Annotated in this window: 70 protein-coding genes and 3 pseudogenes (2 of these 73 cut by a window edge); 40 read left to right on the forward strand and 33 right to left on the reverse strand. The window is 71.8% G+C overall.

The window, feature by feature from the left end:
• The 13 genes from ABIA38_RS13780 to ABIA38_RS13840 all read left to right on the forward strand — a co-directional run.
• Window positions 1-213: the 3' end of an ABC transporter permease gene (locus ABIA38_RS13780; protein ID WP_424638872.1), read on the forward strand. It extends 783 nt beyond the left edge of the window; the window shows 213 of its 996 coding nt (coding positions 784-996); its start codon lies beyond the left edge, outside the window; the stop codon is at window positions 211-213.
• On the forward strand, window positions 210-1,076 hold the full coding sequence (locus ABIA38_RS13785; RefSeq protein WP_424638873.1) for an ABC transporter permease: 867 nt from the start codon (window positions 210-212) through the stop codon (window positions 1,074-1,076). Before ABIA38_RS13780 ends, ABIA38_RS13785 begins: the two co-directional genes overlap by 4 nt.
• Complete coding sequence (locus ABIA38_RS13790; RefSeq protein ID WP_424638874.1) at window positions 1,073-3,001, forward strand: dipeptide ABC transporter ATP-binding protein; 1,929 nt, start codon at window positions 1,073-1,075, stop codon at window positions 2,999-3,001. Before ABIA38_RS13785 ends, ABIA38_RS13790 begins: the two co-directional genes overlap by 4 nt.
• Entirely contained in the window at window positions 2,998-4,053 is a 1,056-nt protein-coding gene (aroF, locus tag ABIA38_RS13795; RefSeq protein WP_424638875.1) for a 3-deoxy-7-phosphoheptulonate synthase, read from the forward strand. Before ABIA38_RS13790 ends, aroF begins: the two co-directional genes overlap by 4 nt.
• Before the next feature lies 1 nt (window position 4,054).
• Window positions 4,055-4,825: a hypothetical protein gene (locus ABIA38_RS13800; RefSeq protein ID WP_424638876.1), complete on the forward strand. Its 771-nt coding sequence runs from the start codon at window positions 4,055-4,057 to the stop codon at window positions 4,823-4,825.
• A 34-nt stretch (window positions 4,826-4,859) separates the two neighbouring features.
• Complete coding sequence (locus tag ABIA38_RS13805; RefSeq protein ID WP_424638877.1) at window positions 4,860-5,840, forward strand: alpha/beta fold hydrolase; 981 nt, start codon at window positions 4,860-4,862, stop codon at window positions 5,838-5,840.
• On the forward strand, window positions 5,840-7,195 hold the full coding sequence (locus ABIA38_RS13810; RefSeq protein WP_424638878.1) for an amidase: 1,356 nt from the start codon (window positions 5,840-5,842) through the stop codon (window positions 7,193-7,195). The genes ABIA38_RS13805 and ABIA38_RS13810 overlap by 1 nt, the downstream gene beginning before the upstream one ends.
• Before the next feature lie 67 nt (window positions 7,196-7,262).
• On the forward strand, window positions 7,263-8,012 hold the full coding sequence (locus ABIA38_RS13815; RefSeq protein WP_424638879.1) for an SDR family NAD(P)-dependent oxidoreductase: 750 nt from the start codon (window positions 7,263-7,265) through the stop codon (window positions 8,010-8,012).
• Window positions 8,012-10,648, forward strand: a complete 2,637-nt coding sequence (locus ABIA38_RS13820; RefSeq protein WP_424638880.1) for an FAD-dependent oxidoreductase — start codon at window positions 8,012-8,014, stop codon at window positions 10,646-10,648. Before ABIA38_RS13815 ends, ABIA38_RS13820 begins: the two co-directional genes overlap by 1 nt.
• Window positions 10,606-12,438 (forward strand): asparagine synthase (glutamine-hydrolyzing), encoded by a 1,833-nt coding sequence (asnB, locus tag ABIA38_RS13825; protein ID WP_424638881.1) that lies wholly within the window; start codon window positions 10,606-10,608, stop codon window positions 12,436-12,438. Before ABIA38_RS13820 ends, asnB (ABIA38_RS13825) begins: the two co-directional genes overlap by 43 nt.
• Window positions 12,439-12,483: 45 nt before the next feature.
• Complete coding sequence (gene asnB, locus ABIA38_RS13830; RefSeq protein WP_424638882.1) at window positions 12,484-14,340, forward strand: asparagine synthase (glutamine-hydrolyzing); 1,857 nt, start codon at window positions 12,484-12,486, stop codon at window positions 14,338-14,340.
• A gap of 32 nt (window positions 14,341-14,372) precedes the next feature.
• Window positions 14,373-15,617, forward strand: coding sequence for an MFS transporter (locus ABIA38_RS13835; RefSeq protein ID WP_424638883.1), 1,245 nt, complete (start codon window positions 14,373-14,375; stop codon window positions 15,615-15,617).
• Window positions 15,618-15,720: 103 nt separating this feature from the next.
• Window positions 15,721-16,485 (forward strand): GntR family transcriptional regulator, encoded by a 765-nt coding sequence (locus ABIA38_RS13840; protein ID WP_424638884.1) that lies wholly within the window; start codon window positions 15,721-15,723, stop codon window positions 16,483-16,485.
• An 80-nt stretch (window positions 16,486-16,565) separates the two neighbouring features.
• Here ABIA38_RS13840 and gap read toward each other — a convergent pair whose 3' ends face one another.
• The gene (gene gap, locus ABIA38_RS13845) at window positions 16,566-17,570 is read right to left on the reverse strand and encodes a type I glyceraldehyde-3-phosphate dehydrogenase (RefSeq protein WP_424638885.1); all 1,005 of its coding nucleotides are present in this window, start codon (window positions 17,568-17,570) and stop codon (window positions 16,566-16,568) included.
• A 120-nt stretch (window positions 17,571-17,690) separates the two neighbouring features.
• On the opposite strand from gap, the gene ABIA38_RS13850 reads away from it, so the two are divergent.
• Window positions 17,691-18,167, forward strand: coding sequence for a MarR family winged helix-turn-helix transcriptional regulator (locus tag ABIA38_RS13850; RefSeq protein ID WP_424638886.1), 477 nt, complete (start codon window positions 17,691-17,693; stop codon window positions 18,165-18,167).
• A gap of 71 nt (window positions 18,168-18,238) precedes the next feature.
• Here the strand turns inward: ABIA38_RS13850 and ABIA38_RS13855 are convergent, their stop codons facing one another.
• The 5 genes from ABIA38_RS13855 to ABIA38_RS13875 all read right to left on the reverse strand — a co-directional run bounded on the left by ABIA38_RS13855 (window position 18,239) and on the right by ABIA38_RS13875 (window position 22,600).
• Window positions 18,239-18,679, reverse strand: coding sequence for a nuclear transport factor 2 family protein (locus ABIA38_RS13855; RefSeq protein ID WP_424638887.1), 441 nt, complete (start codon window positions 18,677-18,679; stop codon window positions 18,239-18,241).
• A 41-nt stretch (window positions 18,680-18,720) separates the two neighbouring features.
• Window positions 18,721-19,947 (reverse strand): beta-ketoacyl-[acyl-carrier-protein] synthase family protein, encoded by a 1,227-nt coding sequence (locus ABIA38_RS13860; RefSeq protein ID WP_424638888.1) that lies wholly within the window; start codon window positions 19,945-19,947, stop codon window positions 18,721-18,723.
• Window positions 19,944-20,231, reverse strand: coding sequence for a phosphopantetheine-binding protein (locus ABIA38_RS13865; protein ID WP_424638889.1), 288 nt, complete (start codon window positions 20,229-20,231; stop codon window positions 19,944-19,946). The genes ABIA38_RS13860 and ABIA38_RS13865 overlap by 4 nt, the downstream gene beginning before the upstream one ends.
• An 88-nt stretch (window positions 20,232-20,319) precedes the next feature.
• Window positions 20,320-21,354 (reverse strand): 3-oxoacyl-ACP synthase III family protein, encoded by a 1,035-nt coding sequence (locus ABIA38_RS13870; protein WP_424638890.1) that lies wholly within the window; start codon window positions 21,352-21,354, stop codon window positions 20,320-20,322.
• 172 nt (window positions 21,355-21,526) lie between these two features.
• Complete coding sequence (locus ABIA38_RS13875) at window positions 21,527-22,600, reverse strand: NAD-dependent epimerase/dehydratase family protein (RefSeq protein ID WP_424638891.1); 1,074 nt, start codon at window positions 22,598-22,600, stop codon at window positions 21,527-21,529.
• Between the two features lie 318 nt (window positions 22,601-22,918).
• On the opposite strand from ABIA38_RS13875, the gene ABIA38_RS13880 reads away from it, so the two are divergent.
• On the forward strand, window positions 22,919-23,764 hold the full coding sequence (locus tag ABIA38_RS13880) for a S1 family peptidase (protein WP_424638892.1): 846 nt from the start codon (window positions 22,919-22,921) through the stop codon (window positions 23,762-23,764).
• A 130-nt stretch (window positions 23,765-23,894) separates the two neighbouring features.
• Here ABIA38_RS13880 and ABIA38_RS13885 read toward each other — a convergent pair whose 3' ends face one another.
• From ABIA38_RS13885 to ABIA38_RS13910, 6 genes are all read right to left on the reverse strand, one after another.
• Window positions 23,895-24,926: a BtrH N-terminal domain-containing protein gene (locus tag ABIA38_RS13885; RefSeq protein ID WP_424638893.1), complete on the reverse strand. Its 1,032-nt coding sequence runs from the start codon at window positions 24,924-24,926 to the stop codon at window positions 23,895-23,897.
• Window positions 24,923-25,735 (reverse strand): MerR family transcriptional regulator, encoded by an 813-nt coding sequence (locus ABIA38_RS13890; protein WP_424638894.1) that lies wholly within the window; start codon window positions 25,733-25,735, stop codon window positions 24,923-24,925. Before ABIA38_RS13890 ends, ABIA38_RS13885 begins: the two co-directional genes overlap by 4 nt.
• A gap of 209 nt (window positions 25,736-25,944) precedes the next feature.
• The gene (locus tag ABIA38_RS13895; protein ID WP_424638895.1) at window positions 25,945-26,274 is read right to left on the reverse strand and encodes a DUF1048 domain-containing protein; all 330 of its coding nucleotides are present in this window, start codon (window positions 26,272-26,274) and stop codon (window positions 25,945-25,947) included.
• A 1-nt stretch (window position 26,275) separates the two neighbouring features.
• On the reverse strand, window positions 26,276-26,632 hold the full coding sequence (locus tag ABIA38_RS13900) for a DUF1048 domain-containing protein (protein ID WP_424638896.1): 357 nt from the start codon (window positions 26,630-26,632) through the stop codon (window positions 26,276-26,278).
• Window positions 26,629-26,970 carry a PadR family transcriptional regulator gene (locus ABIA38_RS13905; protein ID WP_424638897.1) on the reverse strand — a complete coding sequence of 114 codons (342 nt, stop codon included), beginning with the start codon at window positions 26,968-26,970 and terminating at the stop codon, window positions 26,629-26,631. Before ABIA38_RS13905 ends, ABIA38_RS13900 begins: the two co-directional genes overlap by 4 nt.
• 266 nt (window positions 26,971-27,236) lie before the next feature.
• Window positions 27,237-29,048, reverse strand: coding sequence for a protein kinase domain-containing protein (locus tag ABIA38_RS13910; RefSeq protein WP_424638898.1), 1,812 nt, complete (start codon window positions 29,046-29,048; stop codon window positions 27,237-27,239).
• A gap of 488 nt (window positions 29,049-29,536) precedes the next feature.
• On the opposite strand from ABIA38_RS13910, the gene ABIA38_RS13915 reads away from it, so the two are divergent.
• From ABIA38_RS13915 to ABIA38_RS13925, 3 genes are all read left to right on the forward strand, one after another.
• Window positions 29,537-29,659: a hypothetical protein gene (locus ABIA38_RS13915; protein ID WP_424638899.1), complete on the forward strand. Its 123-nt coding sequence runs from the start codon at window positions 29,537-29,539 to the stop codon at window positions 29,657-29,659.
• A gap of 125 nt (window positions 29,660-29,784) precedes the next feature.
• Complete coding sequence (locus ABIA38_RS13920; RefSeq protein WP_424638900.1) at window positions 29,785-31,071, forward strand: transglycosylase family protein; 1,287 nt, start codon at window positions 29,785-29,787, stop codon at window positions 31,069-31,071.
• A 46-nt stretch (window positions 31,072-31,117) separates the two neighbouring features.
• Window positions 31,118-32,617 carry a hypothetical protein gene (locus tag ABIA38_RS13925; protein WP_424638901.1) on the forward strand — a complete coding sequence of 500 codons (1,500 nt, stop codon included), beginning with the start codon at window positions 31,118-31,120 and terminating at the stop codon, window positions 32,615-32,617.
• Between the two features lie 430 nt (window positions 32,618-33,047).
• Here the strand turns inward: ABIA38_RS13925 and eno are convergent.
• The 3 genes and pseudogenes from eno to ABIA38_RS13940 all read right to left on the reverse strand — a co-directional run.
• Window positions 33,048-33,362 (reverse strand): annotated as a pseudogene (eno, locus tag ABIA38_RS13930) (phosphopyruvate hydratase); the annotation flags it as partial.
• Between the two features lie 373 nt (window positions 33,363-33,735).
• Window positions 33,736-34,068 (reverse strand): annotated as a pseudogene (locus ABIA38_RS13935) (Clp protease N-terminal domain-containing protein); the annotation flags it as partial.
• A gap of 82 nt (window positions 34,069-34,150) precedes the next feature.
• Complete coding sequence (locus ABIA38_RS13940; protein WP_424638902.1) at window positions 34,151-34,972, reverse strand: class I SAM-dependent methyltransferase; 822 nt, start codon at window positions 34,970-34,972, stop codon at window positions 34,151-34,153.
• A gap of 77 nt (window positions 34,973-35,049) precedes the next feature.
• On the opposite strand from ABIA38_RS13940, the gene ABIA38_RS13945 reads away from it, so the two are divergent.
• The 4 genes from ABIA38_RS13945 (at window position 35,050) to ABIA38_RS13960 (ending at window position 38,213) form a co-directional block, all read left to right on the forward strand.
• Window positions 35,050-35,658: a TetR/AcrR family transcriptional regulator gene (locus ABIA38_RS13945; RefSeq protein WP_424638903.1), complete on the forward strand. Its 609-nt coding sequence runs from the start codon at window positions 35,050-35,052 to the stop codon at window positions 35,656-35,658.
• A gap of 552 nt (window positions 35,659-36,210) precedes the next feature.
• On the forward strand, window positions 36,211-37,107 hold the full coding sequence (locus tag ABIA38_RS13950) for a hypothetical protein (protein WP_424638904.1): 897 nt from the start codon (window positions 36,211-36,213) through the stop codon (window positions 37,105-37,107).
• A 2-nt stretch (window positions 37,108-37,109) separates the two neighbouring features.
• Window positions 37,110-37,484 carry a hypothetical protein gene (locus tag ABIA38_RS13955; protein ID WP_424638905.1) on the forward strand — a complete coding sequence of 125 codons (375 nt, stop codon included), beginning with the start codon at window positions 37,110-37,112 and terminating at the stop codon, window positions 37,482-37,484.
• 321 nt (window positions 37,485-37,805) lie between these two features.
• Entirely contained in the window at window positions 37,806-38,213 is a 408-nt protein-coding gene (locus ABIA38_RS13960; RefSeq protein ID WP_424638906.1) for a PPOX class F420-dependent oxidoreductase, read from the forward strand.
• Between the two features lie 912 nt (window positions 38,214-39,125).
• On the opposite strand, the gene ABIA38_RS13965 is transcribed toward ABIA38_RS13960, so the two are convergent.
• Window positions 39,126-40,304, reverse strand: a complete 1,179-nt coding sequence (locus ABIA38_RS13965; protein ID WP_424638907.1) for a cytochrome P450 — start codon at window positions 40,302-40,304, stop codon at window positions 39,126-39,128.
• A 1-nt stretch (window position 40,305) separates the two neighbouring features.
• On the opposite strand from ABIA38_RS13965, the gene ABIA38_RS13970 reads away from it, so the two are divergent.
• Window positions 40,306-40,746, forward strand: coding sequence for a DUF6461 domain-containing protein (locus ABIA38_RS13970; protein WP_424638908.1), 441 nt, complete (start codon window positions 40,306-40,308; stop codon window positions 40,744-40,746).
• A gap of 478 nt (window positions 40,747-41,224) precedes the next feature.
• On the opposite strand, the gene ABIA38_RS13975 is transcribed toward ABIA38_RS13970, so the two are convergent.
• The gene (locus ABIA38_RS13975; protein WP_424638909.1) at window positions 41,225-42,346 is read right to left on the reverse strand and encodes a hypothetical protein; all 1,122 of its coding nucleotides are present in this window, start codon (window positions 42,344-42,346) and stop codon (window positions 41,225-41,227) included.
• A gap of 381 nt (window positions 42,347-42,727) precedes the next feature.
• On the opposite strand from ABIA38_RS13975, the gene ABIA38_RS13980 reads away from it, so the two are divergent.
• The 3 genes from ABIA38_RS13980 to ABIA38_RS13990 all read left to right on the forward strand — a co-directional run bounded on the left by ABIA38_RS13980 (window position 42,728) and on the right by ABIA38_RS13990 (window position 45,310).
• Window positions 42,728-43,303: a tectonin domain-containing protein gene (locus ABIA38_RS13980; RefSeq protein ID WP_424638910.1), complete on the forward strand. Its 576-nt coding sequence runs from the start codon at window positions 42,728-42,730 to the stop codon at window positions 43,301-43,303.
• A 246-nt stretch (window positions 43,304-43,549) separates the two neighbouring features.
• Entirely contained in the window at window positions 43,550-43,795 is a 246-nt protein-coding gene (locus tag ABIA38_RS13985; protein ID WP_424638911.1) for a hypothetical protein, read from the forward strand.
• Window positions 43,796-44,155: 360 nt separating this feature from the next.
• Window positions 44,156-45,310: an oxygenase MpaB family protein gene (locus ABIA38_RS13990; protein WP_424638912.1), complete on the forward strand. Its 1,155-nt coding sequence runs from the start codon at window positions 44,156-44,158 to the stop codon at window positions 45,308-45,310.
• Window positions 45,311-45,482: 172 nt separating this feature from the next.
• On the opposite strand, the gene ABIA38_RS13995 is transcribed toward ABIA38_RS13990, so the two are convergent.
• Genes ABIA38_RS13995 through ABIA38_RS14005 form a run of 3 tightly spaced genes read right to left on the reverse strand, consistent with a single transcriptional unit; the run spans window position 45,483 to window position 48,077 of the window.
• Window positions 45,483-46,289, reverse strand: coding sequence for an FAD:protein FMN transferase (locus tag ABIA38_RS13995; RefSeq protein WP_424638913.1), 807 nt, complete (start codon window positions 46,287-46,289; stop codon window positions 45,483-45,485).
• Window positions 46,282-46,734 carry an FMN-binding protein gene (locus ABIA38_RS14000; RefSeq protein WP_424638914.1) on the reverse strand — a complete coding sequence of 151 codons (453 nt, stop codon included), beginning with the start codon at window positions 46,732-46,734 and terminating at the stop codon, window positions 46,282-46,284. The genes ABIA38_RS13995 and ABIA38_RS14000 overlap by 8 nt, the downstream gene beginning before the upstream one ends.
• A gap of 38 nt (window positions 46,735-46,772) precedes the next feature.
• Window positions 46,773-48,077: a ferredoxin reductase family protein gene (locus tag ABIA38_RS14005; RefSeq protein ID WP_424638981.1), complete on the reverse strand. Its 1,305-nt coding sequence runs from the start codon at window positions 48,075-48,077 to the stop codon at window positions 46,773-46,775.
• Between the two features lie 213 nt (window positions 48,078-48,290).
• On the opposite strand from ABIA38_RS14005, the gene ABIA38_RS14010 reads away from it, so the two are divergent.
• The 4 genes from ABIA38_RS14010 to ABIA38_RS14025 all read left to right on the forward strand — a co-directional run bounded on the left by ABIA38_RS14010 (window position 48,291) and on the right by ABIA38_RS14025 (window position 53,885).
• Window positions 48,291-49,025: a response regulator transcription factor gene (locus ABIA38_RS14010; RefSeq protein WP_424638915.1), complete on the forward strand. Its 735-nt coding sequence runs from the start codon at window positions 48,291-48,293 to the stop codon at window positions 49,023-49,025.
• Complete coding sequence (locus ABIA38_RS14015; RefSeq protein WP_424638916.1) at window positions 49,022-50,461, forward strand: sensor histidine kinase; 1,440 nt, start codon at window positions 49,022-49,024, stop codon at window positions 50,459-50,461. The genes ABIA38_RS14010 and ABIA38_RS14015 overlap by 4 nt, the downstream gene beginning before the upstream one ends.
• A gap of 1,116 nt (window positions 50,462-51,577) precedes the next feature.
• Complete coding sequence (locus ABIA38_RS14020; RefSeq protein ID WP_424638917.1) at window positions 51,578-53,014, forward strand: FtsW/RodA/SpoVE family cell cycle protein; 1,437 nt, start codon at window positions 51,578-51,580, stop codon at window positions 53,012-53,014.
• Between the two features lie 214 nt (window positions 53,015-53,228).
• On the forward strand, window positions 53,229-53,885 hold the full coding sequence (locus ABIA38_RS14025) for a Chromate resistance protein ChrB (RefSeq protein ID WP_424638918.1): 657 nt from the start codon (window positions 53,229-53,231) through the stop codon (window positions 53,883-53,885).
• Window positions 53,886-54,093: 208 nt separating this feature from the next.
• Here the strand turns inward: ABIA38_RS14025 and ABIA38_RS14030 are convergent, their stop codons facing one another.
• The 4 genes and pseudogenes from ABIA38_RS14030 to ABIA38_RS14045 all read right to left on the reverse strand — a co-directional run bounded on the left by ABIA38_RS14030 (window position 54,094) and on the right by ABIA38_RS14045 (window position 80,484).
• Window positions 54,094-55,290: a cytochrome P450 gene (locus ABIA38_RS14030; protein WP_424638919.1), complete on the reverse strand. Its 1,197-nt coding sequence runs from the start codon at window positions 55,288-55,290 to the stop codon at window positions 54,094-54,096.
• 72 nt (window positions 55,291-55,362) lie between these two features.
• Window positions 55,363-71,424, reverse strand: coding sequence for an amino acid adenylation domain-containing protein (locus ABIA38_RS14035; RefSeq protein ID WP_424638920.1), 16,062 nt, complete (start codon window positions 71,422-71,424; stop codon window positions 55,363-55,365).
• A 67-nt stretch (window positions 71,425-71,491) separates the two neighbouring features.
• Window positions 71,492-72,967: pseudogene (locus tag ABIA38_RS14040) on the reverse strand (condensation domain-containing protein); the annotation flags it as partial.
• A complete protein-coding gene (locus ABIA38_RS14045) occupies window positions 72,967-80,484 on the reverse strand; it encodes an amino acid adenylation domain-containing protein (protein WP_424638921.1) in 7,518 nt (2,505 codons plus the stop codon). The gene ABIA38_RS14045 and the pseudogene ABIA38_RS14040, both read right to left, overlap by 1 nt.
• A gap of 745 nt (window positions 80,485-81,229) precedes the next feature.
• Here ABIA38_RS14045 and ABIA38_RS14050 point away from each other — a divergent pair.
• From ABIA38_RS14050 to ABIA38_RS14070, 5 genes are all read left to right on the forward strand, one after another.
• Complete coding sequence (locus ABIA38_RS14050) at window positions 81,230-82,603, forward strand: wax ester/triacylglycerol synthase domain-containing protein (RefSeq protein WP_424638922.1); 1,374 nt, start codon at window positions 81,230-81,232, stop codon at window positions 82,601-82,603.
• Between the two features lie 300 nt (window positions 82,604-82,903).
• Complete coding sequence (locus ABIA38_RS14055) at window positions 82,904-84,490, forward strand: amino acid adenylation domain-containing protein (RefSeq protein WP_424638923.1); 1,587 nt, start codon at window positions 82,904-82,906, stop codon at window positions 84,488-84,490.
• The gene (locus ABIA38_RS14060; RefSeq protein WP_424638924.1) at window positions 84,468-84,761 is read left to right on the forward strand and encodes an acyl carrier protein; all 294 of its coding nucleotides are present in this window, start codon (window positions 84,468-84,470) and stop codon (window positions 84,759-84,761) included. The genes ABIA38_RS14055 and ABIA38_RS14060 overlap by 23 nt, the downstream gene beginning before the upstream one ends.
• A 125-nt stretch (window positions 84,762-84,886) precedes the next feature.
• Window positions 84,887-85,312 (forward strand): hypothetical protein, encoded by a 426-nt coding sequence (locus ABIA38_RS14065; protein ID WP_424638925.1) that lies wholly within the window; start codon window positions 84,887-84,889, stop codon window positions 85,310-85,312.
• Complete coding sequence (locus tag ABIA38_RS14070; RefSeq protein ID WP_424638926.1) at window positions 85,309-85,608, forward strand: winged helix-turn-helix domain-containing protein; 300 nt, start codon at window positions 85,309-85,311, stop codon at window positions 85,606-85,608. The genes ABIA38_RS14065 and ABIA38_RS14070 overlap by 4 nt, the downstream gene beginning before the upstream one ends.
• An 85-nt stretch (window positions 85,609-85,693) precedes the next feature.
• Here the strand turns inward: ABIA38_RS14070 and ABIA38_RS14075 are convergent, their stop codons facing one another.
• The 3 genes from ABIA38_RS14075 to ABIA38_RS14085 all read right to left on the reverse strand — a co-directional run bounded on the left by ABIA38_RS14075 (window position 85,694) and on the right by ABIA38_RS14085 (window position 89,147).
• Entirely contained in the window at window positions 85,694-87,052 is a 1,359-nt protein-coding gene (locus tag ABIA38_RS14075; RefSeq protein ID WP_424638927.1) for an ATP-grasp domain-containing protein, read from the reverse strand.
• 161 nt (window positions 87,053-87,213) lie between these two features.
• Window positions 87,214-88,104, reverse strand: a complete 891-nt coding sequence (locus ABIA38_RS14080) for a hypothetical protein (protein WP_424638928.1) — start codon at window positions 88,102-88,104, stop codon at window positions 87,214-87,216.
• Window positions 88,105-88,256: 152 nt separating this feature from the next.
• Window positions 88,257-89,147 carry a hypothetical protein gene (locus tag ABIA38_RS14085; protein ID WP_424638929.1) on the reverse strand — a complete coding sequence of 297 codons (891 nt, stop codon included), beginning with the start codon at window positions 89,145-89,147 and terminating at the stop codon, window positions 88,257-88,259.
• Between the two features lie 553 nt (window positions 89,148-89,700).
• On the opposite strand from ABIA38_RS14085, the gene ABIA38_RS14090 reads away from it, so the two are divergent.
• The gene (locus ABIA38_RS14090) at window positions 89,701-90,162 is read left to right on the forward strand and encodes a hypothetical protein (protein ID WP_424638982.1); all 462 of its coding nucleotides are present in this window, start codon (window positions 89,701-89,703) and stop codon (window positions 90,160-90,162) included.
• Here ABIA38_RS14090 and ABIA38_RS14095 read toward each other — a convergent pair.
• The 4 genes from ABIA38_RS14095 to ABIA38_RS14110 all read right to left on the reverse strand — a co-directional run bounded on the left by ABIA38_RS14095 (window position 90,140) and on the right by ABIA38_RS14110 (window position 103,669).
• Window positions 90,140-94,246, reverse strand: a complete 4,107-nt coding sequence (locus ABIA38_RS14095; protein ID WP_424638930.1) for a beta-ketoacyl synthase N-terminal-like domain-containing protein — start codon at window positions 94,244-94,246, stop codon at window positions 90,140-90,142. The genes ABIA38_RS14090 and ABIA38_RS14095 overlap by 23 nt on opposite strands.
• Window positions 94,247-94,253: 7 nt before the next feature.
• Window positions 94,254-100,892, reverse strand: coding sequence for an SDR family NAD(P)-dependent oxidoreductase (locus ABIA38_RS14100; protein ID WP_424638931.1), 6,639 nt, complete (start codon window positions 100,890-100,892; stop codon window positions 94,254-94,256).
• Between the two features lie 22 nt (window positions 100,893-100,914).
• Window positions 100,915-102,501: a PfaD family polyunsaturated fatty acid/polyketide biosynthesis protein gene (locus tag ABIA38_RS14105; protein WP_424638932.1), complete on the reverse strand. Its 1,587-nt coding sequence runs from the start codon at window positions 102,499-102,501 to the stop codon at window positions 100,915-100,917.
• 73 nt (window positions 102,502-102,574) lie between these two features.
• Window positions 102,575-103,669: an SDR family oxidoreductase gene (locus ABIA38_RS14110; RefSeq protein WP_424638933.1), complete on the reverse strand. Its 1,095-nt coding sequence runs from the start codon at window positions 103,667-103,669 to the stop codon at window positions 102,575-102,577.
• A gap of 483 nt (window positions 103,670-104,152) precedes the next feature.
• Between ABIA38_RS14110 and ABIA38_RS14115 the strand changes: the two genes are divergently transcribed.
• A complete protein-coding gene (locus ABIA38_RS14115) occupies window positions 104,153-106,549 on the forward strand; it encodes an MMPL family transporter (protein WP_424638934.1) in 2,397 nt (798 codons plus the stop codon).
• Between the two features lie 465 nt (window positions 106,550-107,014).
• Window positions 107,015-107,845: an SDR family NAD(P)-dependent oxidoreductase gene (locus ABIA38_RS14120; RefSeq protein ID WP_424638935.1), complete on the forward strand. Its 831-nt coding sequence runs from the start codon at window positions 107,015-107,017 to the stop codon at window positions 107,843-107,845.
• A gap of 112 nt (window positions 107,846-107,957) precedes the next feature.
• Here ABIA38_RS14120 and ABIA38_RS14125 read toward each other — a convergent pair whose 3' ends face one another.
• Together ABIA38_RS14125 and ABIA38_RS14130 are read right to left on the reverse strand one after the other, a co-directional pair.
• Window positions 107,958-108,329, reverse strand: coding sequence for a hypothetical protein (locus ABIA38_RS14125; protein WP_424638936.1), 372 nt, complete (start codon window positions 108,327-108,329; stop codon window positions 107,958-107,960).
• 170 nt (window positions 108,330-108,499) lie between these two features.
• A complete protein-coding gene (locus ABIA38_RS14130; RefSeq protein ID WP_424638937.1) occupies window positions 108,500-114,088 on the reverse strand; it encodes a carboxyl transferase domain-containing protein in 5,589 nt (1,862 codons plus the stop codon).
• Window positions 114,089-114,636: 548 nt separating this feature from the next.
• On the opposite strand from ABIA38_RS14130, the gene ABIA38_RS14135 reads away from it, so the two are divergent.
• Window positions 114,637-114,978: an acyl carrier protein gene (locus ABIA38_RS14135; protein ID WP_424638983.1), complete on the forward strand. Its 342-nt coding sequence runs from the start codon at window positions 114,637-114,639 to the stop codon at window positions 114,976-114,978.
• A gap of 1 nt (window position 114,979) precedes the next feature.
• Window positions 114,980-115,343, forward strand: the beginning of a protein-coding gene (locus ABIA38_RS14140) for a beta-ketoacyl-[acyl-carrier-protein] synthase family protein (RefSeq protein WP_424638938.1). The gene runs 881 nt beyond the window's last position; the window shows 364 of its 1,245 coding nt (coding positions 1-364); its start codon is at window positions 114,980-114,982; the stop codon falls past the right edge of the window.

Here is a 115,343-nt window from a genome sequence, read left to right on the forward strand (position 1 = left end):
CTGGGCCGGGTGCTGCTGGCGGCGGTCGGCTCTCGGGACACCCCGGTGGTGACCGCGATCGTGCTGCTTTCGGCGGCGGCCTTCACGTGCGTCAACCTCCTGGTGGATCTGGCCTATCCGGCACTCGACCCGCGACTGCGGACCGCCCGCGCCCGGGCGCCCCGGCGTGCGGTGTGGATCCGTCGATCCCGGCCGAAGGAGAGTGCGGTATGAGCGCCACCGCGGATGTGCTCGCCGGCTCCGCGAGCCCCGGGCAGCGGGCGACCCGGCTGCGCCTGCGGCCCGGCGTGGTGCTCGCGGTGCTCGTGGTGGCCACCGCCGCGCTGGCCGCGCTGTGGCCGCAGTTGTTGACCGACCGTTCGCCGGACGCGACCGCTCCCGCGCAGGCACTGCAACCGCCCGACGGGGAGCACCTGTTCGGCACCGATCAGCTCGGCCGTGACGTCTACGCCCGGGTCGTGCACGGGACTTGGTTGTCGTTGGAGATCGGGGTGGGGGCCACCGCGATCGGCGCGCTGGGCGGGACGGTCCTCGGCTTGGCGGCGGGACTGGGTGGGCGGGTGGTCGACGCGCTGCTGATGCGGGTGACCGATGTGCTGACCGCCTTCCCGGAGTTGTTGCTCGCGCTCCTGGTGATCACCGTGACCGGTCCGGGTACGGCGAACGTGCTGGTGTCGATCGGGGTCGCGGCCGTACCCGGCTACGCCCGCCTGGTCCGTGCCCGTGCGCTCGTGGTGCGCCGGGCCGAGTACATCGAGGCCGGTGTCGCGCTGGGCCTGTCCCGGCCGGTCCTGGTACTGCGGCACATCCTGCCCAACACCCTCGGGCCGCTCCTGGTGCTGGCCTCGATCGGTACCGGTACGGCCGTGGTCTCCGGGGCCGCGCTCGGCTACCTGGGCCTGGGCCCGCGCCCGCCCGCCGCCGAGTGGGGCGTAATGCTCGCCGACGGCCAGGACTTCGTGCAGACCGCGTGGTGGACCACCGTCTTCCCGGGCCTGGCGATCGCGGCGATCGTGTTGGCGGTGACCGTGCTGGGCCGCCGGCTGCGGGCGCGTGGCGCGGAGGTGGGCCGATGACCGCGCCCACTCGGGACGCACCCGTCCTCCTCGAACCGCTGCGAGTCGGCTCCGCGTTGGTGGAAGTCACCGATTTGCGCGTGGACTTCGGTAGCGGTCGGCACCGGGTGCGGGCCGTCGACGGGGTCGACCTGTCCGTGGCCGCCGGGGAATGCCTGGCGTTGGTGGGGGAGTCCGGCTCCGGGAAGAGTGTGACCGCGCGGGCGCTGGTCGGCCTGGCCGGTGCACGGGCGCGGGTGTCCTGCGCCCGGATGTTGGTCGACGGGCGCGACGCGACCCGCTTCGACGCACGTGCGTGGCGCGGCGTGCGCGGGCGGCGGATCGGGTTCGTGCTGCAGGACGCGATGGTGTCGTTGGATGTGCTGCGTACGGTCGGCGCGGAGGTGGCCGAGCCGCTGCGGACACATCGGGTGGTGCCGCGCGGTCGGGTCGAGGCCCGGGTGCTGGAGCTGTTGGCCGACGCGGGGATTCCCGATCCGGCGCGGCGGGTTCGTCAGTATCCGCATCAGCTCTCCGGCGGTCTGCGGCAACGGGCCCTGATCGCCTCGGCGTTGGCGGCGGAGCCGGCGCTGTTGATCGCCGACGAGCCCACCACGGCGCTGGATGTCACCGTGCAGGCGCAGATCCTCGACCTGCTTGCGCAGCGCCGCGCCGAGGGGATGGGCCTGTTGCTGATCAGCCACGATCTGGCCGTGGTGGCGCGGGTGGCCGATCGGGTGGCGGTGCTGCGCGGCGGGGTGATCGTCGAGCAGGGGCCGGTGGATCGGGTGCTGGGCGAACCGGAACACCCCTATACCCGGCTGTTGTTGGCCGCCGTTCCGTCGGCGCGCACGCGCGGTCGGCGGTTGTCACCGGGGCCGGCGCCGGGGCCAGACTCGGGGCCGGCACCGGCGTCGGGGGAGGACCTACGAGGTGCGCCGTCCGTGCGTCGTACGCGCCCCGACCCCGACGGGCCGCTCCTGGAGGCGCACGGGCTCGGGAAGCGCTACGTCGACTTCGACGGCAGCGTGCGCGAGGTGGTGTGCGACGTGTCGCTGAGCATCCGGCCGGGCGAGGCCGTGGGCGTGGTCGGCGAGTCGGGGTCCGGGAAGACCACCGTCGCGCGCCTGCTGCTGGGCCTGGTACGGCCGGATTCGGGGACCGTGCTGTTCGGCGGCGAACCGTGGAGTGCGGTCCCCGAACGGGCGCGGCGGCCGAGGCGCGGTCGGGTCCAGGTGATTCACCAGGATCCGCTGGGTTCGTTCGATCCGCGCTGGAGTGTGGCCCGGTTGCTGGGCGAGGCGCTCGGTACGGTCGGCGTCCGGCGCGGGGTCGAACGCCGGGAGCGTACCGTCGAGTTGCTGCGGCGGGTCGGTCTCGGGCCGGAGCATCTGCGGCGCGGACCGGCCACGCTGTCCGGCGGACAACGACAGCGGGTGGCGATCGCCCGGGCCCTGGCCACCGAGCCCGACCTGCTGATCTGCGACGAGCCGGTGTCCGCGCTGGATGTGTCGGTGCAGGCGCAGGTCCTCGATCTGCTGGCCGAACTGCGGCGCGCCTACGGCCTGGCGCTGCTGTTCATCTCCCACGATCTGGGCGTCGTCCACCATGTCTGTGATCGCGTACTGGTCATGCGGGACGGCCGGGTGGTGGAACAGGGCGACATCGAGCGGGTGTTCGCCCGCCCCCGACACGACTACACCCGAGAGTTGCTGCGCGCGCTTCCCGGTCGGGACGACGCGACCCGGCGGCGCGACCCATCCGAGATCCCCACCGAACCCCCGTCCGAGATCCCCACCGAACCCCCATCCGAGATCCCCACCGAACCCCCATCCGAGATCCCCACCGAACCCCCATCCGATACCCCGATCGAACCCCAAGCCGATCCGTCGCCCGGGAACGGGGTCACGGCGGAGTCGTCCGAGCCAAGGAGCACAGATTCGTGATCGTGACACTGGAGCAGGAGATCGACGCCGTACGGGCCGCCGGAATCTCGGCGCAACTCGCCTTGGAGGGCGTGGCCACCACGCCCGGAACGGATGCCGGCGGACGGGCCGTACTGGTATCCGAACGCCAAGTGACATCAGGGCAGAGTACGTGGATACGCGGCCTGCCCGGGGTGGCCGAGGTCACCGTCGTACCGGGCAAATATCGGCTGACCTCACGGGTGTTCCGCCCGACCACGACCACCGTCGAGGTCGGCGCGGGCGTGCTGATCGGCGGCCCCGGGTTCGTCGTGGCCGCCGGGCCGTGCGCGGTGGAGAGCGCCGGGCAACTCGACGCGGTGGCCAGGGTGGTGGCCGACGGCGGTGCATCGGTGTTGCGCGGCGGTGCGTTCAAGCCGCGCAGTTCGCCGTACAGCTTCCAGGGTTTGGCGGAGCACGGGCTGCAGCTTCTGGAGGAGCAGCGGGCCCGGACCGGACTGCCGGTGGTCACCGAGGTGTTGGAGCCGGCGTGGATCGAACGGGTCGCGAAGAGTGCGGACATCCTGCAGATCGGCGCGCGGAACATGCAGAACTATCCGCTGCTGCGCGAGGCCGGCCGTTCCGGCCTGCCCGTACTGCTCAAGCGCGGCCTGTCCGCGACGGTGGAGGAGTGGCTGTTGGCGGCGGAGTACGTGCTGTTGGAGGGCAATCCGAACGTGATCCTGTGCGAGCGGGGCATTCGCTCGTACGAGCCATCCACCCGCTTCACCCTCGATCTGAGTGCGATACCGGTGGTCAAGCACGTCAGCCATCTGCCGGTGATCGTCGATCCGAGCCATGCCAGCGGGCGGGCGGACCTGGTGCGGCCGTTGGCGCTGGCCGCCGCCGCGGCGGGTGCGGACGGGCTGCTGATGGATGTGCACACCGATGCGGAGAGTGCCCTGTGTGATGCCGATCAGGCGCTGACCGGGCGGGAGTTCGGCGAGCTGATCGAGGCCCTGGAGCGGGTGCTCCAGGCGGTGGATCGACCGCTGGTGCGTCCGGAGTGGGCGCCTGCGGCCGAGGCGGTGTGAGGTGACCGTCAAGGAGGTGATGGTCGAGGAGGAGACGGTCGAGGAGGAGACGGTCGAGGAGGAGACGGTCGAGGAGGAGACGGCGTTACGCACCGAGGGGCCCTCGGGCGGGCCGGTCGCCGGTCCGGAGATGACCGATGCCGAACGTGTCGGGCTGTGGCAACAACGGCTGTTCGAGGCGGTGGCCGGCATGACCAAGTACCTCGTCGAGCAGCACGCGGGTGCGGCGCTGCGGGCGTGGATCGAGGTGCAGTCGGCGATCTTCGCGGACCTCCCGGCGAACGCGCAGGCGGATCCCGGGGCTTGGCAGCGGGTGTTCTTCCGCGCCCAGGCGCTGATGGAACGCTTCGTGGTCGGGCACTACGGGCACGGCGAGTTGGCGGGTTGGGCCCGGGCCAACGCGGCGGTGCACGGCGCGGTCGAGCGGGACGCGGGCGGGGGCAGCGCGGATGTGATCGGGCGGGTGCGGCGTCAGGCCGAGCTGTACGGCTCGCGCTATCGGGTGGTCGAGGCATCCCGGGAGCGGTCCGAGCTGCTCATCTCGCACTGCTCGATCTGGGACTACCGCGAGGCGGCGCGCCGCCGGGGTGTGCCGATCACGTTGGCGTCGCCGTGCGAGTTCTGCACGGCGGCGACGGCCGCGAACATCGCGGCGCGGGGCTATCGGCCGGAGTTCGAGCTACTGGCGGAGGAAGGCGACGGCGACGGGAGCGGCGGGCGCGGATGCCGGTGGACGGCGAGCAGTCCCGGCGAGGGTGGTGGCGGCTCGTGAACTCGGGGATCGGGACGCGGCGAAGGGAACTCCCGTGGTGACGCCGCCGGTGGACGGCCTGGCCAAAACCAAAGCCGGGGTCGGCGGGCCGGGCCTGGCGCCCGCGCTCGAACGTGCGTATCTCGACGGTCCCGGTGGTCGGCTCGCCTACGTCGATGTCGGGCCGGTCGACGGCGCGCAGCCGGCGGTGGTGTTCGTGCACGGTTGGGGAGCCGACGCGCACGACTGGGACGCCGCCGTCGCGCGGTTCTCGCCGGAGCGTCGAGTGCTGGCGGCGGACCTGCGTGGGCATGGCGGATCGGCGCCGTCACCGAACGGCTACCGGCCGCAACTGCTCGCGGCGGACCTGGCGTTCCTGGTGCGGGCGCGGGTGGTGGCCGGTCCCGTGGTGCTGGTCGGTCATTCGCTCGGGGCCGTCGTCGCGTCGGTGCTCGCGGTCGAGTGGTCGGTGCCGGTGGCCGGGCTGGTCGTGGTGGACCCGGCGTACGGCCGACCGGCGGGGCATCGGGCGCGGGTCGAGCCGTGGGTGGCGCGGTTGCGGGACGGGGATGCGGAGTTCGGCGCCGAACTCGTCGCGGGATCGGTGGATGCGCGGCGGCATGCGCGGCTGCGCGAGTACCTGTTCCGGCGGGCCAGGGACACGCCCCGGGAGACCATCTGGCGGGCGCTGGCGGATCTGCATCTGTCGGAGGGGGCGATCTCCGCCGAACCGGCCGGCGGTCGCTATCTGGAGGGCCGGGCGGGTCCGGTGTTGGCGCTGAATCGGGATCGGCGGCGGGCGCGGTGGGAGGCGGGCGTACTGGCGTCGAGCCGGGCGCCGGGCGCCGGGCCGGCCTCGCGGAGCCTGGTGTGGGAGGACACCGGGCACTTTCCGCACCTGGAGGAGCCGCAACGGTTCCATGCGTTGTTGGCACAGTGGTTGGGGCTGCTCGCGGGCGCACCGGCGCGGACGTTCACGTTCGGCGCGGATGTGGTGGAGCCGGCCGGGGCGGTCGCGCCCGGGCGGGACGCGTGATGTGCGCGGCAGTGGGCATCGCCCGGGACGCGGGCCCGGGCGTGGTCGAGGCGGCGCGCCTGGTGCGCGAGCGAGTGGTGTCGCCGGTCGAGTTGCTGGCCTGGCAGGTCGAGCGGATCCGGACACTGGACCCGGGACTGCGCGCGTTCCACGAGGTCGATCTCGACGGTGCGCGGCACGCGGCGCAGCGCGCCGAGTGGCAGGTGCGTACTCCCGGTGTCGCGCTCGGGCCGCTGCACGGCGTACCGGTCGCGGTCAAGCGGGTGTTCGACACCGGTGCGCCGGGCCGGCGGGCGGCGGCGGCCGTCGAGGCGCTACGGGCGGCGGGCGCGGTGCTGGTCGGGACCACAATCGCGCCGGCGTTGTTCGACTTCGACTCGCCCACCCGCAATCCGTGGTGCCGCTCGGGTACCCCCGGCTGGTCCAGCGGGGGTTCCGCGGTCGCGGTGGCCGCCGGCCTGGTGCCCGCCGCGCTCGGCAGCGACACCGTGGGCTCGGTCCGCATCCCCGCCGCGCTGTGTGGCGTGGTCGGGATGCGGCCCGGCGCCGGACGGGTGGACCGGCGGGGCCTCGCGGTCATGTCGGAGACCTTCGACGAGGTCGGCCCGCTGGCCCGGCGGGTCGAGGACGTCGCCGCACTGCTGGGTGTGCTGGACGCGGGCCTCGCGCAGGCGGGTCGGACCGGGGCCGGAGGTGATCTGCGCGGCCTGCGGATCGCCGTGCCGGGGGGCCGCTTCCGCGAGCGGTGCGCCCCGGAGGTGACGGCGGCCGTGGCACACGCGGCGCGAGTGTTGTGCGGGCGGGGCGCGGTGTTGCGGGAGGCCCACGTGGGAGAGAGCTTCTTCGACGGCGAGCTCACCCGTACCGTCATCGCGGTCGACACATCCGTCCGGGTGGGCCGACGTGCCCTGCCCGGTGGGTCGGTGGGCGACGCGGCTCGCGCGGGAGCGCGCGTGGACGCCGCCGCGCGGGCCGCGTTGCGTCGGCGGTTGGCCGACCTGCGTCGTGACTGGGCGCGGGCGACGCGCGGCGTCGACGTGTTGATCGTGCCGACCGTGCCGGTTCCCGCCGTCGATCTCGACGCGGTGAATGTGCAACACGCGGACGGCACACGGGAGTCGGTCACCGGGCTGTACCCCCGCCTGTGCCGTCCCGCAGTGCTGGCCGGGGCGCCGGCCCTGACCGTGCCCGCCGGCCTCACGAGCGAAGGACTGCCGCTGGCCGTGCAGTTCCTCGGCGGTCCAAGCCCGGGCGGTGACGCGGCGGTGTTGCGCGCGGGTGCCGGCTACGAGGCCGCGATCGGCGCCCTGCCGGCACCGCCCGGCACGGCCGGCGCACATCCGTGGGGGCGATGAGACCCCATCGCCTTCGATCTTCGAAACCGACGACGACAGTACCGACGACGACAGTGAAGGACACACGATGACGGACGAGCCCGAGGCGTCTTCGCCCCATGCGCGGACGGCCGTGGTGACCGGTGCGGCGAGTGGCATCGGCGCGGCCACCGCGCGACGGTTGGTACGGGCCGGTTGGCAAGTCACCGGGTGGGACCTGGTGGCGCCCGAGGACGGGCGGGATCCGGACGGGGTGCGGTGGCGGCGCGTGGACGTGGCCGACCACGAGGCCGTTGCCGCCGCCGCTCGTGACCTCCCCGGTGGTGTCGATCTGCTCGTCAACGCGGCGGGTATCGGCGGTTCGGGGGCGGCTGCGACGCTGGCGCCGGAGCGGTGGGACCGGGTGCTGGCCGTCGACCTGAACGCGGTCTTCTACACCAGCCGGGCGCTGCACGCGGCCCTGTCCGCCCGGCGCGGGCTGATCGTCAACATCGCCTCGATCACCGCGCACCGCGCCGGGCGCAACCGGGCCGCGTACTGCACGGCCAAGGCCGGGGTGGTGATGCTCACCGAGGTGCTCGGCGTCGAGTGGGCCGAGGACGGGGTGCGCGTCGTCGGCGTCAGCCCCGGCTACACCCGCACCCCCATGGTCGAACGGGCCCTGGCCACCGGCGGGTTGGTCGAGGAACGCATCCGGTCGCGGACGCCGCAGGGGCGGTTGCTCGAGCCGGACGAGGTCGCCGCGTTCGTCCAGGCCCTGGCCGGCAACACGTTCGCCGCCGTCACCGCGACCACCCTGCGCTTCGACGGCGGTTGGTCCGCGAACGGGGACTACTGATGGAGGGCCACCCGTTCGCGACGCCGGCGAACCCGGCGGATGCGCCCCCCCGGCATGTCGACGAGGTCCGTGCCGATCTGGTCGTGGTCGGCGGCGGGCTGGCCGGGCTGTGTCTGGCGCTGGCCGCGGCACGGGAGGGCGCCGACACCGTACTGGTGCACGATCGCCCGGTGCTGGGCGGCAATTCGTCCAGCGAGGTCCGGGTCATCCCCGCCGGCGCCGGCCATGTGTCCGCCTGGGCGCGGGAGACCGGCATCGTCGAGGACCTGCTCCTGGACGACCGCGCGGCCAATCACGCGCAGTTCTGGGAGGGCGGATTGACCAACTCCGGCTGGGACTTGACCCTGCTGGACGCCACCCGACGGCAACCGGGTCTGCGGGTGATCCGCAACGCCGTGGTGCGCGCGGCGCAGGTACGCGCGGGTGCGCACGGTCGCGAGATCGTCCGCCTGGATGCCGTCCAGTCGACGACGGAGAAGGACATCCGGCTGTACGGACGGCAGTTCGCGGACTGTACCGGCAACGGCACCGTCGGTTATCTGGCGGGCGCGTCCTGGGACTACGGCCGGGAGAGCCGTGCCGAGTTCGGCGAACCGCTGGCCCCGCGCGTGCGCGACCGGGCGACCTCGGGCAGCACCATCATGCTGCACGCGCGCGACGTCGGCCGCCCGGTGCCCTACCTCGCACCCGAGTGGGCCGAGCACTACGCGACCGCCAAGGCCATCGGCGCGTTTCGCGACCTGCGCAACGTGCACCGCCCCGAGTTCGGCGGCTTCTGGTGGCTGGAGATCGGCTACCCGTACCACCAGATCACCGGCGCCGAGGAGGTCCGGGACGAACTCCTCGCGCACGCGCTGGGTGTCTGGGACCACCTCAAGAACCACCACCCGGAACGCGAACGCCTGGCCGGCCACGCGCTGGACTGGATCGGCGCGCTGCCCGGACGCCGGGAGAGCCGCCGGCTGCTCGGCGACGTGGTGATCACCGAATGGGACTGCCACCGCGACCCCGACTGGCCGGACCGGATCGGCACCGCCGGCTGGTACCTCGACCTGCACACCGTCGGCGGCCTGCTGAACAAGCTCGACCCGGGCGAGCCCTCCCAGGCCGACGCCAACTACCGGCACTGGTCGCGCGTACCACCCTTCGGCGTACCGCTGCGCGCCTGCTACAGCCGCGACGTGGCCAACCTGTGGGTGGGCGGACGTTGCCTCAGCGCCACGCATGTCGCCCTCGGCGCGCTGCGCGTCCAGCAGACCCTCGGCATGCTCGGCCAGGCCGTCGGCACCGCCGCCGCCTACGCCCTCGCGCACGACCTCACCCCGCGCGCCGCCGCCCGCCCGGACGGGCCGCACATCGACCGCATCCAACAGCGCATCCTGCACAGCGACGTCCGCATCCCGGGTCTGCGCGAGCGACCCGACCCCCGCCTGCCCGAACCCCGTGCCCACGCGAGCAGTCAGGCCCGGTTCGACCTCGGCCGGCCCGACCCCGCCGCGGTCCGCTGCCTGTCCGTACCGCGCGCCCAGGTGTTCCCGGTGGCCGGCGAGCGACTGGAGACGATCGAGGTACACGTACGCAACGACGGCGCGGACGAACTGCGTTCCGGCTGGCGGCTGGAGGAGATCGACACGTTGTGGGCGCGCGACGACGGGCGGCCCGTCGCCGCCGGGATCGTCCGGATCCCACCCGGCGCCGGACCCGTGGTGCTGGCCGTGCACGCCGCGGTCCGCCCGGGTCGACTGCACCGCCTCGCCCTGGGCGTCGCCGCCGCCGGCGCGCCCGGCGGCCCGGCCCTCGCCGCCGCCCACTGGCTCGCCGCCACCGACCAACCCCCGGGCACCACCGCCCAGTTCCGGCACGAGTCGGCCGGCGGCCCGGACCCGACGACGGAGGCGGGCGGGCCGTTTCATCCGGACCAGATCGACATCCCGGCGTACCGCCACTGGGCCCCGGACAAATGGACCGCATTGACCCTGCGTCCCACGCCGGAGCAATACCCCTACGGGCCCGACAACGCGATCAACGGCCGGCACTGGCCGCACGCGTGGCCCAATCTGTGGATGTCCGACCCGGCCGCGCCGCTGCCCCAACACCTGGACCTCGGCTACGACCCGCCGGCCACCTTCGACCAGGTACGGGTGCGCTTCGACACCGACCTCAACGCCCGGATCAGCTCCGCGCCCGGCCTGTGGCAACCACCCCAATGTGTCTCGCACTACCGGCTGCTGGTGCGCACCGGCAGCGGGGCCGACGGCGCCGGCGCACCGTGGCGCGAGATCCACCACACGACCGGCAACCACCGGCGGCTCAACGTGATTTCACTCCCGAACCCGGTGACCGCGCATGCGGTGCGCCTGGAGATCCTCGGCGTCGGCGCCCCCGGCGCTCGCCCGCTCGGCCCCGAGGAGGCCACCTACTGGCGCGAGGACGGCCTGCGCGCCACCCGCGCGACGCTGGAGCCGGGCTGTCGGGTCTACGGAATCGACCTGCACCTCACCGGCCGATGTCGCCCTTCCGCGCCACCCGGCACCGACCCGGGACCCACCGTCCCCGCCTGCTGCCCCGCCACCCAACCCCAGGAGAGCACCCCGTGTGCGGCATCACCGGATGGATCGACACCGAACGCGACCTGACCACCCCCGAACACCACACGAGTGCCCAGGCGATGACCGCGACCATGGCCTGCCGAGGACCCGACGACAGCGGCCTGTGGTGCTCGCCGCACGCGATCCTCGGCCATCGCCGCCTGTCCATCATCGACCTCGACGGCGGTCGCCAACCGATGGCCGCCGACGCGAACGACGTCGTGCTCACCTACAGCGGCGAGATCTACAACTTCACCGAACTGCGCGCCGAACTCGCGGCCCGGGGACACCGGTTCCACACCCGCTCGGACACCGAAGTGGTACTGCGCGGCTACCTCGAATGGGGCCCCGAACTGGCCGCCCGGCTCAACGGCATGTACGCCTTCGCGATCTGGGACGCCCGCACCCGCGAACTGCTCCTGATCCGCGACCGGTTGGGCATCAAACCGCTGTACTACCACCCCTACCCCGGCGGCCTGCTGTTCGGCTCCGAACCCAAGGCGATCCTCGCCAACCCGCTGTTCGAGGCGGCGCTGGACGACTCCGGCATCGCCGAACTGTTCGCGCTGCCCACCGCGCCCACCCCGGGACACGGCATCTTCGCCGGACTGCGCCAGGTACGGGCGGGACACCTCGTCCGGGCCACCGAGCGAGGCGTCACGGAAACCGCCTACTGGCACCCGCCCGCACACCCGCACACCGACGACCCCGAGACCACCGCCGCCCACGTCCGCGAACTGCTCCGGGACACCGTCGCCCGCCAACTCGTCGCCGACGTCCCGCTCGGCTCGCTGCTGTCCGGCGGCGTCGACTCCAGTGCCGTATCCGCCCTGGCCGCCGCCGAGTCGGCCCGCGCGGGCGGCAAACTCGACACCTACTCGGTCGACTTCCCCGACGGCGAACGCGGATTCCGCCGCACGGCGTGGCACGACAGCCGCGACGAACCCTTCGCCCGGGCCGTCGCCGACCACCTCGGCACCAACCACACCACGATCGTGGTCGACCCGGGAGACGTGCGTCGCTACGAGGAGACCGTGCTGCGCGCCCGCGACCTGCCCGGGTGGGGCGAGATGGACGTCTCGCTGTACCTGCTGTTCGAGCGGGTCCGCCGGCACTCCACCGTCGCGCTCTCCGGCGAATCGGCCGACGAAGTCTTCGGCGGCTACCCGTACTTCCGCGACCCGGCCGCGCTCGCCCACGACGGCTTCCCGTGGCTGTACGGCCGCGAGACCCCGGCGGCGCTGCTGCGCCCCGAGGTATCCGCGCGCGTTCGACCGCAGGAGTACGCGCGTTCGCGGTACGAGGAGGCCCTGGCGCAGGTGCCGCGCCTGCCCGGTGAGCGTGGCCGGGACGCGCGGGTGCGGGAGGTCTCCTACCTCGCCCTCACCCGCTGGTTGCCCGCGCTGCTGGATCGTAAGGACCGGATGAGCATGGCCACCGGCCTGGAGGTACGGGTGCCGTTCTGCGACCACCGCTTGGTGGAGTACGTGTGGAACGTGCCCTGGGCGGTGCGCTTCGCCGACGGCGAGGAGAAACACCTGCTGCGCCGCGCGGTCGCCGATCTGCTCCCGGATCGGGTCGTGCACCGGCGCAAGAGCGCGTTCCCGGCCAATCCCGACCCCGGCTACCCGCAGGCGCTGCGCACGCGCGTGGCGGACCTGCTCGCCGACCCCGTCGCGCCCGTCTTCGAACTCGTGGACCGTGCGGCCGTCACCGCCCTGGTCGACGCCGGCCGGCCGCTGCCCAGCCCGCGGGCGGCGAGCAGCGCCACGGCCGGGCTCGGCTACCTGCTCGGCGTGGATGCGTGGTTGCGCGCGTACCGCGTCCGGATCCGCTGACCCCACCACTTTTCTCGACCTCGCTCGATTTGGGAGGACCGGCCCATGTGCGGCATCACCGGCTGGGTGGACCACCACCACCCGCACCCCGACGAATCGCCGACCGGCGACGGCGAGAGCCGACGTGTGCTCGCCGCGATGACCGGGACCATGGCCTGCCGCGGCCCGGACGCCGAGGGCCTGTGGCACTCGGGACCGGCCGCGCTCGGCCACCGACGACTCGCGATCCTCGACCTCACCGGCAGTGCCCAACCGATGCCGCTGGGAGAGGCGGGTCACGAACGACTCGTGCTCAGCTACAGCGGCGAGTTGTACAACTACCGTGAGCTGCGCGCCGAACTCTCGGCTCTCGGGCACGTGTTCCGCAACACCGGTGACACCGAGGTGGTACTCGCCGGCTGGCATGCGTGGGGACCGGCCGCCGCCGAACGATTCAACGGGATGTACGCGTTCGCCGTCTGGGACACCCGCGCCCGCGAACTCTGGCTGGTCCGCGACCGGTTGGGCATCAAACCGCTGTACTACCGGCGCACCCCCGGCGGCGTGCTCTTCGGCTCCGAGCCCAAGGCGATCCTCGCGCACCCCGGCGCCGGCCGGCCGCGCGTGGACGAAGAGGGCCTGATCCAACTGTTGTTGCCACTGCTCAAGGTGCCGGGCCGGGCGCCCTACGCGGACCTGCGCGAGGTACGGCCGGGGCACCTGCTGCGGGTGCGGGCCGACGGCTCGGCGGCCGAACTGCGCTACTGGGCACCGGAACCGCGCGAGCACCGGGACACCTGGGAGGACACCGTCGGGCACGTTCGCGAGCTGCTCGCGGACACCGTCACCCGCCAACTCGTCGCCGACGTACCGCTGTGCACGCTGCTGTCCGGCGGCTTGGACTCGTCCGCGATCACCGCGCTCGCCCGACCGGCGGGCGGCCGGCCGCCACGTTCGTTCTCGGTCGGGTTCACCTCTGCCGCCGGCGAACCCGCCGCGACCGAGGACGATCCGTACGTCCGCCTCGCCGCAGCCCATCTGGGCAGCGAACACCGCGACATCGTGCTCGACGGCGCCCGACTGGCCGCGCCGCGGGTACGCGAGGCGTGCGTACGCGCCCGCGATCTGCCGATCGGCATCGGTGACCTGGACCTGAGCCTGCATCAGTTGTTCGCGGCGATCCGCGAGCACTCGACCGTCGCCCTGTCCGGCGAATCGGCGGACGAAGTGTTCGGCGGCTACCGGTGGTTCCACCACCCCGACGCCGTACACGCGGACACCTTCCCGTGGTTGGCCGACTCGCCCGCGCACGGCCGGCTGCACCAGCGCATCCTGGCGCTGTTCCGCAAGGACGTACGGGAGCGGTTCGGGGTGCAGGACTACGTCGCCGACCAGTACCGGACGGCGTTGGCGGAGGTCCGCCACCACGACGGCGCGGGGGCCGAGCAGCACCGGATGGACGAGATCGGGCATCTCGCGTTGACCCGCTTCCTGCCGACGCTGCTCGACCGCAAGGATCGACTGAGCATGGCGGTCGGGCTGGAGGTGCGGGTGCCGTTCTGCGACCACCGGCTGGTCGAATACGTCCAGGACATCCCATGGACCCTGCGCACGCACGACGGGCGGGAGAAGAGCGTGCTGCGCGCCGCTGTCGCCGATCTGTTGCCCGATGCCGTGCTGCACCGGCCCAAGAGTCCGTATCCGTCCACGCCCGACCCGGTGTACTCACGGGCGCTGCGTGAGCAACTCGCCGAGCGGTTGGCCGATCCCGGCTGCCGGCTGCCGGAACTGTTCGACGAGGACGCGCTGCACGACGCGGTCACCGTGTCCGAACAGGGCAGCCTGATCAGCAATGTCGGGGCCGAACTGGCGCTGAACTTCGACGTGTGGCTGCGCGCCTACGACCCGGAACTGCCGCTGTGAGCGGGGGTGCGGCCCGGGTGGACGGGGGATCGGTGGCTGCGCCGGCGCCGGCGCAGCCGACGCGGCGGGTGCTGGTCGGTTATCTGCCGGTGTATCTGTTCCTGTTCATGGTCGGCGCCGAGATGTACCTGGTGTCGCCGCTGTTGCCGGAGGTGGCTGCCGACCTGGGGGTCTCGGTGACCTCGGCGGCGCACCTGGTGACCGCGTATGTGCTGGTGCAGGCCGTTGCCGGGCCGTTTCTGGGGTTGGCCTATCCGCGGCTGGGGCCGGCGGTGTTGGTCGGGGTCGGCACGGTGCTGTTCGTGGCGGGGAATGTGATCGCCGCACTGACCGGGGACTTCGTGCTGTTGATCGGGTCGCGGGCGATCGCCGGGTTCGGGGTGGCCATGGCGGGTCCGGCGATCTGGACGTGGATCGTGGCCACCGCGCCGGAGGCGGTGCGGGGTACGGCGATGGGCGCGGGGATGGCGGCGTTCGCGCTCGGCCAGGTGTTGGGCGTGCCGCTGGGCGGGTTCGTCGCGGATGTGGCCGGGTGGCATTGGGCGTTCGCGCTGCTGGGGGCGGGAGCGGTGGTGGTATTGCCGGTGTTGGTGTACGGGTTGCGCGGTGCCGACTTCCGACCTGCGCCGTCGGTGCCGGGGGCGGGGTTGCGGGCGCTGTCGAAGGTGTGGACGTACCGGTCGCTGCGGCGGACGTTGGCGATCACGTTCGCGTTCCATGCCGCGAACCTGGGCGCGTACACGTACCTGGCGGACGTCCTCGACACCCGCTACGAGCTGTCCGCCACCGCGCTGGGATCGGTCGGACTGCTCAGTGGGCTGGGCATGTTCGTCGGCGCGGCGCTGGGTGGGCGAGCGGGGGACGCGGCCCGGGCGCGTGGCCGTACCGAGAGCCGACTGCTGCCGGTATGGACCGTCGTGCTGCTGATCGCGCTGTTGATCGCGGTGGGTGCCCGGCCGTTGTGGCTCAACCTGGCGGCGATCCTGGTGTGGTTCCTCGCGGCGGGCGCGTTCGACACGAACCAGCAGACGCTGGTGGCCGCGCAGGCACCGGGGTTCACGGCGGTGGCGCTGTCGTGGAACCTGGCCGTCCTGTACGGCGCGACATCGTGGGGGGTGTGGCTGATGGGGCAGGGGGACGACCGTACCCGAGCGGTGGTGGTGGCGGGCGGGGTGATGGCCGCACTCGCGGCGGGGGGCTCGATCGCGGCGATGCGCGGCGGCGGGCGCGAGGCCGAGGGTGGGGCCGGGCGCGAGGCCGGGGGTGGGGCCGAGTGAGACAATGCCTGCCGGCCACAGGGGCCGTACCGTACCGTCGGGTCGAGCAGGTCCGGCGGGTCGAGCACGTCGCGCGTTTCGCGCACGTCGAGCCGGAAGCCGCATGGTCAATCACTCGTCACCCATCCCGCTGTACCACCAGATCGCGAGCATCCTGCGCGAACGTATCCTCGACGGCGACTACCCGCCGGAGCACCAACTCGCCCCGGAGCAGGATCTCGCGAAGCAGTTCGGGGTCAGCCGCGCGACCATCCGCCAAGCCGTCCTGGAACTCGCCGACGCGGGACTGCTGGCCCGCCGGCACGGCCGTGGCACCTTCGTCCTGGACGTGGCCCGGAAGCCGCAACGCTACGTCTTCCACGGCGACATGCACGACCTGCTCACCGCCGCGTCCGCCAACACCCACACGGTCCGCGAACTGACGTTGGCCCACCGCCGCGAACTCCCGCCGGCGGTGGCCCGCGCCCTGGAACTGCCGGACGGGCGAGGCACGATCGTCGAACGGGTCATGGATGCGGCGGACGCCCCCTTCGCGTACCACCGCAACTACCTCCCCGACGCCTACGGCCGCCTGCTGTCCCGCCGCCGGCTCAAATCCGTCGGAGTGCTCCACCTCCTCAAGGAATCCGGCGTGCGCCTGACCCGAGCCCGGCAGACCATCCTGGCCCGCACCGCCGAACCCGACATCGGCGACCGCCTGTCCATCGGCCACGGCGGCGCGGTCCTGTACACCGAACGTATCGTCCGCACCGAATCCGGCACGCCGGTGGAGATCGCCCACTCCTGGTATCCGGCCGCCAGCCACGGCTACACGGTCGACTTCGCCACGGCGGACGGCGCGGATGCGGACCGACCGGGCGGGGTTTGACCGGGCGGGGCGTGACCGGGCGGGGCGTGACCGGGCGGGGTTTGACCGGCCGCCCGGCGCGGGTCGGCAGCCGAGACGGGTCAGAGCGCCGCGCCGATGAGCAGCGACAGGTCGATGAGGCGGTTGGCGTAGCCCCATTCGTTGTCGTACCAGCCGACCACTTTGACCTGGGGGCCCTGGACGCGCGTGAGTTCGGCGTCGAAGATGCACGAGGCCGGGTCTCCGGCGATGTCGGAGCTGACGATCGGTGCCTCGGTGTACGACAGCAGTCCGCGGTATGGGCCCGCGGCGGCCGCCGCGTACGCCTCGTTGATCTCCGCGACGCTCGTACGCCGGCTCGTGACGACCGTGAGGTCGGTGACCGAGCCGGTGGGCACCGGTACGCGCAGGGCGAACGCGTCCAGGCGGCCGCGGAGTTCGGGAAGGACCAGACCGATCGCCTTGGCCGCGCCGCTGGAGGTGGGCGTGATGTTGAGGGCTGCGGCCCGGGCGCGGCGGAGGTCGCCGTGCGGCGCGTCCAGGAGGTTCTGGTCCTGGGTGTACGCGTGGACGGTGGTCATCATGCCGGAGTCGATGCCCACCGCCTCGTGGAGCACTTTGGCCAGTACGCCGAGGCAGTTGGTGGTGCAGGACGCGTTCGAGACGACGGTGTGGCGCTCCGGGTCGTAGGTGTCCTCGTTGACGCCGAGCACGATGGTGACGTCCTCGCCGGTGGCGGGCGCGGCGATGACGACCTTCCTCGCGCCGCCGTCGACGTGCGACCGGGCCCTGGCGGCGTCGGTGAACACGCCGGTCGACTCGATGACGACGTCCACGCCGAGGTCGCCCCAGGGGAGTCGGGCGGGGTCGCGTTCGGCGAGGACGGTGACGGCGCGGCCGTCGACGCGTATCTTTCCGGGCTCGGCGGCGATCTCGCCCGGGAACCGGCCGAGGGTCGAGTCATACGCCAGCAGGTGGGCCATCGTGGCCACGTCGCCGAGGTCGTTGACCGCGACGATCTCGAGGTCCGCCTCGCGTGCGGCGGCGGCCCGGAAGACGTTGCGGCCGATGCGTCCGAAGCCGTTGATTCCGATGCGAACTGTCATGGGATGCGCCTCTCGTCGGGTCTTCGGGTATCGGGCGTGCCGGAATCGCGGCGGCCGTCGTGGCGGCCGGCACGACAACAGCATAAGCAACTTACATAAATCCGCGATACAATTCCGGGCGTGGACCAGACCCCGCACGCAGACCCCACAGACCCCGCAGACCCCGCAGACTTCGACGTGGATGCCTTCATCACCTCGCTGGAGGACTTCAACCGCTTCTACATCCGGCTCCCGGTGCTGGAGCAACTGCCGTTCACGACGCTGTCCGTGCTGGACACCCTCGCGTCTCGCGACACCCCCATGCGGCTCACCGAGCTGACCGGGACCGAGCAGCTCACCCAGCCCGCCATCACCCAGTTGGTCACCCGCCTGGAGCGGGACGAACTGGTCGAGCGGCGCCCCGATCCCACCGACGGGCGCGCCGTGCTCGTACACATCACCGAGGCGGGACGCCGGGTCGGCCGCTCTCGCCGTGCGGACCGGGCGCGCCACCTCACCCCGCTCCTGGCCCGGCTCACCCCCGAGCAACGTGCCGCGATCACCGAGGCGCTGCCCGTGCTCTCCCGGTTGGCCGAACTCGGCCGGAACACGCCGTAGCCGCCCGGCCGTTCGGCCCGCGCCCGACCCGTGCGTGGTTCCCGCGCCGCACGCGCTCTTGGCTCGCGTGGTCAGTGGGGATCGGCCGGCCGGCCGAGGGCTCGGAAGACTGCGACGGGGTCGAGGTAGTCGCGCCAGTGCGTCACTTGGCGGTCCTTGATGGTGATCACCGAGACGAAGTGGTTGTCGTACGGGAGCCCGGTGCGGACGGCATGCCCGTGCACGGCGTACTCCAGGACGACCACGGACGTGTCGGGGTCCCGGTGGACGGCGAGTTCGTCCGCGCCGGCCAGGACGATCGTGTCGCCGTAGCCGCGGTACAGGTCGGCGACCGCCCGGCGGCCCCGGACTCGGCGCGGGTATCCGGGGACGGAGACCACGTACTCGACCACGACCTCCTCGGCCAGGAGGTCGAAGAAGTGATCGCCGTCGACCAGACCCGCGAGGCCCTCCCGGATGATCCGGAAGAACGGGTCGAGGGCCGCGAAATCCTCGAGGTTGTCGATGGACATTGGTCACGCACCCGCCGTTGCGGTCCAGGTGTGGGCGTTGTTCACGGGGCTCGTTCCAGGACGAGGACGGCGTTGTGTCCGCCGAAGCCATAGGAGTTGGTGGTGAGGGCGTCGACGCGGCACGGCCGTGGGGTTTTGCTGACGACGTCGAGGTCGATGTCGGGGTCGAGCCGGTCGAGGTTGGCGGTGGGCGGGATGGCCTGGTGTTGGAGGGTGAGGACGCCGAGTGCCGCCTCGATGGCGCCGGCGGCACCGAGGGTGTGTCCGGTGGTGCCCTTGGCGGAGGTGACGGCGGGCGGGTGGCCGTGGAAGAGGCGTCGCAGGGTGGCGCCTTCGACGCGGTCGTTCATGGGGGTGCCGGTGCCGTGCGCGTTGACATGGTGGATGTCGGTGACGCTCAGGTCGGCGTCGGCGAGTGCGGCGGTGAACGCCCGTTCGATGCCGAGGCCGGTGGGGTGTGGCGCGGCGTAGTGGTGGCCGTCGCTGGAGGCGCCGTAGCCGCTGAAGTAGGCGCGCACGGGGGCCCGGCGCGCGGCCGCGTCCCGGGCCCGTTCGAGGACGAGGAGGCCGGCGCCTTCGGCGAGGACGAAGCCGTCGCGGTCGACGTCGAATGGCCGACTCGCGCCGCGCGGGTCGTGGAGGCGGCTGGACAGGGCGCCCATCCGGGAGAAGCCGAGTGAACTCAGCGGATGGCAGGGGGCCTCGACGCCGCCGGCCACGGCGATGTCGCAGCGGTCGGCGATGAGCAGGTCCCTGGCGACGCCGAGCGCGGTCGCGCCGGAGGCGCAGGCAGTGCTGACGGCCAGGCTCGGGCCGTGGATGTGCAGGGCGATGCTGATCTCCGCAGCGGCCGCGTTGCTGGTCGAGCGGGGGATCGTCAGCGGGGAGACCGTCGCGTGGTCGTGTTCGAGGACTTTGCGGGAGGCGGCGAAGATGCTGTCCCGGCTCTCGGTGCCGACGCCCACCACCACCGCGACGCGGGCGCCGTCCCAGGAGGTGGGGTCGAGGCCGGCGTCGGCGACGGCCTGGTGGGCGGCGGCGAGCGCGAGGTGGGAGAAGCGGTCCATGCGCCAGACGTCGCGACCGAGCAGGGCCTTGGCATCGAAGTCCGGGACGCGGCAGGTGATCGGGACGGGGACGTCGCCCAGGGACGGGTCGATGGCGGCCGTGGGGGTGGCGGAGCAGACGGTGTGCCAGGTGGAGGCGGTGTCGATGCCACCGGGGGTGAGCAGCCCGATGCCGGTGATGGCGATGCGTCGGGTACTCATGCGGTGGCGACGGGGTCGGTCGTGGTGGAGCGCGGGGCCGGTACGCCCGTCTGGGCGGCCTCGACGGCGGCCACGGCCTCGGCGATGGTGGTGTCGGCACCCTGGAGGGTGCTGTCCGTAGGGACGCGCAGGCCGAGTTCCTCCTCGAGGACGCACAGGAGTTCGATGGTGCCCAGGGAGTCCAGACCCAGGTCTTCGAAGGTGGTGTCCGGTGTGATGGTCTCCCCCTCGAGGTTGAAGTGCTTGGTGAGCTTGTCCGTGATGGGGCCGTACAGGGAGCTCATTGGTATTCCTTCGGTGAGGTGGTGGTGGTGACGTCGGGTCTGGGGGACGGGTGGCGGGTCGGGCGCGGCACTGGTGCCGGGCGCGGTACTAGAGCCTGAGGACGACGAGTCCGGCGCTGCTGCCCGCGGCGAGGCCGACCAGGGCGACGAGGTCGCCGGGTTGCGCGAGTCCGCTCTCCAGGGCGATGGAGAGTTGGAGCGGCAGGGAGGCGGACGCGACGTTGCCGTGTTCGGTCACGGTGACCACGAGCTTGTCGCGGGGTACACCGATCTCGGGGCCGCACATGGTCTCGACGTCGGCCAGGGAGACCTGGTGCACGCCGATGAAGGCCAGGTCGTCGACTCCCAGCGCGAGTTCGTCCAGGAGCGGCAAAACCCGGGTGGTCAGCAGCCGGATGCTGTCGCGCATCCGGGTGCTCTCCATCCGGAAGTAGGCGGCTCCGGGGTCCGAGGTGCCGCGAGCGGCGATGGTTCCGCCGGTGCGGACGGTGGCGGCCGGCCAACACGTGGAGTCGGCGGCGAATCGGCCGCCCAGCACGCCGGGACCGAGCGGGTCGTCTCGGGTCTCCCGGGCGACCAGGAGCAGGGCGCAACCGGCATCGGAGAAGCCGTAGGAGGGCAGTGCCCGGGCGAAGCTGTGCGCGTCGGGGAGGTCGAGGCGGGTGTAGAGCGAGGGGGCTTCGCCGCAGGTGATCAGGACGGTGCGGTACTGGCGGGTTTCGATGAGGGCCTGCGCGGTCTGGATCGCGTTGAGGACGCTGTTGCAGGCGTTCTTGACGTCGAAGACCGGGCAGGTGAGGCCGAGTTTGGCGGCGACGATGTGTGAGGTGGCGGGCTCGGTCAGGTCCTGGCAGGCGGCTGCGAAGATCATCAGGTCGATGTCGTCGGGCCCGCTGCCGTGCTCGGCCAACAGCTTGCGGGCGGCGGCCGTCGCGAGGTCCGAGGCCTGCTGGTCGTCGCCGATCAGGTGGACACCCCGGACGCCGGTCAGTCGGGTGAGCAGACCCGGGGGCGGCGCGAAGTCCCCGGCGGCCGCGATCTGTTCCTCGCGCCGGCTCATGGTGACGTACTGCTCGGGCAGATAGGCCGATACGCCCGCGAACTGGGCTCGGACGTGTGACATGCGCCGAAAGCTAGCGGCGCGGCCCCCGGGGCAGGGTGCCAACGCGCCGATTCCGTGCGGATGTTGCCCCTTTCGGATGGAAATCCTGTGCCGCGCGGTGGACTTGTCCGAAGCCCGGCGGCCGGCCGGGGAGTCGCACAGGTGTGCCCGGGCGCTATCCGAGAACCGCCGGTCACTCGCTCCGAGTCGGCAACAGGCGTTGCGCGGCTGCGGGCAGACCACCGCGACCGGCCAGCTCGGCCAGGCCGTCGGCCATCCCGACCGGCGGCACGAAGCCGAGGTCGGTGCGGGCGGCGGTGAGGTCGAACCAGTGTGGGTGGGTGAGTTCGGCCGCCAGGAAGCGGCTCGGGCCATGCGTGCCGGCGCGCCGCGACAGCCGGGCCCCCGCCTCCCACCCCGCGGCCACGGCGTGGACGAGCGGGCGCGGCACTGCCCGGTGACGGGCCGGCACCCCGGCGGCGGCCAGCAGCAACAGTGCCAGGCTGCGCACCGGCAACGGTTCGCCCTGTGCGACGAAGTAGGCCCGGCCGCCGAGGGGATGGCCCGCGTGGAGGCGGTCGAGCGCCAGCAGGTGCGCGTGCGCGGCGGTGCGTACGTGCGTGCCGTCGACCAGGACGGATCCGTCGCCCGGCAGGAACAGCCGTCCCCGGCGGACGGTGCGGACGAGTGCCGGGGTGAAGTGCGGGTCCCCGGGCCCCCAGATCAGGTGGGGCCGCAGCGAGACGGTGGTCAGGGACGGCCCATTGGCGGCCAGGACGATCTGCTCGGCCTTCGCCTTGGTCATCGGATACGCGGCCAGGTGACGCCGCGGGTACGGGAGGCGTTCGTCGACGTTCTCCAGTCCGCCGGGGCGGAAGACGACGCTCGCGGTCGAGGTGTGGACGAGCGTGGGAACGCCCTGCACGCGGCAGGCGGCGATCACGTTGAGCGTGCCGGTGACGTTGACCCGCCGGTACGGACGCGACGGGCCGCTGACCCCGGCGAGCGCCGCGGTGTGCACCACGGCGTCGCAGCCGTCGGCCGCACGGGCGAGCGCCGTGAGGTCGGTGGTGTCGGCCAGGTCGCCCTGGTATTGGCGTACGCCCAACTCGGCGAGTTCGTCGCTCGGCCGGCGACTGATCGAGACGGTCTGCGTGCCGCGGGCGACCAACTGGCGGCAGATCTCGAGGCCGAGGAAACCGCTGCCGCCGGTGACCAGTACCTTCCCGGGGCCCGGAGACGACGTCGACACACCGGATGCATTCACGACCGCACCCTAGCCAGTGCCGGCATCGAATCAGGCAACGACTTCGGCGGGTCGGCGAAACTTCCCACCCGAGGATTATTCGTCCGATCATCCGAGTCGGCCGTGCCTCCCTGCGGGACCTGCGGCAGTCGGAGCGTCTCCACCCCACACCGGCCGGGAGGGCCACCCCACACCGCGTGATCGGGTCGGTGCCCCTTGCAAAGAACCGTCCCCAACTCCCTTTGTCTACTTGTCCCCTGGGTGCCGAAGCCTCAACAATGCGCATGCACGACACAACTGCACTCCTTCATCGTCCCCACCCCCAAAAGGGAACCCCACATGAAGAAGTCCTTCGTCGGCACACTCGGCGTCGTCTGTGCTCTGCTGTTCGCGGCAGCGGGCACGGCACCCGCCGTTGGCGCACGGCCCGCCGACAGCACGACCACCGTCACGGCTGTCGACTTCGCCGGCACGGTGGCGCTGAGCAACTGTTCGGGATCCGTGATCCGGACGCCCAACTCGCAGCCCGACGACCCCGCGCTCGTCCTCTCCAACGGCCACTGCCTGGAAACCGGATTCCCGGCCGCCGGCGAGGTCATCACCGACCAGCCGTCGAGCCGTTCCTTCTCGCTGCTCGACGGCTCGGGCTCCGAAGTCGCCACCCTGAGTGCCGACAAGGTCTCGTACGCCACGATGACCGACACGGACATCTCGATCTACGAACTCACCCAGACCTACGCGCAGATCCAGAGTGCGTACGGGATCAGCGCGCTCACCCTCAACGACCAGCACCCGGTGGCCGGTTCGTCGATCGAGGTGGTCTCCGGGTACTGGAAGCGGACCTACAACTGCAACGTGGACGGCTTCGTCTACCGCCTGAAGGAGGCCGGCTGGACCTGGAAGGACTCGGTCCGCTACACCCCGTCCTGCAACACCATCGGCGGCACGTCCGGCTCCCCGGTGATCGACACGACGACCGGCCTGGTCGTCGCCGTCAACAACACCGGCAATGAGAACGGCGAGACCTGCACGGAGAACAACCCGTGCGAGGTCGACGAGAACGGCAACGTCACCATCCACCAAGGCATCAACTATGCCGAGGAGACGTACATCATCGTGCCCTGCATCGGTGCGGGCAACAAGATTGACCTGAGCCTGCCGGGCTGCTCACTGCCGAAGCCGTAACGTTCGCCCATGGAGACGGCAGCGCCCCGGCACAAACGGGGCGCTGCCGCTTACCGCGTGGCGATGCGGCTTACCGCGTGGCGCTGCCGCTCACCACGTGGCGCTGCGGCTTACCGCGTGGCGCTGCGGCTCACCGCGTCGCGCCGGGGAGCCCTTCCGAGCCCAGGCGGCTCAGCGCCTGCATGGCCTCGCGCTCCATGCGGGAGAGATTGCCGAGGATCGAGCCGGCCCGGACGAGGCACTGCGCGTCGCCCGATTCACCGGCCTTCTTGATCAGTGCCGCTACTTCCGTCCACAGGGTGGCTGCCTCGGCGTACAGCGTGTGGCCGGTGCGCAGGTGGCTGCTGTCGAGCAGATCGGTGCATTCGGCGAGGAAGTCGCGGTAGAGGTTGCGGAACAGGGCGCCGCCGGTGCCGGCCTTCTCCATCAACAGGGCGGCCTGTGGCAGGTCCTGCTGTGGGTTGTCGGTGCGCTGGAGCCACGTGCGGACCAGCTTGCCGGCCTTCTCGATGCCGCGGTGACCGAGGTTGGCGATGGGCGGGTTGAGGAAGGCGTCGGCGCAGGCGGCGATGGCGGGGACGATCTGTCCGTGTGGGGAGGGCAGTTCCCTTGGAGCGGTGAGGGTGAACGATCGGTGCTTCGCGGTCATCGGGCCGCGCTCGGCCCTGGCCCGGGCGAGGCTGGTCAGGCTGGTGGAGACCGCTCCGCCCTGCTGGTCGGTGTCCACCAGGTAGGCCCTGTGGTCGTCGTAGCCGTACATGGCGACGACGTGACCGCCGAAGTGGGTCTTCGAGCCGAAGTAGTCCAAGTGGTAGCTGTCGAGCTGGAGTCCGACGGGGTGGCCGGCATCGATGGAGGCCGCCACGCTGTCCCATGCCTTGCGCGGGGAGGTGGTCTCCTGGACCAGGAGTTCCAGCCCGAGTCTGCCGGCCAGGTTCCTGGTCAGGTCGAAAGGCTTGACCCGTCCCCCGAGGAAGGGGAAGCCCAGGTTCTTGGCGTCCCAGTAGATGAAGGACAGACCCGAGCCGAGGCCGAACAGCATGGGCTCGGACAGATCGAGTCCTTGGTGCCGCAGCAGCACCCCCAGGGCCGTCGTCTCGCAGTGCTGCGCGCCGCGGGCATCGATGTCCATTACATCTACTACGTCTATTACCGTGGTCATGCCATGCTCTCCTGGACCGGGATGATCAGTCGGGTCATCAGCTCGTCTTGCGGTGCCTCGGCCGGTCCGACGAGATACGCCTCGCGTACCGGTGCTCGCGGGTGCAGTCCGCGCTCGTGGATGGCGGCGAAGAGCGCGTTGTAGGCCAGCGGAAGTTGCCCGTAGGGCCCGATGTGCACGGTCTCGGCGACGAGTCCACCGGGCAGCACCTCGAATTCCAGTTCCAGGCCGGGCATGTCTTCCCCCTGCGGGGTCTGCGCTCCGACGGCGATCTGCATCCGCTCTTCGAGGTCCAGCGGGTACAGCCCCCACAGCGGCGGCCCCCATGGGATTCCCGTCTTGCCCAGCACTGGCAGCAGTCGGCCCACGCATTCCTCGACCTTGGTGCCGATCTCCGCGGGGGTGCAGACCGCTCGCACCACCGCCAGCCGTCGCTCCGGCTCGCTGCCCAGCGTCACCTCATAGCCGGGCAGACCGCCTTCGGCCAGCCGTTCCAGCATCTCCAGCCGGGCCTGGTCCCTGCTGATCCGTTCGGCCAGCCGGTCCCGCTCGGCACGCAGGATCCCCGCCCGGCGCTCGGGCCCGGCAGCCAGTGCCTGGGCGATCACGGCCAGGGGAAGATCCATCTCGCGCAGCAGGGCGATGGTCAGGGCGTCACGCACCTGTTCGGGTGCGTAATAGCGGTAGCCGGAGCCGGCGTCCACACGGAGGGGAGCCAGCAGCCCCATGTCGTCGTAGTGTCGTAGCTGCTTCACGCTGAGGCGGCACAGGCGTGCGAAGCGCCCGATGGTGAGAAGTTCGTCTTGCACGCCATCATGCTGGACCCTCCCACGGTGGGAGAGTCCAGCGCCGAGCCGATGGACCGACTCGAGGAACGCCCTCCTTGTTGCCGTCGCCGCCGTCGCCGCCGTCGCCGCCGTCGTTTCGAGTATTCGGGCACCGCCGCCGGCAGGGCACGGCACGGCACCGAGACGAACCGCGTCGGCGGGCTACGCCCGCCGGTATGGGGCAGCCGGTGTCACTTCTCGGCCGTGGTGCCGGGTTCCCCGCTGATGGATTCCTGGTACAGGTCCGCATAGGTGGGAGAGTCCTTGACCAAGTCGTCGCAGAACGCGGCGACGTCGTCGCCGATCAGTTCCAGGACCCCCTTGCCCGCGGCGACGCCCTCCTCGAAGAAGTCGACGATCCCGGGGAGCAGGGGCCCATCGGGCAGGTCGATCGGTCCGACCTTGAACAGGTACCTCTGCATCTCCTGGTAGACGATCCGGTAGTCCGGCGGGAGCGCCTTGACCCGAGCCGTGTGCGCCCGCCACTGCTTCTTGCCCTCGATGATGTCCTGGATGCTCACGTCAGCCTCCCAGCCGGCTCAATTTCCGTGCGACGTTCCTGTTCAACTGCTCGCGCCACCGGTCGCGATGGGTTCGAGCCCCTTCCCCGCCGGCCAGCGCCGTGCAAAAGCCCGGGATGTCGTCGCCGAGCACCTCGTGGACGCTCTGCCCATCCGCCGCCGTTTCCTCGAGCAGTCCCAGGGCGGCGTCGAGGATCGGCATCAGGTTGCGGCCGGTGATGTCCCCATGGGGAAAGAGGTGGCCCTTGATCTGTTCCCACGCCGCCCGATAGTCGTCCGGCAGGGCCTCGGCCCGGGCCTCGAACGCCCGCCATTCCCTGGTGAGATCGCTGCCGGTGATGGTCTCCCAGAAGTTCATCTCCCGCCCTCCTTGAGCCTGTCGATCTTGAGCCTGTCGATGCGTGACGAGACGTACTGCCATTTCGTCCAGAACTTCGCGAGTTCCTCGCGTCCGGCGTCGTTGAGCGCGTAGAACTTGCGCGGGGGACCGACCCCGGATGGTCGTTTCGTCGCCTGGACGAGTTCGTTTCTCTCCAGTCGCAGCAGGATGGTGTACACCGTCCCCTCGACGACGTCGGCGAAGCCGAGTTCGTTCAGCCGACGGGTGATGGCGTACCCGTAGGTTTCCTCGCTGCCGATGATTTCGAGCACGCACCCTTCGAGCGTGCCCTTCAACATCTCCGTCAGGTCGTCCATCGCGGTTCTCCTCAGCCCTATCGGTACTGCGTGCGACCGAGTACCACTATACGGTACCACCGAGTAGCGGAGGCTGGAAATATCTCCGATGGGCGCGGACCCCATCCCGTTCACGGAGGAGTCCGGCACCTCCAGCGGCCTCCACCCGTTCCAACGCCCGGAGTTCGGCCAACCGCCGGTGTACGCGCGGCCGGGCGACGTGCCACCCCGGGCCCCGGTGTCGGGGCTCCGGGTCTGCCGCGCTTACGACCTCATGGCTCGTGGAGTCACTGCGGGTTGGCACCTTGGAGACCAAGTTTCGGATTCCACCGGGGGCCGGCGTGGCGGGCGAGGGCCTCGGTGAGTTCGAAGTGCCGACCTTCGATCAGTGGGCCGAGGACGCACACGGGGCCGCCGGCTTCCCGGTCCGAAGGAGCCGTGGGTGCCTCACCGGGGTAGAACCATCCGGCGGTGCGCAGGGGGACGACATTGGCGTCGTCGACGAACTGGACGCGCAGTCCCGGATAGACGTACAGCTCAGCCGGCCCGGGGGCCCGGATGGGCTCGATGCCGACCATCTCGACCTGGTCCCAGGGGATGGTGCGGCGGAAGTCGTCGGTGGTCGTGATGCCGCGTGGGCCGATGCGCAGTGACCAGGGGGCCCTGTGCGGAACCGCAAGCCGGTGTCGCCTGCTCGCGAACAGCTTGCGGATCACGGTGAACACCAGGCCGCCGAGGCAGACAAGCCCGATGAACCCCGTGAAGCCGGCACCGATGAGCAAGAGCCGCCCCACGCCGTCGAAGTCCTTCCCTCCCCTGTCGTTGTCGTCCATGGCGCTCCAACGGGAGATCAGGCCGTGGATACAGGCCGTCGCGACCGCCAGGAGAATCAATGTCCAGAGCTGGAAATAGGTAGGGAGGTCGAACTTCGGGCGGGCGTAGTCGGTGATCGGTTCCCGACCGGTCCAGGAGATGTCGAAGGTGCCGTCGGCGGAGGTCCGGCTCCCGGCGCGCGGTGGGGGAACCTCCTTCGGAGCGACCCCGTCGGTTTCCGGTTCCGTGGGGGCCGGGTCCGGGGCGGTTGCCGTCTCCTGCGGGACCTGTGGGACCTGCGTGGGAGGGGAGGTGGCGTGCCCGGATCGTGCCTGCGGGAGTGGTGTGCCGGTTGCCGCGTCGTTGTCGTACGGGGCGACCGGTCCGGGAGCGCTCAGCACGGTGATGGTGGCGCGCAGGATGGCATGGGTGACGGCGGGGGGCAGCCATCCGGCGTCGTCGCCGGCGTCGGTGGGCGGTGCGGGCAACATCGCGCGGGCGGCCTCGGCGGTGGGTCGGGTCGTGGGGTGCTTGGCGAGGGCGGCCTCGACCAGTGGTACGAGTGCGGCGGGGAGGCCGTCGAGGTCGGGTGTGCGGGTGGTCGGGCTCGCGAACAGCACGGGCAGGGTGTCCCCGGGGAACGGGGGCCGGCCGGTGGCCGCGTGGACCAGGACCGCGCCGGCGGAGAACACGTCGCTCTCCGGGCCGACGTCGGGGCGTTCGAACTGCTCCGGCGACATGAACCCCATCGTCCCCACCGTCTGCCCGGTCCGGGTCAGGGCGGTGGTCCCGGCGGGCAGCGCGATCCCGAAGTCGACGACCTTGGGGCCGTCGACGCCCAGGACGATGTTGGACGGTTTGATGTCCCGGTGCACCAGGCCGACCGCGTGGATCCGGGCCAGCGCGGCGAACAGCCCTGCGGCCAGGACGAGCAGTGACGCCTCGGGCAGCGGCCCGAACCGCCGCACCGCCTCGCCCAGGGCGATCCCCGGCACGAACTCGGTGGCCAGCCAGGGGACTTCCGCGTGCGCGTCCGCGTCCACGACCGACACGATGAACGCCGAGTCCACCTCCCGCGCGGACTCCACTTCCCGGGCGAACCGGCGTCGGAATTCGGCCCGGCCGTCGGTCATGGTCAGCAGATGGGGGTGCATCACCTTCACGGCCACGGCCGCCCCGTCCGGTGCCCGCCCGAGGAACACCCGTCCCGTCCCGCCGGACCCCAACACCCCGATCAGCCGGAACCGCCCCACCCGCTGCGGATCCCCACGACCCAACGGCTCCATGACACCCCCGTCTCGAGGCGACGCCCAGCCGCCCGATGTCCGGTGCCGCCCGGCGCTACAGCACATCGCACACCCGGCACGTCCGCAACCGATTCGCCCGAGTCGGGACGAAGACAAGCCGGGAACCTGTCAGGAATCCGCCCGCATCCGCCCGCATCCGCCCGCATCCGCCCGTCGCGGAATCCGCCGCCCGGCGCGCGTTTGCGAACGCACCTTCGCCCCCGGCCGCGTTCGCCCCGGCAGGCGTCGAAGTCGGGCTCGTGCCACAGGCGTTCAACCGCCGGCTGTCCTGATCCGGCCGGGCCGGCCTGCTTAGGCCAAGGACGCTTCAGGCCGGCCCCAAACCCTGGTTTGGCCCATGGCCGGCAGACATGCTCATACCCAACGGCAGCGACAAGCAGCCGGAGGAACCGGGGACAGCCTCACCGCGGGAGGCACCGGATCCACACCACACCCCCTGTGCCTGTGTCCCGAAGGAGCGCTCTGCCATGATCCGCACCCACATCGCGAAGGCCACCGCGGTCGCCGCCCTCGCCGTCACCCCGTTCGCCGTCGTCCCGATCCCCGCCCCGCCGTCCGCCGCCCACAGCGACACATTGGGTTGGCAGTAGCAGCCGGGACCCGGCTCGGGCTCCGCCGGGCCGCAGCTCCGTCCGCTTCCGATCGGACGTCGAGCCGCCACGACACTCCAGCACCGCATCGAACGCCCAACATCTGCCACTCGGGGGGAACACCCATGCCCGCACCCGCCGTTCGCCGCCTCCTCGCCGGCGCCGCGCTGACCATTACCGCCCTGGCCACCCTGTCCGCCGCGCCCGCCGACGCAGCGTCCGTCGCCACCTGGGACAACGTCGCCCACTGCGAAAGCACCGACAACTGGAGCATCAACATCGGCAACGGCTACTACGGCGGCCTGCAGATCAACATGACCAACTGGCGCTACTACGGCGGCCTCGGTTACGCACCACGCCCCGACCTGGCGACCAAACAGCAGCAGATCCTCATCGCCGAGAAGATCCTCGCGGACCAGGGCTACCGGGCGTGGACCTGCTGGCCCGGCACCGGGCTCGACACCGACCGGGCGAACCCCTACCCGGGTGACACACCCGCCCCCACCCCGGTATGGCGCTCCCAGGTCCTGGTCGACGCCGGCGGGACGCTGTACCACGCCACCCGGTACGCCGACGGCGGGTGGACCGGGTTCGGCGACGTTCAAGCGGTGTCGGGCTCGGTGCCCGGAGGCATCCGCGCCTCCGCCGAAGCCGGGATCAACGGCGACACCCACATCCTCGCCGTGAGCGGTGACGGAAAGCTCCGGCACACGATCCGCACGGGCAACGGCTCTTGGGGCGCGTTCGGGACGGTGGACAACGGCCAGGTCCCGGCCGGCACGATCACCAACGTCGCCGCGGCGTCGTTCGGTTCGGATCTGTTCGTCACGGTGGTCGCGGACGGGCGGGTGTTCAACACCGTCCGGCACGCCGACGGCACCTGGTCCGGGTTCGCGGATGTGTCGGCGCAGATGACGGCGCCGATCGGTACGGTGTCGAAGGTCGCGACCGCGAACATCGGCGGTCGGCTCCAGGTCCTCGCCGTGTCCGGCGGCGCGGTCTATCACGCGATTCGCGATACCAACGGGGTCTGGACCGGTTGGAACAACACCGCGAGCGCGCTACGCAACATCGGCCCGGTCTCGGACATCGCCGTTGCCGGAACGGGTGGTGACCTGCAGATCGTCGCCACCGCGAACAACGGCGCCGCCCAGTACCACGGCGTCCGTTATGCCAACGGCACCTGGCAGGACTGGGCGGACCTGGGCAGCGTGTTGGGTCCGGTCACCGTCACCAACGTCTCCGCCGCCAACGTCGCGGGCGAACTCCAGGTCGGCGTGGTCGCCACCGACAACCGGATCCTGCACACGATCCGGCGCACCAACGGCACCTGGGACGGCGCCGGCGCCATCAACCTGTCCGGCGTCACCGGCGACCACACCGGCATCAACCTCACCGGAACCCTCAGCTGATCCGGCACCCCCCACCTCTCAATCGTTCGAAACCCAGGAGAAGTTCATGGTGTCGATCCGTGCTGCCGCGCGCCCCGCGCTCGGCGTGATACTCGCAAGCACCCTGTCCCTTGGCCTGCTCGGTGCCTCGCAGAGCACCGCCTCGGCGGCCGACCCGAGGGCATCCGCACCCGCCTCGGCGGCACAGACCGCCGCGAGCGCGCAGCAGATCACCCGAAGCGAAGTCCTGAACCGCGCGCAAACGTGGCTGAACAAAGGGCTGGTGTACGGAACGGGCAATTATCAGGGATACCGCAAGGACTGCTCCGGATACGTGTCCATGGCGTGGGGCCTGTCCACACCCGGCCCAACCACCGACGACTTCGCGCGTGTGGGGGCCGTCTCGGCCATCAGCAAGTCACAACTCCTCCCCGGCGACGCGCTGAACAACCCCGGCAGCGGCCCATCCGGCCACGTCGTTCTCTTCGCCGGATGGGCGAACACAGCGCAGACCTCCTACTACGGCTACGAGTTCACGGCGTCGCGGAATGTGATCTACCGGGAGATCCCGTACCCGTACTTCTCGGGCTATGGATCCTTCGACCCGGTGCGGCGGGTCAACATCGTCGACGACTCCGGATCCACGCCTCCTGCTCCCGCGGCCGAATGGAAGACCCAGACACTCGTCACGGCCGGCGGAAACCTCTACCACGCAACCCGCTTCGTCGACGGCGGGTGGTCGGGGTTCGGTGACGTGCAGTCTGTGGCAGGAAGCGTGCCGGGCGGGATCAGGTCGTCGGCCGAGGCAGGGATCAACGGAGACACGCAGATCGTCGCGGTCGGCAACAACGGTGCGCTCTATCACGGCCGGCGATTGGCGAACGGGACGTGGGCGCCGTTCGCGGACATCGGTCCGGTCGCCGGTCGTCCGGGCGCGTTCTCCCAGGTTTCCGTCGCCTCCGTCGGTTCGGATCTGTTCGTGACCGGCGTCGCGGATGGGCGGGTATTCAACTCGGTGCGGTACGGGGACGGGACGTGGTCCGGGTTCGCGGACGTGTCGGCGCAGATGACGGCGCCGATCGGCACGGTGACCAGGATTGCCACGGCGAATGTGAACGGGCAGTTGCAGGTGCTCGCGGTGTCCGGCGGCAAGGTGTACCACGCGACTCGCAACACGGCGGGCGTGTGGGCCGGTTGGAACGACACCTCGGTGGCCCTGCGCGACGTCGGGGCGATCTCGGACATCGCCGTCGCCGGAACGGGTGGTGACCTGCAGATCGTTGCCACCGCCAACAACGGCGCCACCCAGTACCACGGCGTCCGTTACGCCAACGGCACTTGGCAGGACTGGGCGGACCTGGGCAGCGTGTTGGGCCCGGTCACCGCCACCAACATCTCCGCCGCCAACGTCGCGGGCGAACTCCAGGTCGGCCTGGTCGCCACCGACAACCGCATCCTGCACACCACCCGGCACATCAACGGCACCTGGGACGGCGCCGGCGCCATCAACCTGTCCGGCGTCACCGGCGACCACACCGGCATCAACCTCACCGGAACCCTCAGCTAGCCCGCTCGGCACCCGTTCCACCACGGGCCTGGGCATCCGCGACAACTGCGGATGCCCAGGCCCACATGCACGTCCGCAGTCGGCCCAGCGGCACTGCGGCCCAGCGGCACTGCGGCACTGCGGCAGGAATGGAATCGGTCGATTACGACCACCGGCGCAGGATACTGGCGCCGCATCAGGCGGCATTGGGCCTTTGACGATCCGACGTAGGCTTTCGTCGCCGGCGATCTCAACCCGGCCGAGGGTGTGTGGTCCCACCCGAAGAGAAGCCGGGGCAATCTGGCCGGGTGTACCACCGTCGTGCTCGCAGCCCCGGCCCGCACCCGACTGAAACGGATGCAATACCCATCCGCCCTCCTCGACGGTTTCATCGCCGAGACGGGACTGAAACTCGCCACGCCATCGTCAGCCTCAGCCTCAGCCGAGAATCTCAGCAGCGGCGCAGTGCCTCCGTACCCGCGTACCGGGCGCTGTCGCCCAACTGCTCCTCGATGCGGAAGAGTTGGTTGTACTTGGCGGTGCGGGCGGTGCGGTCGGAGCGGGACAGTGATCCGGGCTCGATCTGGCCGCAGCCGGTGGCCACCGCCAGGTCCGCGATTGTCGTGTCCTCCGTCTCTCCCGAGCGGTGCGACATGACGACGGTGTAGCCCGCCCGGTGGGCGGCGTCGACGGTGGCCAGGGCCTCCGTCAGGGTGCCGATCTGATTGACCTTCACCAGGACCGAGTTGGCGACGCCGGAGCCGACGACTCATACGTACGCCGGGCACGTCGCGCCGTCCCCCTCCGGCCCGAGGTCCACGTGATCGCGCCAGCTGGGCGGCCGGTTGCCTGGTTGCTCGGTCGGCCGGGAACCCGGCCGCCAGGCCGGCCTCGGCCGGCTCGGCGGCCGGTTCGTTTGGCGTCTGTCCTACCGGCCGCTTCAGCGTCCGTCCCACCGACCGCTTCCAACCGGGCGACCCGCCGATCAGCCGGTTCCCCGGCGGAACCGGGGCGCGAGGACCGGGCGTACGACCTTGGCCGGCCGGCCATCGGGCGGCCTCGACGTCCTGCGAACCCTCCAATGAGGCCAGCACTGCGGCACGGATCCTGCCGATCGGCTTGATCCGCTCGGCAAGCACCTTCGCACCGACGCCCTGACCTTCCCTGACCAGGGCGAGCAGGATGTGTTCCGTACGGATGTGGTTGTAGGGCAGTCGCTGCGCCTCGCTCAGGGCGGGGCGAGGTCCAGCGTCTTCTTCGCGCTCGGCGCGAACGGGATGTGGCTGCTCAACTCCTGCGTGCCGGGCTGGACCTTCGCGGCGATATCGACCTGCGCCGTCTCCTTGTCGTACCCGAGCTGGTGCAGAACCTTCGCGGCCGTGCTGTTCGGCGCGTCGAGCAGTTTTGCGGTCCCGGAGTTGCCCCGGTCCCCGAGGTGCCCGGGACGTGCGTCCGCTGCGTGATCCGGACATGTTGTGGACGAGTAGCGTGCCCGGGCCCGCCGTGTTTGTGGACGAGTAGCGCGCCCGGGCCCGCGTGAGCGTGCGGCCGGGGTCAAGGGGTGCCGGCGCGTACGGCGGTGGTCGCCAGAGTGGTGTAGTGCATCGTGAAGCGGCCACCCAGAGCGTCGATGGCGTGGCCGACCGCGCCCAGTATCTCGGCCAGTTGGTCGGAACGAAGTCGGGTGAGGCCGCCGGTGGTGGGGAGCAGGTCCAGCCATTGGTCGCGGGTGTAGGACTGCTCCCAGTCGAATCGCCACTGTTCCGGGTCGTCGAACTGCCCGGTCTCGCGGATCCTGTCGGCGATCTTCGCGTACGCCGCTTGGTACATCTCCAGCGGACGTCGCGCCGGCTGAGTGCCGAGCGGGGATTCGGGCATCGCCCGGCGGTAGGCAGCCGCGAACGGCTCGGCCACCTCGGCAGGCGGCTCGAATACGTGCCCGAAGATCGCCAGGCGCCCGTTCGGACGCAGCACCCGGGCCGCCTGCACGGCGCCGGCGACCGGGTCCACCCAGTGCCACGACTGGGCGGCGATCAACGTGTCGAACATTCGACCGGCCGGCTCCCATGCCTCGAAGGTCGCCACCTCGACTCGCAGGCCGCGGACCCGCGCGAAGTCGGCCATCCGCGCATCCGGTTCGACGCCGAGCACGGCGCAACCGGCGGCCCGGAATTGCCGGGCCGCGATGCCCGTGCCGCAGCCGACGTCGAGCACGTCGGGCCCTGGGCTCCCGGCGACGACACGCGCCACCAGGTTTTCGGGGTAGCCCGGTCGGGCCCGGTCGTAGCGTCGCGCATCCGTGCCGAAGGATTCCGCCATCCGTCGAGCCTGATGTGGTTGCGCCGGCTCCGGTTGTTCTCGCGGTAGAGTGGGCATGCGTTCACTTTAGTGGGCAGGTGCCCATTTGCCAACGGATGCCATGCCAGGAGCCTGGCGTACGAGAGGATCGGTAAGTGCCGACCGGGGTACACCTTCGCGACGCGCGGCAGCAGCTGTTCGACGCCGCCGAACGCGTGTTGTTGCGGGACGGCCCGAACGGGCTGACCAGCCGGGCCGTCACCGACGAGGCGGGCTGCGCCAAAGGCGTCCTGCACCGGCACTTCACCGACTTCGACGCCTTCCTCGCCGAACTCGTGCTCGACCGGGCCGCACAGCTCGAAACGCAAGCGCATGCGCTGCGCGAGACCGTCGGCACCGGCACGGTTGCCGACAACCTCACCGGCGCGCTGACCACCCTGTTCGGACCGGTTCCCGTCGCGATCATTCCGCTCATCACCTTCCGGGACGAGTTGCGCGCGCGACTGCGGCAAGCCACGCCCGGAGGCGGCATCGCGATCCTCGCCCAGGTCGTGACCGCGGTCTCCGCCTACCTGGCCGACGAACGCGCAACGGGCCGCATCGCGGCCGACGCCGACATCGACTCGCTCACCCTCTCCCTGGTCGGAGGCGGACATCTCCTATTCGCAGACCGCGACCCCGACCCACCGACCACGGCAACCGTCAACAAGCTGGTGACCACGGTGCTCGCCGACGTCGTGGAACGGCGGCCACGCCGAGCCTGACGGGCGCGTGGCCCGCAACGGTCCGCGCCGGAAGGGAGCCTCGGCGCCGGCCGCCACCGGGCGCGAGCAGGCCGGCCTGCCCGGCGATCGCCTCGGGGGAGGGCCGGCTTGAAGCAGCGGCGAACATTCCCCGCCTTCCTGCTTCCCGTTTCCTGCTTCCTGCTTCCTGTGCCGGGACCGTGCCGGGACTTGGCCATCGGCATCGGCTCGGACGCGCCCTGTTCGCCCGGTTGCGTCAGTCGGGAGCGGCGCCACTCGTGCAGGTCCCGGCCGGTGCCGGGCCTGCGCAGGGCGGTGTGCCGGTTCGGCAGCGCGCGGGCCTGCCCGTAGGACGGATGGGCCAGGGCGGCGTCCGTGTCGGCGTACCCGTCCCGCGCGGAGAGCACCTTGCCGGCGCCCGCACGCCGGTGGGTGACGAAGACCGGCCGGCGGGAGCAGCCCCGCAGCAGCTTCGGCAACAGCCGGACGGTGCCTGCATCCCAGTACACCCTCTCCAGGTACACCCTCTCCGGCACGGTACGGATTTCCGTGCCGCCGCTTAGCCTGCGGTCCATGAACCTGGATGCCGAACTGAGCGCGCTGGCAGCCCAAAAGGACCTCCCCGCCGACCTGGTGTGGCGCCTGCTCCGGCACCCGGCGGCCCGCCGCTCGATGGCGCTGCTGCGCCAAGACCTGACCGAGCAATTGATCGAGGAGATCATCGAGCTCGGTTCCGCACGCTCTCTCGCGGCCAATTCCTCCGTGCCCGCCGACGTCAGGGCCCGCCTGGCGGAGCACCCGGAGCCGTCGGTCCGGTGCGCGGTTGCCGCGAGCGTCACCGACGATCCGCTGGGGCTGGTGGCCCGGTTGGCGGATGATCCGGATCCCTCCGTGCGGTCGTTTCTCGCGATGAACGATCATCTGCCGCCGGAACTCCTGGCCCGCCTGGCCGCGGATCCGGAGCCCGGTGTGCGGTCGTCGATCATCCAGCACCAGCGCGATGCCCCGAACCGGGTGCGTCGGGCTCTGCTGACGGATCCCGATCCCGACGTCCGTAGGAACAGTGTTTTGGTCTACTCCCCGGCGTCGGACCTGCTGCCGGGTCTGCTCGCCGATCCGGTGACGCGTGCCGCCGCCGTCCGATATGCGGCTCCTTCGCCGGAACTGGCCGCCGACCCGGATCCCGCCGTGCGGGAAGCCGTCGCCGCGCACCCGGACCTGCCGACCGGTCTGCGTGATCTGCTGGCGGACGACCCGGACACCTTCGTCCGCAACGCGATCGCGGCCCGCCCGGACACCACGCCGGCTCTGCGTGAGCGGCTCGTGACCACCCTGGAGACCGACAGCCCCCTCGCCGAGTGGGTCCTGTCGTACCGCCGCAACCCGAACACGGGTGGCTCACCGCCGGCGGCCCGGCCGATACTCACCCGAGAACAGGCGGAAGCACTCCTCGCAGAGGCTGGCTTGTAGCCGTGACCGGACCCTCACCCTCAGGGGCACACGCCGGCTTCGCGGTCAGGAAGGCCCGGGGCGAACACCTCTACGCCATCGCCGACGGCGAGGTCCTCCCCGAGTCGGGCGAACCCGAAGTCGTCGGGTGCGTGGTCGAGTTCGGACCCGTACACCGCCAACCCCACCGCGGCCGGCAGCGGGCCGAACGCTGCCTCTACGGCCGCGTCAAGGAGACCAAGATCCGCACGAAGTTCCCGGAATCCGGAATTCCGCCGCCCGGGCGGGGTGGCAGCTCGGCACCATCCTGCTGGAGCACGCCGAAGGCGGACCGGGCGTGGGCGCACGGTTGTCGGGATCGGCCGACAGACAGGGAAGCCTGCGCGTTTTGGAAGTGAGAGTCCCTTCTTTCGTGCGTGAGTTCGCCGGCGCCGCGGGCGGTGCCACTCGTTGTGGAACTCGGCTCGGAGGCGGCGTGAGGGATGGCTCAGGTGGGCCGGACGGGTGAACCCTCCGGGGGACATCGGTCGGGCGGGTGGTGTGTAACTGGCACTGCCACAGCACGAGATCGGCGGTATCCGGCTCGTGGTGCGCGACCCGGCGCGGGAACGCCGGAAGTTGCCGCGGGCCGAGGTGGTTTTGCAGGCTGTCGGGTGCTGGTCTCCGCCGGCGGCAGTCGGTCCGCAGACAGCAGTCAGCCGAGGGAAGGAATCCGTTCCGTGTCCGTTGCACTCTCCGACGACCTGAAGAAGGTCATCGACGACAGCCCGGTCTTCGCGACCGTGGCTACGATCCAGCCGGACGGCAGTGCGCAGTTGTCGGTCACCTGGCTCGCCCGGGACGGTGACGACCTGCTGATCTCCACGACCACCGGCCGCCGAAAGGAAAGGAACCTGCGCCGCGACCCCCGGATCACGGTCATGATCAACCCCGCGCACACGCCTTACGTCTCTGCCGAGGTACGCGGCACGGCCACGGTGACCACGGAAGGCGGCCAGGAACTGATCGACAGGCTGTCGCGCAAGTACACGGGCAAGAAGTACGCGGACTTCAACGCGGCGTCGGCGGACGACACCGCACGCGTCGTCGTCCGCGTCACTCCGACCCAGGTCGTCGGCCCGCTCTGACACCTCCGCACCGCCGGGCGATCCGCAGGGATATTCCTGCCGGCTCGCCCGGTCGGCGCCCGCGCCGTGTGGTCCACCGCCCCGGCCTGAAGGCATCGGCCACGTGACGAGCGTCGCGGTGGCGGCCGGCGCGGCGCCGCCACCGCGCGCCCCGCGCTCCTACCGGCCCGCCGGACTGGTTGTGCGTGTTGCCGATGAGCTGCGTCCAGGAGTTGGTCGGGATCGCGATTGCGCCGGTGGAGCGATCCTCGGTGTCCCGCACGGCGATGACTGCGTCGACAGCTGCTCGGCTGGAATCTCGGCGAACCCCTCGCCGCCACCGCATTGGCGCTCGGTCCGCTGCCGGACGCGCTCGTGACGGCCGCTTGGCTCCGCTACGTACGCGCCTGCGCCCCGGTTGCCTGCACGCTCGCCGACCTGTACCTGTACCTGTACCTGTACCTGCACCTGGAGGTCCATCGCCTCCTGATCACCGGTCGGACCCCGGGCCAGGTACGGCATTTGTGGCGCGAGCTCCGACCGGCACGCCACGCGGGCCTGGTCGAACAGGCCCTGGCCGACCGCCGACAGGGACTCGCAGAGGGTTGCCGACCACCGAACCCACCCCCCGGTACGGAACGCCGGGCTCGCCCCCGACCGCACCTCGGCCCCAAGAACCCCGGACCCGACGCCGCCCGCGTCCTCGCGGCCCGACCGGACGAACATCGGGGCCTTGCGGTGCGATCGTCCGCCATCGCCGTAGGGGGTGGCCCGGTCGGGCCGGCCCCAACTCGACGGGCGCACACTCCGGCTCGACGTCCCCGACACCGGAGCCGGCGGCCCCTCCGAACGCTCGCCGGCCGCGCGCTCCGGACGGCTCGTGTCGGCGAACGTCGGGTGGGATTCGGACGGCGCGACGAGCCCGCGGAGGCTTTATGCGGCGGTGAGGGGGAGTTTGTGCCAGCCGCGCAGGATGTTGTGCGGGCGTCGGGTGGGGGCGTCGGGGCCGGGGGCGAGGGTGTGGAAGCGGCGGGTCAAAGCGGTGAGTACGGCGTCGAGTTCGAGGGTGGCGAGGTGGTTTCCGGCGCACTGGTGGGCGCCGAGTCCGAGGGCGAGATGGTCGCGGCTGTCGGTGCGGGCGAGGTCGAAGGTGTCGGCGTCCGGGCCCCACTTGTCCCGGTCGCGGCCGGCCGAGCCGTACAGCAGCAGGAGTTGATCGCCGGCGGGTACGAGCGTGTCGCCGATGCGGATGTCGCGGGTGGTGCGTCGGCCGAACCACTGGATGGGGGCTTCCAGGCGCAGGGTCTCGGCGAGGACGGCTTCGGCGGGGACGACGCGGTCGCGCACCGGTGCCCACTGTTCGGGTGCGGCGGCGAGGGAGTGTAGGGCGGCGGTGATCGCATGGATGGTGGTGTCCATGCCGGCGACGGTGTAGGAGAGCATCAGCGGTACGGCCTGGGCCTCGTCGATGTCGCCCCGGTCGGCGGCGGCGTGGATGGCGCCGAGCCAACTGTCGGGGGCGACGCGGTCGCGGGTGGCGGTGCGGTCGAGATAGGCGAACATCTCCTCGGCGCGGGGGTACGCGGCCCGGGTGCGGGCGTTGTCGGGGCCGAAGGTGTCGAAGGTGGCGTCGGCGAGGTCGAGGAGGTGGGCGCGGTCCCGGTCGGGTAAGCCCATCAGGCGCATCACGGTGCCGGAGACGAACGGCGCGGCCAGGTCGGCCACGCCGTCGAAGACCTCGCCGCGAGGGAGCGTGTCGACCAGGGCGCGGGCGTGTGCGTGCAGGCCGGCGGTGAGGGATTTCACCGCCCGGGGCGCGAGTTGCCGGGACAGGACCCGGCGCAGGCGGGCGTGGGCGGCGCCGTCGGTGCCGACGACGGTGTCCGTCAGGACGAGGTCGTTGATCCGGTCGGTGAGGGCGAGGGCGCGTTCACTGGTGTAGCCGGCCGGGTCGCGGAGCGCGGCGGCGACGCCGGCGTGGCGGGGCAGGGCCCAGACGCCGTGCGCGTCCAGGCGGACGACGGCGCCGAGTTCGCGCAGTCGGGTGTAGGCGGGGTAGGGGTCGGCGAGGACGGCGTCGGCGAAGAGGTCGATCCGCGAGGAGGCGTACACGATGAGCCTTTCGTCGCGAGGCCGGCACCTACGCGAGGTGGCCGCCGACCACGGTGCGGTGACGCGGGCGGCCATGATCAGGCGTGAGTCGACGAGGGTCAAGAGCGGGACCGGACACGAGGCGCCGACGCGTGAAGTCCTCCCGAACGGCGAGCTGCGTACCGCCTTCGAGTCGCCTCGATATCGCGCCGGCAACACTCCCGGCGACCTGCTGCCGGTGATGGAGGAGGTCTGGTGCGACCTCGACGGCGAAGCCGACTTCGATGTGTTCGACGACAAGGCGGACCTCCTCGCGCCGGCCGAGCGGTTGACCAGTGTGCGGGTGACGGAGGAACTTCTGTCCGGGACCGAGTACTTGCTCGGCCACGTCCGGGAGGAGCCTGCCTGGCGCCCGGATCGACTCGGTCCGGGGGATGGGGATATGGAACGAGCACTTCCGTAACCGGACATGACCTACTGGATGTTCAAGGTGAGGGGATGGTCCGGCCCGTCGGGGCAGACGAACACGCGAAGCTCTCCGAAGCGGCCGACACTGAGTGACGGATCGCCGCCGCTCTCTACCGTCAGGAACAGCCGCATCCGGCGGTGAGCGCGTCTGCTCGGCGCTGCGGCGCAAGTGCATTTCGAGGCGCGGTCCGCCGTAGGGGATCCGCCGGCCACGTCCTCGTGGCCGTGGCCGTGGTCGTTCGGACACCACAGCACCTGGAGCACGTCGTCGGCGTCGCGTCCCTCGAACGCGCGGGGGCGTCGCGCGCGTGCAGCTGGATCACGGGCACCATCGCCACGGGGTCGGTGCAGGGGTCCGGGCGGGTCGAGATTCGTTCCCACGTGGCCCTGTCCAGGACGCTCGCACCCTTCATGATCCGTTCCTGTGCGGCCGCCTCCTCCCGGGTGCCGCGTGCCGGCCCGCGTTGTTGGCCTCAGGGCAGGGTGACCTCGCAGGCGTTCAGGGCGCCGGTGCCGTCGGCGCCGGTCCAGAAGATGACCGTTCTGGCTGTGTAGTTGCTTCCGTACGGTGGTTCGTTGCCCATGGCGGGGGCGCCGATGCTGGTTTCGGGCAGGGTGTACACCGTGCCGATGGGGTCGTTGCCGGCCTGTACCGCGCCGTAGTCGATGGGGGCGATGTTGAGGTAGCCGGCGCCGTCGATTCCGGTCCAGGCGATGCAGGGGAGTGCGTTGCCGGCGTGCTCGGCGTAGGCGATGTGTGAGGGCTCGAACAGGCTCGACTGGGCCGATCTGGCCACCCGTGGGGACTCGTTGGTCGGGTTCGGTGAGCCGGTGAAGGCGAAGCAGAGTGCTCCGTCGGCCGCGGTCCAGTACCAGAGGTTGCCGAAGCGGCGGACCGGTCCGCGCGTGCCGTAGGGCTGGATGAAGTTCAGCGTGCCCAGGGGGCCGAAGGTCAGGTCGCCGGTCTCGCTCGCGTAGACGACGTTGCCGTACTGGTCGACGGTGTTGATCTGGTGCGGGTCGGATTGTGCCCAGCTCGGTCCGGTGCGGCTGCTCACCTGGTTGCCGGCGACCAGGACGTGGCCGAGCACGCGGCCGGTGAATCGGTTGGCGCCGGCGTCGAGTTCGAGGTTTGCGACGTTGAGCGAACGGCCGCCGTTGATGCCGGTCCAGGCGAGGTGGGCGACCGTGCTCGAGACCAGGCTCGGCATCAGCGCCGGGGCCTGCTCCGAGGCGTCGGCGAGGACCCACTTCTGCAATGAGGATCCGGCGAGTTGGCGGGGCGGGGCGATCACGTTCGCGACGGTCAGGTTGCGGCTGTTGCGATCTCCGCGCCACGCGAGGATGGGGACGTAGTTGTAGTGCAGCAGCGCCGGCCCGGCCGTGCTCGTCGCGTCCCACCAGGTCATCTTGTCCCGAACGCCCGCCGCCACGAGGCGTGCGCCGCTGCGGCGCGAGGGTGGCGGGCCGGCCGAGGGCGGGGGACTCGGGGTGGCGGCGAGGGCGGGCGCGGCTGCGCCGAGGGGGCTTGCCGCCAGCGCCGCTGCGCCGGCTCCGAGCAGGACGGCGCGGCGGGACGGTAAGTGCCGTGTCACGAAATCTCCCTGGTCGCTGTTCGCTGGTTGCTGGTCGCAGGTCGCTGGTCGCTGGTCGCGGGAAAAACGACATGCACAGCATCGCCTCGGGTGCGCGGGCCCGGCAAGCACTCGTGTGTTCGAAGGACACGGTGGTTCCCGGGGGTTGGTGGGGGTGGGGGGGGAACCGCCGGGTGTGGCTGGGCTGTTGCCCGGTCCGGAGGCCGGACCCCCTTACATTTCGCTTACTTCATGTGACGATCGATCTTCGTAGCGTGACAAATGTGCGTAGCGTGATTCGAGCAACACGCATCGATACCCCGCACTGAACCCGGACCCTCGGCGACGCGGATCCGGGTGCGCGTGAGTTCCGTTCCGACCGCCGACGCTGGTCTGCGAGCGATGGAAGATCGCGTCGGCGCTGTTGACGCCGAACAGTTCGACGCGGCCGTCCGCGTTGCGGGCGGCGGCAATCGAGGATCCGAAGACCGGCGCCGCCGCGGCGGTGTCGCGGGCCTTGGCCGGGGCCTGGGTATCTGCCGTGGCGGTGCCCGACAGGGAGAGACCTGTGGTGGTGGCGAGCGCCAGTGCGACCGCGGCGGCGCCGATCAGGCGCCGGAGTCGTGCTACCACCGTTGGCAGACCGTCCCCGGCGGGGCCTGGTCGGGGTGGGAGCAGTTCGATGGCGCGCTCACCTCGATCGCCGCGGCGCGCAATGCGGACGGCCGGCTGGAAAGCTTCGGCAGCAACAGCGCCGGCGCGATCTACCACCGTTCGCAGACCAGGATCGGTGGGCCGTGGTCGGGTTGGGAGCAGTTCGACGGCGGACTGAGCCAGGTCGCCGCGGAGACCAACGCGGATGGGCGCATCGAACTCTTCGGCGTCAACAGCGCCGGCAACGTCTGGCACCGCGTGCAGGGAGTCCCCGGCGGCTCCTGGCAGGGCTGGCTCCAGTTCGACGGCGCACTGCGGCCGTAACGGACCGACCGAACCGATGAACGCGGCGACCACGGTGGCGGATCGACCGCCACCGTGGTCGTCCGCCGTTCCCGCGCGGGGGCGGGCGCGGGGCCCGGATTGCACGGGAGGATCATCCAGATCCCCTACAACAACTGGGACGACACGAAGTGGACCAGGTGCGAGCAGCGGGTGGTCAGAGACGGCACCGCGGAGTTGGATACCACGTTCGTGAGCAGATGGGCCGGCGGTCCATGGTGCCTTGGCGTGCACGAGGGCTCCGCCGCCGACCGGGCCCCTCTCTGGAACGAGGACTGCAACAACCTTTCGCATCAGCGGTTCGCGCTGCTCGGCGAGCGTCCGTCGCGGGAAAACCCCACCGGCGGCGCCGTCGCGCTGCAGGCCCGCCACTCCGGGATGTTCGTCTCGGTTCCCGACTACACGGCCGTCGGTGCTGCTGTTCTGCAACAGCGCTACCAAGCCGACATGTTCTGGCTCGACCGGGTCGGATAGTTCTCGAATAGCTCTCGAATAGCTCTCGAAGGTACCGGACGGCCCGGCGGTCGTGCCCCGGTCCCGGCCTTGTTACGGCATCCTTTCGCGCGGGGGGCGCACACCCGCGTACTCCGAATGGGTGACCTCGGCGATGCCGCGCGTGGGGCAGGATCGGTATCGAAAGTCTTGCCAGGGTGGCCTGTTCGCGTCCGGCGGTCGATCTGCGAGTCGGGCGCCGGCGTGCCGTGTGGGAGACGGACGCGCGGCTCCCGCTGCCGTGCACGGGGGCAGGGGCATCCCGGGTCGGACGACGGGTCGCTGCGCGGTTCATGTCCGCCGTGCGGGCCACCGCCCCTAATGTAATGGAGGAGTACTGCTGTGGCATTAACATCGGCGACCGTGGCGGTGGAGTTGGCGGCCGCGAACCAGGTCGGGGATCCCAAGGCCGACGCGCTCGTGTCCGACCTGATCGCGAACCGCGAAGTCGACGGGGTCAACGCCCTGTTCCGCACCATCGGAACGCTCAAGCCCGACTCCGATCTCTCCCGGCTTCCCGAGCGGCTGGCGCAGTTCCTGCGCGAGGCCGCCGGCCCGCCGCCGGACTGGAGCGAGGCGGACGTCAAGGCGGCGGAGGGGTTCTTCGGCCATCACCACGGCACCGCGTCGATGCTTCAGGGCACTGTCGGGCTCATCGGTACCTACCTTTCGCCCACCGGTGCGTTCACCCTGCGCTCCACGGGCCGGTTGGGTGGTGTGCAGGGGCCGGGCCGGCGGTTGTCGCAGTCCTCGCGGCTGTTCCTCGACATGGGCGACACGAACGCCCTGCGGGACGGGACGTTGGCCGCGAACGTGACGAAGGTGCGCCTGGTGCACGCCTCGGTGCGGCAGTTGCACAAGGCGAGCGGCGAGTGGGACTACGCGAAGTGGGGCGAGCCGGTCTCGCAGAAGTACACCGTCGGCGCCGCCTGCGTCTTCAGCACCCAGATCCTCCAGGGCATGCGGAATCTCGGCATCGACGTCGCCAAGGACGATGCACACGGCTTCGTCTGTGCCTGGCACTTCGTCAGCCACTACCTCGGCACCGCGGAGAAGTGGCTGCTGCCCAAGGACGCCGACGAGGTCGAGCGGTTGTGGAACCAGGAGCGGGACAAGGAGTGGAAGAAGTCCGACGACGGGTTGTTCATGACCGCGCAGGCCGTCGAGTTCTACCGGGGGCTTTTGAAGCCCGGGGCCGCTGACGCGTACCTCGCGTTGACCCGGGTGGCGCTCACCGACAAGTACGCCGACCTGGCCGGTGTGCCGAAGAGCCCTCTGGACCTGCTGGGCAAGCCCCTCGCCGCCGGCCACGGCATCCTCAGTGGCACGGCGGGCGGCCTGCTCGGCGGGGCCGCGCAGAAGACCGTCGGCGTCAACCCCTACAAGGACATCCTCGGGGTTGCCTCGGAGGCGTTCAACGAGATCGAGCGGTACGCACTGACCCACGACCAGGACGACCAACCGCAGATGCACCAGGACCTCCACGACAACCGCTGACACCCACCCCGGCGCCGCCGCCCCCGACGGGGCGGCGGCGCAGGGCCGTTCACCGGCAACGCGTCGAGCGCCTCGGTGCGACGGGCCGTGCGGACGATGGTCGCGTCGGGGCTTCTTCGGCTCGGCACCAGCGAGTTCACCCAGTTCACCGACTTCACCGACTTCACCGACTTCACCGACTTCGCCGTGCTCCCGCCTCGATCGGAAGGTCGGGCGCGTGGTGCCTCCCGAAACCGCTGGTGGCCCAGGTCCGGTCGACCGCGACGACCGCGAACGCCTCGTAGTCGGTGAGCCGTTCGATCCACGCCTGTGCGCTGTCGCCCATCGCGAAGGCGGCGGTCGCGTAGGCGTCGACGCGGGTGAGGTCGGCGCCGATCACGGTGACCGAGGCCGGGCCCCGGGCGGCGCGGCCGGTGTGCGGGTCGAGGATGTGGCAGCCGCGTTCGGCCACGCCCGAGGTGGCGATCGCCAGCTCACGGCCCTGCACGACGGTGCACAGTTCGCCCTCGCGCAGCGGGTGCGCGACACCGACGCGCCAGGGCTCGCCGGGTTCCGGTTCGCCGTGCACACGCACGTCACCACCCCCGTTCACACACGTGTTCCGGGCCCCGGCGTCGGCGAGCAGGCGTGCGGCGTGCTCGATCGCCCAGCCCTTGACGAGTCCGGAGGGATCGAGTCGGCCCGCCGGTCGCGGGCTGAACCAGCCGCCGCTGAGATCCCCGACCTCGGCGCACAGGTCGAGCACCACGGCCACTTCCGGCGGGCAGTCCGCGAGCGTGATCTCGCCGCGGTCCAGGCGACTGATCGCGCTGTCGGGGCGATAGGTGGAGAAGACCCGGTCCACGCGGTGTAGCCAGGTCACCGCCCGATCCAGCGCCTCGCGCAGGTCGGTCGTGGGCCGGTCGCGGATGTCGAACGAGAACACGGTGCCCATCACGTGTTCGACGTGGTGGAGACGATGCGGTGCGCGGTCAGCCATGCGCCTGGTCCAATGCGCTCTGGAGGGACCGGATGTAGCCCTCACTGGTGTAGGTGGCCCCGGAGACGGTGTGGATCTTCGCGCTCTGCGCGGCCAATGCCTCCCGGGTCAAGGTGGGCACCGACCGGGCGGCGAGCTGTCGGTCCCGGCCGTTGTCGGCGGGGGTTTGCAGGACCTGTACGGCGGTGAGCCTGCCGTCGGCGAGCGTGACGGCGACCTGGACGGGGCCGTACCGGGTGTCGATCGTGTCGCCGGTGAACGTGCCGCTGCGGATGCCCGAGATGCCCTGCGGCGTGGGGGACGCCGACGAGGCACCCGCGGATCCGGTGGTCGGTCCGGTGCCCGGGGACGAGGCGCTCGGCCGCGGATCGTGGTGGGGCTTGAGCGACAACAGCAGGACGATGCCTGCGATCGTGGAAACGGTGGTGAGGACCACACGACGCATGAAGGACTCTCCGGAGGCGGATGATCAGAGGCGGATGATCAAAGGGCGAACGACTCGTGGTGGATGCGCCGGCGCGGCACACCCGCACCGCGCAGCGCCGAGATCGCGGCGTCGACCATCGCGGGCGGCCCGCATACGTAGACGTCGTGCGCCGCGAGCTCGGGAACCAGCGCGGCCAGGGCTTCGGCCGTGAGCGGGGCCGAGCGAGCCGCCGCAGCGTCGACCACGTAGTGCACGCTCGCCTGTCGCGCGGCGGCGATGGCGTCCAACTCGGCGCGCAGCGCCAGGTCCTGCGGTCGCCGGGCCCGATAGATCAGCGTCACCTGCCCGGGCAGGGCCTCGAACAGGGCACGCAGCGGTGTGATCCCCACGCCACCGGCGAGCAGCAACACCCGGGGCGCGGTACGGCGGGCCGCGGTGAACGCCCCGTACGGCCCCTCGGCGCACACCCGCGTGCCGGGCACCAGGCGCGCGAGCGCCGCGCTGTGCGCACCGACCGCCTTGACGGTGATGCGCAACCCGGCGGGATGGGCGGGCGCGGACAGCGAATACGGGTTGGCGGTCCACCACAGGCCTCGGGTCAGGAATCGCCAGCGCAGGAACTGGCCCGGCTCGCCGCCGAGTTCCTCGAGATGGTGCCCGGTGAGGTGGATCGAGACCACGCCCGGGGCTTCGGGGTGGACCGCCGCCACCCGCAGCCGGTGGCGCAGGGCACGACGCAACGGTGTCAGGAACCGGTACCAGAGCACCAGGGCCGCGACGCCCAGGTAGAGCGTGTACCAGGCGGTGCGCGCCGGTGCGCTCGCGATGAAGTCCGCGCCGTTGGCGAGCATGTGCCCGAAGACCAGGAAGACGGCCAGATAGGTGGCGAAGTGCAGGTAGTGCCAGGTCTCGTAGGACAGCCGGCGGCGGGCCGCGCGAGCCGAGACGACACCGGTGCCCAGGAGCAGCAGGAATCCGATCGTGCCCTTCAGCAGCTCGGGATAGTCGAACACCAGGGTGCCGGTCTGGTGCACGACGTCGGTGTGCGCGGCCGACGAGTAGCCGATGACGATCAGGAGGGTGTGCGCGAGCGCCAGGCACACGGTGTATCGGCCGCCCATGGCATGCCAGCGCGCCAGCCGGTCCGACCCGATGTGGTGATCGAGCAGGGGTACGCGGGCCATCAGGGCGAGCAGGACCGCGCACGCGTAGCCGGCCAGCAGCCCGGTGATGCGCCCCGCGTCGGTGATCCAGTCCGCGGGCCCGATCACGCTCGCGGTGTCGCGCCACCACAGGCCCACCACCGCGACCGCCCCGCCCACGAGCACTGCCCGCGCCACACCCGGAACGGCGCGGCGCATGGCGTACGCAACGGTGGGTTCGGTCGTCGGGGGGCTGCGGTGGAGCGTGTCGCGCACGGGGGAGTCCTCTCCGGTGGGCGTCGGTGGACGGCCAGCCTCGCAACGCAACCTCTGAACACCCTCTGAACGGCGGCAGCCGGCGCATATTCATAGGAAACTCAGAGGCGCGTCACAGGCGGGAAACCCTCGCCCACGCGCGATGCTGGTGGCGTCATGGAGAACCAGAGCACGCCCTCCCCGCTGTGCCGGCCCGACGGGGCACCGGTGCGGATCCTCGTCGTGGACGACGAGCCGGATCTGACCGACGTGCTGTCCGGTGCGCTGCGCTACGAGGGCTGCGAGGTGCGTACCGCGGCGGACGGGGCCGGCGCCCTCGCCTCGGCGCGCGACTTCCGCCCCGACGCGATCGTCCTGGACTGGATGTTGCCCGACACCGACGGCCTGACGCTCCTGCGCGCGCTGCGCGCGGAACTGGAGCGGGTGTGCGTGCTCTTCCTCACCGCGCGGGACGCGGTCGAGGACCGCATCGCCGGGATCACCGCGGGCGGCGACGACTACGTCACCAAACCCTTCAGCCTCGAGGAGGTACTGGCCCGCGTGCGGGGGCTGCTGCGGCGCGCCGGGATGACCCGCGAGGCCGGCGGCGACCGACTGGTCGTCGGCGACCTGGTGCTCGATCAGGATGCCCGCGAGGTGACCCGGGCCGGTGCCGTGATCGAGCTCTCCCGTACCGAGTTCGAGCTCCTGCGCTACCTGATGCGCAACCCCAGGCGGGTGTTGTCCAAGGCGCAGATCCTGGACCGGGTGTGGTCCTACGACTTCGGCGGCCAGGCACACGTGGTCGAGCTGTACATCAGCTACCTGCGCAAGAAGGTGGACGCGGGACGAGTCCCGCTGATCCACACCGTGCGGGGGGTCGGCTACGTGCTCAAGCCGGACGGGCCGTGAGCAGGCGCCGTCTTACGTGGCCGCGCACACTGCGCAGCCGGCTCACCGCGGCCCTGGTACTGCTGCTCGCGATCGCGTGTCTGGCCGTGGGAGTGGCCACCGTGGTGGCGCTGGAGGGGTTTCTCAAGGAGCGGTTGGACCGGCAACTGCACGACGCGGGCGGCCGATTCGCGGCCGGCCTGGAGCACCCGAATCGGCCCGACGGCGACAATCGGCCCGATACGCGCGGCCAGGCCGAGGGCACGCTGGGCGCGCGTCTGCTGAACGGGCGCACCACCGCGGTCGCGGTCGTGAGTCGGGACGGACAGCGCGAACCGGTCCTCACCGACGGCGACCGACGCGCCCTGGCCGGGGTGCCGGTCGACGGTCGGGCGCACGACGTGCGGATCGGCGGACTCGGCGGATACCGGGTCGTGGCCGTGTCCGGACAGGACGGCGACGTGCTGATCACCGGGCTCCCGCTGCATCCGATCGAGGAGACGGTGCACCACTTGGAGGTCGTCGAGGCACTGGTCTTCGGCGCGGCCCTGGTGATCACCGGGCTGGTCGCGGCGTTCTGGGTGCGGCTGTCGCTGCGCCCGTTGCGCGAGGTCGTGGACACCGCGACCCGGGTGGCCGAACTGCCGCTGGCCGGCGGGGAGCCGGCGATGCCGGCGCCGATCGCCGACCCCGATCCGCGCACCGAGGTCGGCCGGGTCGCGGTCGCGCTCAACCGCATGCTGGGGCACGTGGGCGACGCGCTGGCCCGGCGCCAGGCCGGCGAACAGCGGCTGCGGCACTTCGCCGCGGACGCCAGTCACGAATTGCGCACCCCGGTCGCGAGCGTCCGCGGCCACGCCGAACTCGCGCTGCGCCACCCCGGACCGGTGCCGCCGCAGGTCCGCCACTCCCTGGAACGTATCCAGGCCGAGTCGCAGCGCATGAGCGCCCTCGTCGACGACCTGCTGCTGCTGGCCCGACTGGATGCGGGCCGCCCGCTCGCCCACGAACCGGTCGATCTGACCCGCCTGGTCCTGGACGCCACGAGCGACGCCCGCGCGGCCGGTCCCGAGCAGCACTGGATCCTGGAACTGCCCGAGGATCCACTGACGGTCACCGGTGACGAACACCGCCTCCAGCAGGTCGTGGGCAACCTCCTCGCCAATGCTCGCGTGCACACCCCGCCCGGCACCGAGGTGACCGTGCGACTGGACGCGAGTGCATCGCACATCGAGCTGAGCGTGTCCGACAACGGCCCCGGTGTGCCGGCCGCGTCGAGAGCACGCGTCTTCGACCGATTCACCCGCGCCGACCCCGGGCGCTCACGCGCCACCGGGGCGACCGGGCTGGGCCTGGCCATCGTCAAGGCGATCGTCGACGCACACGGCGGAACCGTCGAGTTGACCGACCGTCAAGGGTGTACGGAGTTCCTGGTCCGCCTTCCCCGCGACCGGTAGTCCACCGGCCGCTGCCGCTGCCGCTGCCGCTGCCGCTGCCGCTGCCGCTGCCGCTGCCGCTGCCGCTGCCGCGGCCCCGAACGCCGACCGACGGCGGAGTTTCGGCCGCGCGACTCGCCGCGAGGTGGCGTCGCACCGTCGGCCCGAGTGGGGATCGGTCCGGCGTTGCCGCTTTGCGGAGACAGGCACGGTCGTCCGCGCCGATCGTGCCGTCCGGCAGGCAGGGTGTCGTCGTCGAGCAACACGCGCAGCGCGGCGGCGTGTTCGGCGATCGCGGCTCGGCATTGTGCGCGTTCGGGGTGGTCGGCGTCGTTGCCGAGCAACGGCACCGAGTTCGGGGCCGCCGCCGGATCGAGCGGGCTCGGGCCGGGGTGCGGATCCGCCACCCCCAGCCGGTTCAGGGCCGCGGCCGGCCGGGCCGAGCGCGGCACCCGAATTCGGCGCGTTCCCGGCGGGCTCGGTGCGTCCGGCGGAAACTGTCCGGTGCTACCGGGCGGGCCGGCCGAGCCACCGGGAGTGGCCCCGGGCGACCTGCTCCCGAACGAATCGCCCCTGCGGGCGCAGCCGAGGAGCCGTCCGGACCGCCGGTATCCGGCCACGCTGTCCGGCGAGCAGTTCCAGCCGTCGACGACGGCGAAGGCAGCCGCCGGCTTCGGGCCCGCAGGCGAGGATGTGGAACCTGGGCAACGCCCGGGTCTGCCTTGGGTACGACAATAACTTTGACTTGATACGCTCGTTCCACGCAATGCATTCTCGGGCGGCAGGGGCGTTGGTCGGTGGGGCCGTAGTCACCGTATTCCGGTCGGAGGACCGGCGCGCCTGCGCTCGGTCGGCCGATGACCGTCGCGCCGACCGAATCCGTCGTGGGCATCCTTCGGGTTCTTCGTCCGCGAGGTGCGCCGTGGTCGGGACTCTCGGGCCGTCGAGGCCCGAGCGGTAGCGCGTTCCGGCGGGCCGGTGGGTTGCCTGCTCGTTCGGATCGACTCATGCCCAAGCACGGTTGCCACCGCGGAGACCGAAGCACGGTCTTCGCGGAATTGCCCATACGCTCGTCACGCGGGATCCGACCCGTACCTCACCCGAGGACGACCCGCCGATGGATACCCGGGGGAACTCATGCCCACGACGCGCGAAACGAACGTGCGCCAATGGACGCGTCGTCGTCGGAACATCGAGTTGGGGCTGGTCGTCTTCGCCGTACTGATCGCGGCGGCGGCCTACCTGAATGCCCGTCTGGCGTTGGGAGGTTCGCTGACGCCGGGGGTGATGCTGCGGATCGCCGGCCTGGGCGTGGTGGCGGTCGCCGCGCACGTCGCGGTGCGGTTCTTCGCACCCCACGCGGACCCGTTGATCCTGCCGATCGCGGTGTTGCTCAACGGCCTGGGCCTGGTGTTGATCGCCCGGCTGGACGTCTCCTACGCGGACAACTTCAAATCCCCGCCCGCCGCGTCGGGGCAGGCACTGTGGACGGTGGTCGGCGTCGTCGGGTTCGCCGTGGTGGTCGGCGCGATGCGGCACTACCGGCTGCTGCAGCGCTACACGTACCTCAGCATGGCGGTCGCGCTCGTGCTGCTGATGGCACCCGCGTTGTTCCCCGGCGACACCTACGGCGCGAAGCGCTGGATCTTCCTGGGCCCGGTGTCGTTCCAGCCCGGCGAGTTCGTCAAGATCATCATCCTGGTGTTCTTCGCCGGATACCTCACCGCCAACCGCGACGCCCTGGCGTTGTCCGGCCGCAGTGTCTACGGCCTCACGCTGCCTCGGGGTCGCAACGCCGGGCCGGTGATCGCGGTGTGGATCCTCAGTCTGCTGGTGCTGGTCTTCGAACGTGACCTGGGCACCTCGTTGATCTTCTTCGGCCTGTTCGTGATCATGCTGTACGTCGCCACCGAGAACACCGGATGGGTCGTCCTGGGCGTCCTGATGGCCTCCCTCGGCGCGGCCGTGGTCGGCAGCATCGAACCCCATGTACACGGCCGGATCGTCGCGTGGCTGCATCCGTTCGACATCTACCTGCCGCCCGAGCAGCGGCCCAAGGGACTGATCTCGGACCAGTCCGCGGAGGCGCTGTTCAGCTTCGGTACGGGCGGGTTGACCGGCACCGGACTCGGGAGCGGCCACTCGTGGCTGATCGCCTTCGCCGGGCGCAGCGACTTCATCCTCACCACGATCGGCGAGGAACTCGGTCTCGCCGGGGTGATGGCCGTCCTGCTGCTCTTCCTGCTGTTGGCTCAACGCGGCCTGCGCGCGGCGCTCACCGCCGCCGACCCGTTCGGCAAACTCCTCGCCGCCGGGCTCGCCGCCGTCCTGGTCCTCCAGGTCTTCGTCGTCGCCGGCGGCGTCACCGGCCTGATGCCGCTCACCGGAAAGGCGTTGCCCTTCCTCGCCCAGGGCGGCTCGTCCTCCACCGCCAACTGGCTGCTGGTCGCGCTGTTGGTCAAGGTCAGCGACAACGCCACCCGGACGACCCTCGAACCCCCCGAGCCCGCCGAACCCACACCGGCCTCCCCGGCTTCCCCGACCGCACCGGCCGACGCCGGGGTGCCCGGCTGAGTCGGTACGGCCCATCCGCCCTGGCGTACGGCGCAACCGCCCCGGCGTACGGCGCAACCGACGCCGGGGCGGCCCGATTCGTGGGTCCTCCCGACAGCCTTTACCGACCGAGTCGGGCGCCGGGCGGGTGCTCGCGTGGTGTGCGCCCGGCTTCGGCGGTTCCCTCGCGCGACCGTGCTCGGGTTACGTACGTACCATCCGTACCATCGACGATGTGAGCGAGGAACGGAACGCGACACCGGTGAGCGATCCTGCGCCTGCCGTCGCCGGGGATCCGGCCTGGCTGCTGGTCGCGGTCAGTACGGCGGGCGCGCCGGATTCCTTGCGGGTGCACGTCTGGCGCAAGCTGCGCGGCCTGGGCGCGGTGTACGTGCAGCAGTCGGTGTGTCTGCTGCCGGACCGACCCGCGATCGCGTCCGCGGTGCGCCGCCTGATGGCCAGGGTGCGGGCCGAGGGTGGTACGGCCCGGTCCCTGCATGTGCGGATCGACGACCCGGTCGAACGCGGCGAGTTGATCGGCGAGTTCAGGGCGGTCGCCGCGGTGGAGTACGGCGAGGTCCTGGAACGTCTCCCGGCGTTCTTCGAGGGGATCCGCGTCGAGACCGCCCGCAAGCGGGCCACCTACGCGGAGGTCGAGGCAGCAGAAGCCGACCTCGCCCGCTTCGAGACCCGGGTGGCCAAGATCGCCGCACGGGACTACTTCCCGGGGCCGATCGCCGACGAGGTCCGCGCCGAACTCGACCGGGCCCACGCGGTGTTGGCCACGTTCGAGGCCGTGGTGTCGACCGCGGGCACCGAGCCCCGCTCCGAGGCCGGCTCCGAGACCGGCTCCGGTGTCGCCCGCAGGCGGGCGGCGAACGGACGGGGGTGAAGCCCGGATCACGACCTGCCGGGCCGGGCCGACGGCGTCGTCTACCGCAGTTCACCTCGATGGTCGGCTGCCAAGCCTTCGATCGGAAGCCGTCCGGTCGCGCCGCGCAGCAGCGCTACGGCTTCAACGTCCCGGCAATGATGGTGACCGGCGGGTGGCTGACCGGCTGTTCCGGCTATGACAACACCGGGGGCACGGTGAACGCGCGTTAGCGGGCTCCGGTGCGCAGTGGCAGGGTGCGGACGCCGACGAAGTCGGGGGTTGGCATGAACGACGGTGGCTCGTTCGGGTCGATCGCCAGTTCGGGGTAGCGGTCCAGCATGAGGTTTAGTGCGATTCGGCCCTCCATCCGGGCCAGTGGCGCACCCAGGCAGAAGTGGATGCCGCGCCCGAAGCCGATGTGCGGGTTGGGGTCTCGGCCGGCGTCGAACGTGTGCGGGTCGGCGAACTGGCGCTCGTCCCGGTTCGCGGCCCCGAGCACCACCTTGATCATCTGGTTCGCGCCCACCCGCTGCCCGGCGATCTCCACCTCGGAGTCGGTGACCCGGTAGCTGGTCGCGAACGGGCTCAGGAACCGCAGCGACTCCTCGACCACGCCCGTCATCCCGGAGCGGTCGGCACGCAGTCGTGCCGCCTGCTCCGGGTGGGCGTCCAGACACAGCACGGTGTTGCCGAGCAACATGGCGGTGGTGACGTGCCCGGCGAACAGCAGCAGGCCCGCGAAGTTGACCACCTGGTGGTCGGTGAGTCGTTCGCCGTCGACCTCCGCCTCGACCAGCTTGCTCAGCAGGTCCTCGCGCGGCTTCCGACGCCGCGCGAGGACGTGGTCGCGGAGGTAGTCGTTCATCTGTAGTGCCTGCTCCGTGCGGTCCTTCAGGTCACGCTGCAACTCCTCGTTGTCGACCAGGGAGAACTCGTTCGCGCTCTCGAACATCTCCGTCGCCCACTGCTTGAACAGGACGCGGTCGCTGCTCGGCACGCCGAGCAGCTCGGCGATCACGATCACCGCCAGCGGGTAGGCGAGATCGGCCACCATCTCGATCCGATCCGGGTGCTCCACCGCGTCGAGGAGCTCGTTGGTGATCTCCTTGATCCGCGGCTCGAGATCGGCCACGACCTTCGGGGTGAACGCATGGGCGGCCAGCCCGCGCAGCTTGCGGTGCTCCGGAGGGTCCGTCTGGGCCAGGTTGCCGTCGAAGAGCGCCTCGTCGGCGTCCGGTACGAAGCGTCGCGCCAGGTCGGAGGAGAAGGTCGTTGGATCACCGAGGATCTCGACCGCCTCCGGGTAGCCGAAGACGCTCCACATGCCCAGCTTTTCCTCGAACCGGATGATCCCCTCCGGCTTGTGCCCGCGCAGCCAGAAGTGATCCGGGTGGATTCCCCATCGATCGGCAAGGGTGCTCATCGCGTCTTCGTTCCATTCGTCCGGCAAAGAGAGAGCGGGTGGATGGGATACGGGCGCCCGACGGTGCGGGGGTCACCCGGTCTGCCCGGCCAGGCGGCGGCCGACGATCTCGCAGATCGCCGCCGCGGGTCCGGGCAGGTACATGTCCTGGTGCGTGCTGTCGATGTCGTGGCTGTGCACGGACCCGTCGACGTGCTGTCGCCACCTTTCCGCGTAGGACTCCTCCGTATCCAGCGCCGCATTGAAGAACACCACGTCACCTCGGTAGACCGGCGAGGTGAATTGCTCCAGGATCCGCATGTGATCGAGCATCAGGGAAACCGCGTTGTCGAGGAAGGACTCGTACTCGGCCGGATCCGTGAAATGCACGAGGTGCGTCTTGAAGAAGTCCCGGGTCTGCGCCAGGTCGGGTGCCCGGCCGGCGACGAAGTATGTGGTCGGCACGCTGTCGAGCAGCGCGAGCAGCTCCACCTCGTGCCCCCGCCGCTGCAACTCCGCGGCCATCGCGTGGGCGATCGTGCCGCCGATGGACAGTCCCAGCAGGTTGAAGGGGCCTTCCGGCTGGATCGACAACACCTGCTCGACATAGTCGGCGACCATCTCCTCCAGCGACTCGGGCCGCGGCGTCACGCCGTCGAAGCCGCGGGCCTGGATCCCGTACATCGGCCGATCCCCGCGCAACCTGTTGGCGAAGCCGAGGTAGAGCCAGCACAGACCCGAACCGGGGTGAATCCACCACAGCGGCGTCCCGCTGCCCCCGGTCCGCAGCGGCAGCACGACCGCGAACGGATCCGAGGAGAAGGTGGTTTCGGTCGCCTTGGCCAGTTCCTCGGCCAGTGCCGCGACGGTGCGGTGCTCGAACAACATCCGGATCGGCACATCGACGCCCAGCACCGCGCGGATCCGGCCGATCACCTTGGTCGCCAGCAGCGAATGCCCGCCGATCGCAAAGAAATCGTCGTCGACGCCGACCCGCTCCACCTCCAGCGTCTCCGCGAACAGGCCCGCGAGGATGCTCTCCTCGGCCGTCTGCGGCGCGCGGCCCACCACACCGGCGAACTCCGGCGTCGGCAGCGCGGCCCGGTCCGGCTTCCCACTCGCGGTCAGCGGCAACCGGTCCAGCGTCACGAACCACGCCGGCACCATGAAGTCCGGCAGCCGGTGCGCCAGGAAGTCGCGCAGCTCGCCCTCGGCCGGACCGGTGCCGCCGGGACCGGCCGGTACCACGTAGCCCACCAGGTGTTTGCCCGCCGGTCCGGGACGGGCGATCACGGTCGCCTGCGCCACCCCGGGGTGGGTCGTCAACGCCGCCTCCACCTCGCCTGGTTCGATGCGGTAGCCGCGGATCTTGACCTGGTCGTCGGCCCGGCCCCGGAAGACCAGCTCGCCGTCCGCCGTCCAGGCCGCCACATCGCCGGTGCGGTACATCCGCTCGCCCGGCGCACCGAACGGGCACGCCACGAACCGCTGTGCGGTCAGCCCGGACCGACCCAGGTAGCCGCGCGCGAGCGACGCGCCCGCCACGTACAACTCGCCCGGCACACCCGCCGGCACCGGACGCAATGCGTCGTCGAGCACGTACGCCCGGGTGTTGGTGATGGGCCGCCCGATGGGCGGGACTTGGCCGTCGCCGGTCAGTGGTGTGCTCATGGTGGCGATGACGGTGGTTTCCGTCGGCCCGTAGGCGTTGATCATCCGATGGTCGGCCGACCAGGCGGCCACCACGTCCGGCGGCGTTGCGTCACCGCCGACCACCAGCGACTCGACAGCGGACAACGACCCGACCGGCAGCACTGCCAGCACCGCGGGCGGCAGGAGGAGGTGCGTCACCCGGTGTGCGGCGATCGTCCCGGCCAGCGGAACTCCCGGAGCGAGCGCGTCCTTGCCGGCCAGCACGAGGGTCGCCCCGGACAGCAGCGCCGTGCACATTTCCCACACCGATGCGTCGAAGCTCGGTGAGGCGAACTGCAACACCCGGCTCTCCCGGGTGACCCCCAGTCGCTCGACCTGGGTGGCGACCAGGCTCGCGACGCCCGTGTGGGTGACCGCCACACCCTTGGGCCGACCCGTCGAGCCCGACGTGTAGATCACGTACGCCGTATTGGCCGCCACGGCGGCCCCCGGCCGTCCCTCGCCAACCACCACTCCGGCGGCCTCGGCGTCGTCCACCCGCAGCACCGGCACCGCCGACTCGGGCAACTTCCCGACGGTCGTGGCGTCCACCAACAACAGGCCGGCGCCGGAGTCCGCCATCATGAACGTGATCCGCTCGTCCGGATACGCCGCATCGATCGGCAGATACGCCCCACCCGCCTTCAACACGGCCAATACCGCGACGATCGACTCCGGTGAGCGCGCCAGTGCCACGCCCACCACGGACTCCCGGCCCACGCCGCGCGCGGCCAGGACGTGCGCGAGCGCGTTCGCCCGCTCGTCCAGCTCGCGGTAGGTCAGCGACGTCTCCTCGAAGACCACCGCCGTCGCGTCCGGCGACTGCGCGACCCGGGCCTCGAACAGCTCCGGCACGGTGCCCTGCGGCACCTGCGCCGCAGTGTCGTTGAACTCACCCAGCAGCCGGTCGCGTTCGGCCGGCTCCAACAGGTCCACTGCGCCCACCCGCGCCGCCGGATCCGCCGCCACCCGGCGCAGGATCGCTACGAAGCGGGCGGCGATCTCCTCGGCGGCGTCGCGGTCGAACAGGTGGTTCTGATACTGAAGAGCCACTCGCAGGTGGGGGTCCGCCGTCGCGACCACGGTCAGCGCATAGTGGGAGCCGGAGTCCGGGGTGATCCCGGTGATCTCGATGCCCGCGATCGTGTGGGCTTCGCCGAGGCCCGTCCGGTCGACGGGGTAGGACTCGAACGCGACGAGGGTGTCGAACAGGGTGCCGAGACCGGTGTCCCGGTGGATGTCGGTCAGCCCGTAGTGGTGGTGGTCGAGCAGCGCGCCCTGCCGCGCCTGCAGGTCGGTGAGCAGCCCGGCAAGCGTGCCCGCGGGGGCGCAACGTACGCGCACCGGCAGGGTGTTGATGAACAGCCCGACCATCTCGTCCACGCCCGGCACGGCGGCCGGGCGGCCGGAGACCGTGGCACCGAAGACGACATCCTGACTGCCCGTCAGCCCGGCGAGCAGGATCCCCCAGGCCCCCTGCACCAGCGTGTTCAGCGTCACGCCCAGCTCGGCCGCGCGCCTGGACAGGTCGCGGGCGGCGTCCCCCGGCAGCGGGACGTCGACCGCGCCGACCGTGCCCGCCTGCTCCGCCCCGGACCCGGCGGCGGGGGCGAGCAGGGTGGGCTCGTCGATGCCCGCCAACTCGCCGGCCCACGCCCGGCGCGACTGCTCGCGGTCCTGCTCGGCCAACCACACCAGGAAGTCCCGGAAGCCGCGCCGCTCGGGCAGGGCAGCGGTATCTCCGGCAGCCCCGTACAGGCGCAGCAGGTCCGCCATCAGCAGCGGCAACGACCAGCCGTCGACCAGCACATGGTGCGCGGTGAAGACGAGTTCGGCGCGCGCCGGGCCCAGGGTGACCAGGGTCATCCGCAGCAGCGGCGGTGCGGCCGGATCGAAGTGGGCGTCCTGTCCGTCCGCGAGCAGTCGTGCGAACGCGGCGTCGCGCTCCTCGGTGTCGAGGCTGGTGAGGTCGTGGTACTGCCATGGCAGTTCGGCGTGTGCCGGGACGACCTGCATCAGGTCGCCGGCGCCGTCGGGGACGAACGCGGTGCGCAGGTTGGGGTATCGGTCGAGCAGCGCCTGCCCGGCCGCGCGCATGCGCGCCGGATCCACGGATCCGGACAGGTGCAGGACGAACTGCATGTGGTACGCGTCGAACGCCGAATCCGCCAGCATGGCGTGGAACAGCAGCCCGGACTGCAGGGCGGTGAGCGGCCACACGTCCAGCAGGCCCGGGTAGCGCTTCTCCCACAGCTCGATGTCGCGCTGACGCGCCGACACCAGCGGCAGGTCCGACGGGGTCAGCCCGCCTGCGCCCGGCTCGGCGACATGTCGCGCGAGCCCTTCGAGCGCGGCACACCACAGGTCGGCGAACTCCTGCACCTCGTCCTGGGAGAGGACACCCGTGGGAAAGCGGAACACCGCGTCGAGCCGGGCTCCCGCCGCCGATTCGACGACGAAGGCGTTGACGTCGACGGTTGCCATCGCGGGCATGTCCGCGTCGAGTTCCGGAAGCAGCCCGGCCGCATCGGCGGCTTCGGTCCAGCCGAGCCCGCGCAGGTTTTCGGGCATGTCGGCGGCGGAGAATCGGCCGAGGTAGTTGAACGCGAGCTGTCCGGCCGGGAGTTCGCGCAACACCGCGCCGGTCTCGGGGTTGAGGTGGCGCAGCAGGCCGTAGCCGACGCCCCGGTCCGGGACGGCGAGCAACTGCTCCTTGACCGCCTTGACCACTCGGCCGGCGGCCGGTCCACCGGCGAACGCCTCATCGAGATCGACACCCGGCACGTCCAGTCGGACCGGGAACATGCTGGTGAACCAGCCGACCGTTCGCGACAAGTCCGCGCCCGGCACCACACCTTCCTCCCGGCCATGGCCTTCCAGCCGTACCAGGGCCGACGACTCGTCAACGCCCCTGGCGCGCCGCCACTTCGCCAGCGCGACCGCGAGGCCGGCCAGCAGACCGTCGTTGACACCGCCCCGGAACGCCGCCGGCAGCGTGGTCAGGACGGCTTCGGTGACGGCGACGGGCAGCCGCACCTGGAGGGACTCCACGGTGGCCATGACGTCCACGACGGGGTCCAGTGCCCGGGCGCCGAGGAGCGGGTCCGGGCCGTCCGACATCGCCTGCCAGAAGGGCAGTTCCGCCGTGCGCTGCGGGCCGGCCGCCGCGTCGACCAGCGCGTGGGTCCAGCGCCGCGCCGAGGTCGCCACCGGCGGCAGCTCCGGCGTCCGCCCGGCCCGTACCTGTTGCCAGGCGGCGGCCAGATCGGGCAGCAGGATCCGCCACGACACACCGTCCACCACCAGGTGATGCAGCACGATCAGCAGCCGACCCGCACCCCGCTCGGCGTCGAACCACACGAACTGCGCCATCACCCCGGCCACCGGATCCAACCGACCCGCCGCCGCATCCAGCTCCGCCGTCGCCGCCTGCCGCCACGACGCGTCGTCCCACCGGCCGGCGCACCCGACCCGGCGGAGCAGTCCCGCCACGCCGACCGAGCCCGGCGCCGCGATCCGCATGCCGCCACCGGCGCCATCGCCATCGCCATCGCCATCGCCGTCTTCGTCGTCGGGTATCAGGGTCGAGCGCAGCACGTCGTGATGGTCGAGTACCGCGGTCAGCGTCGCCACCAGTCCGGCCCGGTCGACGTCCTCGGGCAGCTCGACGATCGTCGACATCGAGAACCGGTCGAAGCCGCCGCCCAGTTCCCGCACATGCCGCGCGATCGGCGGCAGCGGCATCCGGCCGACGCCGCCGCCTTCGAGCTCCTCGAGGACGGGTCCCGCAGGCCGGTCGGCGGAGGCGACTTCGGCCAGTTCGGCGACGGTGCGGCGTTCGAAGATCTGCCGTGGGCTGACCTCGACACCGTGCGCGCGGGCCCGGGAGACGACCTGGATGGAACGGATGCTGTCCCCGCCGACCGCGAAGAAGTCGTCGTCGACGCCGACCCGTTCCAGACCCAGCACCTCCGCGTACACCCGCGCCAACACCTCCTCGGCCGCGGTCTGCGGCGCGCGATAGGTCGAACCCTCGAACACCGGCTCCGGCAACGCCGCACGATCCAACTTGCCGTTCGGCGCCAACGGCAACCGATCCACCACCACGAACACCGCCGGCACCATGAACTCCGGCAACCGACCCGCCACGAACCGACGCAACTCCCGCACCGAAACCCCGGCGGTCAGGTCGACCTCGCCGTCGCCGAAGCCGAAGTCCGCGCCGCCGCGATCGGTCCCACCGGCCCCCGCGGCGACCACGTAGCCCACCAGCCGCTTTGCCCTACCGGCGGTGCCGCCCTCGTGCACGGTCACCGCCGCTTCCGCCACGCCGGGGTGGGCGGTCAGCGCGGCCTCGACCTCGCCCGGCTCGATCCGGAACCCGCGCACCTTGACCTGCTCGTCGGCCCGACCGGCGTACTCAAGCCGGCCGTCCGCAGTCCAGCGGGCCAGGTCACCGGTGCGGTACATGCGTTCGCCCGGCACGCCGAACGGGCAGGCCACGAACCGCTCCGCGGTCAGCCCGGTACGGCCGTGATAGCCGCGGGCCAATACACCGGCCACATACAACTCGCCGGTCACCCCCGGCGGCACCGGCACCAGACCGGCGCCCAGCACATACGCGCGCATGTTTTTGAGCGGCCTGCCGATCGGTGTGCTGCCCGTGCCCGTCCATTCGTCCGCGCCCGGCAAGGCGAAGACCGTGGCGTAGAAACTCTCGGTCTGGCCGTACGAGTTGATCACCCGTACGCCCGGGATCGCCTCGCGCACCCGGGCCACCAACGCGGCCGGCAGCGCCTCCCCGGCGAAGACCACCGCATCGACCGCGACCTTCCCGGCCACCTGATCCAACAACTCGGCGAACACCGACGGCACCGTACTGATCACACCGCCACGCCGGCCGCTCTGTTCGACCAAGGCCAGTACGTCACGCACCACTTCGACGGTTCCGCCGGCCGCCAGCGTCGCGAACGTCTCGAACACCGACACGTCGAAGTTCACCGACGTCCCCGCCGTCAGCCACGTGCCCGGCTCGATGCCCACCGAGGACGCGAGACCCAGCACATCGTTGACCACCGTGCCGTGCGGAACGACCACACCCTTCGGCGTCCCGGTGGAGCCGGAGGTGTACATCACGTACGCCGCATGCCCCGCCCGCAGCCGAGCCGAGCGGTCCTCGTCGCCGAGGTCGGCGTCCCCCTCGGCCGCCCCCACAGCGAGGTCACCGACGAACAACCGCGGGATGCCGCCGTCGGGCAGCACGCCGACCGTCGCGGCATCGGTGAGGATCAGCTTCGGTCGGGCCTCGGCCAGGATGTGGGCCAGCCGCGCGCTCGGATAGCGCGGATCGACCGGCAGATACGCCCCACCCGCCTTCAACACGCCCAGCAGCGCGACCAGCAACTCCGTCGACCGCGGCAGCGCCAACGCCACCACCGACTCCGGACCCACCCCACACCCCACCAGCACCCGCGCCAGTCGGTTCGCCCGCGCATTCACCTCCCCATACGTCAGCTGCTCGGCACCACACACCACCGCGAGCGCGTCCGGCGTCCGCGCGGCCTGCCGCTCCACCAGCGCCGGCACCGTCACCTCCGGCACCGGCACGGACGTGTCGTTGAACCCGCGCAGCACCGACTCCCGCTCGGCCGGCGCCAACACCTCCACCACACCTACCGGAACTCCCGGCTCCGCCACCACCCGCCGCAACACCCGGACGAAACGCGCCGCCAGACCCTCGACCGTCCGCCGCTCGAACAGGTCGGTCGCGTACTCGACGGTGCCCACGGCACCTTCGCCGGTCAGCTCGGCCATGTTGAAGAACAGGTCGAACTTCGCGGTTCCGGTCGACAGCGGTTCGAGCGCGACCCGCAACCCGGCGAGCTCGAAGTCGGACCTGGCGATGTTCTGCCAGGCGAACATGACCTGGAACAGGGGGTGGTACGCGGTGGACCGCTCGGGGTTGAGCGCCTCCACCAGTCGCTCGAACGGCGCGTCCTGGTTGTCGTAGGCGGCCACCGCCTTGGTCCGCACCCGGCCGAGCAGTTCCGCGAACGTGGGGTTCCCGGACAGGTCCGCCCGCAACACCCAGGTGTTGACGAAGAACCCGACCAGGTCGGCCAGGTCCTCGTCGGTGCGACCGGCGATCGGGGAGCCCATCGGGATGTCCTCGCCGCCACCGAGCCGGTGCAGCAGCACCGCGAGCGCCGACTGCAACACCATCGACACCGTCGCGCCGTGCGCCCGGGCCAACTCCTCGACCGCAGCCAGCAGTTCAGGCTCGAAGGCGAAGTCCACCCCGGCGCCGCGATGGGACGCCGCCGGCGGGCGCGGGTGGTCGGTCGGCAACTGCAACGGCTGCGGCACCCCCGCCAACTCGCCGCGCCAGTAGTCGACCTGGCTGGACAACACGCTGCCGGGCTCGGCCTCCTCACCCAGCAACTCCCGCTGCCACAACGTGTAGTCGACGTACTGCACCGGCAACTCCGGCCACTGCGGCGCCGCTCCCCGGACCCGGGCCGCATACGCGACGGACAGATCACGCGCGAGCGGCACCATCGACTCGCCGTCCGCCGCGATGTGGTGCATCACCAGGGCCACGACGTGCTCATCGGGGGCGCACCGGAGCACCGACGCGCGCAGCGGGATCTCGGCGGAGAGCTCGAACCGGTGGGCGACGAGTGCCGCGACGGCGTGGTCCACCGCGCCCGGCTCCACATCCACCACCGGCACGTCCACCCGCGCCTCGGCGACCGGGAGTACCCGCTGGCCGGGAGTGCCCTCGTCGTCCTCGACGATCACGGTGCGCAGGCTCTCGTGCCGGGCCACCACGTCCCGCACCGCACTCGCCAACGCCGCCACGTCCAGCGCGCCACGGGTGCGCAGGACGAACGGGGTGTTGTACGTCGCGGACGGGCCCTCGAAGCGGTCGATGAACCACAATCGCCGCTGCGCGAAGGACAACGGCGCCCGGTCCCGGCGCTCTTGGGTCCGGCGCAGCTCGGGCCGGGTGCCCGGCCCGGTCGGCAGCCGCTCGACCAGTGTCGCGACGGTGGGTGCGTCGAACACCGCCCGGATGGGGATGTCGACGCCGAGTACGGTCCGGATGCGGCTGATCAGCCGGGTGGCGAGGAGCGAATGCCCGCCGATCGCGAAGAAGTCGTCGTCGACGCCGACCCGGTCCAGGCCGAGCACCTCGGCGAACAGGCCGCACAGGGCTTCCTCCCGAGGCGTTCGCGGGGCCCGGGCCGTCGACACACCGACATAGTCGGGGGCCGGCAGCGCCCGCCGGTCCAGCTTGCCGTTCGGCGTCAGCGGGATCTCGCCGATGGCCACCACGGCCGACGGCACCAGGTACTCCGGCAGCCGCTCCTGTACGTACCCGCGCAATGCGGCGACCAGCGTTCCCACCTCGCGGGCTCCCGCCGGATCGTTCACCAGCGCCCGGTCGGCTCGCCCCGAGGGCAGGTACCCGCCGGTGAACACCCGGCCGACGGGCTCGCCTTCGGGGAAGACGACCGCATCGAAGCACTCGACCGCCTCGGCCGACCAGGTCTGCAGCACACCCCAGCCCCGCGCGTCGGCCCAGTCGCGCAGTTCCTGCGGATCGACCGCCGGGCCCCGCGTCGCGGGCGGGGCGACGACCGAGGCCGCCGCGGCGAGCGCGACCTCGCCGACGAGCCGGGCGTTCGGGATGCCCGCGACGCGCAGCGGCGCCGCGCCCCGCCGCCGGCACAGCTCCGCCAGGCCGCCGAGATCGGCGACGTCGCGGCCCCAGGCGAGGACCGAAAGTCCGTCCAGCGGCTCCGCGTCCGCCGGCGTGCGATGCAGCGTCACCTCGTAGCGGTGGCGGGTCAGCTCGTTGTGCGCCCGGCCGGGCTTCAGCCGGATGTCGACCCCGGCGCCGTGCTCCGCCGCCCAGCGGGCGAACCACTCCGGGTCGAGCACGAGTTCCTTCTCCAGCAGCACGGCCTGCTCCACTGCGGCACGCACGGTGGATGCGGTCGCGGCCGGATGCCGGGTACGTTGCGCGGCGGCCTGCAGCACCCGCAGCGACGCCGCGTGCCGGACGTCTCCCACGACGAGCCGCCCGCCGGGAGCGAGCAGTTCCATCGCCCGGGTCAGCACCCGGTCCAGGTAGTCGTCGTCCGGGAAGTACTGGACGACGGAGTTGAGCACGACGACGTCGAACCAGCCGCGGGGCAGCCCCGACGTGTCGTCCGCAGGCCGGCAGTGCAGCCGCACGCGGTCGCCCCAGCCGGCCTGATCCGCCTGGGCCCGCAGCCGGTCGATCGCCGCGGGCGAGATGTCCGTGCCCCAGTACTCCGCCACCTCCGGGACGATTCGGGAGAGCAGCAGCCCGGATCCGACGCCGAGCTCCAGCACCCGTCGCGGCGACCCGTCGGTCACCTGCGCCACCGCCGCGTCCCGCCACGCCGACATCTCCGCAAGGGGGATCGGCGCACCGGTGTAGCTGGAGTTCCAGCCCCGGAAGTCCTCGCCCCAGGCCGCCGGTTCGGTGGCCGCGTACACCTGCTCGTAGACCTGCTGCCACTCGTCGACCTGCTCCACCGCGGCGGCGTCGGAACCGGTCACGGCCGGTACGACGTACCCGACCAGGCGCCGGTCGCCGGGCCGGTCGTCCCACACCACGACGGCCTGCGCCACCCCGGGGTGGGTCGTCAACGCCGCCTCCACCTCGCCTGGTTCGATGCGGTAGCCGCGGATCTTGACCTGGTCGTCGGCCCGGCCCCGGAAGACCAGCTCGCCGTCCGCCGTCCAGGCCGCCACATCGCCGGTGCGGTACATGCGCTCGCCCGGCGCGCCGAACGGGCAGGCCACGAACCGCTGTGCGGTCAATCCCGACCGGCCCAGGTAGCCGCGCGCGAGCGACGCGCCCGCCACGTACAACTCGCCTGCCACCCCGGGCGGCACCGGACGCAGCGCGTCGTCCAGCACAAAGACCCGCGTGTTGGTGATCGGCCGGCCGATCGGCGGCACCTCGCCGCCACCCGTCAACGGCGCACTCGTCGTCGCACAGACCGTGGTCTCCGTCGGCCCGTACGCATTGATCATCCGACGACCCACCGACCACACGGCCACCAGCTCCGGCGAGGTCGCGTCACCCGCCACCACCAGCGACTCGACGCTCGACAGGGAGCCGTCCGGCAGGGTGGGGAGCACCGCGGGCGGCAGGGTCGCATGGGTCACCCGCTGCGCGTCGACCGTCCCGGCCAACGGAGCTCCCGGGGCAAGCGCGTCCTTGCCGGCCAGCACGAGGGTCGCCCCGGACAGCAGCGCCATGCACATCTCCCACACCGATGCGTCGAAGCTCGGCGAGGCGAACTGCAACACCCGACTCTCCGGGGTGACCCCCAGTCGCTCGACCTGGGTGGCGACCAGGCTCGCGACGCCCGTGTGGGTGACCGCCACTCCCTTGGGCCGACCCGTCGAGCCCGACGTGTAGATCACGTACGCCGTATTGGCCTGCACAGCCGGACACGACCGCACCCCGTCGGCCACCGCCCCGGCGGCCTCCGGGCTGTCCACGTGCAACATCGGAACCGGCAGTTCGGGCAACTCCCCGGCAGTCGCCGCGTCCACCAGCAACAGGCGAGCGCCGGAGTCGGCCATCATGAACGTGATCCGCTCGTCCGGATACGCCGCATCGATCGGCAGATACGCCCCACCCGACTTCAACACGGCCAATACCGCGACCACGAGTTCGGGCGACCGGGACACCGCCACCGCCACCACCGACTCGGGCCCCACGCCGCGCGCGGCCAGGACGTGCGCGAGTGCGTTCGCCCGCTCGTCCAGTTCGCGGTAGGTCAGCGATGTCTCCTCGAAGACCACCGCCGTGGCGTCCGGCGACTGCGCGACCCGTGCCTCGAACAGCTCCGGCACGGTGCCCTGCGGTACCTGCGCCGCGGTCTCGTTGAATCCACGCAGCAGCCGGTCGCGTTCGGCCGGCTCCAACAGGTCCACCGCGCACACCGGTACGTCCGGATCCGCCGCGAGCTGTTGCAACACCCGTGCGAACCGGACCGCGATACTCCCGACCGCGTCCGGGTCGAAGACGTGCCGCTGGTACTGCAGGGCCACCCGCAGGTATGGGTCGGCGGTGGCCGTCACGGCGAGCGGATAGTGGGTGCCGCTCAACGGACTGATCCCGGTGATCGCCATCCCGCTGCCGGCATTGGCCTCGGTGAGGCCCGCCCGGTCGATGGGGTAGGACTCGAAGCCGACGAGGGTGTCGAACAGCACGTTCAGCCCCGTGGCCTGGTGGATCTCGGTCAGCGGGTAGTGGTGGTGGTCCAGCAGCGCGCCCTGCCGCGCCTGCAGGTCGGTCAGCAGCGCGGCCAGGGAGTCCCCGGGCGCACACCGCACCCGTACCGGCAGGGTGTTGATGAACAGCCCGACCATCTCGTCCACGCCCGCGACCTCGGGCGGGCGGCCGGAGACCGTCGCACCGAAGACCACGTCCCCGCTGCCGGTCAGCCCGGCGAGCAGGATCGCCCAGGCCCCCTGCATCAGCGTATTCAGCGTCACGCCCAACTCCGCGGCGCGCCGCGGCAGTTCGCGCCCCACCTCGGCCGGCAGCGGGACGTCGAACTGCCCGATCCCGGCCGGGGCCGCCTCGGACGCCGCCGCACCGGGGGCGAGCAGGGTGGGCTCCTGCACGCCGTCGAGCTCGCGGGCCCAGGCGCGGGCCGACTCCTCGCGGTGTTGCCGGGACAGCCACACCAGGAAGTCCCGGTATCCGCGCACCCGGGGCAGCGCCGAACCGTCGCCACGGGACCCGTAGAGGCGCAGCAGGTCCTGCATCAGCAGCGGCACCGACCAGCCGTCGAAGAGCACGTGGTTCGCGGTGAACACCAGCTCGGCCCGATCCCGCCCCAGGGTGACCAGGGTCATCCGGAGCAGCGGCGGTGCGGCCGGATCGAAGTGGGCGGCGTGGTCCTCGGCCAGCAGCCGCTCGTACGTCGTGTTGCGCTCCTCGGTGTCGAGGCCGGTGAGGTCGTGGTGCCGCCATGGCAGTTCGGCGTGTGCCGGGACGATCTGCATCAGGTCGCCGGCGCCGTCGGGGACGAACGCGGTGCGCAGGTTGGGGTATCGGTCGAGCAGCGCCTGCCCGGCCGCGCGCATCCGCCCCGGATCCACGGATCCGGACAGGTGGAACACCAGCTGCATCTGATACGCGTCGAAGGTGGCGTCGGCCAGCATGGTGTGGAACAGCAGCCCGGACTGCACGGCGGTGAGCGGCCAGACGTCCGCGAGACCCGGATAGTGCTCCTCCCAGGTGTCGATGTCGTGCTGGTTCACCCGTACCAGCGGCAGGTCCGACGGGGTCAGCCCGCCCGCGCCCGGCTCGGCGACGTGCCGCGCGAGCCCTTCGAGCGCGGCACACCACAGGTCGGCCAGCTCCTGCACCTCGCCGTGGGAGAAGATCCCCGTGGGGAAGTCGAGCACGGCGTCCAGTCGCGCGCCCTCCTCGGTGTCCACCACCATCGAGTTGACCTGTAGCGCGGCCAGGGCCGGCAGGTCGGCGTCCGGCGCCGCGGCCGGCTCGTCGGCGTCCGCGACCTGGGTGAAGCCGAGCCCGCGCAGGTTTTCGGGCATGTCGGCGGCGGAGAATCGGCCGAGGTAGTTGAACGCGAGCTGTCCGGCCGGGAGTTCGCGCAACACCGCGCCGGTCTCGGGGTTGAGGTGGCGCAGCAGGCCGTAGCCGACGCCCCGGTCCGGGACGGCGAGCAGCTGCTCCTTGACCGCCTTGACCACTCGACCGGCGGCCGGTCCACCGGCGAACGCCTCGTCGAGATCGACACCCGCCACGTCGAGCCGGACCGGGAACATGCTGGTGAACCAGCCGACCGTGCGCGACAAGTCCGCCCCCGGCACCACACCTTCCTCCCGGCCGTGGCCTTCCAGCCGGATCAGCACGGACGACTCGTCCGAGCCCTGCGCCCGGCGCCGATGCGCCACCGCCAGTGCCAGGCCGGCCAGCAGACCGTCGTTGACGCCGCCGTGGAACGCCGTGGGCAGCGTGGTCACCAGCGCCTCGGTCACCTGCGCGGACAGCCGTACCCGCACGCTGTCGAGGTCGGCCATCACGTCGCGCGCGGGGTCCAGCGCCCGGGCCCCGAGGAGCGGGTCCGGGCCCGCCAACATCGCCCGCCAGAAGGGCAGTTCCGCCGCGCGCTGGGGACTGGCCGCCGCGTCGACGAGTGCGTGGGTCCAGCGCCGCGCCGAGGTCGCCACCGGTGGCAGCTGCGGCGTCCGCCCGGCCCGTACCTGCTGCCAGGCGGCGGCCAGATCGGGCAACAGGATCCGCCACGACACACCGTCTACGACCAGGTGATGCAGCACGATCAGCAGCCGACCCGGACCCCGCTCGGCGTCGAACCACACGAACTGCGCCATCACCCCGGCCACCGGATCCAGCCGACCCGCCGCCGCATCCAGCTCGGCGGCGGCCAGGGGTTCCCACGCCTCGCCGGCCCAGTGGCCGTCGCACGCCACCCGACGCAGCAGCCCCGCCACCTCGACCGCACCGGCGGGGTCGATCCGCATGCCGTCGGCCCCGGGCAGCAGCGTGGAGCGGAGCACGTCGTGGTGGTCCACGACCGCGGTCAGCGTGGCGAGCAGCCCGGCCCGGTCGAGGTCCGCCGGCAACTCCAGCATGGCCGCGAGCGAGAACCTCCTGTGGCCGCCGCCGAGTTCCATCAGGTATGCCGCGATCGGCGGCAGCGGCATCCGGCCGACGCCGCCGCCCTCCAGTTCCGGCAGCGTCCCGTCCGCGGTGTCTCGACTGCCCGCCACCGTGGCCAGTTCGGCGACGGTGCGGCATTCGAAGATCTGCCGTGGACTGACCTCTACGCCGTGCGCGCGGGCGCGCGAGACGACCTGGATGGAACGGATGCTGTCCCCGCCGACCGCGAAGAAGTCGTCGTCGACGCCGACCCGTTCCAGACCCAGCACCTCCGCGTACACCCGGGCCAACACCTCCTCGGCCGCGGTCTGCGGCGCGCGATAGGTCGAACCCTCGAACACCGGCTCCGGCAACGCCGCACGATCCAACTTGCCGTTCGGCGCCAACGGCAACCGATCCACCACCACGAACACCGCCGGCACCATGAACTCCGGCAACCGACCCGCCACGAACCGACGCAACTCCCGCACCGAAACCCCGGCAGTCAGGTCGATGTCGAGATCGCCCAGGCTGTCGACGGTGCCGAAGCCGCCCTCCTCCGCGCCGACCGGAACGACGTAGCCCACCAGCCGTCGGGCCCCGCCGGCCGGGCCGCCCTCGTGCACGGTCACCACCGCCTGCGCCACACCGGGGTGGGCGGTCAGCGCGGCCTCGACCTCGCCCGGCTCGATCCGGAACCCGCGCACCTTGACCTGCTCGTCGGCCCGGCCGGCGTACTCAAGGCGCCCGTCCGCGCGCCGCCGGGCCAGGTCACCGGTGCGGTACATGCGTTCGCCCGGCGCGCCGAACGGGCAGGCCACGAACCGCTCCGCGGTCAGCCCGGCCCGCCCGCGATAGCCGCGCCCGACGGTGGCGCCGGCCACGTACAGCTCGCCGGTCACCCCCGGCGGCACGGGCCGGAGCCCGGCGCCCAGCACATACGCGCGGACGTTCCCGAGCGGCGTGCCGATCGGTGTACTGCCGGTGCCGGTCCACTCGTCCGTACCCGGGAGCGCGAAGGTGGTGGCGTAGAAGGTCTCGCTCTGGCCGTACGAGTTGACCACCCGCACGCCCGGGATCGCCTCACGCACCCGGGCCACCAACGAGGCCGGCAGCGCCTCCCCGGCGAAGACCACCGCATCGACCGCGACCTTCCCGGCCACCTGATCCAACAACTCGGCGAAGACCGACGGCACCGTACTGATCACACCGCCGCTCCAGCCGCCCTGCTCGGCCAAGGCCAGTACGTCACGCACCACTTCGACGGTTCCGCCGGTGCACAGGGTGGTGAAGGTCTCGAAGACCGACACGTCGAAGTTGACCGAGGTACCGGCCAGCATCCGGGACCCCGCACCGATACCCACGGACGTGGCCAGGCCCAGCACGCCGTTCACTACGTTCCGGTGGGTGATCACCGCGCCCTTCGGCGTCCCGGTGGAGCCGGAGGTGTACATCACGTACGCCGCATGGTCCGGCCGCAGCGGGCCGAGCCGGTTCGGGTCGCCCAGGTCGCCGTTCCCGCCGTTCCCGTCGCCTCCGTCGACCGGGTCGAGGTCGACGTCGTCGAGGCAGAGCAACGGCAGGTCGCCGCCGGGCAGCACGCCCGAGGTCGCCGCATCGGTGAGGGCCAGTTCGGGGCCGGCCTCGGCCAGGATGTGGGCCAGCCGCGCGCTCGGATAGCGCGGGTCGACCGGGAGATACGTCCCACCCGCCTTCAACACGCCCAGCAGCGCGACCACCAGGTCGGCGGAGCGCGGCAGCGCCAGCGCCACCACCGACTCCGTGGCCGACCCCGCGCCCGACCAGCGCCCGGGCCAGTCGGTTCGCCCGCGCGTTCAACTGCCGGTACGTCAACGACGCGTCGCCGCACACCACCGCGAGCGCGTCGGGCGTTCGCGCGGCCTGCCGCTCCACCAGCGCCGGCACCGTCACCTCCGGCACCGGCACCGCCGTGTCATTGAACTCCCGTAGTGCCGCCTCGCGTTCGGCCGGCTCCAGCACCTCGACCAGACCCACCCGAGCCGCCGGCTCGGCCACAAGCAGCCGCAACACCCGGACGAAACGTGCCGCCAGGCCCTCGATCGTGCTTCGCGTGAACAGGTCGGTCGCGTACTCGAGCGTGCACCGCATCCCGCGACCGACGGTGTCGGAGGCGAAGTTGAACTCGAGGTCGAACTTCGCCGTCGGGGTCGGCAGGGCCTCGATCGTGGCCGGCAACCCGGGCAGGTCGAGGTCGACCGCGGCCTCGCCCTGCCAGGTGAGCATCACCTGGAACAGCGGGTGGTACGCGGTGGACCGCTCGGGGTTGAGCGACTCCACGAGTCGCTCGAACGGCGCGTCCTGGTTGTCGTAGGCGGCCACCGCCTTGGTCCGCACCCGGCCGAGCACCTGCTCGAACGTGGGGTTCCCGGACAGGTCCGCCCGCAACACCCAGGTGTTGACGAAGAACCCGACCAGGTCGGTGAACTCCTCCTCGGTACGGCCCGCGATCGACGCCCCCAGCGGGATGTCGTCGCCGCCACCGAGCCGATGGAGCAGCACCGCGAGCGCCGACTGCAATACCATCGGCACCGTCGCGCCGTGTGTGTGGGCCAACTCCTCGACCGCGGCCGACAACTCCGGCTCGATCGGGAAGTCCAGCATGTCACCGCGGTGGGAGGCGGCCGGCGGGCGCGGGTGGTCGGTCGGCAACTGCAACGGCTGCGGCACTCCCGCCAACTCGCCGCGCCAATACGCCACCTGTTCCGCCAGCACGCTGCCGGGCTCGGTCTCCTCGCCCAGCAACTCGCGCTGCCACAGCGTGTAGTCGACGTACTGGACCGGCAACTCCGGCCACTGCGGCGTCGCTCCCCGGGCCCGGGCCGCATACGCGACGGACAGATCACGTGCGAGCGGCATCATCGACTCGCCGTCCGCCGCGATGTGGTGGATCAGCAACACCAGCGCGTGCTCCGCCGCGCCGGAGCGAATCAGCGTGGCCCGCACCGGGATCTCCGTCGCCAGGTCGAAGACGTGCCGTGTCGCCTCTGCCACCACGCCGTCGAGGGCGTCCGGCGCCACCTCGACGAGCGGCACGTCGAGCGGCACCTCGGCCATCGGCAACACCTGCTGACCCGGCACCCCTTCCGCGTTCTCGACGATCAGCGTGCGCAGGCTCTCGTGCCGGGCCACCACGTCGCGCACCGCGGCCCGCAGTGCCGCCGGGTCCAGGTCGCCGCGCACGCGCAGCACGAACGGCAGGTTGTACGTCGCCGACGGGCCCTCGAAGCGGTCGATGAACCACAACCGCCGCTGCGCGAAGGACAACGGAATCATCAGAATCCACTCCTATCCATCTTGCGCACGCGGGGCCTTCGGGACGTGGCCCGGTGCTGCACTGCGTCCGACAGTTCCGCGATGCTTCGGCATTCGAAGACGAGGCCGACCGGGACATCCACCTCGAGCAACTTGCGAGCGCGGCCGGCCACGCGCATGGCCAGCAGCGAATCCCCGCCGAGGGCGAAGAAGTCGTCGTCGATCCCCACCCGTGGCAGCTCCAACACCTCGGCGTACAACGCGCACAGGGCTTCTTCCCGGGCGGTCCGCGGGGCGCGGTAGGCCCCGCCGCCGAACTCCGGCTCGGGCAGCGCCGCCCGGTTCAGCTTGCCGTTCGGCAGCAGCGGCAGCCGGTCCAGCACCACGAAGCCCGCCGGCACCAGGTTGCCCGGCAACCGATCCGCGACGAAGCCACGCAGCTCGGCGAGCCCCGGCGGGCCGCTCTCGGTCGGCACGACGTACGCCACCAGCCGGGCAACACCGTGCTCGCCCGGGGTCGTCCGGGCGACCACCACGGCCCGGGCCACCCCGGGGTGAGCGGTCAACGCGGCTTCGACCTCGCCCGGCTCGACCCGCACCCCGCGGACCTTGACCTGTTGATCGGCCCGACCGGCGTACTCGAGTTCACCCGTCGCGGCCCGCCGGGCCAGGTCCCCGGTGCGATACATCCGGGTCCCGGGCGGGCCGAACGGGCAGGCGACGAACCGCTCCGCGGTCGCTGCGACGCGCCCGTGATAGCCGCGGCCCACGTTCGGGCCCGCCACGTACAGTTCGCCGGTCACCCCGGGCGGCACCGGCGCGAGACCGGCGTCCAGGACGTATACCCGCGCGCTCCCGAGCGGCGTGCCGATCGGTGCGCTGCCGCCGGCCGTCCACTCGTCCGTGCCCGGCAGGGTGAACGCCGTGGCGTAGAAGGTCTCGCTCTGCCCGTAGGCGTTGACCACCCGCACGCCCGGAATCGCCGCGCGCACCCGCGCCACCAGCGACGCGGGCAGCGCCTCCCCGGCGAACACGACCGTGTCGGCCCGGGTCTTGCCGGGCACCTGGTCCAACAACTCGGCGAACGCGGACGGCACCGTGCTGATCACCTGACCGGCCCACTCGTCCCGCTCGCCCAGGACCAGCACGTCCCGGACGACCTCGGTGGTGCCGCCGGCGCACAGCGTGCCGAACATCTCGAACACCGACACGTCGAAGCTCACCGACGTGCCCGCCAACACCCGGGCCGCCGGCGGCACGCCCAGGCACGAGAACAGGGCCGACAGGCAGGCGGTGACGTTGTGGTGGGTGATGAGCACGCCCTTCGGTGTCCCGGTGGACCCGGAGGTGTACATCAGATAGGCCGCCTGTTCCGGCCGCAGCGGCCGGATCCGATCCGCGTCCCGGGGATCGGCGTCCCGATCGTCCGCGCCGGCGGCGAACTCGTCGATACGCAGCCGAACCACCCCGGACTCCGGCAGCTTGGCCGAGGTCTCGGCGTCGGTGAGAAGCAACCTCGGAGTGGCGTCGTCGAGCACGAACTCCAGGCGCCGACTCGGGTATTCGGGATCGACCGGCAGATAGCAGCCGCCCGCCTTGAGCACCGCCAGGAGCGCGACCACGAGGCCGGCCGAGCGCGGCACGGCCACGGCCACCACCGTCTCGGGTCCGACCCCGCGCCGAATCAGCTCGGCCGCCAGCCGGTTCGCCCGCGCGTTCAGTTCCCGATAGGTCAGCGACGCGGCACCGCACACCACGGCGACGCGGTCCGGCGTCCGTGCCGCCTGCGCCTCGAACAGCGCGGGGATCGTCGCCTCCGGCGCGGGTTCCGCACGGCCGCCGGACTCGCGCAACAGGCGTTCGCGTTCGGCCGGATCGAGCACCTCGACCGCGCCCACGTGCCGACCGGGGTCGGCCGCCACCTGCCGCAACACCCGGCCGAAGCGCACCGCGACGTCCGCCGCCGTGTCGTGGTCGAACGTGTCCCGCCGGTACTGCACGGTCGGTCGCAGCCGGTCGGAGTCGGCCAGCGCCAGGACGGTCAGCGCGTAGTGCGAGGTGGTGTAGGGGCGGATGCCGGTGAAGGTGATCCCGGCCGCCGCGCTCGCCTCGGTGATCGCGGCCCGGTCCACCGGGAAGGACTCGAAGGCGAGGTAGGTGTCGAACAGGACGTTGTGGCCGGTCAGTCGGTGGATGTCCGGCAGCCCGTAGTGGTGGTGGTCCAGCAGCGCGGCCTGCCGATCCTGCAGGTCGGTCAGCAACTCGGCGAGGGTCGCCCCGGGGGTGCACCGCACCCGCACGGGGACGGTGTCGAGGAACATGCCGACCATGGCGTCCACTCCGGCCAGCGCCGCCGGCCGGCCGGACACGGTGGCGCCGAAGGCCACGTCCCGACGGCCGGTCAGCCGGCCGAGCAGCACCGCCCAGGCCCCCTGGACGACGGTGTTGAGCGTGACGCCGAGCTCGGCCGCGCGCCGGGACAGCGCCCGGGCGGCAGCGGCGGGCAGCGGCACGTCGACCTGCCCGATCCCCGAGCCGCCCGCCCCCGGCGAGCGGCCGGCGGCCAACAACGTCGGTTCGTCGAAGCCGTCGAGCTCGCGCTGCCAGGCCCGGGCCGACTCGGTCCGGTCCTGCCGGGCCAGCCACCCCAGGAAGTCCCGGTATCCGCGCGCCCGAGGCAGCACGGCGGCATCGCCGCGGGAGCCGTACAGGCGCAGCAGGTCCCGCATGAGCAGCGGCAGCGACCAGCCGTCGAACAGCACATGATGTGCGGTCAGTACGAGTTCGTACCGCTCCGGTGCCATCTCCACCAGGGACAGCCGCACCATCGGCGGCGCGGCGGGATCGAAGTGGGCGCGCAGGTCCTCGGCCAGGAAACGCTCGAACGCGGCTTGCCGCTCGGCCTCGGGCACGCCGCCCAGGTCGACCTCCCGCCAGGGCAGCCGCACGCCGTCGACGACCAGCTGCACCAGGTCGCCGCCGGCCCCGGGCCGGAACGCGGCCCGCAGGGCGGGATGCCGGTCCAGCAGCGCCTGCCCCGCCGCGCGCAGCCGGGAGGGGTCCACCGGGCCGGACAGATGCAGCGCGTACTGCACCTGATAGGCATCGAACGAGGAGTCGTTCCGCATGGATTGGATCAGCAGCCCCGACTGCAACGCGGTCACCGGCCACACGTCCGCGAGACCCGGGTAGCGGCCCTCCCACTCCTCGAGCTCACCCTGGCCCACCGCCACCAGCGGCACGTCCGACGGCGTCAGCCCGCCGGCCCCCGGCCGGGCGGCGTGCCGGGCGAGACCCGCCAGCGCGGCGCACCACAGCTCGGCGAACTCGCGCACCTCGGCCGGGTCGAGCACCCCGGTGGGGGCGGTGAACAGAGCCCCGAGCCGGGGGCCCGCCGCGGTGTCCGTGACGGACGCGTTGATGTCCAGCTCGGACAGCGCCGGCATGCGCGCGTCCTGGGCGGCGTCCAGTTCGGCGAACTCGGCCGACTCCGGGGCCCGGGCGAAGCCCAGTCCGCGCAGTTCCGCCGGCATGTCCGCGGTGGCGGAGAACCGGCCCAGATAGTTGAACCCCACCTGGCCGAGCCCATGCCCGCGCAACACCGCCGCGGTCGCCGGGTTGAGGTATCGCAACAACCCGTAGCCGATCCCCGCGTCGGGGATCGCCCGCAGGCACTCCTTGACCGCCTTGATCGCCCGCCCCGCGGCCGGGCCGCCGGCGAACGCCTCCCGCAGCTCCACCCCGGCCAGATCCGGGCGCACCGGGAAGACGCTGGTGAACCAGCCCACCGTGCGCGACAGTTCCGCGCCCGGTACCACGCCGGTCTCCCGGCCGTGCCCCTCCAGCCGGATCAGCACCGAGGTCTCCTCGACCCCGCGCCGTCGACGCCACTCCACCACCGCCAGGGCGAGACCGGCCAGCAGAGCGTCGTTGACGCCGCCGCGAAATGCCGCGGGCAGCGTGGTCAGCAGCGCCTCGGTCACCGGCACCGGCAGTTCGACCCGTACCTCGGCCAGCGTGGCGACCACATCGACGGCGGGGTCGAGCCGCCGGGTACCCAGCAGCGGATCCGGTCCGTCGACGATCGACCGCCACAGCTCCAGCTCCGCCACCCGCGCCGGCCGCGCCGCCGCCACCTCCAATGCGTGTGCCCACTGCCGCATCGAGGTGCCCACCGGCGGCAGTTCCGCGGCCCGCCCGGCGCGCACCTGCTGCCACGCCGCCGCCAGGTCCGGCATCAACACCCGCCACGACACCCCGTCGACCACCAGGTGGTGCAGTACCACCAGCAACCGGCCCGCGGCTGGGGCCGCCGGGGCGAACCATACGAACTGCGCCACCACCCCGGCCGCCGGATCCAGCCGCTGTGCGGCCGACTCCAGTTCCTCCCGCAGCAGTTCCCGCCAGGACGCGTCGTCCCACCGTCCGGCGCAGTCCACCCGCCGGAGCAACCCGGCCGCGGCCACCGCCCCGGGCGGCTCGACCAGGAGAGCGCCGCCGTCCTCGGACACCAGCCGACAGCGCAGCAGATCATGCCGGTCCAGCACCGCTGCGATCGTGGCCGCGAGCCCGTCCCGGTCGATCCCGGCGGGCAGGTCGAGCACCATCGCCTGCAGGAACCGCTCGAACCCCGGCCCCAGTTCGCGGATCCACCGGGCCACCGGCAGCAGCGGCAGCCGGCCGAGCCCACCACCGTCGAGGTTCGCCGGCTCGGGTCCCGCACCGGCCTCGGCAGGCGCGGCGACCGCCTCGGCCAGCGCCGCCACCGTCCGGCACTCGAAGACCTCCCGGGCGCCGACCGGCACGCCCTGCGCCCGGGCGCGCGCGGCCACCTGGATGGACCCGATGCTGTCCCCGCCGAGGGCGAGGAAGTCGTCGTCGATCCCGACCCGCGCCAGGCCGAGGACCTCGGCGAACACCCGGGCCAGCACGTTTTCGTCCGGCGACTGCGGCGCCCGGTAGGCCGCGGTCCTGAGCTCCGGCTCGGGCAGCGCGGCCTTGTCCAGCTTCCCGTTCGGCGTCAGCGGCAGTCGGTCCAGCACCACGAACGCCGCCGGCACCATGAACTCCGGCAGGCGCTCGGCCACGAAGGCGCGCAGCTCCGCCGCGTCGAACCCGGAGTCGAGGGCGATGCCGGCCTCGTCCGCGTCGTCCGTCCGGGTCGGCACCACGTATGCCACCAACTGCTTGCCGTCGCCCGCACCACGGCCCACCCGGGCGGCCACCACCGCCTGGGCGACTCCCGGATGCGCCGTCAACGCGGCTTCGATCTCGGCCGGTTCCAGCCGGAACCCGCGGACCTTCACCTGGTCGTCGGCCCGGCCCCGGAAGACCAGCTCGCCGTCCGGCGTCCGCTCCGCCAGGTCCCCGGTGCGGTACATGCGCTCGCCCGGCGCACCGAACGGGCAGGCCACGAACCGCTGTGCGGTCAGGCCCGGCCGACCCAGGTAGCCGCGCGCGAGGGACGTGCCCGCCACGTACAACTCGCCCGGCACGCCGGGCGGCACCGGACGCAATGCGTCGTCGAGCACGTACACGCGGGTGTTGGTGATGGGCCGCCCGATGGGCGGGACTTGGCCGTCGCCGTTCAGGGGAGTGCTCATGGTGGCGATGACGGTGGTCTCCGTCGGTCCGTAGGCGTTGATCATCCGATGGTCGGCCGACCAGGCGGCCACCACGTCCGGCGGCGTCGCGTCCCCGCCGACCACCAGGTACTCGACGGTGGGCAACGACCCGACCGGCAGCACCGCCAGCACCGCGGGCGGCAGGAGGAGGTGCGTCACCCGGTGTGCGGCGATCGTCTCGGCCACGGGGCCCCCGGGGGCCAGCCACTCGGCTGCGGCCAGTACCAACCGCGCCCCGGACAGCAGGGCCGTGCACAACTCCCACACCGACGCGTCGAAGCTCGGTGAGGCGAACTGCAACATCCGGCTGTCGGCGGTGAACTCCAGTCGCTCGGTCTGCGCCGCGACCAGGCCGGCCACCCCGACGTGGGTGACGGCCACCCCCTTGGGCCGCCCCGTCGAGCCCGATGTGTAGATGACGTACGCGGTGTTCGCCCTCGACAGCGGGGCAAGCCGGTCCGCGTCGACGAGCGCGCCGGCGGCACCCTCGGCCCGCGCGTCGACGAACTCCGGGTCGTCCACCCGCAACACCGGTGCGGACACCTCGGGGAGCAGTGCGGCCGTCGTCGCGTCCGCCAGCACCAGTGCGGCCCCCGAATCCGCCACCATGAAGGAGATCCGCTCGCCCGGATAGCCGGAGTCCACCGGCAGATATGCACCGCCGGCCTTCAACACCGCCAAGACCGCGACCACCAGATCGAAGGAGCGCGGCAGTGCCACCGCGACCACGGACTCCGGGCCGATCCCGCGGCCGACGAGCACCCGCGCCAGCCGGTTGGCCCGGGCATCGAGCTCCCGGTAGGTCAACGACTCCGCCCCGAACTCCACCGCGATCGCGTCCGGTGCCGCGGCGACCTGCCGCTCGAACTGCTCGGGGATCGTGGTCTGCGGTAGCGGTGCCTCCAGTTGCCCGATCCGGAGCTCCGGGTCGGTCACCACCACACGAATCAGCGCAACGAGCCGGTCGGCGATCGAGGTTGCATCCGAGCGGTCGTAGCACGCCGAGGGGGCGTCGATCCGGATGCGCAGGTCGCCGTCCCGACCACCGTCGAAGTATGTGGAGAGCACGAGTTCGTCGGCTGCGCCCGGCGCGCCGCCCGCGAAGTACGCCGGGCGGCCCGCGAAATCCAGGACGTCGACGCGGGGGACGACGTCGAGGACGACGCCGAACGGGCCGTGCGCGGGCGTGTCGAGCCCCGACTCGCGCCGGATGTCCGACGCCCGATGCCGCGCATGCCGAAAGACGGACCGTTTCTCCACGCCGATCGCAGCGGCAACATCGCGAAAACTGCACGCGTCGGGGACCCCGACGCGCAGCGGCAGCACATTCGAAGCAGCGGTGTGCCCCACGCGTCCGGCCCGTCCGCGCGCGCCGACGGCCAGCGAAACGGTGAACTCCGCCCGGTTGCCCAGCCGTCGAAACAACACCGCGGCAGCCGCCGTCACCAGGTCCGACATCGTCAGGCCCGCCGACCGCGCCGCCTCGGCCCAGTCGTCCGCGGTCCTCCTCGGCACCGTCGCCAGGTGGCTCACCACACCGGGGGCGCGGTCGGCCCCGGGCTCCGCACCGGCGCCACGGCCTCCGGGCAACCGCATGGGCGCGGGCGCGTCCGCCAGGTAGGCCCGCCAGAATTCGGCGTCCGCCGCCCTTTGCCGGGCCTCCCGGCCATCGGCGGCCCCGCCCCGGCCCACATCCGGCAGATCCGTACCTCGCGTCAGCCCGGTGTACACCTCCGCGATCCGGCGCGAGACGGCCAGGAGCGCGCCCGAAGCCTCCGGGGCAATCCCGCCCAGCGCGACGATCAGGAAGTAGCGCGAGTCCGTGACCCTGCCGACCTCGACCCGAAGTACGGCACCGCGGCGCCCGGGTTCCCGACGTCGAGCCGAAACCTCTTCCGCCAGGGCACGTGCCATGCCCTCGAAATCGCCGACCCCGGTCGTTTCGCCAAGGAATGCGAATTCGGGAGGATCGAATCCCGATTCATCCGCCACCACGCCGAGCGCGGCTTCGACCACTGCCGGGTCGATATCTCCATCGATTTTCCATAAAGCAGCAACGCTTGCCGACGAGGTAAACAATTGCAATGCGATCATCCCCCGTGATGATTTGCCCGAACCCTGTCACGAATCCCGGGACCACGCCACCGTTCACATGACGCAGCACTCTCACCGCGCGATTCGATCCCACCGGCCGACCACCGCCGGCCCACCCGTCGACCTGCCCTGTCCTGCCGACAAGACACCGCGAGCCCACCAACCACCCATGCCAAGCGCCGACTCGAACATCGACAAGGCGGATGCGACTCACCATTCCACGAGACCGCCGATCCCGGAACCCCCTGGACCCGCACGACGCGCACCCGCCGCCGTTACGCCGAGCCGGCAGACGCAGGCGCGGTCGCCTCACCGGATTCCCGAACGATGCCGCCGATGCCCATCCCGAGCAATCCGAATCGACCTCTCGACCACGGTGTCCCGATAAACTGATCCGATTTACCGGACACTCCGCCACGGGCCCGACTTCCCACCCCGGCCGCGGTGCCCGCGTCGGTGCCGACCCGTGCGGCGGTGGCCGCCGGGTCCACCGCCGCGGCGAGAGCGAAGCACTCGGTTGGCGCAACCGCCGTGTCGGCGTCGGGCCGGCTTCGTTTGACGTGTCGTGAATTCTGCGCCTGTCCCCAGGACCCCATCGGCGTCGTCCACGCGCCCGGGCCCGGAACCGGAGTCCGAAGCCGCCGGCGACCACGGTTGCGGAGCCGCCGACGGAGGGGGCATCCCGTTCACCGCGGTCGACCGCTACTTCGCGAGCCACGGCCCGCAGGTCGATCCGCTGCTGCGGATGGGCGCCGTGCTCGGCTTCGCCGGGCCCGCGCCGACGTTGGCCGAGGTACGCGAACACGTCGGCGCGCGCGTGCCGTTCCTGCCCGGGCTGACCTTCCGGGCGGGCGGGCCCGATCGCCGGCCGACCTGGGAGGCGGACCCGTCGTTCGCTGTGTCTGCCCACGTCCACGAGCGGCGCGTCCCGGGTGGCTGGCCGTCGGTGGACACGCTGCTCGCCGAACTCGTGGACACCCCGTTCGCCGAGACCGGGCCGCTGTGGGAGGTGTGGCTGGTGCACGACCGCGCCGGCGCGAACGACGCCTTCGCGCTGGTGTTTCGCACCCATCACACGACGCGCGACGGGGTGGGACTCGTGGCGGCCCTGGAGGCGCTGTTCGGGCGCCGGACGCCGCGCGCGGTGGTGTGGCCCCGGCCGGAACCGGCGATCGCCGCGGGAACCCGGGAACTGCGGTTCGTCACCACGGGGTTGGGCAGGTGGCTGCGGCCGGGCAAGCACCTGCCGTACCGGGACGGCCTGCGGGGGGAGCGGCGGATCGTCTCGGTGTGCGTGCCCACGAGCCGGTTGCGCGCGGTGTCGATGGCCGCCGGGGCATCGTGGCACCAGATCCACCTCGCGGCCCTCACCGGGGCCCTGCGCGCGCATACCCCCGACGCCTTCCCGGCCGGGAGCCGCCCGCTCTTCGCCGCGATGCCCGTCTCCACCCGTCTCCCGGACGAGGCCGAGGACGCGCTGGGCAACCACCTGATGGCCTTCCGGGTGCCGCTGCCCTGCGGGACGGCGGATCCGGTCGAACGCCTGCGCCGATTGCAGGCGGCCACCGCGGGCCCACGACTGCTCGACGTGAGCCAGGCGAGCCGGGTCTTCGGCCGGAGCCTGCCCGTGCTGGGGCACTGGCTCGGGCGCACGATCATGCACCCGCGCTGTATGCCGCTGTTGGCCACCAGCCTGCACGTGCGCACGCCGTTCGAGTTCGCCGGCCGCGCTCCCGACGCGTTCGCGCTGGCCCCGGGCCACCTCCCCGGGCATGTGCTGACCGGGGCCATGATCACGTGCAGCGGCCGAGTCCAGACCTGTTTCTCCGTGGATACCGCGCTCTCCGACGCCGACCGGCTCCCGCACCTGTGGGTGCACGCACTGACGGAACTCGAGAGTGCCCTGGCCCAAAAGTCCGCGTCGGATCCGCTCCGTTGACCCGCTCCGCTGACCCGATTCGTTGACCCGATTCGTTGACCCGAACAGGATTCCGAGCCGTGCCTCGTGCCCGAACACGCCACCCGGCGCCGGCCCGCGCCGAGTCGCGCCCGGTGTTCGAGGCCGTGCTCCGCAACGCCGCCCGGATGCACGTCACCGGGCCGGCACGGCGACGAGTCGCCGACTTCGTCGCCGTGTTCGCCGGCCCTCCCGGCGCCGTCCCACCCGCGTGAACTCCCACGGTCTTGCGGTGCGGTGGCGTGCCGTGGCCGATCCGCACCACAACGAACAGGAACCGCAGTGGATCACGGTCGCGTCAGCACGGATCACCGACCCGGCCCGGGTGCCCCGCAACGGGACATCGTCGAAGCCTTCACGGACCACGTGCGGCGCGCCCCGGACCGCCTCGCGGTCACCGACGGCTCCGTGCGCCTGACCTACGCCCAACTCGACGCCCGCTCCGACGCCGTCGCCCACGCCCTGGCACGGCGCAGGCCCGAGAGCGCCGAGCCGCGCGTGGCCCTGGCCATGGGACGCGGACACCACTACATCGGCGCCGTCCTGGGCGCGGCGAAGGCCGGTTGGGTCTGCGTGCCCCTGGACCCGCGCTGGCCGCCCGCCCGCATCCGGTTGCTCCTGCGGCAGGCACGCGTACGACTGCTCCTGCACGACGAACGCTTCGACACCGGCGCCCACATGGGCCCCGAACTGTGCCGGGTCCAGGATCTGGACATCCCGACCGGAACCCACGAACACCCGTTCACGGGTTCGTCGTCGGTCCCGCCCGAGGCGGCGCTGTGCGTGTTCTACACCTCCGGATCCACCGGCTCGCCCAAGGGCGTCGTCGTCACCCGACGCGGCGTGCGAGCCCTGGCCGCCTCCTGCGGGCCCGCGCTGGGCTGGACCCGACCCCCGCGCTGTCTGGTGATCGCCCCGAACGCCTTCGACGCGTCCACGTTCGAGATCTGGACGACACTGGTCAACGGGGGCTCCTGCCGGGTCGTCCCCGGCCTCGAACTGACCTTCCGGAACCTGCGGGAGGGACTGGGGGACACCGACGGCGCCGACCTCGTCTTCCTCACCACCACCCTGTTCAACGCCGTCGTCGACGAGGAACCCGAGGTGCTCGCGGGCGCCCGGCAGATCATCGTCGGCGGGGAACAGGCGTCCGCCGCCCACATCGCCGCGCTGATGCGCCGCCATCCGCACCTCGACGTCGTCAACGCCTACGGTCCCACCGAGGCCACCACCTTCAGCACCTTCGACCGACTTCCCGCTCCACCCTCGACCGGCGGACTCGTCCCCATCGGCACCCCGCTGCCACACGCCGAGGTGCGGATCCTGGACTCGGGGTCGGCCCCCGTGCCGGACGGCGAGGTCGGCGAACTGTGCGTCGTGGGCGACGGCTTGGCCCGCGGCTATCTCGATCGGCCCGACCTCACCGCCGCCGCGTTCGTGCCCGACCCGACCGGCGAGCCGGGCGGCCGTGTGTATCGCACGGGCGATCTGGGGCGACGGCGGGCCGACGGCACCCTCGAGTGCATCGGCCGGCTGGACTCCCAGGTCAAGATCAGGGGCCACCGGATCGAATGCGACGAGGTACAACACGTCCTCCGGGGCCACCCCTTCGTCCGGGACGCCGTCGTCGCGCCCCGCAGGAGCGACGGCGCCTGTGTCGGTCTCGACGCCCACGTGAGCGTGCACCCCGACCGGGGACCCGACGCCGCCGCGCCCGCGATCACCACCTGGCTGCGCGAGCGACTGCCCGAATACATGATCCCCCGCGTGGTAGTCGTCGCCGGACTGCCGCGCAACCACAACGGAAAAATCGACCGGACCCTACTGGACCCGAGGACTGCCATCCATGGCCACACCGCAGATGCCTGAACCGGAACTCCGAGCGTCCCTCCTGGCGATCTGGCAGGAGGTCCTCAAAACCGACGAACTCACCCCCGACGACGACTTCTTCGAAGCCGGCGGACACTCGTTGTCCGCGATGACCATCTGCGCCCGGGCCAAGCGCGTCCTGGGCACCGAGCTCGAACCGGGCAACTTCTACACACTGCCCACCGTCCGGGCGATGAGCCGCGAACTGGCCGACCGCCACACCCGGGCGGCGGCGGCGAGCGAGTCGGAATCAGCCGTGTTCGAAGCGTGACTCGACGACCACGGCCGGCCGAGTCGGTGCCCTCGGCGTAGCGCCACGGCAGCCGTCGGCGCCGACCGGAGATGTCAGAGCAACAAGTGCTTGCCAATTCGATAAGTACTTGCCATGGTGGATGCATGGAAATGAGTGAACTGACCCCCTCGGTGGCCCTGGCGCAGGCGGAGCGGCTCAAGGAAACGGTGGACCGGCAGTCGCGCTGGGTGATCCGCTTCCAACTGGCCTACGGGACGCTGGCGTTCGGCCAGGTGCTCACCCTTGGCCTGCTGGGCGGTCGGCTGGGCGCCATGATCAGTACGGCCGTGTGGGTGCCCCTGATCGTCGGGTTGAGCGTGTACGCGGCGCGGCAACCGGTTGCGCATCGGGGGATGGCGGCGACTCACTACGCAATGATGGGAGCGTGGGCCACGCTGTACGGGCTCGTGCTCGGGATCGGCGTCGCGTTCTTCCCGGATGACCCGGCCTGGTGGGTGGCGGGTGCGGTGCTGGTGGCGCTGCCCGGTTTCGTGGCGGCCGGTGTGACGTCCCGGAGGGTACGGGCATGAGTCATCCCCGGCACGCGCTGGACGACATCATCCATTCCCCTGTTCGGTTCTCGATCATGGCGACGCTGGCGGCGGCCGACAAGGCGGAGTTCGCGTACGTGCGCGACACGGTCGAGGTGACCGACCCGGTGCTGTCCAAGCAGGCCGCCCTGCTGGAGAAGGCGGGCTACGTCAAAATCACCAAGGGGTACGTCGGCAAACGTCCGCGGACCTGGTTGTCGCTCACCACCGGCGGCCGCAGTGCCTTCAAGGCGCACGTCGAGGCGCTGCGGGCGATCACCGAGAACGCCGGCTGACTCTTCACCGACTGTGCCGGCCGATCCGCGCCCGGGGTCCGGAAGTGCTCTGCGGGTCCTCGGCGTTGGTCGGCCCGTGGCGGTGTCACGGTCGGTCGCGGATCATGCGTCGGAGGTGTCGGGTCCATGCTCGTGCCGTCGGTCCCAGGGGCGGCTCGGGGGTGAGGGGGCACAGGCGCAGGTTCGTCTGGAGGGTGAGGAGTTCGTCGCCGGCTCCTACTCGCCCGGGCCGGATCTGTGGCCAGCACAGGGCTTCGTCCGGCCGTAGTTCCGTGAGCGGAGGGGAAGCCGGGAAAGGGCCGAGGATGCATGTTTCCCCGAGGCGGTAGCGGCCCTGTTCCGGTACTGCTGCCACGGTCGCCGTGCGCCGGGCGTGCAGGACGAGCTGGCTCAGGGCGGGGATCGTGGTCGTGCGGCAGTGCGCCGGGGGGAGGGCGGGCAGGAGACACGCCAGGATGTGCAGGCCCAGGGACGGCAACAATCCGGCGTGGTGTTCGGCGGCTTGGACCAGCGACGTCACGGCCTGGAACCTGGGGTTGATCTCCACGGCCAACACCGGGTCCGGGGACTGTGTTCGGTCCGGGTCGTGGATCAGGTCGAGGCCGAACACGCCCCGGTAGCCGTGTTCGCGCAGGACTTCTCCCACGGCGCGCGCGACGTGGCGGGCCGTGTCGTATGCGCCGTGGGGGAGGTCGGCGGGGCCGAGCAACTGGTTGCCGCAGTGCATGCCCCAGCCGGGCGTCAGGTCGGGTAGGCCGACGAGTTGGTGCGAGACGGCGGAGACCACGGTGCGATCGCCGCCCACGCAGGCGCTCACGGTCAACGGGAGACCCGGGACGAGGCGGCTGATCTTGAGGACGTGACCGTCCCAGGCCCGTAGTAGCGGGGCGAGTTCGTCGGGCCCGCGCACCCGCAGGGTGCCGCGGCCGATGAGGTTGTTCTCCCGGCGCTGGAGTACCGCCTCGGCCCAGTGCCCGGGCCAGTACGCGGAGGCGGCCCTGCGTGCGTGGGCGGGGATGAGGACATGCTCCGGGACGGGAACACCGGCGGCGGAGAACACCTCCAGCGCGTCGATCTTGTCCGCGGCCCGGTGGGTGATCGTGGACGGGGCGCGCAGCAGTAGTCGGTCGTGGGCCGCCGCCCATGCGGTGGCGTGGTCGCCCTCCTCCGGGGCGAAGGCCACCGCCATCGGCCGGGTTCGCGTCCCGGGTCGGGCCGGCGCGGCCGGGGGCGCGGTGTCCGACGGGTAGCGCGCGGAGACCATCTCGTGACGCAGCCACGGCACCGCCGGTCGAAACGACGCCGGCATCGAGGCCGTGCGGTCCAACCACACGACGTCGTCGACCAGTTCGCCCAGCAGGCGCAGGCCCTCGGACGCGTCGATGCCTACCAAGGAGGCGGGTTCCGCCGAAAGCGCGTCGCCGGCGGCCGATTCGGTACCCATGTCAGGCGCCTTTCTCACCGGGTTCGGGCCGGTGGACTTCCCGCCGTCCGGCCACGGGGCCCCGTTGCGGATCGGGGCACCCGGGCCGGTCGCGCCCCCGGGCGCAGAACGCCCGGGGAGTCCGGAACTCGGGCGCGGGGCAAGGGCCCGCCCGGGCGGGGCTATACGGCGGTGTTGACCGTGGACAGGATGCCGAACCGGCTCAGGGCGGTCGAGAGGTCGCCCTGGGTGTCGGTGCCGGTGGGGACGATGATGGCGGTGGTGGGGATGAAATCTCGGGGGGCGCCGGTCTGCACCTGGAAGGGGATGTTGACGGTGGTGGGCACGGTGGGTCCCAGGAGTCCGATTCCGGCGGGTACGGCGAGTCGGTAGACGGAGGGGATGGCGGGGTCGTTGTTCTCGTACAGGGCGGTGAACCCGGCGGGGCGGCCCGCGGCGGGCACTTGGGTGTAGAAGGGGGTGGAGAAGGTGAAGTGGGCTGGATTGTTGGTGCCGTCGAGCAGGGTGCCGGCGCCGTTGAAGAAGTTGAACGGAACGAGCGCCGCGCCGCCGCCCCCGACCAGCGGGGTCTGCGGGGTGGTGAAGTACAGGTTGGTGTTGCCGGGCGTCGGTGTGCCCAGGCTCGCCCGGACGAACAGGAACGGCCAGACGTTGCGGGTCAGATCGCTGTCCTGGTCGGTGGTGTCGGCCGCGTCGGTGGTGAAGATCGCCCGGCCGAAGGAGGGGATGTTCGGTGCCCCGGAGTCCAGGCTCAAGGAGACGCTCACGGTCCGGCTGGAGTTGGCGGGGAAGCCGGTGAACGAGACCTGGATGATCGAGGGGACGTCGACGGCGGTGTTCTGGTAGAGCCAGCGGGAGGTTCCCCCGGTGACCGTGGGTAGGGTGTTGACGTTGGCGTAGAAGGGCGTGATCACCTTCAGCGACACCGGGCCGGTGGCGGCCACGCTGCTGAAGTTGCCCACGGTGATCGTCAAGGTGGCGTTGCCACTGCCGTCGTACGTGGCCGCGTCCGCCCGGCAGTACAGGTTCACGATGTTGGTCAACGTACTCACACTCCGGTGATCGACTGGCGGATAGTGGACTGGCTGGTCATGGTCCGAACTCCCTTGCTGCGCAAGGGGCGTCGGGGAACGCCGGAGGACCCCGAGCCGGCCCCGGCACGGCTGCCCGTCGGCGCTCCCCGGGCCCGGATGCGACCGGTCGGCTAGACGGCGCCGGCGGCGACGCAGAGGATGCCGAAACGGTGGTGGGCGGTGGAGAAGTCGCCCTGGGTGTCGGTGCCGGTGGGGACGATGATCGCCGAGGCCTGGCTGAGCAGCCGCGGGGCGCCGGTCTGCACCTGGAAGGGGACGTACACGGTGGTGGGCACGGTGGGTCCCAGGAGTCCGATTCCGGCGGGTACGGCGAGTCGGTAGACGGAGGGGATGGCGGGGTCGTTGTTCTCGTACAGGGCGGTGAACCCGGCGGGGCGGCCCGCCGAGGGCACTCGGGTGTAGAAGGGGGTGGAGAAGGTGAAGTGCGCGGGGTTGCCGGTGCCGGCGAGCAGGGTGCCGGCGCCGTTGAAGAAGTTGAACGGGACGGCGGCGGTCCCGCTTCCGGCGGTCAGCGGGGTCTGCGGGCTGGTGTAGTACAGGTTGGTGTTGCCGGGCGTCGGCGCGGCCAGGCTTGCGCGGACGAACAGGAACAACCAGACGTTGCGGCTCAGGTCGCTGTCCTGGTCGGTGGTGTTGGCCGCGTCGGTGGTGAAGATCGCCCGCCCGAAGGGCGCCAGGTTGGGCGCGTTCGGGTCCAGGGAGAAGGACACCGAGATGGTCTGGCTGGAGTTGGCGGGGAAGCCGGTGAACGAGACCTGGATGATCGAGGGGACGTCGACGGCGGTGTTCTGGTAGAGCCAGCGGGAGGTTCCCCCGGTGACCGTGGGAAGGGTGTTGACGTTGGCGTAGAAGGGCGTGATCACCTTCAGCGACACCGGGCCGGTGGCGGCCACGCTGCTGAAGTTGCCCACGGTGATCGTCAAGGTCGCGTTGCCGCTGCCGTCGTATGTGGCCGCGTCCGTCCGGCAGTACAGGTTCACGATGTTGGTCAACGTACTCACATCCCGTTGATTCGATGGAAAACGATCGGTTGACTGGTCATGGTCCGAACTTCCTTGTCGTCCGAACTTCCTTGTCCGGTCCGGGAAGTGCATCCGACGGGAGAGCGACCGCTCGCGATGTCGGCGTGATGTCCGAAGGTCGTGGTGCCGACGGGAGCGGTGGTCCGCACGGTCCCGCCGGCGCGCCCGGCACGGTGCCGTCGACGGCGGACTTCTCGTGATGATCCGGCGGGTGTCCCTCGCCGGTTGTGCCGGCGCCGGTGCCCCGGCCGGGAGCCCGGCGCATCGACGGCGTCTCCCGTGGGCGCGCCCGGCCGGTGTGACCCCGGTCGACCGGGGTTCGTGCCTGGGTGTCGCAGGGAACCGAACGGTCGCCGCTCACGGGCGCGGCCTGCGCCCGTATGCGGAGACCCGATGTACGTATACGCATCGTGACACGACAGTCACGCTTTGGGAATAGCCTGCGCCCCCCGAAGGGGCAAAGCAGGCATCGGTGTCAAGTCGGCCGACGACAGCGGCGGTGCGCGTCGTGGCTGCCGGCGAACGACCGAGCGTGGCCCGGGCGTTGACGGTCGAGGGTGTTGTCGAAGTCCCACGGCACCACGCCGCCGGCGGGGGTTCGGCACAGGTACGCGAGTCGTGGGCCCGGGTCGTGGAGACGTGGGTACGACGGGCCGCGCGCGCGATCGCTTGCGAACGCGAGCGTGGCGCGGCCCCTCTGGGGCTGTCTGCGCGTGACCTGGCCATCGCGCTTACCTCGATGACCGAGCGGGTGCTCCACGCGACGTTCGCGCGGGTCGTCGGACCCGAAGTCCCCCGCCATGGTGTGGGGACCGGCCCACTCGCCCACCCCGAAAGGCCGATTCCCGGTGCCGGACCGCACGATGGCGAGGACCGCGTGGGCCTCGCGACCTCGGCCGCATCGACGACGGTGGGCGGGATCCCCGAGGATCCCGCCCACCGTTACCGCGTCGATCGCGAGCGATCGTGGACTACGGCCGATCCTCGACCGTGATCGCCTCGCCGTCCGAGCGCACCAGGAGGTGGTGCCTGGTGTCCGGCTGGTCGCACATCCAGGCGACCTGGTTCGGCACGTCCACGACGACCCGGGCGGGATGTTCGCCGTGTGCTCGCGCCACGTGCTCGCGCATCGCCACCTCCTCCATGTGCAGCCGGGCCGGGGCCCCGGCCGGCAGACCGTACACGTAGGCCAGCCCGCCGGTCGGCCAGTCGGCCTGCTCCAGGACGGCCCGGTCCAGCCGGCTCGCACCGTCGACTACCTGGGACAGGCTCATCTTCGGCGCGGGTCGCCGCTCCAGGAGGAAGGCCCGCCGATCCGCGCCGGTTTGCAGTTCCAGCACACTCGGCGGCGAGACCAGGCTGACGTTGCGGAACGCGGCGCACAGTTGGTCCCCCGCCAGGACCTGGAAGTCGACGAAGAGGAGATCGCCGTCGGCGCCGGCCGGGCGGGCCTCCACGCGCAGTTGCCCCTCGGTGGGGAACGGAGCGAAGAGATCCATGCGGACCAGGCCGTGTGGATAGGGCACCACATTCGGCCCGACCTGCGGATAGGGCACCCAGAACACCCGATCGGCGATGATGTGCGTCGCCGCGTCGAGCAGCCCGGGATGGGTGAAGGTACCGGGGACCGAACCCTGTCGCACATCCAGGATGCCGACCGCGCCGGCGCTGCCGTAGCCGACCTCGGTGAGGTACCGGAAGGCCGGACCGTGCGGCAGGCGATGGGTGAGATACGGCAGGTCGGCCCGCTGGGCATCGGTCAGCGGCGGCAGCGGAGCGGGCGTGTCGAGCCGGTCGAAGGTGATCGTCGCCTCGGCGACCAGTTCGAACCGGGACAACGCCGCGTTCCGGGCCGGTCGCCACACCAGCAGACTGACGTGCACATCCGGGCTTCGATCGGCCAACGGCTCGACCCGGGTCAGCAGTCGCGTGGGGCTCACCACCGGGATCCAGCGCTGGAGGCGCAGTTCCCGCAGGCCGGTTGCCTGCAGACCGGTGTACGTGCTCGCCGCCTGGAACAGGTGGTCCACCGTGCACATCATCGGCAACACCGGCAACGTCCAGGTCGGACAGTGGTCCAGCACCCACGGATCGTCCTCGGGACTGACCATGAACTCGCGTTCGGCCGGGCCGGGTTGCGGCGTCGGCACGGCCGGCATCGCCGGCATCGCCGGGGCGGCAACCTCGGGCACCGGCCCGGCCGGGAGGACCGACGCGACCGGCCCGGCGGGCCGGACCGGGGCGGCCGAGTGCGGTACCACCGCGTCCACCTCCGGCCGATACGGCTGTGCGAACGCGCCGGCGACGTCGAGCAGCGCCCGTGTCGCCTGCCGCTGCACCCCCAGGAACCGCAGGTGGTTTTCCTGACGAGTGTTCAGGAACTGCACATGGGACCTGCCGACGGCCCGCTGGTGCGCGCTGAGCGCGGTCGGTACGAGAGTGTCCTCGACCGGGACCGACACGCCGATCGGCGGAGTCGGCGGCGGCGGGGCGGGGATCGCCACCTGCGGCGTCGGCTGCGTCGATGGGCCGATCTCGACCGCCGGCGTCGGCCGGGTCGCGGGCAGTGCCACGAACTCCCGCTCCGGTCGCGCCTGCTGAACCCGAAGCACGGTCCGGAGGTCGAAGAAGGCGATGCTGGACAGGCGCCGGCCGAGCGTCGGCCCGTCGGCCCGGAGTCCCAGGGTCGCGGAGCCCGTCGCGGCCGGAGCCGTGTCCTGTGCGGTCAGGAAGAGTTCGGCGACCGGTGCCCCGAGCGGGGCGATGCTCACCTTCGCCCGGGCCAGTTCCGGCCGGGGGAGCGCCGGGGCCCCCACGGCCGGCACGCTGCGGTGGTACAGGGCCACCGCCGCGCAGGCGACGCCGAGGAGGCCGGCCGCGCAGTGCGGGCGGCCGAACAGGCCGGAGGGATCCAGTTCGGCCGGCCGGTCCGATGCGGTGAGCGACGGTTCGAGGTCGCCGACCACCAGATCGACCGCGGCCGGTGCCGCGTCGGCGGCCCGGTCGTCGGCCTGCGGGTCGAGCACCGCGAGAACGGGGTCGCCGTCCCGGCGGGCGTGGTCGAGCCGCTTCAGGGCCAGTACCACGGCCGCGTTGCCCTCGGCTCCGGGGAGTCCGAGGTCGCGCACGACCGCCCGGTGGACCACCGTGGAGGCGAGGTCGACCGCACCCACGAGTGCCGCGTCGCTCGCTCCGCTGCCGATCGCGTCGACCGCGAGGTCGAGCGCGCGAATACCGGACGCCTCCTCCGCGCAGACCGCGACGCTGGTGTCGGTCAGCCGAAGCTGCGCGCTGATCCGGTTGGCGGCGATGTTGCCCAGGCCACCGAGGGACCACGGCGGGCAGTTCAACGGGTCGGCGACACGATCCTCGGAGGACGCCTGCGCCGCCGTCGACCGGCGGGCATCGATGGTGGTGCGGTTGTGCCAGACGGCGAACTCGGCGTGCACGGTGGCCGCGCCGACGCCGACGAGCACCATGGTGCGCTCGTCCGGCAGGGTCACCGCACGGGCGGCGTCCCGAGCGGCCTCCAGGACCGACAGGTGTTCCCCGGAGGTCTGGAGCATGTCGTTGGGCGGCATCCGCAGGCCGTCCAACCGCAGTTCGACCGTGCGCGGCGGGCGCAGCCGGGGCTCGCCCGCCAACAGGGCCTCGACGAAGTCGCCGGTGGTGTCGCCGTCGCCGACGCGGGCGCCGATGCCGACGATCGCCACCCGATGCCGGCGGCGCCCGGCGGGGCCGGGTACGGCCACGCCGGGGAAGGAGGTGGCCGCCCGGTCGGTGGTGTTCCAGGCGTCCACGATCAGGTGGGCGTTGACCCCGCCGAAGCCGAATCCGCTGACCGCGGCGCGGCGGAGCCCCTGCCATTCCTCCAGCCGGGCCAGTGGCCGCAAGGGTGTGCCGCGCAGTGCTTCGTTGGCCTCGTCGGCACCGACGGTCGGCGGCAGCGTGCCGTATTCCATCGCGCCCAGCACCTTGAGCAGGGCGGCGCCCGACGCGGCGGTGAGCGGATGGCCGAGGTTGCCCTTGACCGAACCGATCGGCAGGTCCGCGCGTTCGGCGAAGACCCGGGCCGCACAGCCGATTTCCACGGTGTCTCCGACCGCGGTGCCGGTGGCGTGGCATTCGAGCAGGGCCACCGTCTTGGGGTCGATGCCCGCGGCCTGGTAGGCCAGGATCATCGCCCGTTCCTGTTGGCCCCCGTCCGGGACGAGCATGCCGCCCCGACCGCCGTCGTTGTTCACCCCGATGCCGCGGATCACGCCCAGGACGGGCACGTCCGCGGCCAGCGCGTCGTCGAGCCGCATGAGGGCGACCATCGCGGTCCCCTCGGCGGGAACCAGGCCGTCGGCGTCCCGGTGGAAGGGCCGCGAGCGGGCGCTGGGACTCAAGGCCCCCAGCCGACCCATACCGTGGCTGATGATCTCGGGCGCGCCGCCGTTGAGCCCCCCGGCGACCATCAGGTCCGCCTGCCGGAAGTGCAACTTCCGGCAGGCGAGTTCGATCGCGTACAGCACCGACGCGCAGGCCGCTTCCAGGACCATCGCGCCGGCGCGCAGTTCGAAGGCCCGGGCCACCAGCTGCGCCGGGAGTCCGAAACAGAATCGGCTCATCGGGATCGGCGAATGCCGGTCGTGCCGGGGCCAGCCGGCCCGGACCTCGGCCGGCTGGGAACGCAGCCACACGTCCTCGGCGTAGGAGACCATCGACGTGGTCGGGCACGAGATGTTGCCCAGGATCAGGCCGGTGCGTCGGTGCAGGCCGAGGTGATCGACGTCGGCGAGCGCCTGCCGGGTCGCGTGCATGACCCAGCGCACGGTCGGATCGAGGCCCTTGACCTGCTCGGCGTCGATGGCCAGGCCGTACGGGTCGAAGCGCTCCTCGAATCCGGTGACGTGGCCGAACAGGGTGCTCGCGGGGTCGGCACCGGTCCAGTCGGGCTCGGCGGTCGGGCGCCCGATGGAGAACGGGGTCAGCCGTACCGCACCGGAGACCACGGTGTCCCACAGTTCGGCGGGGTCGTGGGCCCCGGGCAGGACGCAGCCGCGTCCCACGATGGCGATGGCGGGAAAGTCCATGGCCCCTTCACGCGTCCGTCGAGATCAGCGAGGCGGCCCGGTTCGAGTCGGACAGGTTCGGGCGGTAGACCAGCTCCACGCCGCCGAGCACGGCCAGCACCCGCTCCGCGCCGCCCTGTTCGGTGGTGAGCCAGACATCGCAGATCGCGTTGTCGGAGCCCTGCATGACGCTGCGCACGGTGCACTTCACCGGCGCGTCCACCGCGCCGGTCGACAACACGCGCACCTCACGAATGCCCATCGGCAGTGATTGCAGGCTGGCCGAGGACAGTACCCACAGGACCGCCATCTGGAGCGCGCCGTCCAGCACGGCCGGGTCGGTCTGCCAGGTGTCGTGCGGCCAGTCGAGCCGGCGGACCCCGACGAGGTCGGAGGCCGCCCCGGCGGAGCTCAGCGCGTTGATCGTGTCGATGGCGTGGAAGAACGGGCCGTGGAAGAGCATGGCCCCGTCGTAGACGGCGCTGCCGGGGTGTACCTCGAAGCCCTCGTCGGCGGGTTCCGCGACCGGGGCGGTCATCGCGCCGGCCTCGCCCGAACCCGCGTGGGCCGCGTAGTGCAGGGCGCCGTCGAGGCCCTTGAGCTCCAGGCGCAGCGGGGCGTCCGGGTGGGTGTCGTCCGGGCGTACATGCACCCGGAGTCGGGTCTCCTCCACCCCGAACTTGTCCAGGGCGATGGTGCGCAACACGCGCAGGTCGCGGATCAGCACGGAACCGGTGTCGGGCAGCGCGGCACGCGCCGCGCGGGTGAACCATTCCAGGACCAGCGCCACCGGTACCACGGGGCGTCCCGCGATGCTGTGGTCGGCCAGGTAGGGGTGGGTGTCGGCGCCGACGGAGATGTCCGTGACGCTCGTGTGGTCGCTCACGGCGCCGGCGGCGAGCGAGACGCAGGCGGGCCCGGGCTGCTCGAGTTCGGTCATGAACGCCTTGACTCCGGCGGCCTCTTCGAGGAGCGGCACACCGAGTCGACGGAAGTGCTCGGCGTGCGCGGGGGAGACCATGCCACCGGCCCAGGGGCCCCAGGCGACGGCCTTGACCGTGCATTGCGGGCGGTGGGTCGCCTCGGTCGCGGTGATCTGCTCCATGGCCTGGTTGGCCGCCGCGTAGTCGCACTGCCCGGCGGTGCCCAGGCGCGCGCTGACCGAGGAGAAGGCGCACACCAGGCGCACCGGATCGTCGGCGGTCAGCTCGAGGAGGGTGCGGAATCCGTGCACCTTCGTGTCGTAGACGGCGGTGAACTGGGCCGGGGTCTTGACCGTGATGTTGTTGTCGGCGATGACCCCCGCGGCGTGGATGATGCCGGTGATCGGGCCCCAGTCCCGGCGTACTTCGGCCAGCACCTCCGCGACCCGCTCGCGGTCGGTGGCATCGGCCGTGACATACCGGGTCTCCGCGCCGAGCAGCGCCAACCGGTCCAGCGTGCTGCGGATCTCACGGGAGGCGAGCACTCGGCCGGAGGCGAGAGCGAGTTCGGCCAGCGTCGGGGTCGCACCGGTGTGCTCGTCGCGGCGGCCGGCCAGAATCTGCCGAATGGCGGACTCGTCCGCGGCGCCGCGCAGTTCGTCGTCCTCGTCGACGGGGCGGGTCCGACCCAGGAGCAGGAACTTGGCCCGGTGCGCCTGGGCCAGGGCGAGCAGGCAGGACGCGGTGATGCCGCGCGCGCCACCGGTGACCACGACCACCGGATCCGGGCCGAGGTCGAGCGGTTGTGCCGCCGCGACGGGCTCGGTGCTGCCGCGCAGCAGTGCGCGGGAGCCGTCGGCCGCCAGCGCGACGTCGGTCGCGTCGTCGCCGTGCAGGAGTTCGGTGGCGATGGCCTGCGCGATGTCCTGCGGGGCGCGCGCGGCCCGCTCGATGTCGATCGTCTTGATCGAGGCCTGCGCCCATTCGTTCGCGGCGGTGCGGGCGAGCGCGGCGATACCCGCGCAGCCCTCGCGTCCGCGCACACCGGAGGTGCCGAACGCGCCGCCGGTGTCCTGGACGACGACCAGGACGCCGCCTCGGCGGTCCATCGCCTCGGCGATGGTGTGCATGGTCGTGAAGACCTCACGGGTGGGTGCGTCCGGGTCCTGCGCCGGGTCGATCTCGCGCAGGCCGGCGAGCACGATCACGGCGGTGGAGTCTTCGCCCACGCGGTCCGTGACGGAGGCTTTGATGCCCTCGCGGCGCAGGGTTTCCGCCAGGCATTCGGCGACGCCGGTGCCGTCGTCGGTGATCAGCAGCGGTTGTTCGCGCAGGCCCTTGAGCGGGGCGCCGGCCGCCGCCGCGACGGGTACCAGGGTGGTGCCGGTGCGCAGGACGGCGAACTGCGGTGCTTCGTGCTTGGCCTGCGCGGGGATCTGCTCCTGCGCCCGGGTGACCGGCGCGGCGACGGGGGCCGGCGGTTGCGGGGCGGCGCCCTGGGGGGTGCGCAGCGAGGTGATCTTCTCCGCGATCGCGGCGATCGTCCGCAGTCGGGCCAGGTCGGCCGGGTCGACCTCGGCCTCGCCCGGGAAGTGGTCGCGCAGCCGGGTCAGGATCTGTACCCGCTTGATCGAGTCGACGCCGAGGTCCACCTCGAGGTCCATGTCCGGGGTGAGCATCTCCACCGGGTAGCCGGTCAGTTCGGCCACGATCGCCAACGCCACATCCGCACCGCTCTCCTCGACCGCAGCGGGAGCCAGAGCAGCGGCGGGAGCCTGGGTCTGGACCTGGGGTTGGGCCTGGGTCGGGCTCTGCGGGCCGGCGCCGTCGAGGGTGCGCAGCGAGGTGATCTTCTCCGCGATCGCGGCGATGGTACGCAACTGGGCCAGTTCGGCCGGATCGACGTCGGCGTCACCCGGGAAGTGGTCGCGCAGCCGGGTCAGGATCTGTACCCGCTTGATCGAGTCGACGCCGAGGTCCACCTCGAGGTCCATGTCCGGGGTGAGCATCTCGACCGGGTAGCCGGTCAGTTCGGCCACGATCGCCAACGCCACATCCGCGCCGCTGTCCTGGGCCGGCGCGGGAACCGCGGCCGGCGCGGCGGCCGGGGTCGGGGCGGGAGCCGGTGCCGGTGCCGGTGCCGGTGCCGGGATCTGCGGGAGTGCCGGCGGTGCCTGGACGGGGCTTTGCTGCGCCGCAGGCCGCGTGGGGGCCGGGGCGGCCGGTGCCGCGGGCACGGGCGGCCGGGCCTGGGTGGCCGGGGTCGGCTGCTGGTGGGTGAGCGTGGGCGGTGCGGGGCTGATCTCCCGGACGGGCGGCCCGCTCTCCAGCGCTCGCGGGCTCGGTGCGATCGGAGCGGACACCTCGACGGGGGTGGGCGCGGCGGCGGTTCGGGGCTCGGACCCGGGCCGCCAGGCCATCAGCGCGTCGAGCGAGGTCTTGGCCAGGTCGAGGTAGGAGGCGTGGCTGGCCGACGTGGTGCTCTGGTAGGCGTTGTGCGCGTCGCCCGCCTGTCGTTGCACCTCGAGGAAGGCGTGCAGCCAGGCGCCGGACGCGGTCTCCGGGGTCCAGGTGGACCCGGACGAGGTGACGTCGTGCGCGGCCGGCTCCGCGGCCGGCGTGTCGTGGGTCCGCACCGGGCCGGCGGGGGTCGCCGGTACGGGTGCGGGCACGGGCGCCGAAACGGGTGCGGCGACGGGCGCCGGTACGGGGGCGGCAACGGGTGCCACCGCCATGGCCGGCGCCGCCGCGGGCGGCGCGGCCTGGACCCGGGCGGGTGGGGCGGCCTGGGTGACGGGGAGCGGTGCCGGCGGTGCGACCGGGCGCGCGGCGGCGACCGGCGGCGCCGGCGCCGGGGCCGGGGCGGCCGGGCGCGACCCGATGCCCGGTTCGGGTGCGGCCGGTGCGGCTGGGGTGCTCTCCCGGTGGCCCACTTCGGCGTTGGGACCGGAGATGGGGATGGTCATACCCGTCCTTGTCAGCGATGGCGAAGGAGTGCTGGAGGTGAACGAGGCCCACAACGGGGCGAAGTCCAGGGGGCGGCCGGCGACGGCCAGCGCGCCCAGGACGCGGTGCAGCGCGGCGAGTCCGGATGCCTTGGTGTGGTCCGCGCTCAGCGCGACGTGCGGCCGGTCTCCGAGGATCCTGCCGACCAGGCCGGTGAGTACCGTTCCGGGTCCGGCCTCGACGAACGTGCGGACGCCGTCGTCGTGCATGGCCCGGATCATGTCGGCGAACCGTACGGAGGAGGTGACGTGGTCGTGCAGCACGGTGCGGATCGCGGGCGCCTTGCCCGGATACGGCTTGGCGTCGGCGTTGCCGTAGACCGGCACACGCGGCGCCGCGAACTCGTACTTCTCCAGGGTGGGCCGCCATCCGGCGGTCGCGGACTGCAGCAGCGGGCTGTGGAAGGCGCAGGAGACGGCGAGCCGTTGGGTCGGCAGTCGTTGCTCCTGCGCTCGCTTCTCCACCTTGGCGATCGCGGATTCCGCGCCCGAGACGACGTGCTGCGTCGGGGAGTTGTAGTTCGCGACCCAGGCCCGGCGGATGCCGCGGACCAGGTCGTCGACCTCCTTGGCGGAGGCGGTGACCGAGAGCATCGCGCCGGACACCTTGCTCGCGTCGCGCAGCAGTTCGCCGCGGGCGCGGGCCAGGGCCATCAGGGTCTCGTCGTCGTAGACGCCGGCCGCGTGCAGTGCGGAGAGTTCGCCGAAGCTGTGGCCCGCCACGCAGTCGGGCTCGAAGCCGACCGCACCGAGGATCTCGCCGATCATCAACGCGTGGGCGGCGAGCGCCGGTTGCGCGCGTTCGGTGACCTTGAGCCGCTCGGCCTGCGCGTGTCGGCCGGCCTCGTCCGGAACCGGCGCCGGGAAGACGGAGCGGTACAGGGGGTGTCCGTCGATCTCGAAGCCCGCCAGCCGGTCCCAGGCGGCGAGTGCGCGCGGCTGGTGCAGCACGACGTCCGTCCCCATGCCGGGGTACTGGCTGCCCTGTCCCGGGAACAGCAGCGCGATCTTGTCGGTCGGGACGGGACCGGATGCGTAGCGGGCGCCGGCGGGCGTGTGGAACGCGGTGTGCGGTTCGGCCGAGATCCGCTGTCGTAGGTCGGACGCCTGGGCCCGGAGGTCGTCCGCGTCGCCGACGACCAGGCACAGCCGGTGCGCCGCCGCGGCGTCGAAGCCGAGTTGGGTGCGGCGCGCCAGGTCGGCCGGCGGCGCGGAGTCGGCGGTCAGCGCGTCCAGTGCCGCGACCAGCGCGGGGCCGGAATCGGCGCTCAGCAGGATCAGTTCGCTCGGCGCGCTGCGGGTGTGCGCCTCGGCCGGCGGGGCGGATTCGGCGGTCCGGTGCTCCTCGAGCGCGACGTGGAAGTTGGTTCCGCCGAACCCGAAACTGGAGACCGAGGCCCGACGCGGGTGGTCGGTGCCGCGGATCCAGGGCCGGGTCCGGGTGTTCAGGTAGAGAGGGCCCTTCTCCAGTTCCAGGGCGGGGTCGGTCCGCTCGGCCTTGAGGGTGGGCGGCAGGATCTTGTGGTGCAGGGCGAGAACGGCCTTGGCCAGCCCGACGGCACCGGCGGCGGTGCGGGTGTGGCCGATCTGCGACTTCACCGATCCGAGCGCGCAGCGCGCGAGATCGGCCGGGTCGCCCGAGCCGAACACCTCTTTGAGGGCCGTCACTTCCGCGGTGTCGCCGGCCTTGGTGCCGGTGCCGTGCGCCTCGATCAGCTCCACCGTCGCGGGGCTGTAGCCCGCGCTGGCGTAGGCCCGGTGCAGCGCGCGGACCTGACCGGCGACGGCGGGGGCGTAGATGGAGGATCCGCGCCCGTCGGAGGAGGTGCCGACGCCGCGGATGACCGCGTAGATGCGGTCGCCGTCGCGCTCGGCGTCCTCGAGCCGCTTGAGCATGATCATCGCCACGGCCTCGCCCAGGAGGGTGCCGTCGGCGTCGGCGGAGAAGGGCCGGCACTCGCCCGACGGGGACAGCGCCGGGGTCTTGCTGAAGCAGGTGAACCCGAACGCGTCGCACAGCGGGTCCACGCCACCGGTGATCATCATGTCGGCGCGGCCGAGCGTGAGTTCGTCGATCGCGGCGCTCATCGCGGACAGCGAGCTGGCGCACGCCGCGTCGGTGGTGTAGTTGCTGCCGTGCAGGTCGAAGTGGCGCGCGACGCGTCCGGCGATGACGTTGGTGAGCATCCCGGGGAAGGAGCTTTCCTTCCACGCGGGATACGAGTCCGCGATGGCGTCGCACAGCTCGTCGGCCTTGGGCTCCGCCAGGCCGCGGGCGAGCATGACCTTGCGCCAGGTCGGCCGCTGGGACCGGAACGACATGCGAAAAGCCAGCTCGGTGGGGCTGGCGCCGAGGATGATGCCGGTGCGTTCTCGCATCGTCTCGGAGGGGCCGTCGTCGCCGCAGGCGTCCCGCAGCACACGTTCGGCCGCGACCATGCTGAGCAGTTGCGCCGTGTCGGTGGCGTCGATGGTGGACGGTGGGGTGCCGAAGGCCAGCGGGTCGAAGGCCACCGGCGCCATGAACGCCCCACGCTTGCAGTACGTCTTGTCGGTGGCGGTGGGGTCGCTCGAGTAGTGATCGCTCACGAGCCAGTGGGTGTCCGGCACGTCCTGGATGAGGTCGCGGGCGTGGACCAGGTCGCGCCAGAACCCGGCGACGTCCGAGGAACCGGGCAGCAGGGTACTCAGACCGACGACGGCGATGGGCGGTTGGGGGGGACGGGAACTCTCGGTCACGGGACTCCTTGCGACGGACGATTCAGAGCAGTTCGTGGGAGGGGAAGGTGAACGCCTGGGCCGGCAGGTCGACACCGTGGCTGCGCAGTTGTTGGGCGCGGGTCAGGACCGTCGCGCCCTCCATGAGGTTGCGGGCGATCTGCACCACGGACAGGTGCGCGGGATCGGCGAGGAAACCGTCCTTGCGCCAGTCGTTGAACGCGCCCACCGCCGGGCCGCACCAGATCTGGTAGTCGATGCCGCGGTCGGCGGCCCCGGTGGTGGCCCAGGTGCTGGACATGCCGAGGTACCAACGGAACACCAGCGCCATGCGGTGCTTGGCGTCCACGGCCGCCCGGTCGGCCTGCGCGGGCTCCCTGGTGCGCCAGAACTCCTCGGTCTGCGCCCATACCTGGTCCACCGGTTGGCGGAACATCTCCCGTTCGAGGCGGGCGATCTGGGCCGGGGGGATCTCCTCGAGCGACTCGTGGTCGCGGTAGAGCTGGAAGAGCTTCGAGGCCCGGGCGGCGAACATCGTGCCGCGGCTGAGGACCTGGACCTTCGACCCCATCTCGAACATGTCCGCGGACGGTGCCATCGCCACGTCCATGGTGTCCGCGGCCTGGAGCATCGCCCGGGCCCGGTCGGAGGTGTCGGCCTCCAGGCTGAGCTGGTTGACCGATCCGGTCACCACGTACGCGGCGCCCAGCGCGAACGCGGCGGCGACGGCGTGCGGGGTGCCCAGGCCGCCGGCCGCACCGATCCTGGTGCGCGGCGCGATGCCGTGCCGATGGGCGACCGCGTCGCGCAGCGCCAGGATCTGCGGGAAGGCGGTGGACAACGGCCTGCCGTCGGTGTGCCCGCCGCTGTCGGATTCCACGGTGAGGTCGTCGACCATCGGCACCTGGGCCGCCAGTGCGGCCTCCTCGGCGGTCAGGAGTCCGTCGGCGACCAGCTCCTGCAGCAGCTCGGGCGGTGCCGGTGCGAGGAACTGTTCGGCGACCTCGGGACGCGAGACCTTGGCCATCACCATCCGCGGGCGGACGACCCGGCCGTCGGCGCGCACCTGCAGACCCGCGGCGCAACAGTGCGCGAGGGCGCGGGTGACCCTGCTGAAGGCCGACACCGACACGCACCGCACACCGTGTCGGATCGCGAGCGCGGCCACCTCGTCCTCCCAGGCGGGCGAGTGCGGGTTGTGGATGATGTTCACCCCCCACGCGGCGTGTTCGGGCAGGTCGCGGCGCAACTCCTCGATCGCTCGGCGTACCGCGTCGATCGGCAGCCCGGCCGCCCCGAAGATGCCGAGCAGTTCGGCGCGCGCCATCGCCTTGACCATGGCGACGCCCGCGATTCCCTGCGCCATCTCACCGGCCACGTAGGGGAATCGCACACCGTGGTCGATGGTGAACGACCGATCGCCGAGCCATTCGGGATACAACGGAGAGAGCGTGCCGACGACTTCGCAGCCGTCGACGGGCGCGTCACCCAGGACGGCGCCGGTCACCGAGTCGGACAGGCGCCGAACGATCGTGGCCGAGCTCCGGGGTTGGCGAAGCACGGCCAGGAGGGCGTCGGCGGTGGGATCCGACATGTCACGACGGGGTGATGCCTGAAGTCCGATGGTCATGAACGGTTTCTCCTGTGGCCTTTCGGAAATGTGGTCGGGCTGCGCCGACCGTCAGGGAATCCGGTGTCGACCGTCAACGCACCTCCTGTGTGCCGGCCAGGAGATAGGCCATGTCGACGGTCGTCCGGGAACAGGGCCCGCCCAGGAAGCGACGCGCATTGTGGTCGTCGAAGACCCGGGTATGCCGAAAATAGGCGCCGAACCCGGGGTAGCTGTGAAAACGCTGCTCGACCGGGGAGAGCTTTTTGGGCAGTTCGGGTCCGAGGACGAGGCGAACGGGTGCGAATTTCTCGAAGAGTTCGACGAGCGTCGGGGCGGACACGTCGTCCGGGTGCACGATGTGGTAGGTCTGCCCGGCCGCGGATCGGTGTTCCGCGGCGATGCTCACGATGGCCCGCGCGGCCTCCTCGACGGGAAGGCAGTTCAACCGCGCGTCGGGCTGTCCCTTCAAGTGGACGACCGGCCGCAGACCCCGGGGAATGGAGAGTCGGGAAACACCCCTTTCGATCGCCCCCGCGCGCAGCAGGGAGCTGATGATCTGCAGGGGATGGGTCGGGAGCCCGGCGATCGGGGCCCGGTCCGTCAGCAGAATACTGGGCCGCATGATCAGCATCGGCATTCCGGTTTCCCGGGTCCACCGGTGCACGAGGGATTCGGCGTCGTACTTGGACCGCTCGTATTCGTTCTCGAAGCCGTACGTGTCGATCAGATCGGCCTCGGTGACGGTGCCGTCGCGCCGCGCGCCGGCCACGAACGCGGTGCTGACATAGCAGAACGGCGCGCCGTGCGGACTCCTGGAGGCGATGTCGAGGAAATTCTGCGTCCCCGTCACGTTCACGGGTCTGATCGCCTGGGCGCCGGTATTGAGGTCGATGACTCCGGCACTGTGCAGGAACATGTCGGTGCGCCGGACGAGCTTTTCCACCTGGTCGTCCGCGAGGCCGAACAGCGGGCGCTCGATATCGATGGCCACCTCGTCGGCGCACCGGTGGAATTTCTGAATGAAATCCGGTGTCTCGCCGAGTCGACCGAGGGCCAGGGCGATTCGATCGACCGCACTGATTCGGCCGCCGCGCGAGAGCAGCGAGACCGAGCAATTCTGATTCACGAGTTCACGAACGAGTCGCAGGCCCAGAAAACCGGTGCCGCCAGTCAAGGTAACCTGCACGCTTTGATTCCTCTTCTCGGGGAAACCGATGGCCGGTATTGCTCGCTGATCCTATCCATGGGCGGGCGGTGCAAAAGTCCAGCGCCACGGACCGGGAAGTCAGATTCACTCGTCTGGCCTAGTTTCGGGCAGGCCGGCCGACCGGCAGTAATTGATCATGGTTAAGACCGGAAAACCGGTCATATATTCACCTGATCGGGCGTCGGGCCGGGCCGGTGGGTCAGATTCTTACACATATGATTTTTCGCATCGAGGCGATCGGATCCGATAATCACGAGTCGTGGTCGGAACGCGCGGTACTCTCGCTTGCGGCACGCAAAAGACCGCCGAATATCCGTGGACCCGGCGGCGCATCGGCAACCGGATTCGCCCTCGCCGGCCGCCGCCCCGACCCGATGGCCGCTCGCCGCGCCCGCGCCCGGCCCCGCCGCCCGGGCGTCCTCGCCCGCCCGCTCAGACAACGTCGTCCTGGGAGGACACGCAATGCTCGACACCATCCCGGTCCCACCTCCCGAGCACGAGACGCGGGCTGCGGCCGGTGGCCCGCTCGGCCGCCTCGCCGGGCGCTGCGTCCGGCACCGCCGCCTGCTCCTGGCCGGCGCGCTGATCGTCCTGGTGCTGGCCGGCACGGTGTTCGCCGGCGCCAGGGACCGGTGGTCCAACGGCGGGTTCACCGCGACGGGAACCCGGGCCGCCGAGGCCGAACGGGTGGCCGCCGGATACGGGGCGAAGGCCGCGGACCTGGTGTTCTACGTCCGCTCCGACAAGTCGGTGGACGATGTCGAGGTCGCGGAGACGGGCCGCCGGCTCACCGCACTGGTCGCCGGACGACCGGGCGTGCACCGGGCGCAGTCCTACTGGACCACCGGCTCCCCCCTGTTGCGTTCCCGGGACGGGAAGGGCGCGCTGATCCCCGTCGACCTGGCCGGCGACGAACGCAAAACCGCGGCCACCGCACGCGCCCTGGTCCCCGCCGTGCGCAAGGCCGCCGCAGGTCTGCGCGTCGATGCCACCGGGCCCTCATGGCTGGTCGCGCAGGCCACCGACGAGTCCGAACGCGACCTCGAACGTGGGGAGTTGCTGGCCGCGCCGCTCACCATGATCATCCTGTTGCTCGCCTTCGGGTCGCTGACCGCGGCGGCGATCCCGCTCGCCGTCGGCGCGGTCTCCGTGGCGGGCGCCCTGGCCCTCCTGGCCACCCTGACCTACACCATGCCGATCACCGTGTTCGCGACCAACATCTGTGCGGCACTGGGCTTCGCGCTCTCCGTCGACTACGCCCTGTTCATCGTGACCCGATATCGCGAAGAACTCTCCCGGGGCGTCGAATCACACCAAGCCATCGCCAACAGCATGGCCACGGCCGGCCGCGCCGTGCTGTTCTCCGCGGCCACGGTGGCCCTGTGCCTGTCCGCGCTGTTCGTCTTCCCGCTGGAACTGCTGCGTTCGTTGGCGTGGGCATCCATCCTCGTGGTGAGCATCTCGGCGCTGACGTCCCTGCTCGTACTGCCCGCACTGCTGGCCGTACTGGGACCACGCCTGGACCGACTGGACCCGTTCCGCCGCTTCCGCCGCGGGACCGTGCGCGTGGGCGGCGGCAGTCCGCTCTGGCGGCGCATCGCCACGCTCGCCACCGCTCGTGCGGTCCTGTGCGGGGGCACCGCCGTCGCCCTCCTGCTGGTCCTGGCCCTGCCCTTCCTGCACGCTCGGTTCACCACCGTCGACGAGAAGATCCTGCCGACGCACTCCGAACCGCACCACACCGCCAAGCTGTTGCGCACCGACTTCGCCGACCCGCCCGAGCGGGTCATCCCGGTGATCCTGCCCCGGGCGAACCCGGCGACCGACGCACCGGCGATCGACGCGTACGCCCGACGGTTGTCCGCGTTGCCGCACGTCGCGCACGTGATCGCGGACACCGGCGACTATCGCGCGGGAGCTCCGGTCGAGCCGGCGCCGGCGCCGCCGGCGGACGAACTCCTCCCCGACGGCACGACGCGCGTCGTCGCCCGCCCGGTCGGGCCGGCGGCCCCGGCGCGCCCCGGCGGCGCGGGCAGCGTGCTGCACGTGGTCGGCACGGCCGACGGCCAGGCACCGGAAACGGTCGCGCTCGTACACCGGTTGCGGACGCTGCCCGCCCCCCGACCCCACGTGGTCGCGGGCACGGCGGCGATGTTGACCGACACCAAGCACGCCCTGGGCGAGGCACTGCCCTACGGCGCGGGCATCATGCTGGTCGGCACCCTGGTCATGCTCTTCCTGTTCACCCGCAGCGTCCTGGTGCCGGTCAAGGCGGTCGTGATGGGCCTGCTCAGCATGACCGCGAGCCTGGGGGCCCTCGTCTACGTCTTCCAGGACGGTCATCTGCGGTGGCTGGTGGGCGACTTCGCGATCGACGGATCGTTGGAGACGACGATGCCGCTGCTGACCCTGGCCGTCGCCTTCGGGATCTCCGTGGACTACGAGGTCTTCCTCCTCGCCCGGATCAAGGAGGAGTTCGTGCGTACCGGGGACAACACCCGCTCGATCGTCTTCGGGATCGAGCACACCGGTCGCCTGTTCACCGCCGCGGCCCTGATCGTCGCCGCCAGCATGGTCGCGTTGACCATGTCCCACGTCACGATGCTCAAGACGGTCGGGGTCGGCCTCGCCGTCGCGGTCGTCGTGGACGCCACCATCGTACGCGGCGTCCTGGTCCCCGCCCTGATGCAACTCACCGGCCGGGCGAACTGGTGGGCGCCGTCCCTGTCGTTGCCCCGGCGTCGCCCCCGCGCGGCCGACCCGAAGCCGGCCGACGACGGCGGCCCGGAGGAACTCCCGGAACTGGTCGGCCAGACGGCGGACCCCACCGGCGGCGGCGCGGACCGGCCGAGTTCCTGACCCTCGCCGATCGCCGAAACGGCCGCCGACCCGGACCGCAAATCACCCGGCCCACAAGGCCGTTCCGATTCCCACGCCCTAGCGCTGCGCCATTCGCCCGTTCGGGCGATCGGGTACCGGCCGGGTCCCGAATAGGGCATAGAGTCTCCGCGGTCGGCCGGCTTTCGCCGAGAGCACGCCCACCCCCGCCATTTCGGGTGGGACGAATCGAGAATCCGCTGTGGAATCCATCCGCTGCCCGTTCGGCACCGGCTCTCCACGGGGCGCGGGGCACGTACGGGCGAGGTCTCGCGCACCGATCCCGCCCAACCGAGCGCAATGGTCGCGGAATTCGTCCTGGAATCCGACGCCGGCCGCCCCTGCCTCCGCTTCGCGATGACGGCTTTCCGACCGCCCCATCGTCCAATCATGTCGAGAGTTTGGAGTGAGTCCGTGATTCGAGACTACGCAGGACGCGTATGCACGGTGACAGGAGCCGCTTCCGGGATCGGACAGGCACTCGCGTTCGCCCTCGCCGCACAGGGCGCGCAGTTGGCCCTGGCCGACGTCGACGCGCAAGGGCTGGACGCGACCGCGGAACAGGCCCGGCAACTGGGTGCGCAACGGGTGCACGCCGACGTGGTCGACGTCGCACAGCGCACCGTGGTGCAGGACTGGGCGGACACCACGGTGGAGCGCTTCGGCCAGGTCAACCTGGTGATCAACAACGCCGGTGTGGCGTTGACCGCGAGCGTCGACGAGATGGAGTGGGCCGACTTCGAGTGGATCATGGGCGTCAACTTCTGGGGCGTGGCGCACGGCACCAAATCCTTCCTCCCACACCTGCGCGGCGCCGACCCGGCCCGCGGCGCCCACGTGGTCAACGTCTCCTCGTCGTTCGGGCTGTTCGGCATGCCCCAGCACAGCGCCTACTCCGCGACGAAGTACGCCGTCCGGGGGTTCTCCGACTCCCTGCGCAACGAACTACGCCGCGAAGGCAGCGAGATCGGGGTGACCACGGCATACCCCGGCGGGATCAAGACCGCGATCGTGCGCAACTCGCGCACCTCGGAGGCAACCGACCGGGTCGAGGTCGAGGCGGTGCACGACACGCTGTCCAAGACCTCCCCGGAGAACGCGGCGCGGGTCATCCTGCGCGGCGTCCGCAAGGGTCACGCCCACGTGTACATCGGCCGCGACGCGAAACTCATGGACTTCGGCACCAGGTTCCTCGGCTCCGCGTGGGAACCGCTCGTGAACGCCTCGATCCAACGCGCGAAGACGAAGGTGGTCCGTCGGGCGGCGGCACCGTCCTGATCGAGTCGCACGAGCCGGCGAAGCAGCGCCGGCACCCGTGGTAACGACTTCGGCCTGCTCGATCCGATCGGATCGAGCAGGCCGAAGTCGTGTCGGGGCGCCGTGGGGACGACTACCGGTGTTCGCCGTGGCCCTCGTGGCCCCCGTGGTCGCCGTGGCTCCCGTGGCCACCTTCCTTGCCGCCACCACCGCCCCCGCCGCCGAACAGACCTCCGCCGCCGCCCCCGCCGCCCTCCTTGCCGCCGCCTCCGCCGCCCCCGAACGGACCCCAACCGCCGCCCCCGCCGCCGCCGTGGTCGTCACCGCCGCCGTGGCCCCAGCCACCCCCGCCACCACCGCCGCCGCCCCCGCCCGACTGCGGGGCCGCGGCCGACGTCGGCTGGTCGGCGCCCGCCGCCTGGGCGAACGCCGGTGCGGCGGACGCCGCGCCCGCCACGAGCACCGCCGCGACGGCGGTGACGGAAGCGCGAGTGATCCTGCGCATGAGATCCCCTTACCTTCGAAAACACCACCTCGGCCGAGGCGGTCGGGAACATCCTGGATGCCGAGCCGAGGGCCCGGACGCGACCACACCCCACGAAACCCCCCACGATCGTCGCGATTTCGGGCATCGTCGCTGCTCACCGCCCATCTCGGCGATTCTGCGAATCACCCCTACGGACGCACTCCGGATTGCTGCGTTCGGGCGGTCGCGGGCGATCCGCCGGCCGGATCGACCGGCAGCGCGCGCTCGATGGCCTCGATGATCCGCGGCCGAAGCTCCGCCGCCGCGATCACCGCGTCGACCGAACCCACCTCCACCGCACGGCGGATGTCGTGTACGCGGTCGAACTCCGCGGCGACCTCGCCGAGTTTCTCCGCGCGGACCGTCGCGCGCAGTTCGTCGAGCTCGGCGGTCAACGCGACGCGGTCGGCGCCCGTGGCCGCCGCGGCGCGGGCCTCGAGCGCGCAGACCCGGGGATCGGCGGCGGTACGGGCGCCGACGTCCCCGGCGAAGACCACCGCGGCGGCCGGCGCGCCGCCGAGCACCGAGGCGAACGAGCCCTCCACCGCGAGCACCGTCATGTTCGGGTTGAGTGCCTTGGAGAAGACCACGAACGCGCCGCCGTGGTAGCGCGAGATCACGCAGAACACGATCGGGCCGGTGAAGTTGACGATCGCCCGGCCGATCTCCGCGCCGTATTCGAGTTGCAGCTTGCGCATCGACTCGGGAGAGCCGTCGAAGCCGGACAGGTTCGCCAGCACCACCAGCGGCCGGTTGCCCGACGCCGCGTTGATCGCCCGCGCGGCCTTCTTCGACGACTGCGGGAACAACGTGCCGGCGGTGTAGGCGGCCGGCCCGTCGGTGGGCGGGAAGCCGTGCCGCGGCACGGCGCGGGACTCGATGCCGAGCAGGCACACCGGCATGCCGCCCAGGTGCACGTCCTGCACCGCGGCGGTCTCCGCGTCGGCCATCCCCGCCCAGCGCTCCAACACCGGGTGGTCCTGGTCGGACAACGCCCGCATCACGGTCCGGATGTCGAACGGCTTCTTGCGGTCCGGGTTGTGTGTCGCGGAGAAGATCTCGCCGACGGTGGCGAAGTCGCTGCCCTCCACCACGTGCGGGAACGTCGACACGTCCCGGTCGACCGGGTCGCTCGTACTCGTCCGGCGCGGCCCCGACTCGCCGGGCACGACATAGGTGTGGTCGTAGTGCGCCATCAACACGTCCCGCGCCGCGGCCAGGTTCGGCGCCCAGTACTGCGCCTGGCCGTTGGGGCCCATCACCCGGTCGTAGCCGCCGATGCCGAAGTTGTCCTCGGCCGAGACACCGCCGGAGAAGTCGAGCGCATGCTTGCCGGTGAGCACCATCGCCGAATCCGGCGTCATCACCAGGATGCCCCTGGTGTGCATCAACATCGTCGCCTCGGCGTTCCAGTACGGCTGGGCGCCGACATTGATCCCCGCGACCACGATGTTGATCTCGCCGCCGTCCTGGGTGAACGTGACGATCCGCTTGAGCACCGCGGCCACCCAGTCCATGTTCTCGGTGCCCGACTCCATCGAGATCCGCGCACCGGAGGACAACGCGTACCACTCCACCGGCACCCGCATACGCTCGGCGAGGTCGAGCGCGGCGATCACCCGGCGGCACTCCGGCTCCGAGAGCGCGCCCAGCGACTTCGTCGGATCGCCCAGCAGCACCACCCGCTCGACACCCTGCGGGTGGCGCGGGGTGGCCGTGCTCACCACACCCGCCACGATCGCCGCCGTATTGCCGCCCCGGGGCCGATCCACCGGGACCAGCACGTGCCCCTCGTCGAGGTCGTACTCGACGAAGTCGCCGAGCAGACGAGTCAACTCGTACGGGTACACGGTGTTGCGGCCGCTCGCGCGCAACACCTTGCGTCGATAGTCGTCGACCGGCTCCACCGGCTCGTCCGAACGCTCCCCGATGGCCAGTTCGGTGCCGCCCGAGGCGTCGAAGCACACCCGCACCGCGATCTTGGCCGGCTCACCGGTGTGCCGGTCGCGCCGGCGGGCGATGAACAGGATCTCCTCCAATCCGGCGCCCTCGGCCGTCGGCAGCACCCGCCCGGCGATCGTCTCCAGTTCCGCGCGCGTGATCTCGCTCGGCGGCCAGACGTAGACCACGATGCGATTGGTGTCGGCCCGCCTGGCGCTCGGCCGCCGCGCCTGGGCGCGGCGGATCGAGTCCAGGCACGTGGCGACGACATTCTCCGCGGTCGGCAGGGCCACCAACCGGCCCTCGTGGTCGCGCAGTTCGGTCAGATCACGCACCTGGGCGAAGGCGACCAGGCGATCGTCCGACGGATTCTCCCGGGCCACACACCGGAACAGGTAGACCTCCTCGTCCGAGGACGGCAACCGGGTCAGGTCGAACCTGCTCAGCCGCTCCAACTGCATGCGCTGCGCGATGTACGGGTGCAGCCCGCGGATCAACCGCTCCTCGACCATCCCGCCGTCGACCGGGCGGAAGGTGAAGTGGTGGTGCATCACCGCGCCGCCGCGGCCCGCCACCGTCGCGGTGAGTCGGCGCACCCGATCCGGCAGCGGGTACACGTCCACCACCTCGAGCAGCGCGGCCGCCATCGTGTCGGAGTCCACCGGCTGCTTCTCCCAGGCGAGATAGACGTCGGCCTCCACCGCCGCCTCCCCGTTCGCCAGTTCCGCCAGCCCACGCAGCGCGTTGCCCAACTCGTCGAACCGCACCGCCGCGGAGACCAGGCGCGAGCCCGCGCGCTCGGCGACCACGAACGGGCAACCCGCGATCTCGCGGCTGCGCACCTCGGTGAGGCTCTTGTTGCCGTAGTACCGCCGGGTCAGCACCTCCAACATGGTCGCGTTGTCCAGGTCGTCGCGATCGAGCCGACGGCCGAGCAGCCGTACCAGGGGCTCGGTGCTGCGCACCATCTCGGCCATGCGCTCGGCCCGGTCCGGCGCGTCCGGGTACCTGTCCAGATGGCGCAGATGCCTGCGCACACCGGCATAGACCCGGGCGCGGTTGCGCCGCAACAACGGCTGCGCGAACCACGCGAACACCAGACCGCGCGCGAGATCGGCGACCACCGGAAAGCGCACCTGCGTCGCCGCCACCAGCCGCTCCAGGGCCAGGCCGACGGGCTCGCGCAGCGTCGCGTCCGGCGGCGCCTCCCGCAACCACACCCGCAGCAGCGCGGCGACCACCCCGGCGTCGGCGGCGGCGCGCTGCCGGCCCAGGAAGATCCGGAACACCGCGGCCTCGAGCTCGGCAGAGGGCTCCGCCGCGCAAGCCCTGTAGTGCGCGAGCGCCTTCGCGAGTTTGGCCCGGAAGGTCTCGGGCAGCCCGGCCCGTTCGACGTCGAGGCTTTGCAGATAGGTGTGGAAGTGCTCCCGGGCGCTGCGCCGGTGGCCGTCGCCGCCCTCCTCGCCCGCCGGGCGATTGCGGCCCAGTTCGGCGAGGTCGGTGAACAGGTCGACGAGTTCGATCTCCTCGGCCAGCGGCCGCTCGTGACCGTCCGCGACGGCCGCCCGGCGGGCCGCGAGGTAGTCGTCCAGGACGCGGCCCTCGTCGTGCGGGTCGACGTCGAAGCCGAGCAGCAGGCTGCGCAGATCCTCCCGGCCGCGCAACACCCGATCGCCGACCGGGACCGTCCCGGGTCCGGCGGGCAGATCCAACTCGACGCACGCGCCGGTCGAGCCGTCCCCGGTGTCGGCGTCGTCGCCGCCGAGCGGTTCCAGGCGCAACAACGGCGCGCCGGTCTCGACCTGGCTGCCCACCGACACCGAACATTCCTTGAGCCGGGCCTTGAACGGTGCGCGCAGCACCGTCTCCATCTTCATGCTCTCCAGCACCAGGACCGGTGCGCCGGCCTCGACCTCGGCGCCGATCTCGAGCGGGGTGGCGACGACCAGCGCCGGCGCGGGGGAGCGGACCACGCCGCCCTCGTCGCGGCCCACCCGATGGGTCACCCCGTCGATCTCGACCAGGTGGGTGGGTCCGTGGGTGGCGGCGAGCAGGCGGTGGGCGGCGCCGTTGACCACGATGCGACCGGTGTGCCGGTCGAAGCGCTCCAACTCGACGTCGGCGGTGCGCACCGCGTCGCCGGCACCCGCGGCGGCACCGGCTTCGATGCCGACCCGGAAGCGGTGCGCGCCGACGCGGGCCACGCGCACCCGGTAACCGGCGCCGCGCAGCTTCAGGTCCAGCGGCCGGCCGCTCTCGTGCCGCACCTGCGGGCGGCCGCCGGAGGCCGTGGCCAACAGCCGCCGGCGTTCCGCGCGTTCCTCCTCCTCGTAGGCCTCGATCGCGGCGGCGGCCAGCGCGACCGCCGAGTGCCGGTGCGAGATCAACCGGCCCTCGCCGCGCACCCGATCGATCCAGCCGGTGTCGGCGCTGCCGTCGATCACCTCGGGCTGGTCCAGCAGATCCAGGACGAAGCTCTTGTTGGTCGCGCCGCCCTCGATGATCACCGTGGTGTCGGCCAGCGCCCGACGCAACCGGCCCAACGCCTCGTCGCGGTCGCGGCCGTGGGCGATGATCTTGGCGATCATCGAGTCGAAGTCGGCCGGGATGGTGTCGCCCTCGGCGACCCCGGTGTCCACCCGGATGCCCGGCCCGGCGGGCAGGTCCAGACGGGCGATCCGGCCGGGGGAGGGGGCGAAGTCGCGGTCGGGATCCTCGGCGTTCAGGCGCGCCTCGACGGCATGCCCGCGCTCGACCGGCGGCGCCCCCTCCAGGCGGGCGCCCGCGGCGATCCGCAACTGCGCCTTGACCAGGTCGAACCCGGTCGTGCACTCGGTGATCGGATGCTCCACCTGCAACCGGGTGTTGACCTCCAGGAACGCGAACAGCCGATCACCCATGTGGTACAGGAACTCCACGGTGGCCGCGCCGCGATAGCCCACCGCCAGCGCCAACCGCTCCGCCGCCGCCTTGAGTTCGGCCACCTGCCCCGCATCCAGGACCGGGGAGGCCGACTCCTCGACCACCTTCTGATTGCGGCGCTGCACCGAACAGTCGCGCACGCCGAGCGCCCACGCGGTGCCCGCGCCGTCGGCGATCACCTGCACCTCGACGTGCCGGGCCCCGGTGAGCAGCCGCTCCAGGAACACCACACCGCTGCCGAACGCCCGCGCCGCCTCCTGACTCGTGCGCTCGAAGGCGTCCACCAACTCGGCATCGCCGGTCACCACCCGGATGCCGCGCCCGCCGCCACCGGCGGTCGCCTTGAGCATCAACGGATAGCCGATCTCCGCCGCCGAGGCCAGCGCCGCGTCCAGCGTCTCGACCGCGCCGCGACTCCACGGCGCCACCGGTACACCCACCTCCTCCGCGATCAGCTTCGAGCCGATCTTGTCGCCGAGTTTGCGCATCGCCTCCGCGCCCGGGCCGACGAATACGACGCCGACCTCCTCGCACAACTCGGCGAACGCCGGATCCTCGGCGACGAAACCCCAGCCGACCCACGCGGCGTCCGCGCCGGTCGCCACCAGCGCCCGCTCCAGGGCCTTCAGGTCCAGGTACGGGCGCGCGGACGCCGGCCCCAGGTCGTAGGACAGATCCGCCTCGCGCACGAAGGTGGCCGCCCGGTCGACGTCCGTGTACAGGGCGACGGTCTCGATCCGGGCACCGGTCTCCGCGGCCAGTTCCCGGACGGCGTGGATGAGCCGCATCGCGGCCTCTCCACGGTTGACGATGGCGACACGACTGAACACCCGACCGAACCCTCCTGCAGACCGACGATGTGTGCGCCGCGCCACGACGGTTCCGGCGTGACGGCCTTTCGGCCACCGGCCGCAGCCGTGTCGCAGACGGCGCACGCTACCGGGCGCGGGCCCTGGCAAAACACCACGAACCGCTGCGTGTTCGCACCCGACCGGGGCGGATCGGCAGGAATCGGGGTCCGGCTCGTGATGACCGCCTGTTCGGCCGTCGCCCGTTCGGCGCAGGAGCACTGCTCCACTCGTTCGCGTCGGGCAACCGGGCACGCCGGTGGACGCGTTGGGGGCGGGCCGGTTGACCGCGAAGACTCCGGGAGGGCACGCCACGTCGTCGTCGTGCGTGCGCGCCGCCCGGGATCTGCGTACTTGCGGGTGAACATCGAGGCCCGCTCCGGATGCTGTTCCCGACCCATCACCCCAGGTGGCGGGCGGTTCGGCGGCGTGCGGGCGGCCCGGCGGGCGTTTTGTGCCAGATCGCGCCACCGATACACAGGACGTTCGATCGCATACCCGATCGGGGTGGTACGGCGATGCGCCGCCGGGTGTGCGCGATCCGACCGAGCAGGAAGGCATTCCCCTTGTACGCGATGCTGTGTGAGTTGCTGGTCGAGGAGTTCGGCATCGACGCCGCGGATATCGTTCCCGAAGCGACGTTCGAATCGGTGGGGATGGACTCGCTGTCGATGGCAGAGCTGGTGATCATCGTCGCGGATCGAACGGGCAAGGATTTCGGCGCGCTCGGCACCCTGGGCCAGAACGCCACCCTGCTCGAGGCCGCGGCGGTGTTCGAGGCCGACGTACCGGCCGAACCGCTCGTCCCGGCCATCCCGGACCCCACGGCCTCGTCCGACACACCCGAACCCGCCGCCGCGGCCGTTGCCTCCGTCCCGGCCCCCGCCCCGGTCCTTGCCTCGTCCTCGGACAACTGACGTGGCGACCTCCGAGGTCGCGGTCACCGGTCTGGGGCTGGTCACCGCCGGCGGGATCGGGGTCGAAGCCACGTGGCGGACCTTGGGTACCGGCATCTCCACGGCCCGCCGCGACCCGGTACTCGCCGACCTGCCCGTGGACATCTCCTGCGCCGTCCCCGGCTTCGACGGGGACGCCCGGCTGGGCCGACGGTTGTCCCGCCGCATGGACCGGACCGCGCAGATGAGTGTCGTCGCCGCCCGCGAGGCCCTGGCCGACGCCGCCCTGGACCCGCGCACCTGGGATCCCACCCGCGTCGGGGTGATCATCGGCTCGGGCGGCCCGAGCATGCAATCCCTGACGGAAGCCATGACCAAGCTGGCCG

The organism is Embleya sp. AB8, assembly GCF_049739465.1.
Classification (GTDB): Bacteria; Actinomycetota; Actinomycetes; order Streptomycetales; family Streptomycetaceae; genus Embleya.

Excerpts from the sequence above, each read along its gene's own strand:
- ABIA38_RS13870 (WP_424638890.1), bottom strand. The coding sequence starts at position 21,354 with ATGTCACACGTCCGAGCCCAGTTCGCGGGCGTATCGGCCTATCTGCCC.
- ABIA38_RS13925 (WP_424638901.1), top strand. The coding sequence starts at position 31,118 with ATGGTGTCGATCCGTGCTGCCGCGCGCCCCGCGCTCGGCGTGATACTC.
- ABIA38_RS13905 (WP_424638897.1), bottom strand. The coding sequence starts at position 26,970 with ATGGACGACCTGACGGAGATGTTGAAGGGCACGCTCGAAGGGTGCGTG.
- ABIA38_RS14005 (WP_424638981.1), bottom strand. The coding sequence starts at position 48,077 with ATGCGCCGCGCCGTTCCGGGTGTGGCGCGGGCAGTGCTCGTGGGCGGG.
- ABIA38_RS14060 (WP_424638924.1), top strand. The coding sequence starts at position 84,468 with ATGGCCACACCGCAGATGCCTGAACCGGAACTCCGAGCGTCCCTCCTG.
- ABIA38_RS13940 (WP_424638902.1), bottom strand. The coding sequence starts at position 34,972 with ATGCCCACTCTACCGCGAGAACAACCGGAGCCGGCGCAACCACATCAG.
- ABIA38_RS14125 (WP_424638936.1), bottom strand. The coding sequence starts at position 108,329 with ATGCGCAGGATCACTCGCGCTTCCGTCACCGCCGTCGCGGCGGTGCTC.
- ABIA38_RS13900 (WP_424638896.1), bottom strand. The coding sequence starts at position 26,632 with ATGAACTTCTGGGAGACCATCACCGGCAGCGATCTCACCAGGGAATGG.
- ABIA38_RS13995 (WP_424638913.1), bottom strand. The coding sequence starts at position 46,289 with ATGGCTGACCGCGCACCGCATCGTCTCCACCACGTCGAACACGTGATG.
- ABIA38_RS13885 (WP_424638893.1), bottom strand. The coding sequence starts at position 24,926 with ATGACCACGGTAATAGACGTAGTAGATGTAATGGACATCGATGCCCGC.
- ABIA38_RS14045 (WP_424638921.1), bottom strand. The coding sequence starts at position 80,484 with ATGGCACGTGCCCTGGCGGAAGAGGTTTCGGCTCGACGTCGGGAACCC.
- ABIA38_RS14010 (WP_424638915.1), top strand. The coding sequence starts at position 48,291 with ATGGAGAACCAGAGCACGCCCTCCCCGCTGTGCCGGCCCGACGGGGCA.
- ABIA38_RS14065 (WP_424638925.1), top strand. The coding sequence starts at position 84,887 with ATGGAAATGAGTGAACTGACCCCCTCGGTGGCCCTGGCGCAGGCGGAG.
- ABIA38_RS14000 (WP_424638914.1), bottom strand. The coding sequence starts at position 46,734 with ATGCGTCGTGTGGTCCTCACCACCGTTTCCACGATCGCAGGCATCGTC.
- ABIA38_RS14135 (WP_424638983.1), top strand. The coding sequence starts at position 114,637 with ATGCTGTGTGAGTTGCTGGTCGAGGAGTTCGGCATCGACGCCGCGGAT.
- ABIA38_RS13790 (WP_424638874.1), top strand. The coding sequence starts at position 1,073 with ATGACCGCGCCCACTCGGGACGCACCCGTCCTCCTCGAACCGCTGCGA.
- ABIA38_RS14020 (WP_424638917.1), top strand. The coding sequence starts at position 51,578 with ATGCCCACGACGCGCGAAACGAACGTGCGCCAATGGACGCGTCGTCGT.
- ABIA38_RS14070 (WP_424638926.1), top strand. The coding sequence starts at position 85,309 with ATGAGTCATCCCCGGCACGCGCTGGACGACATCATCCATTCCCCTGTT.
- ABIA38_RS14075 (WP_424638927.1), bottom strand. The coding sequence starts at position 87,052 with ATGGGTACCGAATCGGCCGCCGGCGACGCGCTTTCGGCGGAACCCGCC.
- ABIA38_RS13920 (WP_424638900.1), top strand. The coding sequence starts at position 29,785 with ATGCCCGCACCCGCCGTTCGCCGCCTCCTCGCCGGCGCCGCGCTGACC.
- ABIA38_RS14105 (WP_424638932.1), bottom strand. The coding sequence starts at position 102,501 with ATGACCATCGGACTTCAGGCATCACCCCGTCGTGACATGTCGGATCCC.
- ABIA38_RS13810 (WP_424638878.1), top strand. The coding sequence starts at position 5,840 with ATGTGCGCGGCAGTGGGCATCGCCCGGGACGCGGGCCCGGGCGTGGTC.
- ABIA38_RS13915 (WP_424638899.1), top strand. The coding sequence starts at position 29,537 with ATGATCCGCACCCACATCGCGAAGGCCACCGCGGTCGCCGCCCTCGCC.
- ABIA38_RS14115 (WP_424638934.1), top strand. The coding sequence starts at position 104,153 with ATGCTCGACACCATCCCGGTCCCACCTCCCGAGCACGAGACGCGGGCT.
- gap (WP_424638885.1), bottom strand. The coding sequence starts at position 17,570 with ATGACAGTTCGCATCGGAATCAACGGCTTCGGACGCATCGGCCGCAAC.
- ABIA38_RS13880 (WP_424638892.1), top strand. The coding sequence starts at position 22,919 with ATGAAGAAGTCCTTCGTCGGCACACTCGGCGTCGTCTGTGCTCTGCTG.
- ABIA38_RS13855 (WP_424638887.1), bottom strand. The coding sequence starts at position 18,679 with ATGTCCATCGACAACCTCGAGGATTTCGCGGCCCTCGACCCGTTCTTC.
- ABIA38_RS13840 (WP_424638884.1), top strand. The coding sequence starts at position 15,721 with ATGGTCAATCACTCGTCACCCATCCCGCTGTACCACCAGATCGCGAGC.
- ABIA38_RS13815 (WP_424638879.1), top strand. The coding sequence starts at position 7,263 with ATGACGGACGAGCCCGAGGCGTCTTCGCCCCATGCGCGGACGGCCGTG.
- ABIA38_RS13950 (WP_424638904.1), top strand. The coding sequence starts at position 36,211 with ATGAACCTGGATGCCGAACTGAGCGCGCTGGCAGCCCAAAAGGACCTC.
- ABIA38_RS14095 (WP_424638930.1), bottom strand. The coding sequence starts at position 94,246 with ATGGACTTTCCCGCCATCGCCATCGTGGGACGCGGCTGCGTCCTGCCC.
- ABIA38_RS13865 (WP_424638889.1), bottom strand. The coding sequence starts at position 20,231 with ATGAGCTCCCTGTACGGCCCCATCACGGACAAGCTCACCAAGCACTTC.
- ABIA38_RS13910 (WP_424638898.1), bottom strand. The coding sequence starts at position 29,048 with ATGGAGCCGTTGGGTCGTGGGGATCCGCAGCGGGTGGGGCGGTTCCGG.
- ABIA38_RS13970 (WP_424638908.1), top strand. The coding sequence starts at position 40,306 with ATGAGCCTTTCGTCGCGAGGCCGGCACCTACGCGAGGTGGCCGCCGAC.
- ABIA38_RS13820 (WP_424638880.1), top strand. The coding sequence starts at position 8,012 with ATGGAGGGCCACCCGTTCGCGACGCCGGCGAACCCGGCGGATGCGCCC.
- asnB (WP_424638882.1), top strand. The coding sequence starts at position 12,484 with ATGTGCGGCATCACCGGCTGGGTGGACCACCACCACCCGCACCCCGAC.
- ABIA38_RS14030 (WP_424638919.1), bottom strand. The coding sequence starts at position 55,290 with ATGAGCACCCTTGCCGATCGATGGGGAATCCACCCGGATCACTTCTGG.
- ABIA38_RS13980 (WP_424638910.1), top strand. The coding sequence starts at position 42,728 with ATGGAAGATCGCGTCGGCGCTGTTGACGCCGAACAGTTCGACGCGGCC.
- ABIA38_RS13785 (WP_424638873.1), top strand. The coding sequence starts at position 210 with ATGAGCGCCACCGCGGATGTGCTCGCCGGCTCCGCGAGCCCCGGGCAG.
- ABIA38_RS13860 (WP_424638888.1), bottom strand. The coding sequence starts at position 19,947 with ATGAGTACCCGACGCATCGCCATCACCGGCATCGGGCTGCTCACCCCC.